100 protein-coding genes (2 of these 100 running past the window's edge) are annotated in these 115343 nt (G+C 63.4%); 50 read left to right on the plus strand and 50 right to left on the minus strand.

The window, feature by feature from the left end; translation table 11 throughout:
- The 5 genes from narJ to V7773_RS04370 form a co-directional block, all read right to left on the minus strand.
- A protein-coding gene (gene narJ, locus V7773_RS04350; RefSeq protein WP_336072439.1) for a nitrate reductase molybdenum cofactor assembly chaperone crosses the window boundary here: on the minus strand, positions 1-204 show its beginning. 552 nt of this gene lie to the left of the window's left edge; 204 of the gene's 756 nt are visible here — the first part of the coding sequence; its start codon is at positions 202-204; its stop codon lies off the left edge, out of view.
- Positions 205-206: 2 nt separating this feature from the next.
- A complete protein-coding gene (gene narH, locus V7773_RS04355) occupies positions 207-1745 on the minus strand; it encodes a nitrate reductase subunit beta (RefSeq protein WP_063320858.1) in 1539 nt (512 codons plus the stop codon).
- A 1-nt stretch (position 1746) separates the two neighbouring features.
- Positions 1747-5520: a nitrate reductase subunit alpha gene (locus V7773_RS04360; RefSeq protein ID WP_336072440.1), complete on the minus strand. Its 3774-nt coding sequence runs from the start codon at positions 5518-5520 to the stop codon at positions 1747-1749.
- Positions 5521-5585: 65 nt separating this feature from the next.
- Complete coding sequence (locus V7773_RS04365) at positions 5586-6983, minus strand: NarK family nitrate/nitrite MFS transporter (RefSeq protein ID WP_092145748.1); 1398 nt, start codon at positions 6981-6983, stop codon at positions 5586-5588.
- Positions 6961-8262, minus strand: coding sequence for an MFS transporter (locus tag V7773_RS04370; RefSeq protein WP_371856951.1), 1302 nt, complete (start codon positions 8260-8262; stop codon positions 6961-6963). Before V7773_RS04370 ends, V7773_RS04365 begins: the two co-directional genes overlap by 23 nt.
- 307 nt (positions 8263-8569) lie before the next feature.
- On the opposite strand from V7773_RS04370, the gene V7773_RS04375 reads away from it, so the two are divergent.
- From V7773_RS04375 to V7773_RS04385, 3 genes are all read left to right on the plus strand, one after another.
- A complete protein-coding gene (locus V7773_RS04375) occupies positions 8570-10369 on the plus strand; it encodes a HAMP domain-containing protein (protein ID WP_336072441.1) in 1800 nt (599 codons plus the stop codon).
- The gene (gene narL, locus V7773_RS04380) at positions 10366-11013 is read left to right on the plus strand and encodes a two-component system response regulator NarL (protein ID WP_003202460.1); all 648 of its coding nucleotides are present in this window, start codon (positions 10366-10368) and stop codon (positions 11011-11013) included. The genes V7773_RS04375 and narL overlap by 4 nt, the downstream gene beginning before the upstream one ends.
- A gap of 229 nt (positions 11014-11242) precedes the next feature.
- Positions 11243-11920 (plus strand): Crp/Fnr family transcriptional regulator, encoded by a 678-nt coding sequence (locus tag V7773_RS04385; protein WP_063320852.1) that lies wholly within the window; start codon positions 11243-11245, stop codon positions 11918-11920.
- A gap of 164 nt (positions 11921-12084) precedes the next feature.
- Here V7773_RS04385 and V7773_RS04390 read toward each other — a convergent pair whose 3' ends face one another.
- From V7773_RS04390 to norR, 8 genes are all read right to left on the minus strand, one after another.
- Positions 12085-12459: a putative zinc-binding protein gene (locus V7773_RS04390; protein ID WP_336072442.1), complete on the minus strand. Its 375-nt coding sequence runs from the start codon at positions 12457-12459 to the stop codon at positions 12085-12087.
- Positions 12459-12929, minus strand: coding sequence for a ubiquinone anaerobic biosynthesis accessory factor UbiT (gene ubiT / locus V7773_RS04395; protein ID WP_336072444.1), 471 nt, complete (start codon positions 12927-12929; stop codon positions 12459-12461). The genes V7773_RS04390 and ubiT overlap by 1 nt, the downstream gene beginning before the upstream one ends.
- Positions 12923-13813 (minus strand): U32 family peptidase, encoded by an 891-nt coding sequence (locus tag V7773_RS04400; RefSeq protein WP_092462507.1) that lies wholly within the window; start codon positions 13811-13813, stop codon positions 12923-12925. Before V7773_RS04400 ends, ubiT begins: the two co-directional genes overlap by 7 nt.
- An 11-nt stretch (positions 13814-13824) precedes the next feature.
- The gene (ubiU, locus tag V7773_RS04405) at positions 13825-14820 is read right to left on the minus strand and encodes a ubiquinone anaerobic biosynthesis protein UbiU (RefSeq protein WP_063320850.1); all 996 of its coding nucleotides are present in this window, start codon (positions 14818-14820) and stop codon (positions 13825-13827) included.
- 81 nt (positions 14821-14901) lie between these two features.
- The gene (locus V7773_RS04410) at positions 14902-16137 is read right to left on the minus strand and encodes a molybdopterin molybdotransferase MoeA (protein WP_336072445.1); all 1236 of its coding nucleotides are present in this window, start codon (positions 16135-16137) and stop codon (positions 14902-14904) included.
- On the minus strand, positions 16134-16688 hold the full coding sequence (gene moaB, locus V7773_RS04415; protein WP_072347918.1) for a molybdenum cofactor biosynthesis protein B: 555 nt from the start codon (positions 16686-16688) through the stop codon (positions 16134-16136). Before moaB ends, V7773_RS04410 begins: the two co-directional genes overlap by 4 nt.
- 88 nt (positions 16689-16776) lie before the next feature.
- Positions 16777-17424: a pyridoxamine 5'-phosphate oxidase gene (gene pdxH / locus V7773_RS04420; RefSeq protein ID WP_336072446.1), complete on the minus strand. Its 648-nt coding sequence runs from the start codon at positions 17422-17424 to the stop codon at positions 16777-16779.
- Between the two features lie 155 nt (positions 17425-17579).
- On the minus strand, positions 17580-19112 hold the full coding sequence (gene norR / locus V7773_RS04425) for a nitric oxide reductase transcriptional regulator NorR (RefSeq protein ID WP_336072447.1): 1533 nt from the start codon (positions 19110-19112) through the stop codon (positions 17580-17582).
- A 160-nt stretch (positions 19113-19272) separates the two neighbouring features.
- Here norR and ytfE point away from each other — a divergent pair, with 160 nt between their 5' ends.
- On the plus strand, positions 19273-19947 hold the full coding sequence (ytfE, locus tag V7773_RS04430) for an iron-sulfur cluster repair protein YtfE (RefSeq protein ID WP_063320845.1): 675 nt from the start codon (positions 19273-19275) through the stop codon (positions 19945-19947).
- A 73-nt stretch (positions 19948-20020) separates the two neighbouring features.
- Here ytfE and V7773_RS04435 read toward each other — a convergent pair whose 3' ends face one another.
- Positions 20021-20458: a hypothetical protein gene (locus V7773_RS04435; protein WP_336072448.1), complete on the minus strand. Its 438-nt coding sequence runs from the start codon at positions 20456-20458 to the stop codon at positions 20021-20023.
- A gap of 25 nt (positions 20459-20483) precedes the next feature.
- Entirely contained in the window at positions 20484-21674 is a 1191-nt protein-coding gene (locus tag V7773_RS04440; RefSeq protein WP_336072449.1) for an NnrS family protein, read from the minus strand.
- Between the two features lie 565 nt (positions 21675-22239).
- Here V7773_RS04440 and V7773_RS04445 point away from each other — a divergent pair.
- Positions 22240-22923: a Crp/Fnr family transcriptional regulator gene (locus V7773_RS04445; protein WP_003202487.1), complete on the plus strand. Its 684-nt coding sequence runs from the start codon at positions 22240-22242 to the stop codon at positions 22921-22923.
- The gene (locus V7773_RS04450; protein WP_063320842.1) at positions 22920-23120 is read left to right on the plus strand and encodes a hypothetical protein; all 201 of its coding nucleotides are present in this window, start codon (positions 22920-22922) and stop codon (positions 23118-23120) included. The genes V7773_RS04445 and V7773_RS04450 overlap by 4 nt, the downstream gene beginning before the upstream one ends.
- Before the next feature lie 4 nt (positions 23121-23124).
- Here V7773_RS04450 and V7773_RS04455 read toward each other — a convergent pair whose 3' ends face one another.
- The 6 genes from V7773_RS04455 to V7773_RS04480 form a co-directional block, all read right to left on the minus strand.
- Positions 23125-24963 carry a nitric oxide reductase activation protein NorD gene (locus V7773_RS04455; RefSeq protein ID WP_063320841.1) on the minus strand — a complete coding sequence of 613 codons (1839 nt, stop codon included), beginning with the start codon at positions 24961-24963 and terminating at the stop codon, positions 23125-23127.
- Positions 24964-25135: 172 nt separating this feature from the next.
- Positions 25136-26563: a cbb3-type cytochrome c oxidase subunit I gene (locus V7773_RS04460; protein WP_336072450.1), complete on the minus strand. Its 1428-nt coding sequence runs from the start codon at positions 26561-26563 to the stop codon at positions 25136-25138.
- Positions 26564-26566: 3 nt separating this feature from the next.
- Positions 26567-27007, minus strand: a complete 441-nt coding sequence (locus V7773_RS04465) for a c-type cytochrome (protein ID WP_003202495.1) — start codon at positions 27005-27007, stop codon at positions 26567-26569.
- Positions 27008-27257: 250 nt separating this feature from the next.
- Positions 27258-27515 (minus strand): cytochrome C oxidase subunit IV family protein, encoded by a 258-nt coding sequence (locus V7773_RS04470; protein ID WP_336072451.1) that lies wholly within the window; start codon positions 27513-27515, stop codon positions 27258-27260.
- 12 nt (positions 27516-27527) lie between these two features.
- Positions 27528-28112, minus strand: coding sequence for a cytochrome c oxidase subunit 3 family protein (locus V7773_RS04475; RefSeq protein WP_336072452.1), 585 nt, complete (start codon positions 28110-28112; stop codon positions 27528-27530).
- Entirely contained in the window at positions 28096-28830 is a 735-nt protein-coding gene (locus V7773_RS04480; protein WP_371856181.1) for a CbbQ/NirQ/NorQ/GpvN family protein, read from the minus strand. The genes V7773_RS04475 and V7773_RS04480 overlap by 17 nt, the downstream gene beginning before the upstream one ends.
- A gap of 67 nt (positions 28831-28897) precedes the next feature.
- On the opposite strand from V7773_RS04480, the gene V7773_RS04485 reads away from it, so the two are divergent.
- The 12 genes from V7773_RS04485 to V7773_RS04540 all read left to right on the plus strand — a co-directional run bounded on the left by V7773_RS04485 (position 28898) and on the right by V7773_RS04540 (position 38306).
- Positions 28898-29086, plus strand: coding sequence for a hypothetical protein (locus V7773_RS04485; RefSeq protein WP_139197715.1), 189 nt, complete (start codon positions 28898-28900; stop codon positions 29084-29086).
- Between the two features lie 11 nt (positions 29087-29097).
- On the plus strand, positions 29098-30777 hold the full coding sequence (locus V7773_RS04490; RefSeq protein ID WP_092145780.1) for a cytochrome D1 domain-containing protein: 1680 nt from the start codon (positions 29098-29100) through the stop codon (positions 30775-30777).
- 24 nt (positions 30778-30801) lie between these two features.
- A complete protein-coding gene (locus V7773_RS04495; RefSeq protein WP_063320835.1) occupies positions 30802-31110 on the plus strand; it encodes a c-type cytochrome in 309 nt (102 codons plus the stop codon).
- A 191-nt stretch (positions 31111-31301) separates the two neighbouring features.
- Complete coding sequence (locus V7773_RS04500) at positions 31302-31631, plus strand: c-type cytochrome (RefSeq protein ID WP_092145782.1); 330 nt, start codon at positions 31302-31304, stop codon at positions 31629-31631.
- Positions 31628-32806: a cytochrome D1 domain-containing protein gene (locus V7773_RS04505; RefSeq protein WP_336072453.1), complete on the plus strand. Its 1179-nt coding sequence runs from the start codon at positions 31628-31630 to the stop codon at positions 32804-32806. The genes V7773_RS04500 and V7773_RS04505 overlap by 4 nt, the downstream gene beginning before the upstream one ends.
- A gap of 2 nt (positions 32807-32808) precedes the next feature.
- On the plus strand, positions 32809-33267 hold the full coding sequence (locus tag V7773_RS04510; RefSeq protein WP_336072454.1) for an Lrp/AsnC family transcriptional regulator: 459 nt from the start codon (positions 32809-32811) through the stop codon (positions 33265-33267).
- Complete coding sequence (gene ahbB / locus V7773_RS04515) at positions 33264-33776, plus strand: siroheme decarboxylase subunit beta (RefSeq protein ID WP_063320831.1); 513 nt, start codon at positions 33264-33266, stop codon at positions 33774-33776. Before V7773_RS04510 ends, ahbB (V7773_RS04515) begins: the two co-directional genes overlap by 4 nt.
- Positions 33769-34212 carry an Lrp/AsnC family transcriptional regulator gene (locus tag V7773_RS04520; RefSeq protein WP_092145786.1) on the plus strand — a complete coding sequence of 148 codons (444 nt, stop codon included), beginning with the start codon at positions 33769-33771 and terminating at the stop codon, positions 34210-34212. The genes ahbB (V7773_RS04515) and V7773_RS04520 overlap by 8 nt, the downstream gene beginning before the upstream one ends.
- A complete protein-coding gene (gene ahbB / locus V7773_RS04525) occupies positions 34187-34723 on the plus strand; it encodes a siroheme decarboxylase subunit beta (RefSeq protein WP_092462519.1) in 537 nt (178 codons plus the stop codon). Before V7773_RS04520 ends, ahbB (V7773_RS04525) begins: the two co-directional genes overlap by 26 nt.
- Positions 34724-34751: 28 nt before the next feature.
- A complete protein-coding gene (gene nirJ, locus V7773_RS04530; RefSeq protein ID WP_336072455.1) occupies positions 34752-35930 on the plus strand; it encodes a heme d1 biosynthesis radical SAM protein NirJ in 1179 nt (392 codons plus the stop codon).
- A gap of 40 nt (positions 35931-35970) precedes the next feature.
- Positions 35971-36813, plus strand: a complete 843-nt coding sequence (gene cobA / locus V7773_RS04535) for a uroporphyrinogen-III C-methyltransferase (RefSeq protein ID WP_336072456.1) — start codon at positions 35971-35973, stop codon at positions 36811-36813.
- Entirely contained in the window at positions 36810-38306 is a 1497-nt protein-coding gene (locus V7773_RS04540; protein WP_336072457.1) for a cytochrome D1 domain-containing protein, read from the plus strand. The genes cobA and V7773_RS04540 overlap by 4 nt, the downstream gene beginning before the upstream one ends.
- A gap of 207 nt (positions 38307-38513) precedes the next feature.
- Here the strand turns inward: V7773_RS04540 and V7773_RS04545 are convergent, their stop codons facing one another.
- From V7773_RS04545 to V7773_RS04555, 3 genes are all read right to left on the minus strand, one after another.
- Positions 38514-39698, minus strand: coding sequence for a porin (locus V7773_RS04545; protein WP_092145796.1), 1185 nt, complete (start codon positions 39696-39698; stop codon positions 38514-38516).
- Positions 39699-40104: 406 nt separating this feature from the next.
- Positions 40105-41379: a glucarate dehydratase family protein gene (locus V7773_RS04550; RefSeq protein ID WP_336072459.1), complete on the minus strand. Its 1275-nt coding sequence runs from the start codon at positions 41377-41379 to the stop codon at positions 40105-40107.
- The gene (locus V7773_RS04555; RefSeq protein WP_336072460.1) at positions 41376-42773 is read right to left on the minus strand and encodes an MFS transporter; all 1398 of its coding nucleotides are present in this window, start codon (positions 42771-42773) and stop codon (positions 41376-41378) included. Before V7773_RS04555 ends, V7773_RS04550 begins: the two co-directional genes overlap by 4 nt.
- A 108-nt stretch (positions 42774-42881) precedes the next feature.
- On the opposite strand from V7773_RS04555, the gene V7773_RS04560 reads away from it, so the two are divergent.
- Positions 42882-43778 carry a LysR substrate-binding domain-containing protein gene (locus V7773_RS04560; protein ID WP_336072461.1) on the plus strand — a complete coding sequence of 299 codons (897 nt, stop codon included), beginning with the start codon at positions 42882-42884 and terminating at the stop codon, positions 43776-43778.
- Between the two features lie 191 nt (positions 43779-43969).
- A complete protein-coding gene (locus V7773_RS04565) occupies positions 43970-44404 on the plus strand; it encodes a nuclear transport factor 2 family protein (protein WP_336072462.1) in 435 nt (144 codons plus the stop codon).
- A 115-nt stretch (positions 44405-44519) separates the two neighbouring features.
- Here V7773_RS04565 and V7773_RS04570 read toward each other — a convergent pair whose 3' ends face one another.
- Positions 44520-45443 (minus strand): LysR family transcriptional regulator, encoded by a 924-nt coding sequence (locus tag V7773_RS04570; protein ID WP_336072463.1) that lies wholly within the window; start codon positions 45441-45443, stop codon positions 44520-44522.
- A gap of 126 nt (positions 45444-45569) precedes the next feature.
- On the opposite strand from V7773_RS04570, the gene V7773_RS04575 reads away from it, so the two are divergent.
- A complete protein-coding gene (locus tag V7773_RS04575; RefSeq protein WP_025213530.1) occupies positions 45570-45776 on the plus strand; it encodes a tautomerase family protein in 207 nt (68 codons plus the stop codon).
- Between the two features lie 250 nt (positions 45777-46026).
- On the plus strand, positions 46027-46761 hold the full coding sequence (locus V7773_RS04580; protein WP_336072465.1) for an SDR family NAD(P)-dependent oxidoreductase: 735 nt from the start codon (positions 46027-46029) through the stop codon (positions 46759-46761).
- A 66-nt stretch (positions 46762-46827) separates the two neighbouring features.
- Here V7773_RS04580 and V7773_RS04585 read toward each other — a convergent pair whose 3' ends face one another.
- Complete coding sequence (locus V7773_RS04585) at positions 46828-48969, minus strand: TonB-dependent siderophore receptor (protein ID WP_336072466.1); 2142 nt, start codon at positions 48967-48969, stop codon at positions 46828-46830.
- 200 nt (positions 48970-49169) lie between these two features.
- Positions 49170-50561, minus strand: a complete 1392-nt coding sequence (locus V7773_RS04590; RefSeq protein WP_336072467.1) for an aminotransferase-like domain-containing protein — start codon at positions 50559-50561, stop codon at positions 49170-49172.
- 136 nt (positions 50562-50697) lie between these two features.
- Between V7773_RS04590 and V7773_RS04595 the strand changes: the two genes are divergently transcribed.
- The 17 genes from V7773_RS04595 to V7773_RS04675 all read left to right on the plus strand — a co-directional run bounded on the left by V7773_RS04595 (position 50698) and on the right by V7773_RS04675 (position 66162).
- Positions 50698-51864 (plus strand): MFS transporter, encoded by a 1167-nt coding sequence (locus V7773_RS04595; RefSeq protein WP_336072468.1) that lies wholly within the window; start codon positions 50698-50700, stop codon positions 51862-51864.
- A gap of 203 nt (positions 51865-52067) precedes the next feature.
- On the plus strand, positions 52068-52739 hold the full coding sequence (locus V7773_RS04600; protein WP_063320817.1) for a GntR family transcriptional regulator: 672 nt from the start codon (positions 52068-52070) through the stop codon (positions 52737-52739).
- Positions 52740-52851: 112 nt separating this feature from the next.
- Positions 52852-53784 carry a 4-hydroxyproline epimerase gene (locus V7773_RS04605; protein ID WP_336072469.1) on the plus strand — a complete coding sequence of 311 codons (933 nt, stop codon included), beginning with the start codon at positions 52852-52854 and terminating at the stop codon, positions 53782-53784.
- Complete coding sequence (locus V7773_RS04610) at positions 53781-54896, plus strand: NAD(P)/FAD-dependent oxidoreductase (RefSeq protein ID WP_336072470.1); 1116 nt, start codon at positions 53781-53783, stop codon at positions 54894-54896. Before V7773_RS04605 ends, V7773_RS04610 begins: the two co-directional genes overlap by 4 nt.
- A gap of 191 nt (positions 54897-55087) precedes the next feature.
- Positions 55088-55324 carry a 2Fe-2S iron-sulfur cluster-binding protein gene (locus V7773_RS04615; protein WP_336072471.1) on the plus strand — a complete coding sequence of 79 codons (237 nt, stop codon included), beginning with the start codon at positions 55088-55090 and terminating at the stop codon, positions 55322-55324.
- Positions 55321-56577, plus strand: coding sequence for an FAD/NAD(P)-binding oxidoreductase (locus tag V7773_RS04620; RefSeq protein ID WP_336072472.1), 1257 nt, complete (start codon positions 55321-55323; stop codon positions 56575-56577). The genes V7773_RS04615 and V7773_RS04620 overlap by 4 nt, the downstream gene beginning before the upstream one ends.
- A 120-nt stretch (positions 56578-56697) precedes the next feature.
- Positions 56698-57447: an AraC family transcriptional regulator gene (locus V7773_RS04625; RefSeq protein ID WP_092225212.1), complete on the plus strand. Its 750-nt coding sequence runs from the start codon at positions 56698-56700 to the stop codon at positions 57445-57447.
- A 233-nt stretch (positions 57448-57680) separates the two neighbouring features.
- A complete protein-coding gene (locus V7773_RS04630) occupies positions 57681-58499 on the plus strand; it encodes an ABC transporter substrate-binding protein (RefSeq protein WP_063320811.1) in 819 nt (272 codons plus the stop codon).
- Between the two features lie 10 nt (positions 58500-58509).
- Complete coding sequence (gene lhpI / locus V7773_RS04635) at positions 58510-60285, plus strand: cis-3-hydroxy-L-proline dehydratase (RefSeq protein WP_092145824.1); 1776 nt, start codon at positions 58510-58512, stop codon at positions 60283-60285.
- Complete coding sequence (locus V7773_RS04640) at positions 60278-60943, plus strand: amino acid ABC transporter permease (RefSeq protein WP_060742046.1); 666 nt, start codon at positions 60278-60280, stop codon at positions 60941-60943. Before lhpI ends, V7773_RS04640 begins: the two co-directional genes overlap by 8 nt.
- Before the next feature lie 12 nt (positions 60944-60955).
- Positions 60956-61606, plus strand: coding sequence for an amino acid ABC transporter permease (locus V7773_RS04645; RefSeq protein ID WP_336072473.1), 651 nt, complete (start codon positions 60956-60958; stop codon positions 61604-61606).
- Entirely contained in the window at positions 61599-62321 is a 723-nt protein-coding gene (locus V7773_RS04650; RefSeq protein WP_063320807.1) for an amino acid ABC transporter ATP-binding protein, read from the plus strand. Before V7773_RS04645 ends, V7773_RS04650 begins: the two co-directional genes overlap by 8 nt.
- 108 nt (positions 62322-62429) lie before the next feature.
- On the plus strand, positions 62430-63458 hold the full coding sequence (locus V7773_RS04655) for a trans-3-hydroxy-L-proline dehydratase (RefSeq protein WP_092145828.1): 1029 nt from the start codon (positions 62430-62432) through the stop codon (positions 63456-63458).
- Between the two features lie 214 nt (positions 63459-63672).
- On the plus strand, positions 63673-64590 hold the full coding sequence (locus V7773_RS04660; RefSeq protein ID WP_003202565.1) for a dihydrodipicolinate synthase family protein: 918 nt from the start codon (positions 63673-63675) through the stop codon (positions 64588-64590).
- Between the two features lie 137 nt (positions 64591-64727).
- Positions 64728-65282, plus strand: coding sequence for a DinB family protein (locus V7773_RS04665; protein WP_336072474.1), 555 nt, complete (start codon positions 64728-64730; stop codon positions 65280-65282).
- 26 nt (positions 65283-65308) lie between these two features.
- Complete coding sequence (locus V7773_RS04670; protein WP_092327853.1) at positions 65309-65659, plus strand: DUF6152 family protein; 351 nt, start codon at positions 65309-65311, stop codon at positions 65657-65659.
- Complete coding sequence (locus V7773_RS04675) at positions 65659-66162, plus strand: DUF6644 family protein (RefSeq protein WP_336072475.1); 504 nt, start codon at positions 65659-65661, stop codon at positions 66160-66162. The genes V7773_RS04670 and V7773_RS04675 overlap by 1 nt, the downstream gene beginning before the upstream one ends.
- 52 nt (positions 66163-66214) lie before the next feature.
- On the opposite strand, the gene V7773_RS04680 is transcribed toward V7773_RS04675, so the two are convergent.
- The 5 genes from V7773_RS04680 to V7773_RS04700 all read right to left on the minus strand — a co-directional run bounded on the left by V7773_RS04680 (position 66215) and on the right by V7773_RS04700 (position 71583).
- Positions 66215-67279, minus strand: coding sequence for a 2,3-butanediol dehydrogenase (locus V7773_RS04680; RefSeq protein ID WP_336072533.1), 1065 nt, complete (start codon positions 67277-67279; stop codon positions 66215-66217).
- Positions 67280-67364: 85 nt separating this feature from the next.
- A complete protein-coding gene (locus V7773_RS04685) occupies positions 67365-68477 on the minus strand; it encodes an acetoin dehydrogenase dihydrolipoyllysine-residue acetyltransferase subunit (RefSeq protein ID WP_336072476.1) in 1113 nt (370 codons plus the stop codon).
- Complete coding sequence (locus V7773_RS04690; protein ID WP_014339122.1) at positions 68477-69493, minus strand: alpha-ketoacid dehydrogenase subunit beta; 1017 nt, start codon at positions 69491-69493, stop codon at positions 68477-68479. Before V7773_RS04690 ends, V7773_RS04685 begins: the two co-directional genes overlap by 1 nt.
- A gap of 36 nt (positions 69494-69529) precedes the next feature.
- Positions 69530-70507 (minus strand): thiamine pyrophosphate-dependent dehydrogenase E1 component subunit alpha, encoded by a 978-nt coding sequence (locus tag V7773_RS04695; protein WP_063320801.1) that lies wholly within the window; start codon positions 70505-70507, stop codon positions 69530-69532.
- Positions 70508-70509: 2 nt separating this feature from the next.
- On the minus strand, positions 70510-71583 hold the full coding sequence (locus V7773_RS04700) for an ATP-NAD kinase family protein (RefSeq protein WP_047737867.1): 1074 nt from the start codon (positions 71581-71583) through the stop codon (positions 70510-70512).
- 343 nt (positions 71584-71926) lie between these two features.
- Here V7773_RS04700 and V7773_RS04705 point away from each other — a divergent pair, with 343 nt between their 5' ends.
- The gene (locus V7773_RS04705) at positions 71927-73792 is read left to right on the plus strand and encodes a sigma-54-dependent Fis family transcriptional regulator (RefSeq protein ID WP_336072477.1); all 1866 of its coding nucleotides are present in this window, start codon (positions 71927-71929) and stop codon (positions 73790-73792) included.
- 4 nt (positions 73793-73796) lie between these two features.
- On the opposite strand, the gene V7773_RS04710 is transcribed toward V7773_RS04705, so the two are convergent.
- From V7773_RS04710 to V7773_RS04720, 3 genes are all read right to left on the minus strand, one after another.
- Complete coding sequence (locus tag V7773_RS04710) at positions 73797-74126, minus strand: hypothetical protein (RefSeq protein ID WP_063320798.1); 330 nt, start codon at positions 74124-74126, stop codon at positions 73797-73799.
- A gap of 616 nt (positions 74127-74742) precedes the next feature.
- Positions 74743-75954: a cytochrome c biogenesis protein DipZ gene (locus V7773_RS04715; protein ID WP_336072478.1), complete on the minus strand. Its 1212-nt coding sequence runs from the start codon at positions 75952-75954 to the stop codon at positions 74743-74745.
- A 167-nt stretch (positions 75955-76121) separates the two neighbouring features.
- On the minus strand, positions 76122-76385 hold the full coding sequence (locus V7773_RS04720; protein WP_336072479.1) for a DUF2790 domain-containing protein: 264 nt from the start codon (positions 76383-76385) through the stop codon (positions 76122-76124).
- A 223-nt stretch (positions 76386-76608) separates the two neighbouring features.
- Between V7773_RS04720 and V7773_RS04725 the strand changes: the two genes are divergently transcribed.
- From V7773_RS04725 to V7773_RS04735, 3 genes are all read left to right on the plus strand, one after another.
- Positions 76609-77349, plus strand: coding sequence for a response regulator (locus V7773_RS04725; RefSeq protein WP_336072480.1), 741 nt, complete (start codon positions 76609-76611; stop codon positions 77347-77349).
- A complete protein-coding gene (locus V7773_RS04730; protein WP_336072481.1) occupies positions 77346-78656 on the plus strand; it encodes an ATP-binding protein in 1311 nt (436 codons plus the stop codon). The genes V7773_RS04725 and V7773_RS04730 overlap by 4 nt, the downstream gene beginning before the upstream one ends.
- Positions 78657-79085: 429 nt before the next feature.
- Entirely contained in the window at positions 79086-81659 is a 2574-nt protein-coding gene (locus V7773_RS04735) for a bifunctional diguanylate cyclase/phosphodiesterase (RefSeq protein ID WP_336072482.1), read from the plus strand.
- Positions 81660-81809: 150 nt separating this feature from the next.
- Here the strand turns inward: V7773_RS04735 and V7773_RS04740 are convergent, their stop codons facing one another.
- From V7773_RS04740 to gspG, 9 genes are all read right to left on the minus strand, one after another.
- A complete protein-coding gene (locus V7773_RS04740) occupies positions 81810-94430 on the minus strand; it encodes a filamentous hemagglutinin family protein (protein WP_336072483.1) in 12621 nt (4206 codons plus the stop codon).
- Positions 94431-94644: 214 nt separating this feature from the next.
- The gene (locus tag V7773_RS04745; RefSeq protein WP_336072484.1) at positions 94645-95829 is read right to left on the minus strand and encodes a substrate-binding domain-containing protein; all 1185 of its coding nucleotides are present in this window, start codon (positions 95827-95829) and stop codon (positions 94645-94647) included.
- A 510-nt stretch (positions 95830-96339) separates the two neighbouring features.
- Positions 96340-97551: a type II secretion system inner membrane protein GspF gene (gene gspF / locus V7773_RS04750; RefSeq protein WP_092462560.1), complete on the minus strand. Its 1212-nt coding sequence runs from the start codon at positions 97549-97551 to the stop codon at positions 96340-96342.
- Positions 97551-98969, minus strand: a complete 1419-nt coding sequence (gene gspE / locus V7773_RS04755; RefSeq protein ID WP_336072485.1) for a type II secretion system ATPase GspE — start codon at positions 98967-98969, stop codon at positions 97551-97553. Before gspE ends, gspF begins: the two co-directional genes overlap by 1 nt.
- A gap of 172 nt (positions 98970-99141) precedes the next feature.
- Positions 99142-101505 (minus strand): type II secretion system secretin GspD, encoded by a 2364-nt coding sequence (gspD, locus tag V7773_RS04760; protein WP_092464658.1) that lies wholly within the window; start codon positions 101503-101505, stop codon positions 99142-99144.
- Entirely contained in the window at positions 101502-102074 is a 573-nt protein-coding gene (gene gspM / locus V7773_RS04765) for a type II secretion system protein GspM (RefSeq protein ID WP_336072486.1), read from the minus strand. The genes gspD and gspM overlap by 4 nt, the downstream gene beginning before the upstream one ends.
- Positions 102067-103239 carry a type II secretion system protein GspL gene (gene gspL, locus V7773_RS04770; RefSeq protein WP_336072487.1) on the minus strand — a complete coding sequence of 391 codons (1173 nt, stop codon included), beginning with the start codon at positions 103237-103239 and terminating at the stop codon, positions 102067-102069. Before gspL ends, gspM begins: the two co-directional genes overlap by 8 nt.
- Positions 103236-104222 (minus strand): type II secretion system minor pseudopilin GspK, encoded by a 987-nt coding sequence (gene gspK, locus V7773_RS04775; RefSeq protein ID WP_336072488.1) that lies wholly within the window; start codon positions 104220-104222, stop codon positions 103236-103238. Before gspK ends, gspL begins: the two co-directional genes overlap by 4 nt.
- A gap of 8 nt (positions 104223-104230) precedes the next feature.
- Positions 104231-104680, minus strand: a complete 450-nt coding sequence (gene gspG, locus V7773_RS04780) for a type II secretion system major pseudopilin GspG (protein ID WP_336072489.1) — start codon at positions 104678-104680, stop codon at positions 104231-104233.
- A 147-nt stretch (positions 104681-104827) separates the two neighbouring features.
- On the opposite strand from gspG, the gene gspI reads away from it, so the two are divergent.
- A complete protein-coding gene (gene gspI / locus V7773_RS04785; protein WP_336072490.1) occupies positions 104828-105202 on the plus strand; it encodes a type II secretion system minor pseudopilin GspI in 375 nt (124 codons plus the stop codon).
- A gap of 110 nt (positions 105203-105312) precedes the next feature.
- Here the strand turns inward: gspI and V7773_RS04790 are convergent, their stop codons facing one another.
- Complete coding sequence (locus V7773_RS04790) at positions 105313-105756, minus strand: type II secretion system protein N (RefSeq protein WP_336072491.1); 444 nt, start codon at positions 105754-105756, stop codon at positions 105313-105315.
- A 117-nt stretch (positions 105757-105873) separates the two neighbouring features.
- On the opposite strand from V7773_RS04790, the gene gspH reads away from it, so the two are divergent.
- Both gspH and V7773_RS04800 read left to right on the plus strand, forming a co-directional pair.
- On the plus strand, positions 105874-106326 hold the full coding sequence (gene gspH / locus V7773_RS04795; protein WP_336072492.1) for a type II secretion system minor pseudopilin GspH: 453 nt from the start codon (positions 105874-105876) through the stop codon (positions 106324-106326).
- A complete protein-coding gene (locus tag V7773_RS04800) occupies positions 106323-106934 on the plus strand; it encodes a PulJ/GspJ family protein (protein WP_336072493.1) in 612 nt (203 codons plus the stop codon). The genes gspH and V7773_RS04800 overlap by 4 nt, the downstream gene beginning before the upstream one ends.
- Positions 106935-106970: 36 nt before the next feature.
- Here V7773_RS04800 and V7773_RS04805 read toward each other — a convergent pair whose 3' ends face one another.
- The 3 genes from V7773_RS04805 to V7773_RS04815 are packed head-to-tail and all read right to left on the minus strand — an operon-like array spanning position 106971 to position 109124.
- Positions 106971-107912 (minus strand): FecR family protein, encoded by a 942-nt coding sequence (locus V7773_RS04805; protein WP_336072534.1) that lies wholly within the window; start codon positions 107910-107912, stop codon positions 106971-106973.
- A 37-nt stretch (positions 107913-107949) separates the two neighbouring features.
- A complete protein-coding gene (locus V7773_RS04810) occupies positions 107950-108495 on the minus strand; it encodes a sigma-70 family RNA polymerase sigma factor (RefSeq protein ID WP_072347363.1) in 546 nt (181 codons plus the stop codon).
- A complete protein-coding gene (locus V7773_RS04815; protein WP_336072535.1) occupies positions 108492-109124 on the minus strand; it encodes a secretin and TonB N-terminal domain-containing protein in 633 nt (210 codons plus the stop codon). Before V7773_RS04815 ends, V7773_RS04810 begins: the two co-directional genes overlap by 4 nt.
- Positions 109125-109329: 205 nt before the next feature.
- Between V7773_RS04815 and V7773_RS04820 the strand changes: the two genes are divergently transcribed.
- On the plus strand, positions 109330-109671 hold the full coding sequence (locus V7773_RS04820) for a hypothetical protein (protein WP_336072494.1): 342 nt from the start codon (positions 109330-109332) through the stop codon (positions 109669-109671).
- Between the two features lie 180 nt (positions 109672-109851).
- On the opposite strand, the gene V7773_RS04825 is transcribed toward V7773_RS04820, so the two are convergent.
- Positions 109852-110292: a carboxymuconolactone decarboxylase family protein gene (locus V7773_RS04825; RefSeq protein WP_063320778.1), complete on the minus strand. Its 441-nt coding sequence runs from the start codon at positions 110290-110292 to the stop codon at positions 109852-109854.
- Positions 110293-110487: 195 nt separating this feature from the next.
- Between V7773_RS04825 and pdxR the strand changes: the two genes are divergently transcribed.
- The 3 genes from pdxR (at position 110488) to V7773_RS04840 (ending at position 113039) form a co-directional block, all read left to right on the plus strand.
- Entirely contained in the window at positions 110488-111921 is a 1434-nt protein-coding gene (gene pdxR, locus V7773_RS04830; protein WP_336072495.1) for a MocR-like pyridoxine biosynthesis transcription factor PdxR, read from the plus strand.
- Positions 111922-112045: 124 nt separating this feature from the next.
- Positions 112046-112339: an antibiotic biosynthesis monooxygenase family protein gene (locus tag V7773_RS04835; RefSeq protein WP_336072496.1), complete on the plus strand. Its 294-nt coding sequence runs from the start codon at positions 112046-112048 to the stop codon at positions 112337-112339.
- 295 nt (positions 112340-112634) lie between these two features.
- Positions 112635-113039, plus strand: a complete 405-nt coding sequence (locus V7773_RS04840) for a cupin domain-containing protein (protein ID WP_336072497.1) — start codon at positions 112635-112637, stop codon at positions 113037-113039.
- A 181-nt stretch (positions 113040-113220) separates the two neighbouring features.
- Here the strand turns inward: V7773_RS04840 and V7773_RS04845 are convergent, their stop codons facing one another.
- On the minus strand, positions 113221-115343 hold the final stretch of the coding sequence (locus V7773_RS04845) for an NAD-glutamate dehydrogenase (protein WP_336072498.1). The gene runs 2746 nt beyond the window's last position; 2123 of the gene's 4869 nt are visible here — the last part of the coding sequence; its start codon lies off the right edge, out of view; its stop codon occupies positions 113221-113223.

The raw sequence follows: 115343 nt of genomic DNA on the forward strand, positions 1-115343 counted from the left end.
GCGGCCGAACAGCGCACCGTAGTGCTCCTGGCCATCCATCAGGTCCTTGCCGCAGATCACCTCCAGCAATTCAAACAGCCCGGCGCGCTGGTTGGGACTGATTTCCCGTGCCTGGAGAATCGCTTGTTCCAGCTCATCCCGACCGGCCACCAGGGTCTCGGTCGGGTAGTCGAGCAGCAACGAAATCACCTTGAGAATGCGCATGCTCATTCCTCCCACAACTGCACGGTTTTGATCACGTCGCGGCGGTTGGCTTTCTTGCCACCGAACATGTTGGTGTCGGAGCTGCCACTGCAACCGCTGCCAAAGCTGAAGCCGCAACCGGAGCGCTCGGCGAACGCGTCGCTCATGGCGTCTTCGCGGTGGGCGCTTGGTACGACGAAGCGATCTTCGTAGTTGGCGATGGCCAGGTAGCGGTACATCTCTTCCACCTGGTTCACGCTCAAGCCGACGTCGGCCAGCACTTGCAGGTCCTGCACGCCGTCGACCTGCTCGGAACGTTTGTAGGCACGCATCGCCAGCAAGCGTTTGAGCGCAAGCTTGACCGGTTTTTCATCACCGGCGGTGAGCATGTTCGCCAGGTAGCGCAGCGGGATGCGCAGGCTGTCGACGTCCGGGATCACCCCGTTCATGCCCACGGTGCCAGCCGTGGCAGCGTTCTGGATCGGCGACAGTGGCGGCACGTACCAGACCATTGGCAAGGTGCGGTATTCCGGGTGCAGCGGCAGTGCGAGTTTCCAATCCACGGCCATTTTGTAGACCGGCGAACGTTGCGCCGAATCGATCACCGACTGCGGCACGCCATCGGCCAGGGCTTGGCGAATCACTGCCGGGTCGTTGGGGTCGAGGAAAATCTCCAGTTGCTTCTCGTACAGGTCCTTCTCATCGGCGGTGCTTGCCACTTCGCTGATACGGTCGGCGTCGTACAGCAACACGCCGAGGTAACGGATCCGTCCAACGCAGGTTTCAGCGCAGACAGTCGGCATCCCGGCTTCGATACGCGGGTAGCAGAAGATGCATTTTTCCGACTTGCCGCTCTTCCAGTTGAAGTAAATCTTCTTGTAAGGGCAGCCGCTGATGCACATGCGCCAGCCGCGGCACTTCTCCTGGTCGATCAGGACGATGCCGTCCTCTTCGCGCTTGTAGATCGCACCGCTCGGGCACGATGCCGCGCACGCCGGGTTCAGGCAGTGCTCGCACAGGCGCGGCAGGTACATCATGAAAGTGTTTTCGTACTCGCCGTAGATGTCCGCCTGGATCTTGTCGAAGTTCTTGTCCTTGCGCCGCTTGGCGAATTCAGTGCCGAGGATTTCCTCCCAGTTCGGGCCCCACTCGATCTTCTGCATGCGCTTGCCGGACACCACCGAGCGTGGTCGCGCAGTAGGCTGGTGCTCACCCAGCGGTGCGGTGTGCAGGTGCTGGTAGTCGAAGTCGAACGGTTCGTAGTAATCGTCCAGGCTCGGCAGGTCCGGGTTGGCGAAGATGTTCGCCAGCACGCGGAACTTGCCGCCGATGCGCGGGTTGATCGAGCCGTCGGCGTTGCGGATCCAGCCGCCCTTCCACTTGTCCTGGTTTTCCCATTCCTTGGGGTAGCCGATGCCTGGCTTGGATTCGACGTTGTTGAACCAGGCGTATTCCATGCCTTCGCGGCTGGTCCAGACGTTCTTGCAGGTAATCGAGCAGGTGTGGCAGCCGATGCATTTGTCCAGGTTCAGGACCATGCCGATTTGTGAGCGAATCTTCATCTCAGTTCTCCTCGATATCAGTCGGCAGTGGACGCGGCAAATCATCGCCACTGGAACCATCGAGCCAATCGACCTTGACCATCTTGCGCACCACGACGAATTCGTCGCGGTTGCAACCGACCGTGCCGTAATAGTTGAAGCCGTAGGCCTGTTGCGCGTAACCGCCAATCATGTGGGTGGGCTTGAGCACCACGCGGGTCACCGAGTTGTGGTGGCCGCCACGGGTCTTGGTGGTTTCCGAACCCGGCACGTTCACGATCCGTTCCTGGGCGTGGTACATCATCACCATGCCTTCCTTGACCCGCTGGCTGACCACCGCACGGGCGGTCAATGCGCCGTTGACGTTGAAGCATTCGATCCAGTCGTTGTCCTCGATACCGGCGCGCTTGGCGTCGATTTCCGAGAGCCAGACAATCGGCCCGCCACGGCTCAAGGTCAGCATCAGCAGGTTGTCGCTGTAGGTGCTGTGGATGCCCCACTTCTGGTGTGGGGTGATCCAGTTCAGGACGATCTCGGTCTCGCCATTGCTGCGCTTGCCCTTCACGCCGGCGATGGTGCGGGTGTTGACCGGTGGCCGATAGCTCATCAGCTGCTCGCCGAACGCCTGCATCCACGGGTGATCCTGGTAGAACTGCTGGCGACCGGTGATGGTGCGCCATGGGATCGACTCATGGACGTTGGTGTAGCCGGCGTTGTAGCTCACGTGATCGTCTTCCAGGCCAGACCAGGTCGGGCTGGAAATGATCTTGCGTGGCTGGGCCTGGATGTCGCGGAAACGAATGGCCTCGTGCTCCTTCGAGACGGCCAGGTGACTGTGGTCGATGCCGGTGAACTCCGACAGCGCTGCCCAGGCTTTCACCGCGACATGGCCGTTGGTTTCCGGGGCCAGGGACAGGATGACTTCGGCGGCGTCGATGGCGCTGTCGATCTTTGGTCGCCCTTGGCTGATGCCGGCCTCGACTTCCTTGTGGTTCAGTTCGCCGAGGAATTTCACTTCAGTCTCGGTGTTCCAGTTGATGCCCTTGCCGCCGTTGCCGAGTTTCTCCAGCATCGGGCCCAGGGAGGTGAACTGCTTGTAGATGTTCGGGTAGTCGCGCTCCACCACCTGCAGGTTCGGTGCGTTCTTGCCCGGGACCGGCGCCACACCGGCACTTTTCCAGTCGGTGCCGCCGAAGGGTTGGGCCAGTTCGCCGACGCTGTCGTGCATCAGCGGTACGGTGACCAGGTCTTTCTCGACACCCAGGTGGCCGACCGACATGGCGGAAAACGCCTTGGCGATGCCCTTGTAGATTTCCCAGTCCGAACGCGATTCCCAGGCCGGATCGATGGCGGCCGACAGTGGGTGAATGAACGGGTGCATGTCCGAGGTGTTCATGTCGTCTTTTTCGTACCAGGTCGCGGTCGGCAAGACGATGTCGGAGTACACGCAGGTCGAGGACATGCGGAAGTCCAGGGTGGTCACCAGGTCGAGCTTGCCAATGGCGCCCTCGTCGACCCATTCGGCTTCGGTGGGTTTGCACTCGGTGCTATGGCCGATGTCTTCGTTCATCACGCCGTTCTTGGTGCCCAGCAGGTACTTGAGCATGTACTCGTGGCCCTTGCCCGAGGAGCCCAGCAGGTTGGAACGCCAGATGAACATGTTGCGCGGGAAGTTCACCGGGCTGTCCGGCTGTTCGCAGGCAAAGCGCAGGGAACCGTCCTGCAGCGACTTGACCACGTAGTCCTTGGGTTCCAGGCCCGCGGCGGCGGCATCGCGGCAGATGTGCAGCGGGTTGGTGTTGAGTTGCGGCGCGCTCGGCAACCAGCCGGCCCGTTCGGCACGGATGTTGTAGTCCAGGGCGTGCTCGGGGAACTGCGATTTGTCGGCCAGGGGCGAGAGCACGTCGTGCATGCTCATCTTCTCGTGGCGCCATTGCGAACTGTGGCCATAGAAGAAGCTGGTGCCGTTCATCTGCCGTGGCGGACGGTTCCAGTCCAGGCCGAAGGCCAGGGGCAGCCAGCCGCATTGCGGACGGAGTTTTTCCTGGCCCACATAGTGGGCCCAGCCACCGCCGGTCTGGCCGACGCAACCGCAGAGCATGAGCATGTTGATCAGCCCGCGGTAGTTCATGTCCATGTGGTACCAGTGGTTCATCGCCGCACCGACGATGATCATCGAGCGTCCACGGGTCTTGTCGGCGTTATCGGCAAACTCCCGGGCGATCTGGATCGCCTTCTCGCGACTTACACCAGTGATTTGCTCCTGCCAGGCCGGGGTGCCGGGCACCGAGGCGTCGTCGTAGTCCTTGGCGACGTTGGCGCCACCCAGGCCACGGTCGATGGCCAGGTTGGCCGCCGACAGGTCGAACACGGTGGCGACTTTCGCCACGCTGCCGTCGGCCAGCACCACGCTGTGCACCGGCACCCGACGGAACTGCACCGCATCACCGGCCACGTGCTGGAAGTACTCCTGGGCTTCGCCGGCAAAATACGGGAAGGCCACCTCTGCGACGTCGCCGCCGATCAGGCTCAGCTTGAGGTCGATCTCACGTCCCTCGCCGCCTTCGCGCGGCAGGATGTTCCACTTGCCCTTCTCACCCCAGCGATAGCCGATGGAGCCTTGGGGCGAAACCAGTTCGCCGGCGGCATCCATGGCGATGGTTTTCCATTCCGGGTTGTTGTCCTGGCCGAGGTTGTCGGTCAGGTCGCTGGCCCGCAGGAAACGGTCCGGCTGGTAACCCGCGCCCGGCGCAGCGCCAAGCATCGGCTTGAGCATCACCAGTACCGGCAGGTCGGTGTAGCGCTTGGCGTATTCAGTGAAATAGGCGCTGGGCTTGTCCAGGTGGAATTCTTTGAAGATCACATGGTTGAAGGCTTGGGCCAGTGCGGCGTCGGTGCCCTGCTTGGGGTTGAGCCACAGGTCGGTGAGCTTGGCGACTTCCGAATAGTCCGGGGTGATCGCCACGGTCTTGGTGCCCTTGTAGCGCACCTCGGTGAAGAAGTGGGCGTCAGGGGTGCGGGTCTGCGGGACGTTGGAGCCCCAGGCAATGATGTAGTTGGAGTTGTACCAGTCGGCCGATTCCGGCACGTCGGTCTGCTCGCCCCAGACCATCGGCGAAGCGGGCGGCAAGTCGCAATACCAGTCGTAGAAGCTCAGGCACACGCCACCGATCAACGACAGGTAGCGCGAGCCGGCGGCATAGCTGACCATCGACATGGCCGGGATCGGCGAGAAGCCCACCACCCGGTCCGGGCCGTGCGTCTTGACGGTGTAGACGTTGGCGGCGGCAATGATCTCGTTGACTTCTTCCCAGTTGGAACGGATGAAGCCACCCATGCCGCGCTTGCTTTTATAGGAGTCGGCCTTGGCCTTGTTCTCGACGATGCTGGCCCAGGCCTCGACAGGCGGCAGGGTCTGCCGGGCTTCGCGCCACAGCTTGAGCAATGGCTTGCGAATTTTCGGGTACTTGAGCCGGTTGGCGCTGTAGATATACCAGCTGTAGCTCGCGCCGCGAGGGCAGCCGCGTGGTTCGTGGTTGGGCAGATCGTTGCGGGTACGCGGATAGTCGGTCTGCTGGGTTTCCCAGGTGATCAAGCCGTTCTTGACGTAGATTTTCCACGAGCACGAACCGGTGCAGTTCACCCCATGGGTGGACCGCACGATCTTGTCGTACTGCCAGCGCGAACGATAGACGTTCTCCCAGTCGCGGGACTCCTTGCGGGTCTCGCCGTGCCCATCGGAAAACTCGCCTTGCTTACGGTTGAAAAACCGCAGTTGATCCAATAAATGACTCACAGTGTGTTCCTCTCAGGCTTGCTCCGCGGGGTCTGCGCCCCGCCCACGCAATAGTTGAATTCGTCTTAGCAGGGTGTCGCCGCGCCCTTGCGGGCGTACCACCACCAGGTCACCACGATGCAGCTCAGGTAGAAGCCGACGAACATGTAGAAGGCCATCTCCGGGCCGCCGGTCAGGGCCATCGAAGTACCGAAGGATTTGGGGATGAAGAACGCCCCGAAGGCGCCCATGGCCGAGCTGAAGCCCAGCACCGCGGCCGATTCCTTGCCGGCGTTCTTGAGCGCTTGCTCGCGCACCTCGGGCTTTTTGCCCAGGGCGGCTTTTTCATGCAGGGTGCGGAAGATCACCGGGATCATCCGAAAGGTCGAACCGTTGCCCACACCCGTGGTGATGAACAGCAACATGAACATGCCCAGGAAGCCGTAGAAGTTGCCGCCCTGGCCGCCTTGGGGCAAAAAGTGCATGACCCCGAACACCATCAGAATCATCAGCACGAAGTTCCACAAGGTGACCTTGGCCCCACCGAGCTTGTCCGCCAGCCAGCCGCCCAACGGCCGCACCAGCGCGCCCACCAGCGGGCCGAGGAAGGCGAATTTAAGGGCGATGACTTCCGGGAACGAAGTTTTGATCAGCAGTGGGAAGGCAGCGGAGAAGCCGATGAACGAACCGAAGGTGGCCAGGTACAACCAGCACATCAGCCAGTTGTGCTTGCGCTTGAAGATCACCGCCTGTTCGCTGAACGAAGCACGGGCGCTGGACAGGTCGTTCATGCCGAACCAGGCAATCAGGGTCACGGCCAAGATAAACGGCACCCAGATGAAACCGGCGTTCTGCAACCACAGCGAGCTGCCATCAGCCAACACCTGGGGCTGGCCGCCCATGAAGCCGAACACGCCGAAAGAGATCACCAACGGCACGCTGAACTGCATCACCGACACCCCCAGGTTACCCAGCCCGGCGTTCAGGCCCAGGGCCGTGCCTTGCTGGGACTTGGGGTAGAAGAAGCTGATGTTGGACATGCTCGAGGCGAAGTTGCCGCCGCCAAAACCGCAGAGCAACGCGATCAACACGAACACGCTGTAGGGCGTGGCCGGGTTCTGCACAGCGAAGCCCATCCACAACGCCGGGATCAGCAGCGATGCGGTGCTCAGGGCGGTCCAGCGCCGGCCACCGAAGATCGGCACCATGAACGAGTAGAAGATGCGCAAGGTCGCACCGGACAGCCCCGGCAATGCCGCCAGCCAGAACAGCTGGTCGGTGCTGAAACTGAAGCCGATGGCATTCAGGCGCACGATCACCGTGCTCCAGACCATCCACACCGCGAAGGCCAACAGCAGCGCCGGGATGGAAATCCACAGGTTGCGCCGGGCGGTCAGTTTGCCGCTACTGCCCCAGAAAGCAGGGTCTTCCGGACGCCAGTCATGAATGACCGGGCCCTTTTCAGGCGTTTGCAGAACGGACATGTTCTTCTCCTTGGGCAATGCTGGAAAACGGGGATTGAATGGCCGGCGGCTGTTTACCCAGCAGCGGGCGCTTGCGTATTTCGCTGAAGTACATCCAGGCCAGGGAGACCCAGACCACGCCGTACATCAACATGAAGCAGGACGAGCGCACGCCGGTGAGGTCCACCAGGGCGCCGAACATGATCGGCAGCACGAACCCGCCCAGGCCGCCGGCCAGGCCGACGATGCCGGACACTGCCCCCATGTTTTTCGGGTAGTCGTTGGCGATGTACTTGAAGACCGAGGCCTTGCCGAACGCGAAGGCGATGCCCATCACGAACAGCAGCACGGTGAACAGCGTGGCGTTGAGGCCGATATGGAAGTCGACGATGCCGTTGACGGTCTGCACTTGCAGTTGGGTCTGGGGGTAGGAGAGCAGGAACAGGCAGATCCAGCTGACCCACAACACCCACCAGGTCACGCTCTGGGCGCCCCAGCGGTCGGACATCCAGCCACCGACGGCCCGCAGCACGCCACCAGGCAGGGAGAAACACGCCGCCAGCAGCGCCGCGCTTTGCAGGCTGAAGCCGTATTCCTGCACGTAGTACTTGGTCATCCACAAGGCCAGGGCCACGTAGCCGCCGAAGACGATCGAGTAGTACTGGCAGTAGCGCCACACGGCCGGCTCTTTCAGGGTTTTCAACTGCTCGCGCAATGTGGCGCCGCCGGTGCCGCTGTGCTCCTTTTTCTCGCTGGTGAGAAACCAGAACAGCAGCGCGGTGATGAACAGGATGGCGCTGAACACCTTGGGCACCAGGTGCCAGGAGCCGAACGCGATCAGGGCCGGGGCGAGAAACTTGGTCACCGCCGCCCCCGCGTTGCCGGCACCGAACACGCCCATGGCGAAACCCTGGTTCTGCTTGTCGAACCACTTGGCGACATAGGCGATGCCCACCGAGAACGAACCGCCAGCCAGGCCGACGAACAGGCCCAGCACCAGGAACTGCCAGAAGGCCGTGGCGAGGGTGATCAAGTACAGCGGCAGGACGCAGGACAGCATCAGCAGGAAGAACACGATCCGCCCGCCAAAGCGGTCGGTCAAAAGCCCCAGGGGCAAACGCACCAGCGAGCCGGTCAGCACCGGCGTGGCCGCCAGCAGGCCGAATTGGGTCTCGTTGAGGGCCAGCAGCTCCTTGATCGGAACGCCGAGCACGGCAAACATCATCCAGACCATGAAGCACACGGTGAAGGCCAGGGTACTCATCCCTAGTACCAGCCCTTGTTGCACTTGCGCTCGCATCACGATGCACTCCGTCAGTTCGATGAGCGCAGCCTAGTGATACGAACCCCGCAAAAACTTGACTTGGGTCAACGTGCACCGGGGCGGTCCAGGCCTATGCTTGCCCCATCTACCTCCAAGGAGGTAGACCCGGATATTGATACAACCCTTTATTTATCAATATCTTGAACAAGTCTGCCGAAGCTTTTATGGAAATGGAGCGGCCGACAACTCTTTAGAGGTAGTGCGCCCAGGATTGGCTGCTACACCCCCAGGTCCAGGGCGCCCCTATGCTCGCTTCACAGTTTTGCCCCGCAGGCCCGCGTCGATGATGCGCTGGCTGCGCAGCTCCCTGCCCGCTCGCGCCGGGCTGGCGGTGATCCTCATCGCCATCCTGGCCCTGGCCAGTTCCTTGAGCGCCGGATTGATCGCCTGGTTCAGCCAGGGCGACGCTGCCGCTATCAATACCGCTGGCTCCGTGCGCATGGAGACCTACCACCTGAGCTGGAAACTGGCGGCGGGGGCCAACGACGACATCCCCGCGATCATCACCAGCCTGCAACAACGCCTCGACAGCCCTGCCCTGCGCGCCGTGCTTGAAGATGGGCCGGAAACCTCCCTGCACAAGAGCTATCGCGACCTTGTGCAGCGCTGGAACCAGACTTTGCGCCCGGCCATCGAGCGTGGTGACTCGGCATTTTTCCAGGCCAGCGCCAACACCTTCGTCGATCAACTGGACCAGTTCGTCACCCTGCTGCAACGTCAGAGCGAGCACAAGCAAGGCTGGCAGCAGGTGATCCAGGGCGCGGCGCTGTTCAGCACCATGATCATCCTGCTGATCGGCCTGTATGAATTGCAGTACGGCGTGGTCACGCCCTTGCAGGAGTTGGTGGACGCCACCCAGCGCTTTCGTCGCGGCGAATTCCAGGTGCGGGTCAATCACCAGTCCGAAGATGAACTGGGCCAGTTGGCGACCAGTTTCAACACCATGGCCGAGACCATCGAGCAATCGCACCGCACCCTGGAAAACCAGGTCCAGCAAAAGACCCTGAACCTGCAACAGGCCAACGCCGCCCTGGAACTGCTGTACCAAAGCAGTCGCAGCCTGGCGACGCGACAGGCCAATGCCGAAGGGCTGGATGAACTGATCCGACGCTTCCAACAACGCCTGCCGGGCCTGCGCCTGACGCTGTGCCTGCAAGGGCAATTGCAGGCACCGGCCAGGCACTTGCTGGCGTTGCATGGCGCCGACAGCCGCCAGGTCTGCGCCAGCAGCGATTGCGCCAGTTGTCATAAACACAACGCGGCACGCCCGCAAGCCTTCAGCATCAGCAACCAGGGCAACGAGCTGGGTGAGCTCAAGGCCCATTTTGTCGACGGCCACGCCGCGCAGCCCTGGGAAACCGCATTGATCCAGGCCCTGGCCAACCTGATTGGTACGTCGCTATCGCTCAAGCGCCAGCGCGAACAGGACCATCGTCTGCTGCTGCTCGATGAACGCACGATCATTGCCCGCGAACTCCACGACTCCCTGGCCCAGGCCTTGTCGTACATGAAGCTGCAAGTCAGCCGCATGCAGACCCTGATGCGTCGGGGCGAACCGGTGCAGACCCTGGAGACCGTCACCGGTGAACTGCGCGAAGGGCTCAACAATGCTTATCGCCAGTTGCGCGAGTTGCTGACCACCTTCCGCTTGCAGATCCACGATGACGGCCTGGTCGAAGAACTCAAGGACACTGCCGAGGAGTTCTCCAACCGCGGGGACTTCAAAGTGCATCTGTTCGTCGACACCCTGGCTTTCGAGCTGTCGGCCAGCGAGCAGATCCACATCCTGCAGATCACCCGCGAAGCGTTGTCCAACTGCCTGCGCCATGCCCACGCCGAGAACGCCTGGCTCGAACTGCGCCAGGAAGGCGAGACCGTGCGGCTGTCGATCGAAGACGATGGCCGGGGCTTCAGCGGCGAGGTGGACCAGCGCGAACACCATGGCCTGAACATCATGAACGAACGGGCCCGCAGCCTGCGCGGCCAGCTCCAGATTCACTCCCGTACCCCCCAGGGCACCCGCATCCAGGTGCATTTCCAACCGGAATTCCTGGGCCAACACACCGAAGGCCTCGCAACATGAACGCCCCCCTGCGCCACACCCTGCTACTGGTCGACGATCATCCGATGATGCGTCGCGGCATCCGTCAGATGCTTGAGCTCGAAGACGATTTGCAGATCGTTGGCGAAGCCAGCCACGGCGAAGAAGCCCTGACCCTGATCGAACCGCTCAAGCCCGACCTGGTGTTGTTGGACAACAACATGCCGCAGATGAACGGCATCGAGACCCTGCGCCGGCTGCGTGCCATGCACTACACCGGCAAGGTGTTGCTGTTCACCGTGTCCGATGCCGAGGACGACATTCGCGATGCCCTGCGCCTGGACGCCAACGGCTACCTGCTCAAGGACATGGAGCCGGAGTTGCTAATCCAGTACATCCGCGATGCCCTCAACGGCGCCCTGGTGATCAGCCCCGGCCTGACCCGCGTCATGGCCCAGGCGCTGCGCTCGCCACCGCGCCAGGCCGATGTGGAACTGACCGAGCGCGAACGCCAGGTGCTCAAGACCATCGCCGGCGGCTACAGCAACAAGGTCATCGGGCACAAGCTGGGCATCACCGAAGGCACGGTCAAGGTGCATGTGAAGAACCTGCTGCACAAGCTCGGCTTGCGTTCACGGGTCGAAGCGGCCGTATGGGCGATGGAACATCTGCGCGGGGCGGGTTAGGCCTGGCGAATAGATCCCATGAGCAACACATAACCTGTGGCGAGGGAGCTTGCTCCCGCTGGGGCGCGCAGCGGCCCTGTTTTTTGGGGCTGCTACGCAGCCCAGCGGGAGCAAGCTCCCTCGCCACAGGGATAGTCATCAGGCCTCCCTCCCTCTTCCGAGGTAGGCCTGCCGAGGCATAGGCCGGCGACGATTTGGGCCCTACCATGACGGCACGCGGAGGTACGCCATGCTGACCCACCCTTCCATCGTTTTACTGTTGCGTCGTCATCACCTGTTCAGCCAATTGCCGGAGCGGGTCTTTGAAGATGTCTGCAGCCTGGCCGTTCTCAGGCGCCTGGACAGCAACAGCACGCTCATGCACCAGGGCGACCCGGCCAAGCGGTTTTTCCTGCTGGTCAGTGGCCAGATCAAGCTGTTCCGGGTCACCGGCGAAGGCCAGGAGAACCTGGTGGAGATCATCCAGCCCGGACAGACCTTCGCCGAGGCCCTGCTATTCAGCGAGGCCCGGTGCTACCCGGTCAGTGCGTCGGCAATCAAGGACAGCGTACTGGTGAGCATCGAAGGCACCCACTACCGCAAGGCCCTGGAGGACCAGCCCAAAGTTTGCCTGGCGATCCTGGCGAGCATGAGCATCCACCTGCACCAACGCCTCAAGGACATCGACAACCTGACCCTGGCCAGCGCCAGTCGACGGGTGATCAATTTCCTGCTGCAGGAGCGCGATCCACGCAACGGTCAGTTGGTGCTGCAGGTGTCCAAACGCCTGGTGGCCTCCAAGCTGGGGATTCAGCCAGAGACCTTCTCGCGCATTCTGCATCGCTTGGTGGACGGTGGCCTGATCGCCATGGAACGGCGCAACATTCGTATCCTGGCCGAGGAAGCGCTGGAGGCTTACCAGCAATAGCCCGAGTCAGTGCACCCTCTGTGGCGAGGGAGCTTGCTCCCGCTGGGCTGCGCAGCAGCCCCAAAAAGGCCAGACACAATCAATCTGACGCTCCGCAGTGGCAAACTTGGGGGGCTTCGCCCCCAGCGGGAGCAAGCTCCCTCGCCACGGGATCGGTGTTTGGCTCAGGGGCTTTGATCAACCCCTATCATCGGTATCAACCGCTCGAACAACGCATCGCCCTCTTCTTGCGAGCACTCGACCCCGAAACGCTTGCGCCAGCCCAACTGACTCAGGATCACGTGCACATCCGCTTCCAGGTCGTGTTGCTGCAAGCACGCCTGGACGCATTGCAACGGGCAACCGTCCAAGGCAATAATCCGCCGCCCCGAGCGTGCCTTGTTGACTAGCGGCGCCACATGCCCGCCGACCCCGACGATGCAGGACATCTCGGCCAGGCCAGCGCGGTCCAGGCGCAAGGCCACGTTGTTGGCCAGTTGCGCGACGTTGGAGCAACCGGAGCAGGAATACACCAGGGGCAATGCAGTCGAAGGCTTCATCACACGGTCGCCAATCCCTTGCCCGCCCGCTCCAGATTGCGCCACAACCAAGGCGGCAATACCTCCGGATCAAGACTGTCGATCAGGTTCTTCAGCGCCAGCCCCAGCTCCGTGTCCCCCTCGATCACCAGCCGCCGCCGGAAGAACAACGTATCGGGATCCTCCTGACGGCTGGCCAGCAACAGGAACTCGCGCCAGTTACCGCTGATGGTGACCTGGGCTTCGGCCCGCTCGGCGATGCGCAGTCCATCCCGCGCCAGGGTCAGGTACCAACACAACTTCAGGTCCGGCACCCGCAGGCACAACCAGCGCCCCTGCAATACATCGAAACCGCCATCGCGCAACGGCTCGGCCAGGCAACGATTGAGCGCCTGTTGCAACGCCAGGCGCTGCACCACGAACGGCACCTTGCCCACCAGCGGCAGCAAGCGATCAGCGCCCTTGAGCACCCACTTCTTCGGACTCAACACAGGCCCGCCTCCTCTACCTTCAACATGCCGGCATGGCCGTGCCAGTAGCCGTTGCAGCCCTCGACAAACAGCGGCGGCGCCTCCCCCTGGCGCACGCGATCAAACGCGCTGACCACCTCGGCCATGCCCTGGGCTCGCGGACTCAAGCGCAGGATGTCGGCCCCGCAAGCCACCAGGGCGTTGTAATCAGCCAGCAGGTTGCTCACCTCACCGGACATCGTCTGGATGCCATTGAGCGTAAACAACGGCTGGCCCTCCTGACTGCTCAGCGCCAGGCCATCGGGGTAATTGATGCAGCAGAACTGGCAGTCATCCTTGGGCCGGTTTTCGGCACGAGCGGTGAAGCAGCGCGCCGAGTAAGCCAGGGGCAGATGGCCGTAGGCAAAGATCTCGACTTCAGGCACCTCACGCTCCATGTCTCGCACTTGCTCCAGCACATCGCCAATCAGCGCCGCCGAACACTCCACCGGTGGCACCCAGCGGACCATGCCGCTGTCGAGCAATTGGCCCAGGGCGTGACCGTTGTACAAATTCAACGCCGGACCGCCCACGAAAGGCAGCTTGCGTTCGGCCAGCAACTGCACCGCCCCCATGTCATTGGCTTCCACCAATAATTGGCCGTTGTCACACAGACGGCGCAGCGAAGACAGCTCCGAAGCCGCTTCGATCAGTGTCAGGCTCGACAACACGATCTGTGCCTGACTGCACGTCTGTAGCTCGCGCGCCAGCCCAAGCCATTGATCCAGAGAAAAGGCCCGGCGCTTGGAGCACACGGTTTCCCCCAGATAAATCACGTCCAGCGGCAATGCCGACATCTCGGCATAGAAATTCCCCAGTTGCGCTTTGTCCCAGTAAAACAGGACCGGTCCCAGGCTGAGTTTCATCTGGCCTCCCCTCATTGCCATGATCGATGGTAGGCACCCAGGGTGGTCTGGCTGCCTTCGGACAAGCCAGCCAGCACCTGGCGCCATTCTTCCTGCACCCGGAACCGTTGTGGCGCGACCTGGTGGGCATCCAGTGCGGCGCGCCAGACCCGGGTCACCTGTTCAACATAGGCCGGGCTGCGTTGGCGACCTTCGATCTTCACCGCTTCGACGCCGATGGCGGCCAGCTCCGGCAGCAGGTCAAGGGTGTCGAGACTGGTGGGTTCTTCCAGCGCATGGAAACGCTTGCCACCCACCAGGAAGCGGCCTTTGCACAGGGTCGGATAACCGGCCGGTTCTTCGGGGGTGTAGCGGTCGATCAGCACCTCGCTCAGGCGTGCGCTGAGGCCTTGGGCATCCTCGCTCCAGCGCACCGCCTTGGCGGGCGAGCAGACGCCGCACAGGTTCGGCGATTCGCCGGTGATGTAGGAAGACAAGTGGCAACGGCCTTCAGCCATGATGCACAGGCTGCCGAAACCGAACACTTCGATCGGCACCGGGCTGGCAGCCGCCACCTGTCGCACCTGGGCCAGGGACAGTACCCGCGGCAGCACGGCGCGGCGGATGTCATAGCGCTGGGCGTAAAAAGCCAGAGCCGCAGCGTGGGTCGCCGAGCCTTGTACCGACAGGTGCAGCGCCAGTTTCGGGTGGCGCTGGCTGGCGTAGCCGAGCACGCCGGGGTCGGCGGCAATCAGGGCATCCACGCCGAAATCGGCGGCACGGTCCACCGCCCGTTGCCAACGTTCCCAGCCCTTGGGCTGCGGGTAGGTATTGACCGCCACGTACAGCTTGCGTTGGTGTTGACGGATGTGTGCGACAGCCGCGTCGAACTGCTTGTCGTCCATGTTCAGCCCGGCGAAATGCCGGGCATTGGTGTCATCGCGAAAGCCGACATAGACGGCATCGGCGCCTTGGCGCACCGCCGCTTTGAGGGCAGGCAGATTCCCTGCCGGGCAAACCAGTTGCATGGGGCATCCTCATGAGAAAAACTCAAGCGCCGCCAGTCTAGCCAGCCCTCGGCCGGCGACCTTGACGGCAATCAATTGCCGTCAATGCATCAGCTCGGCGAATGGCAGGTACAGCACTTTGTCGTGCTTGTGCAACTGCGCCTCACACTCCACCACCGCCAGCCCATCGGCCCAACAAGCGGCCGTCAGCATCGCCGAACTTTGCTGAGGGTGCAGTTCCACACACAGGTGGCCGTTGGCATCCGGGACCAACCTGGCCCGCAGGTACTGCCGGCGTCGGTTGCGCTTGAGCCAATCGAACCCGGCCGGCAGTTGCAACGGTACAGGCAGCACGTCGCGCATGCCTTGGGCGCGGAACAGGAAGGGACGCACGACGATCAACGCGGTAATCAACGCCGCTGAAGGATTGCCCGGTAGCCCAATCCATGGCTTGCCTTCCACATCCCCAAAGGCCAGGGGCTTGCCCGGCTGGATGGCGAGGCGCCAGAGGTCGATGCTGCCCAAGGCTTCGATGGCTTGCTTGAGGTGGTCTTCTTCACCCACCGAGACACCGCCCGATGTGATCAGCACATCGCATTCGGCGGCGGCCAGGCGCAACGCTTGTCGACTGGCCAATAGCTGGTCGGGCATGACCCCGAAGTCATGCACCTCGACACCCCAACCGCGCAGCAGTGCGGCGAGGCTATGACGATTGCTGTTGTAGATCTGTCCTGGCGCCAGTGGCTCGCCCGGCTCGCGCAGCTCATCGCCGCTGCTGAGCAAGCCCACTTGCAAGGGGCGATAGACGTCCACCTGGCCGACTCCGGCACCGGCGAGCAAACCCAACTCCTGGGCACGCAAGCGCGTGCCGGCTTCGAGCAGCCGGTCTCCTCGACGCAGTTCCTCGCCTTCCTTGCGAACATGGTCACCGCCGTTGACCGACGGCAACCAGACCCGCTCGCCATCGACGCGACAGCTTTCCTGCGGCACCACCGTGTCGGCCCCCGGTGGCAGCGGCGCGCCAGTAAAAATCCGCACGACGTGCCCGGCCTGCAACGGCTCGCCCGGCTCGTCACCCGCGGCGATCCGCCCGCCCAACAGCAGGTAGCCGCCGTCACCCGGCAGGTCAGCGGCCCGCAGGGCATAGCCGTCCATCGCACTGTTATCCCAGGCCGGCAGGTTCATCGGGCACAGAATGTCGGCAACCAGCACACGCGCCAGGGCCTGGTCCAGGCCAACCCGTTGCACGGGCGGTGGCGGCGGGGCCTGGTCGAGCAGATGACGAATCGCCTCATCCACCGGCATCAGCACGCCGCTGTCGCACACCTTGCCGCTCACGAGCGTGTCTCGCAGGCGGTCGGAGCAATGCCGGCCTGCGGCTTGAGATGCGGGGTGAAATTGCACGGGCCAGTGCGGCTGTCCAGTTGCCCGACCAGGATCTTTTCCCAGCCGGTCCGGCAAGCCCCCGGCGAGCCTGGCAAGCAGCAAACCAGCACGCCATTGCTCATGCCCGCCAAGGCCCGTGATTGCAGCGTGGACATACCGATTTCCGCCAGGGACACCTGGCGGAACAACTCACCAAAACCGTCGACGTGCTTGTCCAGCAGCGGCGCCACCGCTTGGGGGGTGTTGTCGCGCGGGGTGAACCCTGTGCCGCCAGTCATCAACACCACCTGCACCTTGGGGTCGGCGATCCATTGGGAGACCTGGGCGCGGATCTGGTAGATATCGTCCTTCACCAGCCCACGGTCGATGAGCACGTGTCCGGCTGTTTGCAGCAGGTCCGCCAGGGTTTGGCCCGAGGTGTCGGTGTCGAAGGTTCGCGTATCGCTGATGGTAAGGACCGCGATGTTCAGTGGTTGAAAGAGGCGTTGCGTCAGATGGGCCATGATCAGCCGTCCTGTCAGAAAAGATGGCCCAGCCTGAACCGCAATCGTTGCCGGGCCTATTCCTCCTTGGAGGTACCTCCCTCGGCGCTCAAGGCGCCAGGCGGCTGCGCTGCCAGGCGCCATCCTGCAGGCGGTAGTCGAGGCGATCGTGCAAACGGTCGGCACGGCCCTGCCAGAATTCCAGCCGTTCGGGTCGCAGGCAATAGCCGCCCCAATGCGCGGGACGTGGCACCGGTTGATCGGCGAAACGTTGTTCGGTTTGCACCAGCAAGGTCTCGAGCGCGGCCCTGTCCTCCAGTGGTCGGCTTTGTGGCGACGCCCAGGCACCCAGGCGACTGGCGACGGAACGGGACTCGAAATAGGCATCCGACAACGCGGGATCAAGCTTGCAGACCTGTCCTTCAATCCGCACTTGCCGCTCCAGCCCCGGCCAGAAAAACGTCATGGCTGCCCACCGGTTGGCCGCGAGGTTCTGTCCCTTGGCGCTGTCGTAGTTGCCGAAAAACGAAAAGCCCTGGGCGTCGAAGCCCTTGAGCAACAACACCCGACAGTGAGGCCGGCCCTGCTCATCCACCGTCGCCAAAGCCATGGCGTTGGCTTCCACCGGTGGGCTTTCGGTGTCTCGGGCCTGTTGCATCCAGAGCCTGAACAAAGCCATGGGGTCGTCGGGTGCCTGGACTTCATCCAGGCCATCGAGGGTGTACTGACGGCGCATTTTGGCCAGGGAAAGGGGCATGACGGTGATCTCCACGATGGGTTTGGGCCAGTGTGGATTCTGCGGCGATGACGGGCCTTGATCGTTGTCAATGGTGGTTCTTGTGGTGAGTTGAAGGGCGCTATCGCGAGCAAGCTCGCTCGCGATGAAGGCAACGCGGTGTAACAGATCAACGGCTACTTGAGCCCCAACCGCCGCGCCAGCTTATGCAAGTTGCTCGGATCAACCTCCAACAACCGCGCCGCCCCCGCCCAATTCTGCCCGCAACGTTCCAGAGCCGTGAGGATCGCCTGTCGCTGACAAGCATCAACCGCCTCACCCAAGGGCTGGAACGGCACATCGAGCGCTTCCAGGGGCCTCTCCGGCAACGCCTGGGCCGTGACGGCGCTGGCATTGACATCCAGATCCAGCACCTGCGGCTCCAAGGTCATGATCAGGCTGCGACTGGCCCCCCGGCTCAGTTGCTTCAACGCCGCGCGACTGATCACATGTTCCAGCTCCCGCACGTTGCCCGGCCAGGAGTACGCCAGCAGCGCCTGTTCAGCCGCCGGTGACAGGCGCAAGCCACGCAAGCCCAGGCGCGTGCGGTTCAGTTCGAGGAAGTGCCCGGCCAGCATCAACACATCGTGGCCACGCTCGCGCAGCGGTGGGATCGGCACCGGGTAGACCGAAAGCCGGTGGTACAGGTCGGCGCGAAACAGCCCGTCGCGAATGCTGTCAGGCAGGTGCCGGTTGGTGGCGGCGATGATCCGCACATCGACGTGCAGCGGCTTGTCCGCCCCCAGGCGCTGGATCTCGCCGTTCTGCAGGGTGCGCAGCAGCTTGGCCTGCACACTCAGCGGCAACTCGCCGACTTCGTCGAGAAAAAGAGTGCCGCCATTGGCCGCGTCGAAACGCCCGGCGCGGTCAGTCGTCGCGCCGGAGAACGCGCCTTTGACGTGGCCGAACAACTCACTTTCCGCCAGGGACTCCGGCAACGCCGCACAATTGACCTGGACCAATGGCTTGTGGCCGCGCCGGGACAAGCGATGCAGACGCCGGGCAAACAATTCCTTGCCCACGCCGGTTTCGCCCAGCAACAGCACCGGCAGTTCGGAGTCGGCCAATACATCCAATTCGTTGAGCAACTGTTGCAGCCCCTCGCTACGGCCGAGGATCTCGCCCTCCTCGGCCGGCAGACGCAGGTCCGCCGGGTCGCTGCGCGAGGCCCGCAGGCTGCGGTTTTCCTGCTCGAGCCGAGTGACTCGCACCGCCGCTTCGATCTGCAAGGTGCAGCGCTTGAGTTCCTCCCGGGCGCGGCTGTCGAAGGTGCCGGCGTGCAACGCATCGAGGGTGATCGCGCCCCAGAGCCGGCCTTCCACATACAGGCTTACGCCCATGCAGTCGTGCACCGGCAGCGGCTCGCCGACATGGTTGTCGAGCAAGCCGTCATAAGGGTCCGGCAAGCGACTGTCAGGCTCGAACCAGGTGGGCTCGCGCGAGGCCATGATTGCCGCCAGGCGTGGGTGTTGGGCAATCACGAACCGTCGGCCCAGCGCCTCGTGGACCAGACCCACGGTCGCCACGGGCCTGAGGCTGTCGTCGTCCAGGCGCAACAATCCCACGGCGCCACTGTTGAAGTATTCGCGCAGGGTCTGCACCAGGCGCTGCAATCGCACCGCATTGGGCAGCTCGACGATCAGGTCGGCGGCCAGGCTTTCACGCAGCATGGTAGTGATGACCCTCCAGGGTTCGTTTGACCCTCAACAGTCAGGGTGACAATCACCCTGCCAAAAATTTAATGCTTTATTTTCAATCAGTTGAAACTGGCACGTCGACTGCAAAGTCCGTTCATCCGTCCCTGCCGGGATTCAACCCCAAGGAAACATGATGAGCCTCGATTTGCTGGAACAAAGCCTCGGCCAACTGGCCTGCGATATTCCCGGTGCAACCCGTACCTTCCATCATTACAACCTCGACTTCTGCTGCGGCGGGCAAAAGTCCTTGCGTGAAGCAGCGCTGGGCAAAGGCCTGAACCCGCTGCTGATCGCCGACGCCCTGCGCACCTTGCAAGCCGCTGGGGAGCTGGGCCATGACTGGCGCGACGAACCCCAGGCGACCTTGATTGGCCACATCCTGGAGCGCTACCACGCACGCCATCGCGAACAGCTGCCGGAACTGATCCGCTTGGCCCGGCGCGTCGAGCAGGTCCACGGTGCGCGACCCAGTTGCCCGAACGGCCTGGCCGATCACCTGCAGGACATGTACCAGGAACTCGAAGGCCACATGCTCAAGGAAGAACAGGTGCTGTTCCCGATGCTGCAACAAGGCCTGGGCGAACGGGCCTCGGCGCCGATCCAGGTGCTGCGCTACGAACACGACCAGCACGGTGAAGCCCTGGAAACCATGCTCGCCCTGACCGACCAGATCACCCCGCCCGCCGACGCCTGCAACACCTGGCGCGCCCTGTATCGCGGGTTGGTGGAGTTTCGTGATGACCTGATGCAGCACATCCACCTGGAAAACAATGTGTTGTTCGTCAATGCGATGAAGCCTGCCCGTTAACTCTCAAACATTGCCCATTACGCCTGTGGGAGCAAAGCTTGCTCCCACAGGCATTCGTTGCTCTCATCCCTGCTCAAAACTGCCAATAGAACATCGCCTTGGCCAACACCACGATCAACACCATGTGCCCCAGGATACTGCGACGCAACCAGCAGGCTCGGTTCGGCGTCAGGCGACCGCGCTTGAGCCAGTACGCCAGCCACAAATAGTGACCGATGATGCTCAGGGCCAGCAGGATCTTCAGGCTCAGCAGCAGGCCGAAGCTGTTGCTCAACGGCTGGCTCAATGCGCCGCGATGCTGCCAGGCCAGGGCCATGCCGGCGCCGTACAGCACCAGCACGACGCCGTGCAGCACGCGGCGCGAGCGCTGGGCGATGGCCTGGTCGGCAGCGTCCTTGACGCCTTGGGCCAACGGCCGACGGGCGCCATGCCAGATGAAGACCTCGAAAAACAGCGTGCCAATGAAGGCGATGGCCGCCAACAGGTGGGTAACCAGCAAGACCCCGTACATTATCGATTCCCTCTGCCCAGTCGGCTCATCCCGGATGCCCATCCACCCGAGCCTTGAGCAGCATCGGCCCATAGCGCCAGGCGTATAGACCGAACGCCAGTGTCCAGCACAGCGCCGCCAGCCACAGCCCGGCCAACGGCAACAGCAGCACCAACAGCACGCGGCTCAGGCACGCCAGGTTCAGCAGGATGAACGCCAGGGTCATGCCCGCCGGCGGCTCGAGGGCGCGCCCGGTATGGCCCAGGCTGACACGGGCAACCATCGCCAGGATCAACCCGGCCATGGCGCCGATGGTCAGGCCATGCACCGCCAGGCTCGGGTTCACTGGCACGCCGAAGTGCCACAGCGCCATGCCCAGGCAAGCCACCGCCAGCCAGGCGTAGGCCAGGTGCAACGACCACAGCAGCGGCACCCGCCACAAATCCCGATCATGCCAACGCACCAGCCGAATCCCGTGGCCCACCGCCAACGCGGCGAACAACAGGCCGACCCAGACGCTGGTCACCAGCGCCGGACCGAAGGCATACAACAACGCCACCAGCGCCGCCCCTGCCAGCAACAGGCGATCGAGCCACGGCCAAGGGGCAACGCCCTCGACCCGACCGAGGCCGCGCTGGGTAAAGAATGGAATCACGCGCCCGCCGATCAACCCCATCATGGCCGCCACTAGCCACAGGCCGGTGAGCACGCTCTGGCGTTGCAAGCCCTCGTCGTGCTGCACCAGGCCGTATACGGATAACGCATCGGCGGCGGCCAACAGCAGCAATACCAGCACAATTGGGTAATTGCGCTTCTGCCGCACACGCCACAACATCACGCCCATCAGCGCGGCGACCGCCAGGGCAAAACCCAGCTCCAGCAGCGTCAGTAACGGCCAGGGCGCATCCACCAACCAGGCCAGCCGCGCGCCCAGCCACAACAACGCCAGCGTTGCCAGGCGCTTGCCGCTGAGGCCGGGGATTCCGGTCCAGGTTTGCACCGCCGTCAGCAGGAACCCGGCAATGATCGCCAGGCCGAAACCGAACAACAGTTCATGCCGATGCCAGGCCAACCAGCCGCCGGCCGGCTGCCAGGTCGACAAGCGCCCGGTGAACGCCAGCAGCCACAGGGGAATGGCCAACAGCGCCAACACGCAGCCCGCCAGGAAGAACGGCCGAAACGCCAGGCGCCACAGCGGCAGAATGGCCATGGCCTTGCGACGGTCAAGCACTTGCATACATCACTCCTTTTGCCTCGCTGAACCGCCAGCGAAGTACGACAAACCAGGGTTCGAATGATCGGCTATCGGCGCTGGCAGGCCTTGTCTCAGATCAAGCCAGCCAGGTGCCTCGACCAGTCACTTGCAAGGGGCTTGCCGAACCGGGTCGAGCCATTCGCTAAATACCCCTACCCCCCTGTGGGAGCGAGCTTGCTCGCGATGGCGGTGGGCCAGACAACTCAATACTGACTGATCCGACGCCATCGCGAGCAAGCTCGCTCCCACAGGGACTATAGCCGAACGGGGTACTTATGACCCTTTCGTGGTTGTTTTAACCCGATTGCGCCAGGGTCATTTTTACCCTCACTAACTCTAACGTCCCATGAAACAACGCCCGCAGGCATGGCCCGTCTCTTGCTCAGGCACGGCATCACCTTTCTTGTCGGGGTCATCCATGAAATCCGTCGTTCTGCCGTTTACCTGGTTCGTCTTGCTCTCCTGCGTCGTGGCGCTAGCCAGCGGCCTGTCCCTGAGCCTGGTCTGACCCCGACCACCTCTTTCACCCTTACAAGGATTCCATGCCATGGTGCTCCACCGCGTCCATCACCAGATTCTGCGCAGCCATCACCTGTTCGAGCCTTTGAACGAAGAAGAGCTCAACGAATTGATGAGCAACAGCCAACTGCTGAACATCGACCGGGGCGATCCGCTGTTCCGCCAGGGAGAGCCGGCGCAGGCGTTTTACTTCGTGATTTCCGGTGCCGTGAAAATCTACCGGCTGACCCCGGATGGCCAGGAAAAGGTCTTCGAGGTGATCGGCGAGCGCCAGACCTTCGCCGAAGCCATGATGCTGATGGACACCCCCAACTACGTCGCGTCCGCTGAAGCCGTCGGCCCGACCCAGGTATACCGGTTGTCCAACGCTACCTACATGCGTCTGCTGCAAAGCAACAGCCGGCTGACCTTCGCCCTGCTCGGCAAGCTCTGTGTACGCCTGCACCAACGGGTCAACGAGATTGAAACCTTGTCACTGAAGAACGCCACTCACCGCGTGGTGCGCTACCTGCTGACGCAACTGGTGCGCCTGCAAACCGTGGACAGCCAGTTCGAATTGCCGATGGCCAAGCAGTTGATCGCCGGGCACTTGTCGATCCAGCCGGAAACCTTCTCGCGGATCATCCGGCGCCTGATCGATGAAAAAATCATCACCCAGGACGGTCGCCAGATCGCCATTCTCGATCGCCTGCGCCTGGAGCAATTCGAATGAGCGCGCAGCCCACTTGCCTGTATTGCCAACAAGCCAACCCGATACACGAAACCGAATGTCGCCAGTGCGGCATGCCCCTGCCAGTCGAGGCCGCAAAGGCCAGCGAGCGTCGGTTGCGACGCTTCACCTGGTTCTGTGTCGGCTTGACGATCTTCTGCATCGTCATGTTCTTCTGGCTGCCGCGCAGCATCGCCTGAGCCCTCAATCCTGAGTCAATTGCCGGTACAACTGCGGTAAGCGCAGCGGCAGTTGCTCGGGCTGGCGAATCAAGGTGTAGCCGTTGGCCCCGAACATGTACGGCAGGTAATCCCCCGCTTCGCGATCGATGGTGATGCAGAACGGCGTCAGCCCTTGGCGCCGGGCTTCCAGCACTGCCTGGCGGGTGTCTTCCACACCGTAGCGTCCTTCGTAGAGGTCCAGGTCATTGGGCTTGCCGTCACTGAGCAGCAACAACAATTTGCGCCGCCGCTTGCAGCCCGCCAATCGTTGCGTGGCCTGGCGAATCGCCGCGCCCATGCGCGTGTAGTAACCGGGCTTGAGCCCTTGGATCCGCCCCCGGGTGTGGTCGTCATAACGCTGGTTGAAGGCCTTGAGTTCATGCATGCGCACCTGCTGGCGGCGCAAGGAAGAGAACCCGTACAAGGCAAAATCGTCCCCCAGCACCGATAGGGTTTCGCCGAACAGCAACAGGCTGTCGCGAATCACGTCGATCACCCGGTGTTCGTCGTTGAGGTGGGCATCGGTAGACATCGACAGGTCGGCCAACAGCAGGCAGGCCAGGTCGCGGCGCGTCTGACGCTGGTCCATGAACAGCCCGCGTTCACTGCACTGCCCGTGCTGGCGTTCGACGTGGAAATCCAGCCAGGCTTGCAGGTCCAGTTCCGAGCCTTGGGTTTGCTGGCGCAACCATTGGCGATCGTTGCGCAAGTGTTCGAACTGGCGACGCAAGCGCTGGGCCGAGCTTCGCAGGCGCGCGGGCAACGGCTGGGGCTGGCAATCGCGAGGGGTAAAGGTTTGCAGGCTGACGAAGTCGTCCTGCAGTCGTTGCTTGCGGTAATCCCATTCCGGCAACAGGATGCCTGCGCCCAACGGGAGGTCATCCACATCGGCCGGCGGCAGGTCCAGGTGCAGTTTCAAACCACCGCCCTTGCGTATGCGGGTACGTGACAAGGTCAACTGGTCCAGGTCCTCGGCGACGCGAGCGGCGTCCGGGTCTTCGCTGTCATCCGCCCAGCGATCCAGGTCCACGTGTTCGGTCCAACTGAACAGGTTTTCCAGGCGCACGATCAGCAGCCCACCATCACGGGTGGTGTCGTCGATTCGCTCGGCGCGCTTGCGCCCGCCCTGCTGTTCACCGGGCGGCGTCGCCAGGTATTGCTCGGACTCCTCAAGGTTGGCGGCCTGGGGATTGGCCAGGTGTTGGGGTGGGTAGAGCCACAGCGGCAACGGCCAGGCCGCCCGCTCGCTGCGTGGAAAATGTTCGACACTGCCCGGTTCGCGCAAGGCTTGGCACAGCGCCCGCTCCAAGGCGGCTTCGGCCGGGTTGAGCGTGGCCGGATCGGGGCGCAGGGACAGGTGCGCCTCCACCAGTCGCCGGTAGCGAGGGCGCAGCGCCGGGTAGCGCTTCAACACCGCCAGGGTCCAGCGTTGATTGTCCCGTCCCCAGTGCTTCATCGGCCCCGACTGCGCGGCCAGCAACGCGAGCCAGCGATACAGCTCTTCGTTGAGCCCGACATCGGGGAACGTCGCCAGGCTCGCCGGCAGCCGCAGGTTATCGCCATCGCAACAGGCCAGGGGCACTTGCTTGCAGGTGCCGGCAATCTGCTGCAACAGGTTGCGACGCAACAACAGGTCGCGGTCGCTGACCGCTTCCACCCCCAGGTGAGGCGCACCGCCAGTGGCGCGAAACAGCACCTGCAACGAACGTTGCCGGGGCACCAGCTCGACCCGGGCCTCAGGAAAATCAGCACTGGCCCGGCGGGTGATGAAACGGTGCCAGACACTGCCGACCCATTCTTCCAGCTCCAGGGTGAATGCCATGGTTATTCTCCTCTTAAGCCGTTGCACTGAAGGGACTGGCTCACACCGCTTTCGTGGCGAGGGAGCTTGCTCCCGCTGGGGTGCGCAGCAGCCCCCTTTTTGTGGGCGCTGCGCACCCAAGCGGGAGCAAGCTCCCTCGCCACAATGAGTCCGGCTCAGTCGCTGTGGTGACTCACGAAGGCACCACCGCCGCTGGTGCCCGCAGGGCCGCACGGCCACGTTGACGGAAGCTGAACAGGTAGCAGAGCAACCCGGCCAGGAACCCGATACCGCTGACCAGTCGTGCCCAGAACAGCGGCTTCAAATGATCCATCGTGGCCATGAACGGCAAGGCACTGCCATCCGGCATCCACCGCTGCAACCACACCTGGACCACACCGGCAGCGGTGAGGAACAAGGTGATCATCACCATCGACAAGGTCATCAACCAGAAGCCCCAGATCTCCAACCGCTGGGAACGTTCGTCCGCTGCTTCACCCAACCCACGCAAGCGTGGCATGGCGTAGCTGATCAGCGTCATCACGATCATTGCGTAGGCGCCGTAGAAGGCCAGGTGACCGTGGGCCGCAGTCAGTTGCGAACCGTGGGTGTAGTAGTTGACCGGTGCCAGGGTGTGCAGGAAACCCCAGACGCCCGCACCGAAGAACGCGGTGACCGTGGTGCCCTTGGCCCACAACGTGGCGGCGCGGTTCGGGTGTTGCCGACGACGGTTTTTCACCATGCTGAAGGCGAAGACCACCATGGCCAGGAACGGTAGCGGTTCCATCGCCGAGAAGATCGAGCCGACCCACAACCAGACCTCGGGCGCGCCGATCCAGAAGAAGTGGTGACCGGTGCCGATGATCCCGGTGATCAACGCCATGGCGATAATCACGTAGAGCCATTTTTCCACCACTTCCCGGTCCACGCCGGTGATCTTGATCAGGACGAAGGCGAGCATCGAACCCATGATCAGCTCCCAGACGCCTTCCACCCAAAGATGCACCACCCACCACCAGTAGAACTTGTCGCGTGCGAGGTTTTCCGGGTTGTAGAAGGAGAACAGGAAGAACACCGCCAGGCCGATCAGCCCGGTCATCATCACCATGCTGACCGTGGTCTTGCGCCCCTTGAGCAGGGTCATGCCGATGTTGTAGAGGAACCCCAGGCATACCACGACGATGCCCATCTTGGTGATGGTCGGCTGTTCCAGGAACTCGCGGCCCATGGTCGGTAGCAGGTCGTTGCCGGTGAATTTCGCCAGCGTGGCATAAGGCACCGAGAGGTAACCCAGGATCGTCGCCACGCCAGCGGCGGCGAACACCCAGAACAGCAACAGCGCCAGTTTCGGGCTGTGCAGTTCGCGGTCGGCCTCCTCCGGTATCAGGTAATACGCCGCGCCCATGAAGCCGAACAGCAGCCAGACGATCAGCAGGTTGGTGTGGACCATGCGGGCCACGTTGAAAGGGATCAGCGGGAACAGGAAGTCGCCGACCACGTATTGCAGCCCCATGATCAAACCGAACAACACCTGCCCCAGGAACAGCATCAGGGCAAACACGAAGTAGGGTTTGGCGACGGCCTGCGAGGCGAATTTCAGATGCGGATTAGCCATGCTCATCTCTCAGCCCTCCTTGTTTGGCGGCCAGCCATTGGTATTGATTTTCGAGCTCCATTTGAGGAACTCGGCGATGTCGTCGACCTCCTGCTCGCTCAGGTTGAACTGCGGCATGGCCCGACGCCCCGGAACGTTCAGCGGCTGCATTTTCATCCAGGCCTGCAGGAACGGCTTGAAGGCTTCATCGCCACCGCGACGGTTGACCACGTTGCCCAGCTCCGGCGCAAAGTACGCGCCCTCGCCCAGCAGGGTATGGCAGCCGATGCAGTTATTGCGCTCCCAGACGCCCTTGCCGCGTATCACCGATTCCGTCAATTGCGCCTGGTTGCTGCGTTCTGGAAAGGTCTGTTCCGTGTGGTAGGTCAGGGCCAGGAATATCAGGAAAAAGAAGATGCTTCCCCCGAAATAAATATTCCTGGCCATGCCTTTGGTGAAAGTATCTGACATGGTCACTTCCTCATTGCTTGGCGTGTTCATTCTAGGAAGCGAGGGGTCGGAAACCGCTTGATGGCGATCAAGAATCTCCGATGGTTTTGGTGGGTTGTTCCTGCAGCACCGATCCCGTGGCGAGGGAGCTTGCTCCCGCTGGGTCGCGAAGCGGCCCCAAAACCTGCCGGCACGGTGTGTCAGGTAGAGTGAGGTTGTTACGAATGGGGCTGCTGCGCAGCCCAGCGGGAGCAAGCTCCCTCGCCACGGGTTATGTGCCTGCCATGAGTGTCGAGGCAATCAGCGTCGCCAACAGCACCGCCCAGCTCAATATCAACCCGCGCCACAGGCGCGGCGCATGGCGCAGTTCCATGAAGCCGTCGGCGATCAGCCAGGCCTTGGTCACCGCGACCACCAGGATGGCGATGGACACCAGCCCGGCAGCCGCGATCTGGCCCAGGGCAACGGTGCCGGTGCTAAGCACGGCCAGCGTCATCCAGCAAGCAATCAAGACACGGGAAGCCGACATGAGCACCTCCGCTCAATCAAGGATGTAGACAACCGGGAACAACAACACCCAGACCAGATCGACCATGTGCCAATACAGCACGCCGGATTCCAGCCCACTGTTGCCCTGCGCCCCATAGCGACGGCGCCGGCAGCCCTCGGCCAGCCAGCCAAGGATCACCATGCCCAGCAGCACATGGAGGAAATGAAACCCCGTGAGGATCCAGTACAAGGTGAAGAAGGTGTCGTGTTCCATCCCCAGGCCGTTCGCCAACAGATGGGCGTACTCCGTGAGCTTGATCCCCACATAGCCCGAAGCAAGTAGCAACGCCACCCACAGCAACAACGCCCCCCGACGTGGCCGGTCCTGCCTGACCTGCTCCTGGGCCAGGGCGGCGAACAACCCGGCCGTCAGCAGGCTGAGGGTCATCGCCAGGCCCGTGGAGCGGTCCAGCAATTGCCGGCCTTCGCTGAAAGTCTGTGGGTACAACGCCTGGGCGACGGTGAACGTCAGGATCAACAACGCGAACACCGACAACTCGGCGAGGATGAAAAACCACATCGCCAGGTCCCCGGGCAAGCGTCGGGGCACGGCAACGGTTTCAGCCAAAGTGGACATCGACCACATCCATCAACGCGGCAACGGTCTGCGGGTCGTCACTCAATGGCTCGGCCAGGCACGCCAGGCAAGCCTGGCGCGGGTCCATGCCGGAGCCGATCATGCGCGCGGCGAAAATCAGCAGGCGCGTCGAGGCAACTTCCTCCAGGTCATGCTGATCGAGCCGGCGTAGCGCCTGTCCCAATCGCACCACCTGAGCCGCCAGGGCCAGATCGACCCCTGCCTCGCGGGCAACGATGCGCTCTTCATCGGCCACCGCCGGATAGCCAAAGCGCATCGCCACGAAACGCTGGCGAGTGCTGGGTTTCATGCCCTTGAGCAGGTTCTGGTAACCGGGGTTGTACGACACCACCAGCATGAAGGACGGCGGCGCCTGCAGCACTTCGCCAGTGCGTTCCAGGTACAGCTGCCGACGATCATCGGCCAACGGGTGCAACACCACGGCCGTGTCCTGGCGTGCTTCGACCACCTCATCCAGATAACAGATACCGCCCTCGCGCACCGCCCGGGTCAAGGGCCCGTCCTGCCACCAGGTGCCCTGGGCGCCGATCAGGTGACGCCCCACCAGATCGGCCGCGCTCAAGTCATCGTGGCAGGCCACGGTGTACAGCGGCAGTTTCAGGCGGTGGGCCATGTGCTGGACGAAACGGGTCTTGCCGCAGCCGGTCGGGCCTTTGATCAGCACCGGCATGCCGTGATGCCAGGCCTGCTCGAACATCGCCTGCTCGTTGTCCTGGGGTTGATAAAAGGGTTCGTCGGGGTGCTGCAAAGTGTGGATAGCGTTCATGGCAAGACCTGATCAGACAACACGATTGCAGGCCACGCTACGGTGCCCTGCGACAACCTGGCAAGGGCTGCGGCCGGCAAACTTGATCGCCGTCAAGCGGCTAACCACCGGCCTGGGCATAGCCTTGCACCGCACCAAGAACCTGCGCGCCGAACGTCAATTACAGCGCAGCGCGGGTCACGCCTGAGGAGAAATGGAATGCTGATCAGCCACAAAAAATCGTGGGCCCTGCGGGTCACGGCGCTGTGTACAGCGCTGGCCGCCCCCCACGCCTTCGCCGACCAAACCGCCGCGCCGGAGCAACCCCGCGTGGTCAAGACCGAAGGCGCGCCCGACCTGAGCCAGGCCGACTTCGACACGGCCAAGGAAATCTACTTCCAGCGCTGCGCCGGTTGCCACGGTGTGCTTCGCAAAGGCGCCACCGGCAAGCCGCTGACACCCGACATCACCCAATCGCGCGGCCAAGCCTACCTGGAGGCGCTGATCACCTACGGTTCGGCCGCCGGCATGCCGAACTGGGGCACCTCCAATGCCCTGACCAAAGACCAGATCACGGTGATGGCCAAGTTCATCCAGCACACCCCGCCGACGCCACCGGAATGGGGCATGGCGGAAACCCGCAAGACCTGGAAAGTGCTGGTCAAGCCTGAAGACCGGCCGACCAAACAGATCAGTACGCTCAACCTGCAGAACCTGTTCTCGGTGACCCTGCGCGACGACGGCAAGATTGCCCTGATCGACGGCGACAGCAAGAAGATCGTCAAGCTGATCGACACCGGTTATGCGGTGCACATCTCGCGCATCTCGGCGTCAGGTCGCTACCTGTTGGTGATCGGCCGGGATGCCAAGATCGACATGATCGACCTGTGGCCGAAAGAGCCGACCAAGGTCGCGGAAATCAAGGTGGGCATCGAGGCTCGCTCGGTGGAAACCTCCAAGTTCAAGGGCTACGAAGACAAGTACACCATCGCCGGCTCGTACTGGCCGCCGCAGTTCACCATCATGGACGGCGAGACCCTGGAGCCCAAGCAGATCGTCTCGACCCGCGGCATGACCGTCGACACCCAGCAGTACCATCCCGAGCCTCGGGTCGCGGCCATCATCGCCTCCCACGAGTGGCCGGAGTTCATCGTCAACGTCAAGGAAACCGGCAAGGTGATGCTGGTCAATTACCAGGACATCAAGAACCTCACCATCACCAGCATCGACGCCGCACCGTTCCTGCATGACGGCGGTTGGGACAGCAGCCATCGCTACTTCATGACGGCCGCCAACAACTCCAACAAGGTCGCGGTGATCGACTCCAAGGAACGCAAGCTCACCGCCCTGGTGGATGTTGGCAAGACCCCGCACCCGGGCCGCGGCGCCAACTTCAACCACCCCCTCTACGGACCGGTCTGGGCCACCAGCCACTTGGGCGATGCCGGCGTTTCGCTGATCGGCACCGACCCGGTCAATCACCCGCAATACGCCTGGAAACAGGTCGGTTCACTCCAGGGCCAGGGTGGCGGTTCGCTGTTCATCAAGACTCACCCCGCGTCTCGTCATCTGTATGTCGACACCACCCTCAGCCCCGACGCCAAGCTCAGCCAGTCGGTAGCGGTGTTCAACATCGACAAGCTCGACGCCGGCTACACCGTGCTGCCGATTGCCGAGTACGCAGGTATCAAGAAAGGCGCGCTGCGTGTGGTGCAACCGGAATACAACAAGGCCGGTGACGAGGTCTGGTTCTCGGTCTGGAGTGGTCAGGAAGACGAGTCGGCGCTGGTGGTGATCGACGACAAGACCCTCAAGGTCAAGAACGTGATCAAGGACAAACGCCTGATCACCCCGACGGGGAAATTCAACGTCTACAACACCCAACACGACATCTATTGAGCCCCATCAATAAGAGGAAAAACCATGAAGCCTATTCTGATTGCCCTGGCCTTGACTGCCGCCTACAGCCTGCCGGCATTGGCGCAAGACGGCCCGACGCTGTTCAAGAGCAAGCCCTGCGCGGCCTGCCACTCCATTGACACCAAGGTGGTGGGCCCGGCGCTCAAGGACGTCGCGGCGAAAAACGCCGGCGTCGCCGGAGCACAGGATCTGCTCGCCAAGCACATCAAGGAAGGTACGCAAGGCAACTGGGGACCGATGCCAATGCCGGCCAACCCCGTGACGGAAGAGGAAGCCAAGATCCTGGCGGCGTGGGTCCTGACCCTTAAATAAACCCGGCAGGGAGACCTGTCTGACACAAACCCTGTGGCGAGGGAGCTTGCTCCCGCTGGGCTGCGCAGCAGCCCCCCTGGTTTTGCCTGACACACTGAGTCGTCAGGTCGTTATCGGGGCTGCTTCGCAGCCCAGCGGGAGCAAGCTCCCTCGCCACAGGACCGCGCACGATTTTGATTCAGGAGGACGTCATGGAACGACACAGTGCTACAACCCTGGCGACTGCCCTGCTCTTGGTTCTTTCGTCCTGCGTGCTGGCCGCTCCCGACAGCCAGCGCCAGGCCCAACTGCAACACCTGCTGGACCAGGATTGTGGCGCCTGCCACGGCCTGTACATGACCGGCGGCCTCGGCCCACCCCTGACCCACGAAGCTCTGGCCGGAAAATCCCGCGACAGCCTCATCGCCACCGTCACCCTCGGACGGCCCGGCAGCGCCATGCCCGGTTGGGCACCGTTGCTTGCACCCGACGACATCCGCTGGCTGGTGGACCGGCTCCTTCAAGGAAAACCCGCCTCATGATCCGTTCTATCCTCTCCTCCACCGCCATCGCCCTGCTGCTCTGCGGTTGCGCCCAGATACCGCCTCGCGGCACCGGCGATTTGGGCGTGGTGGTGGAGCGCGCCACCGGCAGCCTGCAAATCATTGAAAGCGACACCCGCACCGCCCTGGGCCGCGTCGAAGGCCTGGGCGACTTGTCCCACGCCTCGGTGGTGTTCTCCCGCGACCAACGCTACGCCTACGTGTTCGGCCGCGATGGAGGCCTGAGCAAAGTCGAACTGCTGAGTGCGCGCATCGAGCGGCGCATCATCCAGGGCGGCAACAGCATCGGCGGTGCAATCAGCCAGGACGGCAAGCTGATCGCCGTCTCCAACTACGAGCCCGGCGGCGTCAAGGTATTCGATGCCCAGACCCTGGAACAGGTCGCCGACATCCCGGCCACGCCATTGCCCGGCGGACAAAAGCGCTCACGGGTGGTCGGCTTGGTGGACGCGCCGGGGCAACGCTTCGTGTTCAGCCTGTTCGACACGGGTGAGATCTGGACCGCCGACTTCAGCCAAGGCCTCACCCCGCGCATCGAACGTTTCACCGCTATCGGCCAGCAACCCTACGATGCCCTGATCACCCCGGACGGGCGTTATTACATGGCCGGGCTGTTCGGTGAAGACGGCATGGCCCAACTCGATCTCTGGCACCCGGAGCTTGGGGTGAAACGGGTACTGGGGCATTACGGTCGCGGCCAGGAGCGGCTCCCGGTGTACAAGATGCCGCATCTGGAGGGCTGGGCCATGGCCGACCAGCAAGCTTTCGTGCCTGCGGTCGGGCATCACCAGGTGTTGGTGATGAACGCCCAGGATTGGCAACAGACCGACGCCATCGCCGTGGCCGGTCAACCAGTGTTCGTCACGGCGCGTCCGGACGGTCGGCAGCTGTGGGTCAACTTCGCCTACCCGGACAACGACCGCGTCCAGGTCATCGACACCCAGACCCACGCCATCGTCGCGGATCTGCGGCCAGGCCCGGCGGTGCTGCACATGGAGTTCACCGCGCGGGGTGACCAGTTGTGGTTGTCTGCCCGGGACGGTGGCGAGGTCCAGGTCTGGAACCCGTATCGGCTCAAGCGCCTGAGCAGCCTGCCGGCCCTCAGCCCCAGCGGCATTTTCTTCAGCAGCCGCGCGCACAAGCCGGGGTACTGACCATGACCTCCAGCTCACTGGCCCGGCGCCTGATCGATCAATTCCAGCATGGCCTGCCGTTGTGCGCCGATCCCTATCGGGCCATGGCCCAGACCTTGGGCTGCAGCGAAGCCCAGGTCATCGACTGCCTGCAACACCTGCAAGTGGCCGGGACCTTGTCGCGGGTCGGCCCGGTGTTCGAACACACCCGGGCCGGGGCCAGCACCCTGGCCGCTCTGGCCGTACCCGAAGAGCGCTTGCACCAGGTGGCGGCACGCATCAGCCAATACCCGGAAGTCAATCACAACTATGCCCGCGAACATCGCTACAACCTCTGGTTCGTGCTGACCGGCCCCAACCGCGCCCACCTGGAAAACATCCTCCAGGAACTGGAGAACGACACCGGTCTCACGCCACTGGACCTGCCCATGCTGACCGCCTATCGCATCGACCTGGGCTTTGCCCTGGAGGCCACCCCATGAAAAACGCCCTGAGCGAACAACAGTCACTGGCACTGCGCCGCTTGCTGGAAACCGGCCTGCCCCTGACATCGCGCCCCTTCCAGGCCCTGGCCGAGCAGATCGAGGCCAGCGAGCAACAGGTGCTCGAACAGGTGCAGCATTGGCATGAACAGGGACTGTTCCGCCGTGTCGGCCTGGTGGTCAACCATCGCGCCTTGGGGTTTGCCGCCAACGCCATGCTCGTGCTGGACGTGCCGGACGCCTTGGTCGATGAAGTCGGGCGTCGCCTCGGGCAAGCGCCCGGCATCAGCCTTTGCTACCAACGCCCCAGACGCCTGCCCCAGTGGCAATACAACCTGTTCTGCATGATCCACGGTCGCCAGCGCGACCGTGTCGAGGCCCAGATCCAGGCGCTGCTTGAAGAACATCGGCTGGACGACTTGCCCCACCAGTTGTTGTTCAGCACGCACCTGTTCAAGCAATGCGGCGCACGTTACGCCGCCCCGGTCGGAGCCCATATCGATGGATGACCTGGACCGCCGCCTGATCAATCGCCTGCAACTGGGCCTGCCTTTGGTGCGCCACCCTTGGCAGGCCCTGGCCCAAGAGCTGGACAGCAGCAGTAGCGAATTGCTCGATCGCCTGCATGAGTTGCTCAACGACGGTGTACTCACCCGCTTCGGCCCGATGTTCGATATCGATCGCCTGGGCGGTGCGTTCACCCTGGCGGCGCTGGCGGTGCCCGAGCCGCGTTTCGAGGCCATCGCCGAGCTGCTCGCGGACATGCCCGAGGTCGCCCACAACTACCGCCGCGAGCACACCTGGAACATGTGGTTCGTGCTCGCCTGCCCCAGCGAACAGGCGATCAACGACACCCTGCTGCACATCGAACACCTGACCGGCCTGGTGCCGCTGAACCTGCCCAAAGAGGAGACCTACCATGTCGGCCTGTATTTCCCCGTCTGAGTCTTTGTGGCAAGCGCCGCCACGGCTGGATGAAACACCCTTGGCGCTGCGCCTGGTGGAACTGACCCAGGCCGGCCTGCCCTTGCTCGAAGACCCTTGGGCCTGGCTGGCCGAGCAACTGGAACTGAGCGTGGAATCCACCCTCGACCTGCTCAAGCGCCTGCAGGCCGACGGTGCGATCCGCCGCATTGCCGCCGTGCCCAATCACTATCGCCTGGGCTATCGCCACAACGGCATGACGGTCTGGGACGTGGCCGATGCCGACATCTCGCGTCTCGGCGCCCTGCTGGGGGCGCAGCCCTTCGTCAGCCACTGCTACCGGCGCCCGCGCCAGCCGGGCTGGCGCTACAACCTGTTCGCCATGGTCCATGGTCGCAGCCGCGAAGAAATCGACAGCTACCGCGAACACCTGCGCTACCTGCTGGGGGACGCCTGCGCCGCCGACGACATGCTGGTGAGCAGCCGCATCCTGAAAAAAACCGGCCTGCGCCTGTCACCCGCCTCGCGCTGAACCCGCACGCCGACTGAAGGAGCGCCTTATGTTGAGGATCAGCCATTACCTGCGAGCCCTGGCCGGGCATTGCCCCGCCCCACGTGTCGCGCCACCGGGCAGCAGTCGCCCGCCGGTGGTGATCTGGAACCTGCTCAGGCGCTGCAACCTGACCTGCAAGCACTGCTATGCAACGTCGGCCGATAGCGTGTTTCGCGATGAACTGGACACACCGGCGGCGCTCCAGGTCATTGACGACCTGCACGAGGCCGGCGTGCGGGTGTTGATCCTCTCCGGCGGCGAACCGCTGTTGCGCGAGGACCTGTTCCAACTCAGCACTTATGCCCGCGACAAAGGTTTTTTCCTCGCTTTGTCCACCAACGGCACGCTGATCGACGCTTCCAATATCGAACAGATTGCTGCGGCGAACTTTGATTACGTAGGCATCAGCATCGACGGACTGGAAGCGACCCACGATGAATTCCGTCAGCTCAAGGGCAGTTTCGCCAGCTCCATGGCGGCCATCCGGCTTTGCCGCGAGCAAGGCATCCGGGTCGGGTTGCGCACCACCCTCACCCAGCAAAACCATGCCCAGTTGCCGCGCTTGCTGGATTTGATGAATGAGTACGACGTACAGAAATTCTACCTGTCACACCTCAACTACAGCGGCCGGGGCAAGCGCAGTCGCAAGCTCGATGCCCAGCAACAGATGAGCCGCGAGGCCATGGCCTTGATCTTCGAACGGGCCTGGCGCGACATCGAACAAGGCCGCGACAGTGACTTCGTCAGCGGCAACAACGACGCCGACGCAATCCTGCTGCTGCAATGGGTCGCCCGGCGTCTGCCCCAACACTACGCCGCACTCGAGCAGATGCTGCGAGCCTGGGGCGGCAACGCGTCGGGTAGCGGCATCGCCAACATCGACAATACCGGCGAGGTTCACCCCGACACGTACTGGTGGCAGCACTCGGTGGGCAATGTCCGCCAGACACCATTCAAGACACTCTGGCTCGATCGCCCCGATGCCCTGCTGCTCAAGCTACGCGAACACCCGCGGGCCGTTGGCGGTCGCTGCGGGCAATGCCGCTGGCTGGCGATCTGCAACGGCAATACCCGCACCCGGGCCTGGGCCGACGGCGACCTGTGGGGCCAAGACCCTGGCTGCCACCTCAGCGACGAAGAAATCGGCTTGCACGCGATCCCCAGCGTTGCGATGCCCTGCGCCTGATCAACCGACGGCGAACCCGATACCGAACCAAGGAAGTCCCATGCCTGCCTCCATCGTTTTGCCCGCTGCCCTGCAATCGCCCTTCAGACCGGGTGAAGTCGCCCTGGTCGGCGCCGGCCCCGGTGACCCGGGCCTGCTGACATTGCGCGCCTGGAGCCTGTTGATGCAGGCCGACGCGGTGGTCTACGACCGCTTGATCAGCTCGCAATTGCTCAGCCTGATCCCCCTGACCTGCGCCCGCCACTACGTCGGCAAGGCCGCCGGTTGCCACAGCCTGCCCCAGCCACAGATCAACGAACTGCTGGCCGACCTGGCCGACCAGGGACAGCGGGTGGTGCGCCTCAAGGGCGGTGATCCGTTCATCTTCGGTCGCGGTGCCGAGGAACTGGAGTATCTGCTGGCCCGCGGTATCGATTGCCAAGTCGTGCCCGGCATCACCGCCGCGGCCGGTTGCAGCACCTATGCCGGCATTCCCCTGACCCATCGCGACCTGGTCAATTCCTGTCGCTTCATCACCGGTCATTTGCAACGCGAAGGTGACTTGAACCTGCCCTGGCAAAGCCTGGCGGATGACAGCCAGACCCTGGTGTTCTACATGGGTCTGTCAAACCTTGGCACCATCGCCGCACAACTGATCGCGGCGGGCCTGGCGGCTGATACGCCGGCGGCCTTGATCAGCAACGGCACACGCCCCGACCAGCAGGTCTTGCGCGGCACCCTCCAGCAATTGCCGGAGATGGCGCTGGCATGCGCCGAAGGCCTGCCAACCTTGACGGTGATCGGCAAGGTGGTCGGTTTGTTTGCCCATCAACTGCTGGAGCATCCGGCCCGCCTGCACCCGGCCCTACCGCTCCAGCCAACTGTCGCGAGGGTGGCCTCATGAGGATCGGCTGGCTTGCCCCATTACTGTGGATCGGTGCCGTCCACGGCGCCACGGCGCCTGACCCGGACCTGGCGTTGGCCGAACAGAACTACCAGCAACACTGCCAGCAGTGCCACGGGGTCAATCGCATCGGCGGCGCCGGGCCGGCGCTGTTGCCCCAGAGCCTGAGCCGGATCAAGCCCGACGAAATCCGCCAGGTGATCGAGTATGGACGCCCGGCCAGCCAGATGGCGGCATTCGGCGCGGTGCTGGAGCCCGCGCAGATCGATGGCCTGACCCACTATCTCCAACGTCCGCCGGCCGTCGAACCGACCTGGAGCGAGGACGATACCCGCCGCAGCCATCGCCTGCTGGCGGATGTCGCGACCTTGCCCGACAAACCCCAGCACCACGCCGATCCGCTGAACCTGTTCGTGGTGGTGGAAGCTGGCGATCATCACGTCGATATCGTCGACGGGGATCGTTTCGAGGTCCTGGCGCGCTTCGCCTCACATTTCGCGGTGCATGGCGGACCGAAGTTTTCGCCGGACGGACGCTTCGTCTATTTCGCCTCCCGGGACGGCTGGATCAGCCTGTATGACCTGCACAACCTCACGCTCATCGCCGAGGTGCGAGCCGGGCTCAATACCCGCAACCTGGCGGTGAGCAAGGACGGGCGCTGGGTGCTGGTGGGCAACACCCTGCCTGGCAACCTGGTGGTGCTGGATGCCCGCGACCTGTCATTGGTCAAGACCGTTGCAACGGTGGGGCTGGACGGCCAGGCGTCGCGGGTCAGTGCGGTCTATACCGCACCGCCGCGCAACAGCTTCATCGTCGCCTTGAAAGATGTGAAAGAGGTCTGGGAACTGTCCACCGGCCCGAATCCGGACTTTGTGCCCAGGCGTATCGAGGCCGAGGATTACCTCGATGATTTTTCCTTCTCGCCCGATTACCGGCAATTGCTCGCCACCTCGCGCAAGGCCCAGGGCGGCCAGGTGATCGACCTCGACACGGGGCGGATTGTCACCGATATCGCGCTGCCGGGCATGCCGCACCTGGGCTCGGGGACCTATTGGAAACGCGATGGACACTGGGTGTTCGCCACACCCAACATCAGCAAGGGGCTGATTTCGGTGATCGACTTCGACACCTGGAAAGTCATCAAGCAGATCCCTACCCTGGGGCCGGGTTTCTTCCTGCGCAGCCATGCCAATTCCCGCTACGCCTGGACCGACGTGTTCTTCGGCCCGGACAACGATGCCATCCACCTGATCGACAAAAAGACCCTGGAAATCGCCCACACCCTACGGCCCATGCCCGGTAAAACCGCCGCCCACGTCGAGTTCACTCGCGACGGCCGCTACCTGCTGCTGAGCATTTGGGATACCGATGGCGCGCTGATCGTCTACGACAGCAACACCCTCAAGGAAATCAAGCGCCTGCCCATGAACAAGCCGTCGGGCAAGTACAACGTCGGCAACAAGATCGAGTTCGCCGAGGGGACGTCACACTGAAAAAAGGGGGCTGATGCGCAGCCCCAATATCAATCAGTCTCGGGGCCGCTTCGCGCCCCAGCGGGAGCAAGCTCCCTCGCCACAGGATTGCACCGTACTCAAAAATGAAGTCGAACACTGCTCTTGTGGCGAGGGAGCTTGCTCCCGCTGGGCTGCGCAGCAGCCCCAAAAGCCGACCTGACACGCCTCAGCTGAAGGGGGTCACCCTTACCAGGTGAGCACCGCCCCCACCGCGAAGGTATCGGTGTCTTCGTTCTGGGCGCTGGTGTCGTGGCCGTTGATTTCGAACTGGTTGTACTCGGCCACGAGCTTGAGGTTGTCGTTGATGTCGTGGAACAGCGCGATGCCCCGGGTTTCGTAATCGGCGCCACTGCCTACCACGCCGTTGCCATCGTCATCGGTCTTGCCGTAGGACAGCGCCAGGCGGTTCTTGCCCAGCTTGTAGGAGCCCTGCAACAGGTAGCCCTTGCTGTCGACATTGCGCAGGGTGGCTTCACCGGCGTTGTTGGTGAAGAACGGGTTGATGCCCTTGGCCTGGAACCCCGAGCCGGTCAGCGACAACCCGCCCATCTTCGCCTGCACACCATACCCCAGGCCCTTGGAAGTGACCGATTCGACGGTGGAGTCGGTGTTGTCCGAGGTCTGGTAGCTGCCGTTGAGCCAGCTGTAGATCTTCGCCCCGCCCAGATCGAACTGATAGGTGATCTCGCTCTCGGTGCGCGGGTTTTCCTGATAGGCCTTGCCCGTGGCGCTGTTGTCGTTGGTGTCCACCGGGTCCATGATCCCCACCGCCACGCGCAGGCCCTCCATCACCGGCGTGCGGTAGGTGATCTGCGAGGTCGGGAACGGATACGGGTAACCGCTGCCGATGTTGCCGAACGAGACGCCCCCGCCGTCCACCAGGCCCAGGGTGTCACTGACCTGGCCGTAACCGGCGAGCAACTCGTCCAGCAGGATGTTGGAGCGGGCAAACAGGCCGAAGTCCTTGCCGATCAGCACCTCACCCCACTCCGGGTTCGCCACGGTGCCGTAGAACTGGCGCACGTCGATGGCGGTGTCGGTGCCATTGGTTTCACTGTCGTTGATGGTCACCCAGAACGAGGCCCTGGCACCGAGCTTGAGGTCATCGACCTGCTTGCCCATGTTGAAGCCCAGGTAGTTGGGCAAGAAACCCATCTTGACCCGCGCCTGCCGACGGTCGTACTGCTCACCCGCGCGGTCGACGTCACTGTTGACGTAAAAGGCGTTGATGTAGCCGTCGGTGGAAAAGGTGGTCTGGTCCTTGTCGTACAGCATGATTTCGGCGTTGGCCCAAGGCATCAGGCCCAGGCTCGAAACACCTACGATGACCGCAGGCAAAAAACGTTGGCGGGTATTTTTATTGTTGTGCATGGCGCGCTCCGCAACAGGGGACTGGATGTCGGAGGCGATTATCGAAAGGCGCCAGGGCGCGTCATACGCTGCCTTGGAGGCAATTGGCGGATGCTTTGGAAGCGCCGGCCCGGCGCGGCAGTTTGGGTGTAAGACGGCGAGGCTGGCGGGCGCGACAGCTTAGGTGTAAGACTGCCTTGCCGACGGGCGCGGTACTTTGGGTGTGGGCCGCTGGGTGGGCTGGGAGGATCAACTCATTGGTCAGTCATAGCGAGTTGTTTGGTTTGGGGCTGCTGCGCAGCCCAGCGGGAGCAAGCTCCCTCGCCACAGGGGTCGCACCCACACTCAAAATTGAAGTCAGATCCAGCTTTTGTGGCGAGGGAGCTTGCTCCCGCTGGCCTGCGCAGCAGGCCCCCTCGCTATCAGCTCAGAACCTCGGCTTGACGGTCTTCCACTCCGGCCGGTAACGCTGCATCTGCCGCACATCGTCGCGCTGGCGGATGCCGCAACTGAGGAACTGGTCATGCAGCTTGCCCAGTTGATCCCGATCCAGTTCCAAGCCCAGGCCCGGCGCCCGGGTGATCTTCACGCAGCCGTCGACAATCGGCAGCTTGCCACCCTTGATCACTTCTTCATCCGGTTCCTGCCACGGGTAATGGGTGTCGCAGGCGTAGTCCAGGTTCGGCACCGCTGCCGCCACGTGGGCCATGGCCATGAGGCTGATGCCCAGGTGCGAGTTGGAATGCATCGACACGCCAAGGCCGAAGGTGCTGCACATTTTCGCCAGGGCCTGGGTGTCGCGCAGGCCGCCCCAGTAATGGTGGTCGGCCAACACGATCTGCACGCTGTCCAGCGCCACGCTACGGCGGAACTCATCGAAATCGGTGACCACCATGTTGGTCGCCAGGGGCAGCCCGATGCGCTTGTGCAGCTCGGCCATCCCCTCCAGCCCCGGTGTCGGGTCTTCGTAGTACTGCAGGTCATCCCCCAGCAGCTCGGCCATGCGAATCGAGGTTTCCAGGGACCAGTTACCGTTGGGATCGATGCGCAACGGATAGCCGGGAAATGCCCGTTTCAACGCCTTGATGCAGGCGACTTCATGCTCCGGATCGAGAGCGCCGGCCTTGAGTTTGATGCTCTTGAAACCATAGTCCTGGATCATCCGCCGGGCCTGGGCAACGATCTGTTGTTCGTTGAGCGCCTCGCCCCAACTGTCGGGCGGGTACGGCGAATCGATGTGCTCGGCGTACTTGAAAAACAGATAGGCGCTGAACGGGATCTCGTCGCGGATCGCGCCGCCCAGCAGGTCCACCAACGGCACGTTCAGGTAATGGGCCTGTAAATCCAGGCAAGCCACTTCGAACGCCGAATAGGCATTGCTCACCGCCTTGCTCGCGTGGGAACCCGGCGCCAGTTCGGCACCGGCAATGCTCACCGGTTTCTGCGCGGCGACGGTCGCCTGGACGATGGCCCGCAACTGATTGAGGTTGAACGGGTCCAGGCCGATCAACTGGCTCTGCAACTGCTGCTGGATCGCCAGGGCCGGCGCATCGCCGTAGCTCTCCCCCAGACCGATGTAACCGTTGTCGCTCTCGATCTCGATGATCGAGCGCAACGCGAACGGCTCATGGATGCCGCTGGCGTTGAGCAAAGGTGGATCGCGAAAAGCGATGGGTGTGACGGTGACGCGTTTGATCTTCATACAGCGGCTCCCGATGGGCCAGGTTTCAAGGCTTGAGAGGTTTGCGACTGACTGGCTTCGGCAACGGCTTCGGGCCGGCCGGACAGTGAGTTCGGGGTATCGCGCTTCGGCGTGGTGCGGGCAAAAAAGATCACCACGGCGGCGACAAGCGAAGTGGCGGCCAACCCATACAGGCCGCCCTCGATGGAGCCGGTGGTCTGTTCCAGGAAACCGAAAGCCGTCGGCGCCACAAAACCGCCGAGGTTACCGATGGAGTTGATCAAGGCGATCACCGCCGCCGCGATGCGTGCATCCAGGTAGCCTTGGGGAATAGGCCAGAACAACGCCGACGCCGCCTTGAAACCAATCGCCGCAAAACAGATCGCGACAAACGCGAAGATCGGCCCTCCCGTGGTGGACATGAACATGCCAAACGCAGCGACCACCAGCGTCACCGCGACCCAGGCCTGCTGGAATTTCCATTTGCCGGCCAGGGCGGCAAAGCCGTACATCGCGATGATGGAAATGATCCACGGAATGGAGTTGAACAAGCCGACTTGGAAGTCTCCCAGGTTGCCCATTTTCTTGATCATGCTCGGTAGCCAGAACGTGGCGCCGTAGATGGTCAGGGCGATGGAAAAGTAGATGAAACAGAACAGCGCGATCTGCCGGTCGGCCAACAATTTGAACATCGACGGCTTGATCACCTGGGCCGCCTCCCGGGCCCGTTGCTCTTCGGCGATAGCGGCGATTAATACGGTTTTCTCTTCACTGCTCAGCCATTTCGCCTGACTCGGATGCGATTGCAGCCAGAACCAGACAAACCCGCACAGCACGATGGAGGCGAAACCTTCGATCAGGAACATCCATTGCCAGCCATGCAGACCCATCCCGCTGATGTGCAGCAAGGCGCCGGACACCGGGCCGGAAATCACCGAGGCGATGGCCGACCCGCTCAGGAAGATCGCCATCGCCTTGCCGCGCTCGTTGGCGGGTAGCCATTGGGTGAAGTAGTAGATGATGCCGGGAAAGAACCCCGCCTCCGCCGCGCCGAGGATGAAGCGCAGCACATAGAAACTGGTTTCGCCGCGCACAAAAGCCATGGCCATGGCCGCCGCGCCCCAGGTGAACATGATGCGCGTCAGCCAGGCCCGCGCGCCGTAGCGTTGCAACAGCATGTTGGACGGCACTTCAAACAGGGCGTAGCCGACGAAGAACAACCCGGCGCCAAGCCCATAGGCGGCAGCGCCGATGCCCAGGTCGGTTTCCAGGTGACTGCGCACGAAACCGATGTTGACCCGGTCGATGTAGTTGACGATGAACATCACCACCACCAACGGCAGTACATGACGTTTGACCTTGGCCGCCGCGAGCGCCAGGGTGCTGTCATGGGTGGAGTCCGTTACGTTATTCAAGGGGTGCCTCCCGATCATTGTTTTTGTGGGGAACGGGCCGATGATGGACGCGGGGGATTGTTCCCGTCTAATCTAACTTGGCACTTGATTGATACCTGGATTAAATCAATGTTTGAACTGGCCCAGCTGCGCTGCTTCACCACCGTGGCGACCGAACTCAACTTTCGTCGTGCCGCCGAACGCCTGAACATGACCCAGCCACCGCTGAGCCGGCAGATCCAATTGCTGGAGCATCACTTAGGCGTCGAACTGTTCACCCGCAGCACCCGCAGCGTGGCGCTCACTGCCGCCGGCCGGGCGTTTTTCATCGAAGCGCAGAACCTGCTGGAACAGGCCCAACAAGCCGCCATCGCCGCCCGGCGCTTTGCCCAGGGTGACATCGGTTCGGTGACCATCAGCTTCGTCGGCAGCGCGGTGTACGAGTTTCTGCCCAAGGTGATTGCCGAGGCCCGGCTGAAACAGCCCCAGGTCAAAATCGTCCTGGCGGAGATGAACACCTACCAGCAGCATGAAGCCCTGCGCGCTCGGCGCATCGACCTGGGCATCGTCCGCTCGCCACTGCTGGAGACCGGCTACGCCACCGAATGCCTGGTGCGCGAACCCTTCGTACTGGCGGTGCCTGCCGGACATCCGCTGGCCAGCGCCGAGACCGTGAACGTCCAGGATCTGGACGCCCAACCGTTCCTCATGTATTCCCACGCCGCCTACCCGCCCTTCAACGAACTGCTCACCGGCATGCTGCGCTCGGCCCGGGTCGCGCCGCAATTCGTGCAATGGCTGGGGTCGTCGCTGACGATCCTGGCACTGGTCAATGCCGGCATGGGCCTGGCGCTGGTGCCGCGTTGCGCCAGCAGCGTGGTGTTCAAGCAGGTGGTGTTTCGCGAGATCGACCTGGGCGAAGGGGTTCAAAGCGAATTGCACCTGGTGTGGCGCGAGGACAACGACAACCCGGCGTTCACCATGTTGCTGGAAGGGATTCGGGGAGCAGTTCGCGAGGGCCTGTGAATACACCACCACAGCTAAAAGCCCACCCCTGTGGCTGGCCATCCCCCCCGATGTTCTTTTGACCAGACCTGGCTGATTTCACAAATGGCCTAGCTGTCTGGCTATTCCCGTTGCCTTCGACAAGTTGTACGATGACCGATGAGCGCAAGCGCTCGTATGTTCCGGATACCTACAACAACAAGGAAATCTCCATGAAAAAAGCGACATTGATCGTCAGCTTCTTGTGCCTGTTCAGCGGCTACGCAGCAGCAACCCCTTCTTCGGCCGAGCAGGAAGTGGCCCAGGCCGTCGACCACCTGACCCAAGCCATGCTGCACAAAGACATCCCACAACTCCAGGCACTGGCCGCCGAGAACCTGACCTACGGGCACTCCAGCGGCAATATCCAGGACAAGAAAGCCTTCATCGCCGACATCGAAACGGGCAAGAGCGCGTTCAAGACCCTGGAAATGCAGAACCAGAAAATCACCTTGTCCGGTGACGTAGCGCTGGTGCGCAACCACTTCTCGGCCCAGGCGCTCAAGGGCACCGAAGTGGTTCCGACGGAAATCGAGAACTTCCAGATCTGGCAGAAGCAGAAGAATGGCAAGTGGCTGCTGATTGGCCGTCAGGCGTTTCGGTTCTGATCGCGATCTGACGGTTGGAATCTCTGTGGCGAGTGAGATCGAGTGAGCGCTTCGCGCTCAAGCGGGAGCAAGCTCCCTCGCCACAGGGATGCTTTTTCAGCCCTGGCACCTTGTGTCAGGCCAAGGCCCATTGCTGCCGGTGCTGCAGCAGGAAATCCACGAAGGCACGCACCCGTTGCGGCACGTATCGGCCATGGGGATACAGCAGTGTGAAAGGTCGTGACCGTCCCCCGAAAGACTGCAACACCTCCACCAGCCGGCCATCCGCGAGTTCCTGTTCGACGATGAATCGATAGGTCTGGAACAACCCGCCGCCATGCTTGGCCAGCGTCACCCCGCCCAGCACATCATCCGAACAGCAATAGTTGCCTTGGCCGAATACCTCCTTCTCCTTGCCATCCACCTTGAACAACCAGGAAATCCGTCGTCCGCTGCTGGGCAATTCGAACTGGATGCACTCGTGATCGTCCAGGTCTTCAAGGGTCTGCGGCGTGCCGGCCTTGCGCAGGTAGTCCGGTGAGGCGACCACCGCCAGATTCGCGTCTTCCAACAACCTGGCGATCATGGAGGAGTCCGGCTGGGCCCGCACCCGGATGGCGAGGTCATAACCTTCGGCAACGAAATCGATGTTTCGATTGCTCAGGTGCAGGTCCACAGTCACTTGCGGGTACAGCGCTCGAAAGGCCGGCAGCAACGGCAGGATGCGGTGATGGCCGTAGGTAGTGGGCAGGCTGATGCGCAGTTGCCCGGACGGCACCGATTGCGCGCCCATCATTTCCTGTTGCGCCTCGACCAGTTGCGTCAACGCCTGCCGACATTGCTCGAAATAGGTCTTGCCGGCTTCGGTCAGGCGGATGCTGCGGGTGGTGCGTACGAAAAGCCTTGAACCCAGGCGCTCTTCCAGGCGAAAGATCGAGCGGCTCACTGCCGCCGGGGTAACCCCCGCCAACTGCGCCGCCGCCGTGAAGCTGCCCGCCTCCGCCGCCAAGCAGAACAGTTCTATGCTGCCCAACTGCAGGTCTTCGAAATGACGCTTCATGATTCATTACACCGCGTATCAACTGAAGTTTCCAAAGGCCTGTTTATCAGTCTGCGGCGTATAAATACAGTGGCCTTCCACCGCGCAGGGTTGTCCTGCGCTCATTTCCATCAGTTGGAGTGCAACATGCCTTTCGTCAATGTGCGAATTACCCGAGACGGCGTCACCCGTGAACAGAAAGCCCAGGTGATTTCCGAAATCACCGAAACCCTCCAGCGCGTACTGGGCAAGGACCCGCATTTGACCCACATCGTGATCGAGGAAGTCGACACGGATAACTGGGGATACGCGGGCATGACCACGACGGAGTATCGAAGTCTTCCCAAGGAATAACGCCCTGCCCCTTCCGAGCCCGGTCCAACTGACCGGGCTTTTTTCTGCCTGCGACAATCCTGTGAGCGTTACCGGCGAACTTGGGTTTGCGAGCCGGGAACATTGTGTGTGGCCCCGGCCATTGATTACATGACGTATCAACTCAAGTACCAGAAGCCATATTTATCAAGCCCTGGCGCATCAATACCCTGAACTCAACCACCGCCAACACAGGCGCACCGGTTCAACTCAATGTGATCAGGAGTCAATCATGAGCCTCAAACAAACCGTCATCATCACCGGCGCTTCCAGCGGGATCGGCCTGGGTTTGGTCAAAGCGTTCCTGGGTCGGGGTTACAACGTGGTGGGCAATGCCCGCTCCCCGTCCGGCCTGGAGGCTGCCGCCGCCGACCTCGGCCACCCGGCCGGCTTCATCGGCGTGGCCGGCGACATCGCTGACCCGGCCACCTCAACCGCCCTCATCACCCAAGCCATTGAGGCGTTTGGCGCCGTTGACGGGCTGGTGAACAACGCCGGCTTCTTCCTGCCAAAACCCTTCGTCGAATACAGCCCCCAGGATTTGGACGCGCTACTGGACACTAACCTCAAGGGGCTGGTCTACGCCAGCCAGGCCGCCGCCGCGCACATGATCGGGCGCCAGCAAGGCTTTATCATCAACATTTCAGCCGCCGTGGCCCTGCAACCGAACATCCAGGTGCCGGCAGCACTGCCGGTGTTGATCAAGGGCGGCGTCAACCAGATGACCCGCGCCCTGGCCCTGGAGTTGTCGCCCCACAACATCAAGGTCAACGCGGTCGCCCCCGGCATCATCGACACGCCCATGCACGACCCGGCGCACCGCGCATTCCTCGACAACCTGGCCCCAGCCGGTCGCGTGGGCACCATCGAGGAAATTGCCGAGGCCGTGTTGTACCTGGCGGGCGCCGATTTCACGACTGGCGCGATACTGCCGGTGGACGGCGGGATGAGCACAGGCAAGTGGTAAAGAGGCAAGTGGTAAAAAGAAAAACCCCGAAGGCAGAACCTTCGGGGTTTTCATGACGCATCGAATTCAGAGCGTGTAGGAGATGCCGGCCTGCACGGTTCGCGGTGCGCCTGGGTAGGCATAGACGCCCCCGAATGCACCCTCTTCGTAGTCGGCGTCAAACAGGTTCTTCAGGTCCAGGTTGAGGCGGATCCGCTCGTTGACCTTGTAGTAACCGAGCAGGTCCACGACGGTGTAGCTGTCCATGGTAAAGGTGCTGGCCGCGGTATTGCCGGCCCGCTCATCGACGTACTTGGCACCTACGCCAAGGCCGAGACCCTTGAGGCCACCGTCCTGGAACTCGTAGACGTTCAACAGGCTGAAGGAGTTCTTGGGCACGTTGAGCAAGCGGGTGCCGGACGGGATGCTGATGTCCTTGGTCACTTCGGCATCTACATAGGCGTAACCACCGATCACGCGCCATTGTGGCGTCAAATTGCCCGCCACGTTCAAGTCAAATCCGCGACTGCGCACTTCGCCGGCAGCCACGTTGAATGTTGCATCCTGCGGGTCGGGCGTGAGTACATTGCGCTTTTCAATCTGGTAGATCGCCGCGTCGACGCTCAACTGGCGATCCAGCGCTTCCCACTTGACACCCATTTCGTAGGACTTGCCCTCTTCCGGCTTGAACCCTCCGCCTTGGAGTCTGGCACCGGTGTTGGGTTTGAATGAGCGTGCGGTGTTGGCATAGACAGCCACGGTGTCGGTCAGGTCGTAGATCATCCCCAGGCGCGGAGTGACGGCGCTGTCGGTGACATCCCAGTTTCTACTGTCGGGCCGCAGCTGTGGAACGAACGTCTCGTACTCATGTTCGAACCGCTCAAAGCGCGCCCCAGCCAACAGCTTCAAACGCTCGGTCAGCGCCACCTGATCCTGGACGAACACGCCAAACGTCTTGAGGTTTTCCTGGTCGTCGGTGGGCTTGCGCGTCAATGCCGGGCGTGGCTGGCCATACACCGGGTCGAAGATATCGATCGGGTAGGCCCCGACGGCGCCGGAGGAGCGCTGGATGATGGACTGGTAATCGTAGTCCTCATACTCGATACCCGTCAGCAACGTGTGCTCGAACCCGCCAGTGGAAAAATGCCCGGTGAGGTTGAGTTGGGTGTCGCGGTCGGTCCACTCCAGCTTACGGTAGTTGAAGTTGCGACCCAGGGTGCGTCCATCGGCGGCGATGCCGTTGCCTTCGATGGCATTGCCCTGCAAGGTGCCGTCGAGCCATTGGGTACCGCCGGCCAGGGTCCAGTCGTCGTTGAGCATGTGCTCGAAACGCACCTGCAGCATGTTGTTGTCGTTATGCAGCTTGCCGACGTCTTTTTCACCGAAGAACGTATCCCGCGACGCGGTGCCGCGCTGGCCGGCGTAATGAGTCAAGCCACGGTCCAGCGGCGCATTGTTGCGCATGAAGTCGCCTTCGAAGGTCAGGCGCGTGGTGTCGTTGACCTGCCAGGTCACCACGGGTGCAACGCCGTAACGCTCGGTCTCGACGTGATCGCGGAACGTGTCGCCGCCCTCGCCGATCACGTTCAGGCGATAAGCCAGGCGCCCTTCTTCATCCAACGGGCCGGACGCGTCCAGCGTACCGCGACGCATCCCCTGGTCGCTGACCTGGCTACCCAGGGTCACCGTGCGCTCGGCCAACGGCTGCTTGGACACCACGTTGAAGGTACCGCCCGGATCGCCCCGGCCATAGAGCATGGTGGCCGGGCCGCGCAGGACTTCCAGCCGCTCGATGGTGTTGGCGTCAGGCATGTTCGGATAGCCACGGTTGATCGGGAAACCGTTGCGGTAGAACTCTCCGGTAGTGAAACCGCGCACGGTGAAAGTAGTCAGGCCCTGGCCGCCGAAGTTGTTACCCCGGCCGACCCCTCCAGCGTAATCGAGGGCGTCCTGCAGACGCGTGGCGCCAAGGTCTTCGACGACGTCGCGAGACACCACGGAAATGGATTGCGGGGTTTCATGGATCGCCGTGTCGGTACGGGTGGCACTGGCCGAACGGGTGGCGTGATAGCCCTTCACCGGTCCCTGTGCTGATTCATAGTCGGCGCTACCGACGATATCCGTGGCTTGCAACTCAAGGGAAGCCGGCTTGGCAGGGACTGGCTGTTCAGCCCAGGTGGAAACGGAATAAGCCTGGAGCACACACAGTGAAACGAGTATCCGACGCATCGATGCACAATCCTAATGGAAAAAAGCCTCCACATCGGGAGGCTGACAAGAATGTGTCGCGAAAGATACAGTAACTCATTTCTGTTTGATATCTATTCCCATTAACGCCGATATTTTTTGTGACCGGTCAGTCCGTCATCGCGAGCAAGCTTTGCTCCACAGGGGATTGCTCGCGATGACGCAGAACAATCTCCCAAACCCTACTGAGCCACCGCAGTCGACTCCTGCTCCACCCGCTGGAAGAACACCTGCGCCCGATGATCCTGGGTATAGGCCACATTCAACCGCAACCAATCGCACGCCTCGCCCTGGGGCAGGAACGTCGAGCCTTGGGACAGTTGGATTTGCAGCTCCCGGGCGATCTGCTGCACCCGTTGTGCCGCCAGGTACCGAGGCCTGGCCCAGACGAACATCCCCCCCAGCGGCTCGGCAAACACCTCCCAGTGGGCTGGGTCCAGTTGGCGCAGCGTACTTGCCATCTGCTTGTTCAGGCGCTGGCGCAAGCGCTGGATCAACTTGCGATAAGCACCGTTGGCCAGCAACGTCGCCACCACGTTTTCTGCCAGCAGCGAACAACCGATGCCAGTAATCATCTTGACTTCGGCCAGGCGCTGGATGATCTCGGGATGGGCGACCACGTAACCGATGCGCAGCGAACTGGACAGCGTCTTGGAAAAACTCGCCAGGTAGATCACCCGGTCCAGGGCATCCAGGGAGGCCAGGCGTGAGGTCGGACCATTCTGGAAATCGGCGTAGATATCGTCCTCGATGAGGCGAAAGTCATGGGCCGTTGCCAGTTGCAGCAGACGATAGGCCACGCTTGGCGCCAGGCTGGTGCCAGTGGGGTTCTGGTACATGCTGTTGATGAAGAAATACGAGGGCTTATGCTCGCCGAGAAGCTGTTCCAGGCGGACGATGTCCGGGCCTTGGGCGGTTCTCGGCACCGCCACGGTCTTGACCCCATTCAGTTTCAGCAGATTGAACAGGTTGTAGTAGCCAGGACTTTCCACCAGCACCAGGTCACCGGGCTTGAGCAGGGTTCGCACCAGCAGGTCGAGGCCCTGGCTGGCACCTTGGGTGGTAATGATTTGCGTCGGGTCGACATGAATATCGATCAGGCCCAGGCGCTTTTGAAGGTGCAGGCGCAGATGAGGCGAGCCCAGCGGGGTGCTGTAGTTGAACAACGCATGGTTGTCGCTGCGCACCACTTGGCGGATCGCCTGGCCCAGGTCGGTGTCGTCGCGCCAGGCATCGGGCAGCCAGCCACACCCCAGCTTGAGCTGCGTCGACTCATTGTCGAACAACCGCCACCGCGCGTTATCCGTTTCCGGCTCCGGCTCCACGGGCCGGAACAACTGCTGCGCGACAAAAAAACCCGCGCCATGTCGAGACTCCAGCACCCCGCTGGCAACGAGTTGGTCATAGGCCTTGATCACGCTCGACAGGCTCAAGCTGTTTTCCCGGGCCAGTTGACGAATGGACGGCATGCGCGCACCGGGGCGGATGCCATGGGCGTTGATCCAGCCCATGAGGTGCGTCACGAGCTGCCGGATCACAGGCTCGGCAACGTTGCGATCAATTTTCAGGTCCACGGCTGGCACCCTTGGCTAAGTGTTCTCGAATTTCGAGCGAACAGTTAAGCACAAATGGCCTGGGTCTGTTCCTTGTTTGCGCTGTGCCCGGCAGTGATAGTCCCCGAGACTTCATGCACACCTCTAAGGAACACCCTTGAACCCATCGCATCGACATTCCTGGGGACTGGCTTTCGGCCTTTGCCTGATCACCCTTGCGGTCAACCTGCAGGCGCCGCTGTACACCACCTACGCGCAGTTGTCCGGCTACGGGGCCGGAGCCACGGCGGTGGCGTTTTCCGGTTATGTGCTGGGCGTACTGCCGGTCCTGCTGGCGTTCGGCGGGCTGGCCGACCGGATGGGACGCAAGCCGTTGATCCTGGTCGCCCTCGGGCTGTCGATGCTGGCGACGCTGGTGACACTGCTCTGGCCGAGCCTGGAAGCCCTGGGCGTGGCGCGCCTGATGATGGGGGTCGGCACAGGGCTGGCCTCGGCCACATCAACCGCCTATATGGCCGAGCTCATGGCAACCCGCGATCCCCGCTCGCCGGCCAACCGGGTCACCGCCAGCACCTCCCTGGGCTTTGGCCTGGGCGCGGCGTTGACCAGTCTGTTCCTGTTCGTCCATCACAGCGCCACGCCCGGCAGCTTCTGGTTGCAGTTGATGCTGGCTGCAATGGCGATCGTCGTGGTCTGGCGCTTACCGGACCCGGCGCAGAAAATCAAAGATGCACCGTTGCTGCGCCTGCCGTTGTTTCCCGCCGGCAGCCTGCCCTACAGTTTTTCCATGCTGTTGGCCTGGGCGACCTCGGGCCTGGTCATCGCCATATTGCCATCGGTGCTGGCGACCCACGACTTGCAGCGTTGGTCGGGCCTGTCGACCTTTACGGTGATCAGTTGCGGCTTGCTCTTCCAGCCCTGGGTTCGACGCATGCAGCCGGCCAGGGCCACGGGCTTGGGCCTGTTGATCCTGCCTGCGAGCTACGCGTTGCTGGCCTGGGGCGCGAGCGCCGGCTCCCTGCTCGCCGTGTTGCTGGGAGCGCTGGGCGCCAGCAGCGCTTGCTACGGTTTCCTGTACCTGGGTGGGTTGTCGGCCGTCACGGCCATGGCTGGCGCGGAAAAGGCCCGGGTCAGTGCCGGGTTTTTCCTGTTCGCCTATGTCGGGTTCAGCATCCCGGTGGTGGTGACCGGGTTGCTGGCCGATCATTTCGGCGCGGACGTGGCGTTGATCGTGTTCGGCCTGGCGTTATTGGCTGGGGTGTCTGTTACCGGATGGCGCATCGTCCGGACCGAGGCTTATGTGAGCCACCTGTCCCACGGCTGAAACAACCAACCGGTGGCGAGGGAGCTTGCTCCCGCTGGGTTGCGCAGCGACCCCAACATTCTGCGATTGCTGCGCAATCGAGCGGGAGCAAGCTCCCTCGCCACAGAGGCTGACTGAAGGATTGGGGAAGCCTTGGACAGCTCGACACTGCGCTCGGCAAAGTCGTATACCATATCCCCACCTAAGCCGAACGACCCGCCGCCGTGACTTTATCCAAGTTCAACCTGCCTGATCTGGGCAACACCCCTTCCACCTCGGAAATCATCACCCGCCATCTGCGCGATGCCATCGTGGCCGGGCACTTTGCCGAGGACGAGCCTATTCGCCAGGATGACATCGCCCGGCAGTTCAACGTCAGCAAGATCCCCGTGCGCGAAGCCCTCAAGCGCCTGGAGGCCGAGGGCCTGGTGATGTTTCAGCGCAATCGCGGGGCGATGGTGACGCGCATTTCCGAGGCAGAGCTGGCGCAAATGTTCGAAGTGCGGATGCTGCTGGAAGACAAAGTACTGCGCCTGGCGATTCCCAACATGACCGAAGCCACCTTCGCCCGCGCCGAAAGCATCTGCCGGGAGTTCATCGGTGAAGACGACGTAGGGCGTTGGGCGGAACTGAACTGGCAGCTGCATGCCTGCCTCTACGAACCGGCGCAGCGGCCGTTCATGGTGAGTCTGATCCGCTCGGTCCACGACAAGCTGGAGCGTTATTTGCGCATGCAGATGAGCCTTTCGGCCGGCAAGGAGCGCGCCGATCACGAGCACCGGGAAATCATCAAGGCCTGCCGCGCCGGTGACGTCGAGCGAGCCGTGATGCTGCTGGACGAACACATCGCCGGGGTCTGCGAGACCTTGTTCAAGTTCCTGCCTTCCAGCCATTGATGGGCCGGCACTGTGCCGATTTCGTCATCGGCGACAGGTAAAACCATCAAGCCGTCGCCCCCTGGCGCGGGCCACGCTTGCCGTCACTCATCTGAACGGACGTGGCCCTCCCATGAAACGCATCACCGTGATCGACTCCCATACCGGCGGCGAACCGACCCGACTGGTCACTGGCGGTTTTCCTGACCTGGGCCAGGGCAGCATGGCCGAGCGTAAGCAACGCCTGGCCACGGAACACGACGCCTGGCGCACCGCCTGCGTGCTGGAACCGCGGGGCAGCGATGTGCTGGTGGGGGCGCTGCTCTGCGAGCCGGTGGACCCGAGCGCCTGTGCCGGCGTGATCTTTTTCAACAACAGCGGCTACCTGGGCATGTGCGGCCACGGCACCATCGGCCTGGTGGCATCACTGGCCCACCTGGGCAGGATCGGCCCCGGCGTGCACAGCATCGAAACCCCGGTGGGCACGGTACAGGCAACCTTGCACGAAGACCGCTCGGTCAGCGTACGCAACGTGCCGGCCTACCGTTACCGCAAGGCCCTGGCCCTGGAGGTGCCCGGCATCGGCCAGGTGGTGGGCGACGTGGCCTGGGGCGGTAATTGGTTTTTCCTGATCGCCGAACATGGCCAACGCGTGGCCGGCGATAACCTCGACGCGTTGACCGCCTACACCTACGCCGTACAGCAAACCTTGGAGCAGCAGGGTTTTCGCGGCGAGGACGGCGGCTTGATCGACCACATCGAACTGTTTGCCGACGACCCGCAAGCCGACAGCCGCAACTTCGTGCTCTGTCCCGGCAAGGCCTATGACCGCTCCCCTTGCGGTACCGGCACCAGCGCCAAACTGGCGTGCCTGGCGGCCGATGGAAAACTGCAACCCGGCCAGATCTGGCGCCAGGCCAGTGTCATTGGCAGCGAGTTCGAGGGCTCCTACGAGCGCTCGGGCGAGCGCATCGTGCCGACCATTCGCGGTCGCGCCTACATCAGCGCCGAAACCACACTGATCATCGAAGCCGATGACCCGTTCGCCTGGGGCATTCGTCCGTGAGCGAGGGCCATGTCGCCGACGTGATCATCATCGGCGCGGGCATCATCGGTGCGGCCTGTGCCCAGGCATTGGCCCGACGCAACGTCAACGTGTTGGTGCTGGACGCCGGTTGGCACGGCGCCACGGCGGCCGGCATGGGGCACCTGCTGGTGCTCGATGACAACCCGGCGGAGCTGGCCCTCAGTCAATATTCCCTGCAACGCTGGCGCGAGCTGGCCCCAGCCCTGCCCGACGGCTGCGCCTGGCGCAACAACGGCACCTTGTGGCTGGCGGCCAATGCCGAAGAAATGGCGGTGGCCCATAGCAAATACCTGAACCTGCTGGCCCATGGCGAAGCCTGTGAGCTGATCGGCCACGCCGCGCTGCATCAGCGTGAACCCGAGCTGCGCCCGGGGCTGGAAGGTGGGTTGCTGATCAAGGGTGACGGCATCCTCTACGCCCCGGCGGCCGCGCGCTGGATGCTGGACGCGCCCACCATTCGCCAGCAGCGGGCGCAGGTCAGCGAAGTTGACGGTCATCGCGTGCGCCTTGACGACGGTCGCTGGTTGAGCGCCGAAGCGGTGGTCCTCGCCAATGGCATCCAGGCCACTGATTTGTGCCCGGAGCTGCCGATCGTGCCGAAGAAGGGCCACCTGCTGATCACCGACCGCTACCCCGCTACCGTCACCCACACCCTGGTGGAACTGGGCTATGTCACCAGCGCCCATAACGCCAGCGGACCGTCAGTGGCGTGCAATATACAGCCGCGCCCGACCGGGCAATTGTTCATTGGCGCCTCGCGGCAGTTCGGCACGCTTGACCCTCAGGTGGAAGGCTGGATGCTGGCGAAGATGCTCAAGCGCGCCGTCGAATACCTGCCAGGATTGGCGCATTTGAACGGCATCAGGGCCTGGACCGGTTTTCGTGCAGCGAGCCCCGACGGCTTGCCCCTGGTGGGCCAACATCCACAGCGCCAGGGACTGTGGCTGGCGGTGGGTCACGAAGGCCTGGGGGTCACCACGGCACCGGCGACGGCTGACCTGCTGGTCGCCCAACTGTTCAACGAAACCTCGCCGCTCGCGCCTCAAGCTTACCTGCCGCAGCGTTTCCTTGGAGAGCCGGCCCATGCTTGAAGCCCGACACAAGTCCTTGTGGCGAGGGAGCTTGCTCCCGCCGGATTGCGCAGCAGTCCCCTGGACTGGCCTGGTACACCGAGTTGTCAGATCGTTGTCGGGGCCGCTGCGCGCCCCAGCGCGAGCAAGCTCCCTCGCCACGGGATGGGCGTTGGGCGCTGATATCCCTTTACCCCTGGAGGATTGCTCCTATGCCTGATCTATTCCTCGACGGCCAGCCCTTGTCAGTGGCCAACGGCACCAGCGTCGCGGCGGCATTGGCGTTGGGCGCGGATGGTTGCAGTCGCACCTCGATCAGCGGCCAGCGCCGTGCGCCCTTGTGCGGCATGGGTATCTGCCAGGAGTGCCGGGTGCTGATCGACGGTCGTCGACGCCTGGCCTGCCAGACCTTGTGCCTCGACGGCATGCAGGTCCAGACCCGACCATGAACGAAACCACCGACCTGCTGATCATCGGCGCCGGCCCCGCCGGCATGGCCGCTGCCCTCGCCGCAGCCAGCAGCGGCGCGCGCATCGTGCTGCTCGACGACAACCCGCTGCCCGGTGGGCAGATCTGGCGCGACGGCCCCCAGGCCAACCTGCCCAGCTCCGCCCGACGCCTGCGCGAGCAACTGCAAACCTGCGCCAACGTACGTTGCCATGCCGGCACCCGTGTGATCGCCTGCGCGGCGGATAAAACCTTGCTGGTGGAAGATGCCGAGCGCGGCTGGCAGATCAGCTACGAGCGCTTGATTCTCTGCACCGGTGCCCGCGAACGACTGCTCCCGTTTCCCGGCTGGACACTCCCCGGCGTGACCGGTGCTGGCGGCTTGCAGGCGCTGATCAAGGGTGGCTTGCCGGTGCGCGGCGAACGGCTGGTCATCGCCGGCAGCGGCCCCTTGCTGCTGGCCAGCGCCGCCACGGCAAAGCATCAAGGTGCACAGGTGCTGCGCATCGCCGAGCAGGCCCGTCGCGGCGCCGTCGCCGGTTTCGCCGCACAACTGCCGCGCTGGCCGGGGAAGTTTTTCCAATCGTTCAGTCTGTTCGACCGGCACTACCGCACCGACACCCACGTGGTAGAAGCGCTCGGCCGGGAACGGCTGGAGGGCGTGCGCCTGCATCAGCAAGGCAAGACGATTGAATTGGCCTGCGACCGGCTCGCCTGTGGTTTCGGGCTCATTCCCAATACCCAATTAGGCCAGGCCCTGGGTTGCGCGGTTGAAGACCAGGCGCTGACGGTTGACGCCTGGCAAGCGACCACTCGCCATGAACATTATGCGGCAGGCGAATGCACCGGTTTCGGCGGCAGCGAACTGGCGCTGGTGGAAGGCGCCATCGCCGGCCATGCCGCCGTCGGCAATAGCGCGGCTGCCCAGCAACTGTGGCCGCGCCGCGCACGTTGGCAGGGTTTCGCCAGGGCATTGAACAAGGCCTTCGTCCTCGATCCACGGCTCAAGGCCCTGGCCCGCAGCGACACCCTGGTCTGCCGCTGCGAAGACGTACCGTACGGCGAACTGGTCGGCCACGAAAACTGGCGCGAAGCAAAACTGGCAAGCCGCTGCGGCATGGGCGCCTGCCAGGGCCGAGTGTGCGGCGCCGCCCTGGAACACCTGTTCGGCTGGACACCGCCCGCCCCCCGCCCGCCCTTCAGCCCGGCGCGAATCGAAACCTTGCTGGCCCTGGAAGAAACCCCACCCACCTGACTGATCTGCACTCACCCCAATCCCCTGTGGGAGCGAGCCTGCTCGCGATAGCGGCGTGACAGACGGCGCATTTTCGATTGACACTCCGACATCGCTCCCACAAAAAAGACAATGCCGGCCATGTACCCCTCGCTCACCCCCTTCGCCCCCTGCGACCTCGACACCCTGCTGCGCAGCCTGCAGCCCATCTCCGCGCTGCTGGACACCCTCGCGGACGTGGTGTTTTTCATCAAGGACAAGCAGGCCCGCTACGCCTTCGTCAACCAGACCCTGGCCCGCCGCTGCGGTTTCAAACACAGCGGCGACCTGCTCGGCCTCACCGCCGAACAGGTGTTCCCCGAGCGCTTCGGCCCGCTGTACACCGAACAGGACCGCCGGGTGCTGGCCAGCGGGCGGGAGTTGGCCGACCAGCTCGAACTGCATTTGTATTACGGCAACCAACCTGTATGGTGCCTGACCCACAAGCTCGCCCTGCACGATCCAAACGGCCAGATCGTCGGCCTGGCCGGTATTTCCCGCGACCTGCAACTGCCACAATCGGGCCATCCGGCGTTCCACAAACTGGCGGCGGTGGACGCCCATATCAAGCAGCACTTCGCCCGCCCCATCAGCCTTGCCGAGCTGACCGCCATTGCCGAATTGTCGGTGGCGCAATTGGAGCGGCACTGCAAACGCATCTTTCAACTCACACCGCGACAGATGATTCACAAGGCACGGCTGGAAGAAGCCTCACGGCTGTTACTCGACAAAGACCTGCCGATCACCGAGATCGCCCTGCGCTGCGGTTACACCGACCACAGCGCCTTCAGCCGCCAGTTCCGGGCCCTGACCAGCCTGTCCCCCAGCCAATATCGCGAGAATCAGCGCTGACCCTTGTTCCCTCATGGGGCATCGAGCCCCGTGGGTGCTCCTATCTGTAACACCCTGGCGCCAGCACCACCCTTGCCCTGCTCGTTACCGCCCGGCATGAAAGCCTCTAGACCAGCCCTCCGGTGGCATTGCTGTGGCGCTACCAGAAACAGGCACGCTGATTGCTTATCTAATATCGTATACGAAATCCTCAATACGATATCTCACCGCATTTATTCGACAGCGAGGCATTTATGAAAAACCCTGCATTGGCCGTAGCCCTCAGCGTTGTCCTCACCCCGCTTTTCATCGCCCCCGCCCACGCCGACAAGCTCGACGACATCATCGGCTCCGGCAAGCTGCGTTGCGCCGTGACCCTGGACTTCCCCCCGATGGGCTTTCGCGACGAAAGCAATAAACCGGCGGGATTCGACGTGGACTATTGCAACGATCTGGCGAAGGTCCTCGGTGTAGATGCCGAAGTGGTGGAAACCCCATTCTCCGACCGAATCCCCGCGCTGCTGTCCGGTCGCGCCGATGTCATCGTCGCCTCCACATCCGACACCTTGGAGCGAGCCAAGACCGTGGGCCTGACCGTGCCCTACTTCGCCTTCCAGATGGTCGTGCTGACCCGCGACAACACTGGCATCAACAGCTACGCCGACCTCAAGGGCAAAGCCCTGGGCAATACCAGCAGCACCTACGAAGCCATCGCCCTGGAGAAGGACCAGAAGAGTTGGGGCAGCGGCAGCTTCCGCGCCTACCAGTCGCAGAACGACACCTTGCTGGCCGTCGCCCAGGGGCACATCGATGCCACCGTGGTGACCAACACCGTGGCCGCCGCGACCATCAAGTCGGGCAAGTACAAGGGCCTGAAGATCGCCGGTGATGCGCCCTACGTCATCGACTACGTGTCCCTCGGTGCCAAGCGCAGCGAATACGGCCTGCTCAACTACCTCAACCTGTTCGTCAACCAGCAGGTGCGCACGGGCCGCTACAAGGAACTGTTCGTCAAATGGGTGGGCAGCGACATCCCGCCGGCCAACCTGACCGTTCCCCAGGTCTATTACTGAGGATCGGCGCATGCCAAGCACGCCTGTCCGTGTGAAAGGCCGCAGCCTGGTGGAGGGTGCCGCCCAGGGCGCCCTGCTGTTCGCCGAGGTGGGGCTGAGTTTCTGGGGCGGGGTCGATCCAGCCAGCGGCGAAGTCATCGACCGCCACCATCCCTTGAGTGGTCAGCGCCTGGCGGGGCGCGTGCTGGCGATCCCCAGCGGACGCGGTTCCTGCACCGGCAGCAGCGTCTTGATGGAACTGATCAGCAACGGCCACGCACCCGCGGCCCTGGTGCTCGCCGAAGCCGATGAAATCCTGACTTTGGGCGTGCTGGTGGCGCAGGTGATTTTCCAGCGTTCGCTGCCGGTGCTGTGCGTGGGACACGAGGCCTTCAACGGGCTGCGCGGCCAGGGTTTCGTGCGCCTGGAAGGCGACGTCCTGACACTGTCTGGCCGGCCCCCAAACGACGGTTGGCAAGGTTCCGACGCAGCGCCGCAGCCGTCCACTTTCTCAACCCTGGAGCTGAACGAACAGGACCGGGCATTGCTCGACGGCACCCACGGCAAGGCTGCCCAAGTGGCGATGCAGATCGTGCTGCGCATGGCCGAGATCCAGGGCGCCACGCAACTGCTGGACGTGACCCAGGCCCACATCGACGGCTGCATCTACACAGGTCCAGCCAGCCTGCGCTTTGCCGAGCAACTGGTGCAGTGGGGGGCAAAGGTTCGCGTCCCCACCACGCTCAACTCCATCTCCGTGGACCAGCGGCGCTGGCGGGAACTGGGTGTCGATCCGGCCTTGGGCGAGCCGGCCAGTGCCTTGGGCGATGCCTACATGGCGATGGGCGCGCAACTGAGTTTCACCTGCGCGCCCTACCTGCTGGACACCGCGCCAAAGGCCGGCGAACAAATCGTCTGGGCTGAATCCAACGCCGTGGTCTACGCCAACAGCGTGCTGGGCGCGCGTACGCAGAAGTACCCGGACTTCCTCGATATCTGCATTGCCCTGTGCGGGCGAGCGCCGTTGACCGGCTGCCATCTCGACGACCCGCGCAAGGCCCGGCTGATCGTCGACGTGCCGGCGCTGGGTCACGTCGATGACAGTTTCTATCCGCTGCTGGGCTATCACATCGGCGGCCTGGCAGGCCGGCGCATTCCGTTGATACGTGGCCTGGAACACGCCGCGCCCACCCTGGACGACCTCAAGGCCTTTGGCGCCGCGTTCGCCACCACCAGCGCTGCGCCGCTGTTCCACATCGCCGGGGTGACGCCCGAAGCACTCGATCCGGCCGATGTCCTGGAGCGCGACGTCACCTTGGCGCAGGAAAGCGTCGATGCCGCAGGCCTGCTTGCCAGTTGGCGTGAGCTCAACAGCGCCCGGGACAACTGGGTGGACGTGGTGTCCCTGGGCAATCCGCATTTCTCCCTCAGTGAATTCGCCACCCTCGCTACCTTGTGCGCCGGTCGGGTCAAGCATCCGTATGTGGTGCTGGCGATCACCTGCGGTCGGACGGTGTTGGAACAGGCGCGCAGAGCCGGGTATCTGGCCGCCATCGAGACCTTCGGTGCAGTGCTGGTGACCGACACCTGCTGGTGCATGTTGGGCGAACCGGTGATCCCGCCCCACGCCACCACCCTGATGACCAATTCCGGCAAATACGCCCACTACGCACCCGGCCTGGTCGGTCGCGGCGTGCACTTTGCCGCCCTTGCCGAATGCGTCGAGGCCGCGTGTACCGCCGCAACCGCCGGCCAGCCGCCGACGTGGCTGCAACCCACCCGCACCGGGAGCCAGCCCCATGTTTGACTACAGCTTCCAATGGCGCCCGGCCTTGCGCGCCCTGCCCGACATGCTCGCCGGGGCCTGGGTGACGTTCGAGACCGCTGCGCTGTCGATGATTTTCGGCGTACTGATCGCCCTGGTGCTGACGGTAATGCGCCAGGCCCCGAATCGCTTGCTGCGGGGCGTGGGCAATGGCTGGGTGTCCATCGCCCGCAACACGCCCTCGCTGTTCCAGATCTACATCCTCTACTTCGGCCTCGGCTCCCTCGGGCTGCACGTCAGTTCCTGGCTGGCCTTGCTGGCCGGGATCACCTTCAACAACGCCGGCTACCTGGCGGAAAACTTTCGCGGCGGTCTCAAGGCCGTGCCCGGTACGCAAATGCGCGCCGCCCGCTCCTTGGGGATGAGCGCCTTCCAGGCGTACCGGATGATCATCGTCCCGCAACTGTTGCGCATCGTGTTCTACCCGTTGACCAACCAGATGGTCTGGGCGGTGTTGATGACGTCCCTGGGCGTGGTCGTCGGCCTGAACAACGACCTCACCGGTGTCACCCAGGAATACAACGTCAAGACCTTCCGCACCTTCGAATACTTCGCCCTCGCGGCGGTGCTGTATTACCTGATCGCCAAGCTGATCGTCGGGTTGGCCCGGCTGTTGTCCTGGCGGCTGTTTCGGTATTGAGGAGCGTGGGTCATGTTTTCTACAAGCCTCAGCGTTAGCGACCTGCTGTATTTGCTCGAAGGGGCCTGGGTCACGCTGCAACTGACCGTCTGGTCGATCCTTTTGGGCACCCTGGCCGGGTTGCTGTTCGGTCTGTTGCGGGCGTTGTTGCCACGGGCCAGCCTGCCGTTGGCCTGGTTGCTGGACGTGTTCCGCAGCGTGCCGCTGCTGATCCAGTTCGTGCTGTTCAACTCGCTCAAGAGCATCGCCGGCCTGAACCTCAGCGCCTTCGCCGTCGGTTGCATCGTCCTCGGCGTCTATGCCGCGGCTTACTTCACCGAGATCGTCCGCGGTGGCGTGCTGGCGGTGCCGTTGAGCACCCGCCGGGCCAGTCGGTCACTGGGCCTGAGCTATGTGCAGGACCTGCGCTTCATCGTCCTGCCGATTGCCACGCGGGTGGCGTTTCCCGGCTGGCTGAACCTGGTGCTGGGCGTGATGAAAGACACCGCGCTGGTGATGTGGATCGGCATCGTTGAATTGCTGCGGGCATCGCAAACCATCGTCACGCGCATTCAGGAACCCCTGCTGGTGCTGTGCATCGCGGGCCTCATTTACTACGTCATGAGCCTGGTGGTCGCCCGCCTTGGCGCACGCCTGGAAAGAAGGTGGCAGGAAAATGATTGAGATCGAAAACGTGCACAAATCCTTCGGTGACCTGGAAGTGGTCAAGGGTGTGAGCCTGACGGTGGACAAGGGCGAAGTGGTGTCGATCATCGGCGGTTCCGGCTCCGGTAAGTCGACCCTGCTGATGTGTATCAACGGCCTGGAACCGATCCAGAAAGGCAACATTCGCGTGGACGGCATCGAGGTCCATGACCGCGCCACCGACCTCAATCGCCTGCGGCAGAAGATCGGCATCGTGTTCCAGCAATGGAACGCCTTCCCTCACTTGACCGTGCTGGAAAACGTGATGCTGGCGCCGCGCAAGGTGTTGGGCAAAAGCAAGCAGGACGCCGAAGCACTGGCGGTGCAACAGCTTGAGCATGTGGGCCTGGGGGACAAGCTCAAGGCCTTCCCAGGCAAGCTTTCCGGCGGCCAGCAGCAACGCATGGCCATCGCCCGAGCGCTGGCGATGTCGCCGGACTACATGCTCTTCGACGAAGCCACCTCGGCCCTGGACCCGCAACTGGTGGGTGAAGTGCTGGACACCATGCGCATGCTCGCCGAAGACGGCATGACCATGGTGCTGGTGACCCACGAGATCCGCTTTGCCCGGGACGTGTCCGACCGCGTGGCGTTCTTTTGCAATGGCCGGGTCCATGAGATCGGGCCGCCGGACCAGGTGATTGGCAACCCGATGCAGCCGGAGACGGCGGCGTTTCTCAAGTCGGTGAAATAGCGGATGGCCCTATCGCGAGCAAGCTCGCTCCCACAGGGGAACGCATTTCAATGGGGGAGCGAGCTTGCCCGCGATGAGGCCCCGCCAGACAACACAAGGATTTGATCCATGCGCTCATCAAAAATCATCCACGTCGTCAGTTGCCACGCCGAAGGCGAAGTCGGCGATGTGATCGTCGGCGGCGTCGCCCCACCACCCGGCGCCACCGTGTGGGAACAGTCACGCTGGATCGCCCAGGACCAGACCCTGCGCAACTTTGTCCTCAACGAACCCCGTGGCGGCGTGTTCCGCCACGTCAACCTGCTGGTGCCAGCCAAGGACCCGCGGGCGCAAATGGCCTGGATCATCATGGAACCGGCCGACACGCCGCCGATGTCCGGCTCCAACTCGCTGTGCGTCGCCACCGTGCTGCTGGACAGCGGCATCCTGCCGATGACCGAACCCCAGACCCGCCTGGTGCTCGAAGCGCCGGGCGGCCTGATCGAAGCGGTGGCCGACTGCCGCGACGGCAAGGTGCAACGGGTCGAGATCAAGAACGTGCCCTCCTTCGCCGACCGCCTCGATGCCTGGATCGAAGTCGAGGGGTTGGGCTCGTTGCAGGTGGACACCGCCTACGGCGGCGACAGCTTCGTCATCGTCGACGCCCAGCGCCTGGGCTTTGCCATTCGCCCCTTTGAGGCCGCCGAGCTGGTGGCCGTGGGCTTGAAGATCACCCGCGCCGCCAACGAACAATTGGGCTTCGTGCATCCGCTGAACCCCGACTGGTCGCACATCTCGTTCTGCCAGATCGCCGCGCCCATCGTCCAGGAAAACGGCATCGCCACCGGCGCCAATGCCGTGGTGATCCAGCCCGGCAAGATCGACCGTTCTCCCACCGGCACCGGTTGCTCGGCACGTATGGCGGTGCTGCACGCCAAGGGCTTGATGCAGGTCGGCGAGCGTTTTATCGGCCGCTCGATCATCGGCTCCGAATTCCACTGCCGCATCGACTCTTTGACCGACGTGGCCGGACGCCCGGCGATCTACCCGTGCATCGCCGGACGGGCGTGGATCACCGGGACCCATCAGCTGTTGCTCGACCCGGCCGATCCGTGGCCCCAGGGCTATCGGCTTTCGGACACCTGGCCTGGCGCATGAATTTCGAATCTTGCACATCCCCTGTGGCGAGGGAGCTTGCTCCCGCTGGGTCGCGCAGCGGCCCTCTGGATCTACCTGACACACCGAGTCGCCAGGTAGTGATTGGGGCCGCTTCGCAGCCCAGCGGGAGCAAGCTCCCTCGCCACAAAAGCTATGTACTCGACTCAACTTTACCTGCGTATATGAGAAATCCCCTTAACCACCGGAGACAACCATGAGCAAACGCATCAACTGGAGCGGCGTCTTCCCTGCCGTCACCACCCAATTCAACGATGACTTTTCCATCAATCTGGAAAAAACCCACCAGGTGATTTCCAACGTCATCCGTGATGGCGTTTCCGGCCTGGTGGTCTGCGGATCGGTGGGGGAAAACACCTCCTTGAGCGCCGAAGAAAAAATCGCCGTGACCGAAGTCGCGGTAGACGCCTCTCGCGGCCGCGTGCCGGTGATCTGCGGCGTGGCCGAGTTCACCAGCGTGCAGGCCGCCAAGGTCGCCAACGCGGTGCGCAAGGTCGGCGTCGACGGGGTGATGCTGATGCCGGCGCTGGTCTACGGCTCCAAGCCCTTCGAAACCGCCGAGCATTTCCGCTACGTGGCCCGCCACGCCGATGTGCCGCTGATGGTCTACAACAACCCGCCGATCTACAAGAATGACGTGACGCCGGACATCCTGATTTCCCTGGCCGATTGCGACAACGTGGTGTGTTTCAAGGATTCCTCCGGCGACACCCGGCGCTTCATCGACGTGCGCAATGAAGTCGGCGACCGCTTCGTGCTGTTCGCCGGCCTCGATGACGTAGTGCTGGAAAGCCTCGCCGTGGGAGCCGAAGGTTGGGTCTCGGGCATGTCTAACGTGTTCCCGCAGGAAGGCGAGACCATTTTCCGCCTGGCCCGCGCCGGACGCTTCGCCGAGGCGATGCCGATCTACGAATGGCTGATGCCGATCCTGCACCTGGACGCCCGCGCCGATCTGGTGCAATGCATCAAGCTGTGCGAAGCCATCGCCGGTCGCGGCAGCGCCCTCACCCGCCCACCGCGCCTGGCCTTGCCGGAAGCGGACCGGGTGTATGTGGAGCAGATCATGGCCAAGGCCCTGGCCAATCGGCCGGTGTTGCCGGATGTGGGGCTTTAAGGTCCGGCCTAACCCGCAAGCCCACCCTGTGGGAGAGGGCTTGCTCGCGTTAGCGGTCTGCCAGAGCCGGCTATGCTAGATGTGCCGTTCCTCTTCGCGAGCAAGCTCATTCCCACAACGTTTCGATGAGGCTTTCCATGAATTACTTCCTGGCCCAGGCCCTGAACAACCGATGGGCCAACCACAGACTGCTCGGCGCCTGCACGCAGCTGAGCGAGGCAGACTACACGGCGCCGCGCACGGGGTTCTTCCCGTCCATCCAAGCCACGCTGTGCCACATCCTGGAAGTGGACCGTTATTACCTCACCGCTCTGGAAGGCGACCGGGACGGCCAGATAAAGGACTTTTCTGAAACCCTGGCCTTTGCCCAACTGAAGCAAAGCCAAACCCAAACCGACCAGCGGCTGGTGGCGTTCTGCGAAGCCCTGCGGGAAACAGACCTCGCCCGCTGCGTCGACCTGGTGCGGGCCGACGGTGTCGTGCGTGAACGAATCGACCGGCTGCTGTTGCACCTGTTCGAACATCAGATCCATCATCGTGGGCAGGTCCACACCATGCTCAGCGCCACCCACGTCGAGCCGCCACAACTCGATGAGTTCTTTCTCGACTGCGACCGACCGTTGCGCAAGAACGAGGAACAGCGACTTCAACTCGATGAACGGCGGGTCTGGCGCGATTACGTGCCTGGTTGAACCGCCCCCCAAAAGGAGACCTTGCCATGAACGTTATCCTTCGTTGCATCGGTTTGGCGTCGATGCTGATGGCCACGGCAGCACTCGCTCATCACGGCTGGAGCGAATACGACGCCAGCACCCCCTTGGAACTCGACGGCACCATCAAGGAAGCCGGTTACTCCCATCCCCATGGCTACGTGCGCCTGCAGACCACCGACAAAACCTGGACCGTCGTGCTGGCCCCGCCTTCACGCATGGAGAATCGGGGCCTGACCAAAGACATGCTCAAAGCGGGTAACCGGGCCACCGTGGTCGGCTATGCAAACCGCAACAAACCCGACGAATTGCGCGCCGAACGCATCACCATCGACGACAAGACCACCGAGTTGCGCTGATGCAGGCCTCCCAGGCTGGCGCGACCCAAGGCTGGATGGACCAACTGGGGGATTCATCCCTGGCGCTGGCCATGCGCGGCGAGCTGTGGCTCTACCCGCTGGTGGAAGTCGTGCACATCATCGGCTTTTCGGTGCTGGTGGGCGCGGTGGTGATGTTCGACCTGCGTATCCTGGGGCTGTCCAAGGGCATCGCCGTGACTGCCCTGGCCCGTCATCTGCTGACCTGGGCCATTGCGGCCCTGCTGCTGATCGTGCCTGCCGGACTGATGATGTTCAGCGCGCACCCCCATGATTTTGCCGGCAACGACGTCTTCGTCCTCAAGCTCTGCCTGATCGCGACGGCGGGCCTCAACGCCCTGGTGTTCCACGTTGGAACCTACCGCGGCGTCCAGCAATGGAATATCGGCCACAAGGCACCCGGCCTGGCCAGAATCCAGGCGCTGGTGTCCATGGCGCTATGGATCGCGGTGATCTGCTGCGGCCGCCTGCTGGCTTATACCTGAAAAAATGCGATGGCCGCTGCCGGCCATCGCCAAATCGCCCACCCGGGCGCTCTCAGATCCGTGCAGGAGACACGATGATCTTCACGTTGTGTTCCTTGTTGTTCACCAGTTCCTCGAAGCCCTGCCCGACGATCTCCTCCAACTGGATGCGCCCGGTCACCAGCGGCGAGATGTCCAGGCGTCCGTCGGCGATGAAGGCAATCACATCGGCGAACTCACCGTTGTAAGCCAGCGCGCCAAGCACTTGCTTCTCGGTGGAGACCAGTTCGAAGAAGTTGAATGAACTCGGCTCCTCGAAGATCCCCACCAACACGCATTTGCCGGCCTTGCGGATCAGGTCGATGGCCAGCTTGGCGGTGTGCTTGTTGCCGATGCACTCGAAACTGACATCGGCCCCCAGGCCACCGGTCAGGCGGCGGACTTCGGCCAGGGCGTCGCATTCGTTCGGATCGATCACATGACTGGCCCCGACTTCCAGGGCCTTGGCCTTGCGGGCACCGGACATTTCCAGGGCGATCACCTGGGCCGCCCCGGCGGCCTTGGCACACATGATGGTGCACAGGCCGATGGTCCCGGCGCCAACCACCACCACGTTCTGGCCCAGCAGGCTCCCGGCTTTTTTCACCGCATGCATGCCCACCGCCAACGGCTCGATCAGCGCGCCGGCCTCGGCCGGGAAATCGGCGGGCAGTTTGTAAAGCAGGTTGGCTGGCACGTTGACCAGTTCCGCGAACGCACCGTTGTTCATCAGCCCGGTGAAGGCCAGGTTCTCGCAAATGTTGTAGAGCCCGTGGGTGCAGTAATAGCAGGTGCCGCAGTGCTGGCAGGCGTCCGCCGCCACCGGTTCACCGACACTGAAGCCTTCGACACCGGCGCCCAGTTCGACGATCTCGCCGCAGAACTCATGGCCAAGGATGCACTGGCCCTTGATCCCGGTCAGCGGGTGTGGCGCGTCCACCGGGATGAACACCGGCCCGGCCACGTATTCATGCAGGTCGGAACCGCAGATGCCGCACCATTGCACGCGGATCTGCACCCAACCGGCCGGCGGCGAAACCGGCAGTGGCACATCTTCGACGCGGATGTCGTTGCGGCCATGCCAGACAGCGGCGCGCATGCTGCGGGTCGGCTTGATTGAAACGTTCATGACGTTGCCTCCAGAAGTTTTGTTGGGGCGACGAATCACCTCGCCGCCCGCTTGATCAGTGCTGCTGAATGAATGCCAGGATCAACGAGTTGACCTGTTCGGCCGCTTCCATCTGCACCATGTGACCCTGACCGGGCAGCACCTCGACCTGTGCGCTCAATCCTTCGCTGTGGGTCACTGGAATGATCGCGTCGTCGCTGCCCCAGACCACCAGGGTCGGCACCTGGCCGGCCTGTACCACTTCGCGCAGGTCGGTTTGCTGGCGGCCATCGGCGAATAACCTCGAGGACAGCTGTTGCAACGCGGCGTCCACACCCTCCAGGCGCTTGTACTTGAGCATGTCGTCAAGCATTTGCCGGTTGACCAGTTCGGCATTGGAAAACAGTTGCACCAGTTGCGGCTTGAGGGCGTTGCGGTTGGCCGCTTCGACAAAACCTTGCAGGTAGCTGCCGTTGATCTCCGAACCCAGCCCGGCGCTGCCGATCAAGGTCAGGGAACGCACCCGCCGGGGCGCCAGCCGTGCCGTGTTCAGCGACACGGCGCCGCCCATGGAATGCCCGACGAGGTGCACAGCGTTGATGTCCAGGTGATCGAGCAAGGCCAGCACCACGCCGCTCAACTCATCCAGATCGCCCCGTTGCAAGACCTTGCCGGACTCACCATGGCCCGGCAGGTCCAGGGCAATGACCCGGCGCGCGGCCGCCAACGCCTCATGGTTGAACAACCAGTTGTTCAAGTCGCCGCCGAAACCATGCACCAGCAACAACGGCGTACCGCCCTCGCCGCGCTCGAAATAGCGGATCAAGCGGCCATCCAATTCGACTTTCTGCGGTTTCGGCCCACTGTCTTCGTCGGCCGTGTCGCCAGGCACAAAGGTCGATTGGAACTGTTCGATGACCGCGTCGATCTCGGCATCGCTGGCTTCGCCGTCGACCACGATACCGAGCAAGGCGCCGACCGCCAGGGTTTCGTCCTGCCGGGCGATCTGGCGGCGCAGGACTCCGGAAAACGGCGCTTCGACGCTGCTGGAGATCTTGTCGGTCTCGACGTCCATCACTTCATCGCCCTTGGTGATGACCTGGCCCTCCTCCTTGAGCCAGGCATCGACCCGGCCCTCGGTCATCGACAGGCCCCACTTGGGCATGGTCAAGGTATGAATCTGGCTCATCAGCGCTTGCTCCACTCGATCACGTTGAGCACGGCTTGTTCGATCTTCGCCGCGTCAGGGATGTACAGGTCTTCCAGCGAATCGGAGAACGGCACCGGGGTGTGGGGCGCGGTGACCATTTCAATCGGCGCCTTGAGCGCGCCAAAGGCTTTCTGCGCCACCAGCGCCGAAATATCGGTGGCCATGGAACAGCGTGGGTTGGCCTCATCGATCACCACCAGGCGCCCGGTCTTCTCGACACTTTCGAGGATGCTGTCCTCGTCCAGCGGGCTGGTGGTGCGTAGATCGATGACTTCGCAGTCGATGCCACGCCCGGCCAGGCTCCGCGCCGCGTCCATGGCGGTGTTGACGGTGCGCCCGTAGGACACGAGGGTCACGTCCTTGCCGTCGCGCAGGAAATTGGCCTCGCCAAAGGGGATGGTGTAGAGCTCTTCCGGCACCTCGCCCTGCATGCTGTAGAGCAATTTGTGCTCGCAGAAGATCACCGGGTCGTTGTCGCGGATCGCCTGGATCAGCAGGCCCTTGGCGTCGTAAGGCGACGATGGGCACACTACTTTCAGTCCTGGAATGTGCGTCCACAAGGACGTGAGCATCTGCGAATGCTGGGCGGCGGCGCGCAGGCCGGCGCCAACCATGGTGCGGATCACCAGGGGCGTGGAGGCCTTGCCGCCGAACATGTAGCGAAACTTCGCCGCCTGGTTGAGGATCTGGTCCAGGCAGCACCCGGCAAAGTCGACGAACATCAGTTCGCACACCGGGCGCACGCCGCAGGTGGCGGCCCCGACCGCCGCCCCGACGTAACCGATTTCCGACAGCGGCGTGTCCAGCACGCGTCCGGGGAACTGGTCGTAAAGCCCCTTGGTAACGCCGAGCACGCCGCCCCAGGCGTCGTTTTCACCGGGTGCGCCGGCGCCACCGGCCACGTCCTCACCCATGATGAAGACGCTGGAGTCGCGGCGCATTTCCTGGGCCAGGGCCTCGTTGATTGCCTGCTGATAGCTGATTTTTCTCGCCATGATGGGATTCTCTATTGTTGTTATTCAGGGGGGCGTTCAGGGATAGCTGACGTAGACGTCGGTCAGCAGGTCCGCCGCGGAGGGCTTGGGATCGGACTTGGCCTTGTACACGGCGTTTTCAATCAGCATGTCCACCTCCTTGTCGATCTGGTCCAACTGCTCGACGGTGAGCAAGCCGGCCCGAGTGGTGCGCTCGCGGAACTGCATCAGGCAGTCCTGGTTCTCGCGAAAATGCTTGACCTCGTCGGGCGCCCGATAGGTTTGAGCGTCGCCCTCGAAGTGGCCGTAGTAGCGGGTCAGCTTGACCTCGATCAGCGACGGCCCTTCCCCAGCACGGGCGCGTTCGACGGCGGCTCCGGCGGCCTCGTGCACGGCAAAGAAGTCAAAGCCATCCACCGTCACTCCGGGCATGCCGAACCCGGCCGCACGGTCGGCGATGTGATCGCAGGCCACCGACCAATTGGACGCGGTGGCTTCGGCGTAGCCATTGTTTTCGGCGATGAACAGGCACGGCAGGTTCCACACCGAGGCCATGTTCATGGCTTCGAACACCGCGCCCTCGTTGGAGCCGCCGTCGCCGAAAAACACCACGGCGACGCTGTCGGTGCCCTTGAGCCGGGCCGCCAGCGCGGCGCCGACCACCAGCGGCGCGCCGGCACCGACGATGCCATTGGCGCCGAGCATGCCCTTCTCGAAGTCGGCGATGTGCATCGAACCGCCCTTGCCTTGGCAGACGCCGGTTTTCTTGCCGTAGATCTCGGCCATCATCCCGTAGACGTCCACGCCCTTGGCGATGCAATGGCCATGGCCACGGTGGTTGGACGCGATGCAATCGTCATCGCCCAGGTGGGCCATGACGCCGGCGGCCGAGGCTTCTTCGCCGGCATAGAGGTGGACGAAACCGGGAATTTCGCCGGTAGCGAACTCCACGTGCAGGCGCTCTTCGAAGGCGCGGATGGTGCGCATCACCTGGTAGGCGTGCAGCAGTTGATCGTGGGTGAGCGGTGTCGACATTTTTATTCTCCTGGGGTGTCTTCTTGAAGATTCAGAGGGTGTTGCGGGTGTTCGCGGCCGATGGCCAGCAAACGGTGTTGCGCGGCGTAGGCCAGCACCGCATTGACGTCGATGCTCAGCGGGCCGCCGGCATCGAGGGTGACCGTGGGCCGGTCCTGCGCGTTGAATTCGATTTCCCGTTCGCCATCCAGGGCCAGGGTGCCGCTGGAGAGCGACAGGCCGTGGGCGATGCCAGGTTCCAGGGGGCCGGCAGCGAGCACGCCACAGCCTTGCAGCAGCCCTGGCGCGAGCGGCACCAGCAGCGCTTCGGGGGATTGCGGGTCCAGGCGCATCCAGGCGCCACCCGGGGCCTGGCGTGAAACCGGAAACCACAAGCCGCACAGCGCCGACAGGCCAATGGATTGCGGTTCGGCGAAGGTCACGAAGACTTCGGCCAGGTCCTGTGCCCGACTGATGGCCCGGGCGCCGACAAACCGCAGGGGCGACACGGCGACGTCCACCAGGGCGACTTCGCGCAGGCCACGTCCGGCATCACAGACCAACAAGCGCTTGTTGCGGCGCAAGCCGATCGAGTCCGGGATTCGACCACTGGCGTACAACCCTCCAGCCAGGCCGGCACTGGTGGCCTCGCGCAGCTCGGGAAAGGCGTTGTTGGTGCCGGTGGACAGGGTCAGCAATGGGATGTCCCCCACTTCGGCGGCCACCGCCTTGTGGGTGCCGTCGCCGCCAAGTACGGCGATCAACGCCACCTCGCGCTCGGCCATCAGGCGTGCGGCCCGACGGGTGTCTTCGACGGTCTGGCGCAGGGTCAGGTCGAGGAACTCCAGGGCCGGCCAGTGGCTGCTGCGGGCCTGGCGGCTGTGGCTGTTCTTCAGCACGGCGGCGGCCATGCCAATCATGTCGGTGGGCATCAACACCTGTTCGACGCCAGTGGCGCCGAAAGCGGCCAGCAAGCGCTGGATCACCGAGACCTTGTCAGTGCTGGAAAACAGCCCGGCATTGGCGGTCAGGCGCCGCACGTCACGGCCCGATGCGGGGTTGGCGATGATGCCCACGGTCAATGGCCGGCGACTCATGACGCCACCGTGGAGAGAGCAGGTACACGGCCTGGGCAGGAAACCATAGACACCTCGTTGTTATTATTGGATGACCCGTCGAGCGGGCTCCAGAGGTAGAGCAAGGGTGGTGCCAGTTGTGAAAAAAACCTGCTCAAAGCCCGGGCCAGAGCGGCCCTTCATGGGATTTTCGATGACGCGAACCGAGCCCCGGTGAGACGCTCCATGTCAGGCTGCACGAGGTTGCGGCGAGACCCTGAGACGCGGCGTCTCACACCACCCGAAGAACCCGTCGAGCTTGTCTGGACCCGGCGAACGGCGCTTAATGTGCGCACAACGATAAGAAGCTGAATCGGAGGCCCCTATGCTTTCCGCTCACTCCCGGGCGCACGTGGATTGCGTCAGCCGCGTGGTGAAAAACGCGAACCAATTGCCACAACTGCCCGTCCCGGACCTGATCCTCGACTCCTGGCGTCGCTCCCTGGAGCAACATCACCTGGACCCCGGTTCACTGCAGGGCCCGCGCATCCTCTCCCAGGACGTGCTCAAGCAATGCCGTGAACGCTCCGAGCTGTTCCTCAATATCGCCAGCGAAGAAGTGGCCCGCCTCCATGGCCGGGTCCGCGATGCCGACTACTGCGTGCTGTTGACCGACGCCCAGGGCCAGACCATCGACTATCGGGTGGAAACCACGATTCGCAATGACTGCCGCAAGGCCGGGCTGTACCTGGGCACCTGTTGGTCGGAGGGCGAGGAAGGCACCTGCGGCGTGGCGGCAGTGCTCACGGCCAAGGCCCCGGTGACGGTGCACAAGCGCGACCATTTCCGGGCGGCGTTCATTGGCCTGACCTGCTCCGCCGCACCGGTCTTCGACCCCCAGGGAGAATTGCTCGGAGTGCTGGACGTCTCGGCAGTGCGCTCGCCGGATGATCGGCGCTCGCAGCACCTGATCCGGCAAATGGTGGTGCAGAGCGCCCGGGAGATCGAACAGGCGTTTTTCATGAGCAGCGCCCAGGGTTACTGGGTGCTGCGGGCCCATCGCAACGCCGGCTACGTCGACAGCCAGCCGGACTTCCTGTTCGCCTGGGACGACGACGGTTGCCTGCAAGCCCTGAACCCGGCCGCCCGCCAATACCTGCTGCAGCATTACGGGCAGTTGCCGCAACACATCGGCCAGGTGTTCGACCAGCAGTTGCTGCACCGTGCCCAGGACGAAAGCCTCTGCTCGCTCGATCACGCCATGCACGGGCGCTTGAGCGCGCCACGCCAGCGGGCCAGTTCACGTTCGCGGGTGGCGATGACCCCGCTGGAAATCGATCCACGCCTGGCCGACAGCCTGCGCCTGGCGGTGCGGGTCAAGGATCGCAACCTGCCGGTGCTGATCCAGGGCGAAACCGGTTCCGGCAAGGAAGTGTTCGCCCGCCAGTTGCACCAGGCCAGCCAGCGCCGTGATCGCCCTTTCGTGGCGTTGAACTGCGCCGCTATTCCCGAAAGCCTGATCGAAAGCGAATTGTTCGGCTACGTCGCCGGCGCCTTCACCGGCGCCTCGGCCAAAGGCATGCAGGGCCTGTTGCAACAGGCCGATGGCGGCACCTTGTTCCTCGATGAAATCGGCGACATGCCGCTGGCCTTGCAGACCCGCCTGCTACGCGTATTGGCCGAGGGTGAAGTGGCGCCACTGGGCGCATCCCGCCGCAAAGCCGTGGACATCCAGGTGATCTGCGCCACCCACCGCGACCTGGAGACCCTGGTGGCCGCTGGCGAATTTCGCGAGGATTTGTATTTCCGCCTCGGTGGTGCGCGTTTCCAACTGCCACCGTTGCGCGAGCGCAGCGACCGGCTGGCGCTGATCAATCGAATTCTTGCCGAGGAGTCGGCGCTCTGCGGGGGGACGGTGCAATTGAGCGGTGCGGCGCTGGAATGCTTGCTCGGTTATCACTGGCCGGGCAATGTGCGCCAGTTGCGCCATGTGCTGCGCTATGCGTGCGCGGTGTGCGAAGCCAGCGTGGTCCAACTCAGCCACCTGCCCGAGTCAATGCACCACACGGACGCCGCCGATCACGGGCCGGAGCCGAGCGCCAGCCCGGAACGCCAGGCACTGCTCGATGCCTTGGTGCGCCACCGCTGGAAACCCACCGCTGCTGCCCGGGCCCTGGGCATTTCCCGGGCGACCCTGTATCGACGGGTAAACCTGCATGGCATCGAAATGCCGGGCCGCAGCCCGGCCTGAGGGCCTATCGTCGCGCCAGTTCATGACGGACACATTGTTCGTAGTAGGTCTGCTTGACCGCGGCCGGCTTGAGGCGCGAGGCGCTGTTGTAGGTCTGCTCGGTAATGCCCAGGGCGGTCATGCGCATCCAGGGCCGGGGAAACTTGCGCACTTGCAGCTTCTTGCGCGCGCCGTACAGGCTGACGCCGGAAAGCTTCGACGCCTGCGCCCCTGCCGCGATGTCCGAACCCCAGCGGCACACCGACTGCTGGTTTTGCGTCAGCGCCCTGGCCTGGACCTCAAGCGAAACGGCGGCCAAGAGAAACGTCGCCACGACCCACATAGAAATACGCATAGGTTTGTCGCCCAACTTTCTGAAAGAAAAGAAGTTTGATCCTATGCAAATGAGCAAGGGGCCAGCACCGCTGCACCGACATGTGGCTATGTGAGCTTTTGTGGCGAGGGAGCTTGCTCCCGCTGGGCTGCGAAGCGGCCCTCTACCGTTCCCTGAGGCACCGCGTTTGATCGCGGCGGCGGTGGAAGATCGTTCCTCACGCTCCGCGTGGGAACGCCGCCAGGGACGCTCCGCGTTCCGCTTCTGTAAGGTGACGCAGAGCGTCACGGGATGCATTACCACGCAGAGCGTGGGAACGATCGGGTCGCGGCGGCGGTGGCAGATCGTTCCTCACGCTCCGCGTGGGAATGCCGCCAGGGACGCTCCGCGTTCCGCTTCTGGAATGTGACGCAGAGCGTCACGGGATGCATTACCACGCAGAGCGTGGGAACGATCAGGTCGCGGCGGCGGTGGAAGATCGTTCCTCACGCTCCGCGTGGGAATGCCGCCAGGGACGCTCCGCGTTCCGCTTCTGCAAGGTGACGCAGAGCGTCACGGGATGCATTACCACGCAGAGCGTGGGAACGATCAATCCGCGCCCCGCTTGTTTCATGGGAGCTTGCTCCCTCACCACAAGTCACTGGCCTGCCTTCGCCTCCTGCAACAACTGCTGGATCACCTGCTCCTGCTCGCCGTAGCGCCCTTCGCCAAAGTGGCTGTAGCGCACCTGCCCCTTGGCATCGATGAAGTAATGGGCCGGCCAGTACTGATTGTTGAAGGCGCGCCAGATCGCATACTGGTTGTCGATCGCCACCGGGTAGTGGATGTCCAGTTTGCGTACCTGCTCACGGACGTTGTCGATGATCTTCTCGTAGCCGTATTCCGGGGTGTGGACACCGATCACCACCAGCCCGTCCTTTTCATACTTCTTCGCCCAACCGTTCACATAGGGCAAGGTGTGCTGGCAGTTGATGCAGTCGTAGGTCCAGAAGTCCACCAGCACCACCTTGCCCTTGAGTGATTCGCTGCTCAGCGGGGGTGAGTTCAGCCATTGCACCGCGCCGTCCAGCGCAGGCATGGTGCCCTGGGATTCGAGGGCCGGCATGGAACTTGCGCCAGCCTTGCTCACCACATAGTCGATGACCTTGGGCACGTTTTCCAGCAGGCTTTTTTCCAAGGTGACCGATTGTTGGGAGGAAGTCGCCGCCAACAATCGGTCATCCGCCCCGGTGCCAATCGCCACGGCCGCCAGCAACACCACCGCTCCCGTTCCCCGGCGCAGCCAGGTGGTGATCGGCAGCGAGAGTTTCAGGCGTCCGACCAGCCCGCGCCCGGCCAGGATCAGCGTCCCCAGGGACAAGGCACTGCCCAGGCCGTAGGCGAGCAGCAGCAGACTGGTTTGTGCGCTGGCGCCTTGCAGCATGGCCCCGGTCAGGATCACCCCGAGGATCGGTCCGGCGCACGGTGCCCAGAGCAACCCGGTGGCGACCCCGATCAGCACTGAAGCCACAGGCCCGGCCATCCGCCCGGCGCCGGCGTCCAGGCGATTGCCCAGGCTGACCAGCGGTCGCGCCAGCCAGGTGCCGACCCGACTGAAGATCAGCGACAAGGCAAACACCACCATCACCACCAAGGCGACTTGCCGGCCAACGCTGCTGGCACGCAGCACCCACTCGCTGCTGACCACCGCCAGGCTGGAGACCAGGGCAAACGTCAGCACCATGCCGCCAAGGGTCAGCAGCACCGAGCCACGGGAGCGATCGGCCCGGGCAAACAGAAACGGCACCACCGGAAGAATGCAGGGGCTGAGGATCGTCAGGATCCCGCCGAGAAAAGCGATCAGAAGCATGGCAACACCTCAAAATAATAAGCTGACATAGACCCTGTGGCGAGGGAGCTTGCTCCCGCTGGGCTGCGCAGCAGCCCCCGAAATCGACCTGACAACTGGGTACGTCAGGAAAATAAAGGGGCCGCTTCGCGCCCCAGCGGGAGCAAGCTCCCTCGCCACAAAGCAGGTCAGTTCTGGTTGCTGCAGTTGTCGGAAAACTTGCGGTAGTCCAACGCCTGCTTGTGGCCTGCCGAATCCAGGTAGGTCATGTGGGCGTTGACCACGCCGCAGGTCGGCTCGCTGTCTTCGCTGAGGGACAGCACTTTCTGGATGTCCAGGTGGGTGCCGTAGGCGTAGGTTTGCGCCTGCACGTTGCTTTCGGCCCGGGCCGACAGTGTGCAAATGTTCAGTGCAGCGAATAGGCAGGCGGCGTAGATGGCTTTGCTGTTCATGGCGATTCCTCGATTCAATGGGTTTACCTGCCGAGGCCTGTTGTGTTGCCTCGATGGACGCCATTGAATGCCGCGCAGGTATCGCGCCTGTATCGAGCCAGGTGGCTTTTTGCATCGCTGTGTATCCGTCGCGCGCCAGATACACTGCAATACAAACCGCCGCGAGCCAGGCCGGCCGGCGCCTGTAGACTGCTCACAACGAAACGCCGAGGAGCTGGACACCATGGATCATGTCGATCACGTGTTGATAGTGGATGACGATCGCGAAATCAGAGAGCTGGTTGGCAACTACCTGAAAAAGAACGGTCTGCGCACCACGGTCGTTGCCGATGGCCGGCAAATGCGCGCCTTCCTGGAAACGACCCCGGTGGACCTGATCGTGCTGGACATCATGATGCCTGGTGACGACGGCCTGGTGTTGTGCCGGGAACTGCGTGCCGGCAAGCACAAGGCCACGCCGGTACTGATGCTCACCGCGCGCAACGACGAAACCGACCGCATCATCGGCCTGGAAATGGGCGCCGACGATTACCTGGTCAAGCCCTTCGCCGCCCGTGAGCTGCTGGCCCGCATCAATGCCGTGCTGCGCCGCACCCGCATGCTGCCGCCCAACCTGGTGGTCACTGAAAGCGGTCGCCTGCTGGCGTTCGGGCGCTGGCGCCTGGACACCACCGCTCGCCACCTGCTGGACACCGACGGCACCATGGTTGCCTTGAGCGGCGCCGAATATCGTTTGTTGCGGGTCTTCCTCGATCATCCGCAACGGGTGCTCAACCGCGACCAGTTGCTTAACCTGACCCAGGGCCGGGACGCCGACTTGTTCGATCGCTCCATCGATTTGCTCGTCAGCCGCCTGCGCCAGCGCCTGCTGGACGATGCCCGGGAGCCGGCCTACATCAAGACCGTGCGCAGCGAAGGCTACGTGTTCTCGCTGCCGGTGGAGATCCTCGAGGCCTCGTTATGAACCTATCGTTGCGCTGGCCGCGTACGCTGGCCTCGAGGCTGTCGCTGATCTTCCTGGTTGGCCTGATCCTGGCCCAGGGGTTGTCCTTCGGCGTCCAGTACTACGAGCGCTACCAGAGCGCCAAGTCGACCATGCTCGGCAACCTGGAAACCGACGTCTCGACCTCCGTCGCCATTCTTGACCGTCTGCCTGCCGCCGAACGCCAGGCCTGGCTGCCGAAACTCGCCCGGCGCAACTATGGCTACCTGCTCGACGAAGGCCAGCCCGGGCAACCGATGGATCTTGCCGACGCGCCGATCTCGGTCAGTTCGATCCAGGAAGCCATCGGCCAGGCCTACGGCCTGACCTTCAAACAGATTCCCGGACCGAAAATGCACTATCAGGCGCACCTGCGCCTGGGGGACGGCAACCCGCTGACCATCGACGTACGCCCGGCAATGACGCCCCTCTCCCCCTGGCTGCCGATGGTGTTGCTGGGGCAGTTGGCGCTTTTGATCGGCTGCACCTGGCTGGCCGTGCGCCTCGCCGTCGGCCCATTGACCCGACTGGCCGAGGCGGTGGAAACCCTCGATCCTAACGCCCACAGCGTGCGCCTGGACGAGAAAGGCCCGACCGAAGTGGTACATGCCGCCAAAGCGTTCAACGCCATGCAGGACCGCATCGCTGCCTACCTCAAGGAGCGCATGCAGTTGCTGGCGGCGATTTCCCATGACTTGCAGACCCCCATCACGCGCATGAAGCTGCGCGCCGAGTTCATGGACGAAGGGATCGAAAGGGACAAACTGTGGAGCGACTTGAGCGAAATGGAACATTTGGTGCGTGAAGGCGTGGCCTATGCCCGCAGCATCCATGGCGCCACCGAGGCCAGTTGCCGGATCAGCCTGGATGCATTCCTCGACAGCCTGGCGTTCGACTACCAGGACACCGGCAAGGACGTGCAATTGACCGGGAAAACCGCCGCCGTCATCGACACCCGCCCCCATGCTCTGCGGCGGGTACTGGTCAACCTGGTGGACAACGCCTTGAAATTCGGCGGCGCGGCGCAGATCCAGGTGCAACCGGCCGACAACGGGCAACTGGCGATCCAGGTGCTGGACCGTGGCCCCGGGATCAGCGAGCAGGAACTGGCCGAGGTGCTCAAGCCGTTCTACCGGGTGGAAAGCTCGCGCAACCGGGAAACCGGCGGCACCGGCCTGGGCTTGGCCATCGCCCAGCAATTGGCGATCGCCATGGGCGGCTCACTGACCCTGAGCAACCGCGACGGCGGCGGCCTGTGCGCCGAGTTGCACCTGGCATTTGCAAGCTGACACAGCCCCTGTGGGAGCAAAGCTTGCTCGCGATGGCGGCAGCCCCGTCAATGGCGTTGTCGACTGGCTCACCCCAATCGCGAGCAAGCTTTGCTCCCACGAGTTTGAGGCTTAACTGACTGGCATTAGTCCCTGCTCCTGGCTTTCTGCGTGGTGTGGGGGGGGCGCCCAACAGGACCCATGGGACTCACAAAAAGACATGGCCCTGGCGGCGCTGGCCGCATTCATGACCCTGCTGGCCGCCGCCGGGGTCAGTTACCTGCGCCAGCGGGACTTCGCCCTCGAATGGACGTTGCGCTTCAAGGCCCGCACCTGACGCAAGCCCCCATATCCGCCGGTTCCTGTGTGATCACGACTAAGTAAATCAGCTCACCAGCCGATATAAGACAGGTGCGGGTGAAATCGCTTTTTGGCTGATGACTTATTTTTATGATTGAAATTGCTGGCAATGACTCAACTGTCCTTTCCCCGGGTTCGCCAACCCGAAGTTTCACCCGTCGCACTTTTCCGGCCATCATGCTCCTGCTGTTTGTCATGTCCGCACTGGCGATCGCCGTGCTGCTCAACATCACCGGCGTCCAGGACCGCCGCGCCCGTGAACAGAGCCTGTTTTTCGCCCAGCAGGCCGTCGAGGGGATCCGCAAAGGTATCGGACGGGACCTGAGCGATTATTCCAAGTGGAGCGATGCCTACCGGCACCTGCATGTCAGCGTCGACAAGGAATGGGCCTACGACCAGGAAAACGTCGGCAGCAGCGTGTATTCGCTCTATGGCTACCAGGCCGTGTTTGTCATTTCGCCGAGCGGCCAGACCGTCTATTCGGTGATCGACGGCCAGATGAGTGAGGTCGATGCCGACACCTGGCTGACCGGCGACTTGCGAGCGCTGTTGAAAAAAGCCGCCGCTGCGCAAAATCACGACGAAGTGGTCGTCGAGATGCTCCATCACGAGGACGCCCCTGCGTTTGTCGCCGCGTCCGCCATCACCATCGGCACGGACAGCAGCGTGCCCGAAATCCCCGGCCCGCCCAGCCTGATGCTTTTCGTCAAGGTCCTTGATCCCGGCGCCCTGGAAAACCTGGCGCGGGACTTCGCCCTGCCCGATGCCCATATCGCCAGGACACCGGGCCCCGCCGATACCGCCCAGCTGCTGCTCGACAACCTGACCCTGGAAGCCTTGGCCTGGCGGCCGCAGACCCCGGGCCAGGATCTGCGCAAAATCCTCCTGCCGTTGCTGGCCGTGGCGTTATTCGTGCTGGGGATTCTGGCCCTGGCCGTTCTGCGCCATGCCTTGGCCATGCTCCGCGCCCAGGAACGCCAGTACGCCAGCCTGCTGGCCCATCGCAAGGCGCTGGAACGCAGTGAAGAACGTTTCCGCGACATTGCCGAAGTTTCATCCGATTGGTTGTGGGAGGTCGATTCGACCGGGACCCTGACCTATCTGTCGGAACGCTTCGAACAAGTGACCGGCTTCAGTCCCACGCAGTGGCTGGGCAAACCCCTGCACCGTCTGCTTCACCCCCATGGCGGCTCGATCTCGATTGCCCAATGGCTGCTCGGCGGTGCCAACAGCGACTCCTCGGCGCCGCTGCTGTGCGAGTACACCGCGCGCAACCAGCGCATCCGTACCTGCAAACTCTCGGTGCGGGCCATCGAAGCTGGCACCCTGGGTTTTCGCGGCACCGCCACCGATATCACCGACGAATTGCGGGCTCTGGCCCAGATCAAGCACCTGTCCCTGCATGATCCACTGACCGGGCTGGCCAACCGCAACCGCTTGTTCGATTGCCTGCGCGAGCACCTGGACCGAACCGATCGTCCGCCCCTGGTGCTGCTGAACCTGGACATGGACCGGTTCAAGCCGGTCAACGACTCCCTGGGGCATGCCGTGGGCGATAAAGTGCTCAAGGAGGTGGCGCATATCCTCCAGCAAAACGTGCGCGGTACTGATCTGGTGGCACGTCTGGGCGGTGACGAGTTTGTCATTGTCATGCCCGACCCGGGCGATGCCGACGATCTCGATCAACTCTGTGAACGGCTGATCGATTGCATGCAACGGCCCATGCACCTGGACGGCAATACCCTGTACCTGGGGGTCAGCATCGGTGTTGCCTGGTCGCAACCCGGAGACGAACGTGCCGATGAACTGTTGCGCCGCGCCGACATCGCCTTGTATGCGGCCAAGGCAGCCGGCCGCAACACCTGGCGCGTGTATGTGGAAGCCATGGGCAACCTGGCCCGCGACCGGCGGCAATACGAACAGCAACTGCGCGACGCCATGCAACGGGATCAACTGGAACTGCGCTACTTACCTCGCTTCGACGTGAGCGCCGAGCAATTGCACGGTTTCGAAGCCCAGACCTTCTGGCACCACCCCGAGAAAGGTGAACTGGGTGGGGCCGACTTCATACCGGTGGCCGAAACCTCGGGCCAACTGGAAGAGCTGGGTACCTGGATGCTGATCAACGTCTGTGAAGAGGCCGCCACCTGGCCGAGCGCCGTCAATGTCTCCATCGCGGTTTCACCCCGGTGGTTCAACAGCAGCTTCCTGCTCGACCAGGTACAAGAGGCCCTCCAAGCAAGCGGCCTGGCGCCTCACCGGCTGACCCTGGAAGTGGCCGAAGGGGTTCTGCTGGCCGACCACAAGACCGTCGCCAGCACCCTCCATGCGCTCAAGGACCTCGGCGTGCGGATCAACATCGACAAATTCGGCACCAGCATCGCCTCCCTGCGCGAGGTACTGGACCAGCCGTTCGATGGCATCCGCTTCGATCGCAACATCCTGACGCAGCTGGGCCTGGAGGATGACAAGGAGGGCGTCCTGGCGATGATCCGATTGAGCCGCAGCGTAGGGCTCATGGTCACCGCCGAAGGCATCGAAAACGCCCGGCAATTCAGCCAACTGCGCAACGTGGCCTGCGACCATGTCCAAGGCCCCTACTTCGGCGCCGCCCTGGCCCGCTCGGAAATGGCCTCGTTCTTCACCACCCCGCGGTGGCTGTAACCCACTTCCTACCGCTATCGCGAGCAAGCCCACTCCCACAATAGTGGGCCCGTGGTGAACACAAGACTCATGAACACCCAAGATCACCTGTGTAAGCGGGCTTGCTCGCGATGACGCCGGCACAGCCAACCTCCCTGCACACTGACCTCCTTACAAACTCAACCGCCCCCGCTCTTCCTCAGTCAGCCGCTGGCGGTTCTGTTCGTCCAAAGGCCCCGCACCCAGGACCTGCACCGGGCTGGCCGGGTCGTAGGCCCGAGGCGCTTCGCGGCTGGCGCCGTCGCGGGACGGGGCCAGTTGCTCGGAGCCAAAACTCACCACCTGGACGGTAAACACCGACGCCTGGTTCTGCCGCGCCGCATTCTGTTGCTGACGGGCCACGTCTTCCGCCGCCTGCGTCGCCGAAGACGCCGCCGAACTGGCCGAGGTGATGGCCCCGGTGTTCACCGAGGCCGCCAGCGGCACGCCGGTGGATTTGCCCTGGGTCTGGATGTTGGCCGCGTTCACCACGGTCAACGCCGCGATGTTGACGTTGCCCGACACCCGGATTCCCGCCTCGCCCGCATCAATGGTGCCCAACGGCGCGATCAGGTCGATATCCCCCGGCGCCACTTCGGCAATCGGGTTGAGGGTGGCGATACCGGCACCGGTACTCGGCACCGACGGCGACAGCGTCACGTTGCCCCAGGTGTCGTACAAGCGCTTGGGCGGCGTGTACACCACGGTGGTCTTCGAACCGCGACCCGCGTTGATGTCGCCCTGGGCCGACCAGCCGAGGATCGAGCCGCCGAAGGTGGTCATGATCCGGCTCTGCCCCAGCAGGATGCTGTTATGCGCATACAACTGGATATCGCCCTCACCCTGGGTGATGACGCCTGCGGTGGACGGCGGCGCGTTGCCCTCGATGCCGAAAGTCTGGCCGCCGCCCGGGGTCAGCATCTGGATACTGCCGCCGAAATCGGTGTGCACCCCCGCCCCGCCGAACATCGTGATGTCGCCCTTGTAGGTGATCGGATTGCCCGCCACGTCCTTGGTCGGGAACAACAAGTCGATAGCCTCGCGGCCCCGCAGGTAGCTGCCCTGGCGCACACCACCGACTTCGTTGTACTCACGCCCGCCGGCCTTGAGCTCGGCGAAGTACACGTCGCGGGCAAACACCCGCTGCTGCTCGGCCGGCAGTGCCGCGAAGTAGCTGCGGGCCTGCTCGGTGTCGCCGCTGAAACCGAAGCGCTTCTCCAGCCAATCCACCAATTCGGTTTCATAGGTCTTGGCGACCTTACCGTCCTGGTCCGCCAGGGGCACGCCGGCCAGGGCCTGGTTCGCCGGGTCCAGGTAGGCCTTGACGAAGCGCTCGTAATCCGCGCCGTTGAGGCCCGCGCCAGCTTGCAGCACCAAGCTCGCGCCAGGGCGCGAGTCTCCCGGCACCACGGCGCCGAGGCTGGTGATGCTGACCTTGTCGTCCATCAGGATATTGCGCCCGGCGGTGATTTCCAGCAGGCCGGGACCGGCGACGTTGAAGTTGCTGTAGAGGATGTCGCGCCCGGCTGACACGATGGAGATGTCGGTGGGGTTGTGGTGGATGAAGAGGTTGCCGGCGCTGGTGTACTGCCCCGTGACAGACTCACCACCCTGGCCGCCACTCAGCGGTGTTCCGCTGCTGACAATGTCCCGCCCGGCCATCATCCACACCGACCCGGTTCCTTCGTAATAAGTCTGGCCGAATCGGCTGTCATTCGGGGTGGTGAACGTCATCGTCCGCCCGCTATTGACGGCCAGCAAGTCACCCTTGAGCGCATAGAAACGGGCAGGATCGGTGTTGCTCGCCCATTCATCGGACGCGCTGCTGCTGTCAAAAGCAAACAACGGCAATGTATTTGCGCCTATAGAGACACGATTGGCATCGGCGGAGAGATTACTGACCACCACAGTGTTACCGACAAGCCCCATGAAGGCCGGCCGAAATGGTGTGGCCATGGCCGTGGACGAGGCACCAGAGCGACTGACCGTCAGGTCACCGCCATAGATGGAGTCACCAGCAAGGAACTGCAACTCGCTGTTGATGCCGGGGGCAAGCAGCAAGGCTGAGCGATAGCCGTTACTGGAGTTACCGGAGCCTGCGACCTTGGCCTGACCGTAGTAAAGACTGCCACTGGCCGCAACGGCCCGCAGAATCGATGGGTAGACTACCGCCAAGTCCGTCTCACTCCCAGAAATCAGCGGCGTCAGATTGCCCCCCGATGACCAGAGATCAATCGCAGTATTAGCCGTCCACAACGAAAACCAGCTCACGCCCGAGCCGTTAGTCGCACCATTTTTGAAGGGCGACACGCTCATCATCGGCGCCCGGCCCGGGTCGGCAACGTCCATCACGACCAAGTCGCCCAACGTACGCAGATCGAAGGTAGCATCACCAGGCATGAGGGTCAGTCCACCGGTTGCAGAGCCTCGTGTGGACTTGAAGGAGTCGTAGGCCCGTGTTTCTCCAGGGGATTGCACTGAGGCACTGTTGCCGTAGAGCAGGTCGATACGACCAATGGCACCACCATCGATTTGGGCGTGTCCTCGCAAATTGATGACCGCGCCGTTGAGATGCCCCATGGTGAACGAGCTCTCGGGATTCAAAACACCACCCACACGCAGGTTGAGATCGCCACCGCCGGTCAATTGCAGGCTGCCATCAGAGCCCACACGTCCGGTGCTGCCCACCGCCAACAGCAGCCCCTGGCTACGAGGGTTGATGTTTGAGTTGAAGTCGTTACCGGCGAGCCGGTTCAACACCCCCGCGTCCCCCTTCACCTGTACATCCAGATCACCGCCACCCAAAGTCCCGAACCCGGTGAAAGCGGCCATTTGATCAGCGTCACCCGACACCGTCGACGCGGTATGACTACCGAAGTTAATCCACCAGGCGGTCGGCTGGCTGCTCGCTGAATCACCATTGCCCTGGCGCCAGAGCCAATTGCCTACATTGGCCGAATCCTGGCCCATGTCGGTAGGGTTCGGTCGCCCGCTAGAGTTGACAGGCGCCGTCAGGTTGCCACTGAGGTCACCGCCGACCTTAAGCAACAGGTTACCGCCCGCGTCCGGATACCAGGCGCGATAGAGACTTTCAGCGCCGCCATCGACCAGCTTTTCGTTACTGCCATCCTCGTCGGTGAGCACCTTGCCGTTGGCGCCCAGGGCCTTGGGCTGGTTGTAGGGATCGCCTGGGAACGTCGGTGCCGACGAGGTGCCGGCGGTGTAGATGCCGAACAACGAATCCATGCGCAGGCTGCCACCGCTGAGCAGTTCCAGGTCGCCGGTGCCGGTGCGGATGACGCTCGGACGGACACTGCCGGCAACCGCATCATACTCCACGTCTGCGGGGGCACAGACACTCGGCGCCGCGTCGCAGAGTGACTGGACCGAATCAAACTGGAAAAACTGCGCAGCGGCCTGGCTGATCAGCTCGCCGGCCTTGACCTCAAAGCCGGAACCTGCCAATTCCTCCTCCGCTGCCTTGGTCCATCTGTAAGAAGCTTGAAGCGCGCAAATACCAGCGAAATCCGCACAGAACGCGTCAACCGAGTCGTAGCCAAAATTGCTCACGATTGTCAGGTCGACGGTTTGTCCGAGCGCTACCGTGAACCCCGCGCCCGCCAGCTCATCGACCCCTAGTTGAGTCCACTGATAGGTGCCCTTGGCCGGCACGGATTTGCCAAACATGCCGTAGTGGCTATCGGCAAGACGCAAGTCGCCTTGTACCGGATCGGGCTGGACGATCCGGCTGTCCGCCGCCGTCGTATCGGCCCCGGCCACCAGCCGCAGCGACCAGGATTGCGAACCCTCGGCGAGCATCGGGGCGATAGCCCATATGCGGCCATTGCTGCCGGCGATTTCCGGACGTAGCTGGATCGACTCGACGCCATCCGGCAACTTCACATCGGTGCCCGAGGGGATCAGCGAACCACGGTTCAGCGCCAGGCTGCCGTCCAGCTTGAGAATATTGCTCTGGACATTGCCCGCGTCGGCCACGTTGGGCAGCGCCACGCCCTTGGGCCAGGTGAAACCGAGCAAAGCGGTGGCGCCGCTCAACACGCTGCCAGCGCCCAACTGCGAGCCGGCTTCGAGGGTCTGGGCCCGGCTCAGCAAAGTGCCGGCGGCAAACAGCAGGTTGCCGGAGGCGTCGTGCACCGCAGCCGCCAATACCGTGCCGGCCGGCAGTTCCAAGGGTTGTTCCAGGATCGCCGCCACTGGCAACCGGGTGCCGGCCGCCAGGGTCACGTTTTTGATGGGTAAGTCGTAGTTGAGCGTGGTTCCCGCAGGGAACGCCGTACCGTCGGCCAGGGTCACGCCGGCACCGGGGACGACGATGTCGCCACCGGTGAAATCGATGCCGGGCAGCAACACCCAGCCTTTGTCATCCTGAGTGGCGGGCGGCGGAGCGAATCCGTCGTTGATGCTGCCGTAGATGCTCAGGTCGCCCCCGGCGCGCAGGGTCAGCGCGCCGGCCTCACCGGAGCCGTACACGGCGGTTTGCCGAGTGTGCGGGTTGACACTGGCGTAGCGATAACCGGACAGGTCCAGGTCGCCCTGCACCACCAGGTCACCGTCGGCCGTCGCGCTGACGATCTCGACGCCGGGCCGCAGGTGGAACGCATCGGCATAACGGGCGTTGTTCAGACCAGCGAGTTTGCGTTGCATCAAATCGCTGTTGGCCAGCGCCGCGTTGATGAAGGCGAGGCTGTCCTGATGCTTGCCATCCAGGTAGGCCTGGTCGATGACCTGATAAGGACGGCCACTGGCCGCCGGATCGCTGCCAAAGGCTGCGTCGTTGTATTGCCACATACCATTGACGGCGATGGACCGCACGCCCTGGATATCCAGGTTGCCGCTGGCGTCGATGGCAATGTCACCGTGGGTGGCATCCGGGCCGGCGCGCCGGGCATTGAGCTCCAGGGTGCCGCGAGCGCGACCATCATGCTGCCCCGCAGGCGCCGCGGTGCCATGGCGCAGATCGATGCGCGCGCCGTCGGCCAATGTCAGCACGCCGCCCCGGGAGGTCAGGTCGACCATGGCGCGGTTCGGTGAGTCGATGATCTTGCCGTAGCTGTCCACCCGCAGGCGATTGCCGTGGGCGTCGAGCACCGCGTTGCTGCCCAGGGTCAGAGAGCGCCCGGCGGCGAGCCGGATGCTGCCGACCCGTTCGCCGCTGGCGTCTACCTTGCCATTGACCAACAGGTTTCCGTTGTCGACCGACACACTGATGGTCGAGGCCTTGAGTTCGTTGCCGATCACCAGGTCGCCCTGTTTGAGCTGGAAGCCACGGGAACCGAACACCTGTCCGTCATCCAATCGTTGGTTCAAGGCCGCGAACTGCTCGCTGAGGCTGCCGTTGCCGCCCAGGCGCTGGGCCTGGACTTCCACACCACCGGCCAGGTACGGCATGGCGGTGCCGCCGGCGTCATATTCGCCCGTGCTGCTGCCGAGAATCCGACCCTGCAAATCAACGATCCCGGCGGCCTCGTCCAGGGCCACGGCACTGAGCCGGCCAGCCTGGTTGTTACGGGCCGAGAGGTCGATGCTTGAACCATCCGCCTGGCGGATGTTGCCGTTGCGGCTTTGCAGGATCACCTCACCACCGGCGCTGTAACGCGTCACATCGTTGAAGGTGACTGCGCGCCCAGCCAGGTCGATCTGCGCCGCATCCGTCAGGGTCAGGTCATCCGTCGCGCTGAGGGTGAGCTTGCCGCTGGGCAGCACCACTGCGCTGGCGAGGTTGAGGCTCGCGCCCTTGAGGGACAGCTCGCCCCCTAGCCCGGAGACAGCGCCAGGCTTAGCGGTTGTGCCCGTTACATTGACCACGCCGCCTGCAGTAATGCGGTTGACCGATCCGGCTTCACCAGTGAGCAACGGCGTGAGGATATTCAGGTTGCCGCCGCTGTAGACGTAGCCTGTTTTTGCGTCATAGGCGCCCTGGCTTTGATACACCGCCAGGCTGCCCTTGTGATTGGCGGTCAGGCGTTCGCTGGCGCTGAGGTTGACGTTGGCAAATCCCAGGGCCAGGCGGTCCAGGGTAGTGACCGAGCTCGGCTGGGCGAATTCACCGTAGCCAAACTCGATGCGCTGGGCCTGGATGTCCAGGCGACCGGCACCGGTACCGGCCCCACCGGCAATCACCGGACCCGGCGCGCCGACAGCGCCGTTCCAGATCAGGTTGGTGGTGCGAATGGTCGCCACATCATTGGCGCTACCGGCACCATAGATGGCAGGGGTGCTGAGCATCAGATTATTCAGGCGCGACTTGCCTGTTGTCGGGTCATAGGTGTCGAGACTGACGGTACCGTAAAAATTCAGCGCCTGACTGGCCGACAGTTCGAGGGTTTCCAGGGCCGGAGCACCGTACTCGGTGTCCCCGCGCAACAGGCGATCGAGCACGGTCTGGCTCAGGGTCAGCCCCGCCGGCAAGACCTGGTGCGTTGCCGCAGCGCTCAGGGCCTGGGCGGTGCCAACGTTGATGTTGCTCAGGGCCAGCGTCAGGTGACGGGTGCCATAGCGCACTTGGTCGTCCAGTTCCAGGCTGCTGCCCGAGGCGGCGACGATACTGCCTTCAGAGTGAATCTTCGTCACGCCTGTGCACGGTGTCAGGCTGCAACCGCCGATATTGACCGAACCCGTGGCGCCCGATTGCGGAGCCAGCACGTTGAGCAAACCGTTGGAAGCCGCCAGCAAATTGTAATTCTGGTTCCTCACATTGAGGTTATAGATAAAGCCATCACGGGCATCGTACGCCGCCTTGCCTTGTCCGAGGGTGTTGATGGCGGCGCCTTGTTCCACCAACAGCTCGCCCCCGTCGGTCAGCAGAAAAACCTCCGGTGCCGCCAGAGTCGCGCCTTCACGCAAAGTCACACTGCGCGAGACCCTTTGTGGCGTGACGTAGTTACCCCCTTGGCCATAAAGAATTGAAAACTGGCCGCCGATCACTTGGCGCGAGGCGTTCAATGCATTGAGGCTTGCGGCATTGAGGGTCACACCTTCGAAACCGGCCGTGGCCCCGCGCCCGTCGGCAACGACCTCCAGTGCGCTACCGGTGCCCCCTACCACTGCAACGGTACCGCCGTATCCACCCGCCTGAGGCGCGAACTTGCCAATACCCTTGAAGGAGAACGCCTGATCCCCAGCGCCCCTGGCCAGGTTCAGCTTCAAAGTCTTGGCATCCACTGGCAATAAAGCCCTGGGGACACCCAGGCGTCCGGCGTCGGCCACGGCAAACTGGGCGTAGCTGGTTTCGTTGTATTGCGAGTAGCGGCGAAGCACATTTCCCGACGTCAGAATGACCTGACTGGACAAACTGTTGCGCTGCCCGGTATTAGCCACCGACAGTACCCCAGCGGTGGTCCAGGAGCCGTTGCGCATCTGTTGCGCAGCCGTTGTCACCCCCTGCCCCGCCAGGCCATTGACTTCGACCCGGAACGCTCCCGGCAACAAGGCGTAGGTGGAGGGCATCAAGGTATAGGTACCCGCGGCCAATCCCGGAACGCCAGCACCAATGGTAATTTGCTGGCCTACCCTGGGGTCCACTGCGCCACCTTCGGGGGCGACTGGTGCATATTGGCTCTGGTTGCCCAGCACGATGGCATAGACCGGGTTGCTGGATAGGCCCGGCAAGGTAAAACCGCCGTTCGCGCCGATTTGTACCAGCGGATTGAAACGCGCGTCGGTGGAACCCCCTCGGCCGGAGATAAACCCGGCGCCGAGCAAGTCACCACCCCCCGAGAGGTCGAGTACCGAGCCTTCCTGAGCAACCACCGACTGCCCCCCCAGAATCACGCCGACATTGAGGTCACCATTGTCGGAGGGCACTGCGCCTTGCCCCAGCAGAACGACTTTTTTGCCTGCGTACTGGTAACTCTGCCCATCGACAGTACCGCCATAAGGCAGGATCAGCCCTAGGCCGCTGACGGAGGTCAAACTGTCCGGCAACAAGTCCAGCCGGGCAGATATGCCCGCCGAGCTATCATTTGTACCGACTTCAAGCAGCCCAAGCGGAGCCCGTACGACACCCCCTTGTTCGATCTTCGCACTGCCCAATTGCAAGCGACCGAACACCGAATAAGGCACCTGGGGGACGACCTGGGTGGTACGGCCGATAACCAGACTGCGCGTCGGATCGTAGAGAGGGATGTTGTTAACGGGATCGCGCCCCCAGCCATACCCTGCCAAAACACGAGCGCCTACGCCGGTCGCTGGATACAGTTGGGCGGCCTGCAGGATCATGTCCGCAGGCGTCACCAGTTGAGTTGTGAAACCTAAAGGCAACCCTTCGCTCGAGAACCCGGCCAGGAATCGCACATCTCCCCGACTGCTTAACTGAACCCGGTCAAAACCTGTGCGCTCCAACTCGACGGTGCTGCCGTCGGCCTGCCGCACGGTGCCCTTGCTGCTGAACGTCACGTTACCCTGCACATCCAACAGGTCTGCGTTGACAGAAAACACGGCCTTGTTCGTCTGTAACGATACGCCACCGTCGACCACCGGTCGGACGTAGTTATCCTTGTTTAGAAGGTTGGCCGCGGGGCCCGACAGCAGTACATGGGAAGCATTGAGTTGAGCCCGGGTATTTGGCGCGGCTGCACTCGTGACAAAGTTGCGGGCATACAGGCTCAGGCTTTGGCCAAGGGACAGCGACACGTCACCATCGATGCTCAACAGTCCATTGCTCAACAGCGCCAGGCTGTCGAAACCTCCCGACTGGACCTGATCAACACCCAAGCGCCCGTGGCCGTAAACCAACGAGTCCGCCGCCGTCTCGGCATTACCCTCCAGCAAGCTCGCAGGCGCGGTCTGTCCCAACACCAACTCACGCACCTTCATCGCTCGGTCGCTGGCGGCGTTCTTCACGTAGTAAGGCGTTTCCAATGCCACCGACAACTTGCCGCCCGCCGCCCCTGTCCCGCCCGAATGGGCGCTGAATGCGCCATCCAGGTACAAACCATTGGCCGACGCCAGGGAAATGCTGCCGCCATTGCTCGCCACCGAGGTGCGCCCCTGTCCGGGAATATCCAGCACGGCCTGGCTGCCATCCGCTTGCAGACGCGCGCCCTCGCGCACCACCACAAACAGTTCGGATGCGGAAGCCGAACCTTTCTCGGCGTCGATCTGGCCGCCGATGACAATCTGCCCGCCATCACGTACCAGGCCGTAGGTCCGACCACGCATATCCCGGGCGGTCACGGCCCGGCTGGAGACATCGATCAGAGCCTGCTCGCCCAGCCAGATGGAGCGACCGTGGCCCTGAGCGTTGACGGCTTCACCCTCCGCACCGATGACGCTCAACCCGGTGAGGCTGACCCGCCCCCCCCACGCATTGAGGGTACCGTTGGCGGTCAGTTGACCGATGCTGCGCACATCGATGCCCTGGCCCGGATCGACGCTGACCACGCTGCCCTTGCCCAGGTTCAACACGGTGCTGGCCATGTCGGCGGCGCTGGAGTTCGCGGTACCGGCAGTGAGACTCAGGCTCGCGCCGCGACGCTGGGTCATGACACCTTTGATCGCATCTTCCTGGTACAGCTCCGGCGTCCAGCGCTGCAACGCATCGGCCGGCTCCGCGCCGCTGCCGGTGTTCAACGCCTGCTCGCCAAAGCGGTACACCGGCATCGTCACATCGACCTGGGTCCCGTCGGCCACGGTCAGACCTTCGTTACCGGTGATGTCATAGGCCGAGAAGCCTTTGTCAAAAAAGTCTCCGCCCAGTTGCAGGGTGCCCGGTTCAAGCGGCGAGCCGCTGTCGCCGATCAGCACTTTGTTGGCCGCCAGCGTCAAGGTCCCGCCGCCATTCACGCCGGTGCCGCGCAGTTCACCGTCAAGGTTCAAGGCGCCGTTATCGGACGATGCGCCGGTACTGGCGGTCAGGGTCAGGTCACCGCCCTTGCCGCCGCGAGTCTTGCCATCGGCCATGACCGCAGCACCGGAACTGACGTCAATCCGGCTGCCCTGACGCACGTCAATGTCGCCACTGCTGCGCACGGACACCGTGCCGCCATTGAGGAACGGCAGGCCTTGGCGGTCGTTGCCGTCAAGCAGCAAATTGCTCCACCGCCCAGCGGTGTTCAGCATCACGCCCTCGCCCAACGTGACCCCGGCACGCTGACCGGTGGCGGGCGAAAGCACGACGTCTCCCATCTGGAAGTTATCGGTCCTGACCTGTTTAAGAACGTTACCCAAGGCAATGCGACCGCTGCGGGCCGTCAGGTTGGCGTTGACTTCCACCTGCGGTGCATAAAGCGTGATGTCGCCGCCATCGGCCACTTTAAGCGTGCCATCGACTTTGATACCTTCTGCCGCCGCCACCTTGACCGCGCCGAGCTGGAAGCCATTGAGCCGTTCGTTATCCAGCACCAGCTTGCCTTGCCGATCGGTGTCGACCACCGAGGTCAGGTCCTGGCCCGCGGCAATCTTGTCGGTCACCTTGCCGACGGTGACCTGATCGAAGGTGGGGTTCAAACCGCTGTTGATCACGCCTGCAGTCTTGTCATAGATCGGCGTGTAGCTGCCCACCCACAACTGCGCCCGTCGGGCCACGGCATTCTGCGATTGCTGGTAACCGTCGAGGTTGAGATTCGGCGCCTGAGTCTGGCGTTCACCCTGGTAGACCTCACCAACGATTTGGCCTTCCAGCACCGCGTTGCGGGTCGACACCACCAGCTTGCCGGCATCGCGGCCGACGGTGTAGCCGGCTTCGAAACGCTCGCGTGGGGCAATCAGCGGGTTGTAGTAGTAATCGGTCTGGCCCCAACGCTGGCTGTGGTCTTCGTAGCCCTTGTAGATACCGGTGTAGAGAATGTCCCCCGGCGCCTTGGACAATTCATACAAACGCCCATCAGCGCCCTTGAGCCAGGACTGCCGCAAGTAGCCGCTCTGCACATCCAGGGTACCGCCAGACAGGTTCAGTTGCGCTGCCTGCTGGGTCACCACGTCGTTGCCAGTGAACGTCAGGGTGCCGCCTTGAGCAGCCCATTCACCGGCGCTGTGGCCTCGGGTCCCCAAGTAACCGCCGACTTCCAACAGCCCACCCGCCGTGTACCAACGGTCGGTGGCGTAACCATTGGTGCCCGCCGGCACGTAGATCAAGTCGCGCACATCCACCCAAACATCGTTGTTGGTCAGCTTGCCGTCCTCGCGGTTGACCGGTGCGTCGCGCTGTTCATTGCCCTGCACGTTGACCTTGATGGAGTTGGACTCCATCGCCACCTTGACGCCAATGGCGCCGGATACGTCGATCACCGCGCCATCGCGCACCAGGCTGCGCCCGGCGGCGCTGACCGCGACCTGGCCGCCGGTGGCCAGGGTGATGGAGCTGTTCTGGAAGTCAACGCTACCGCCACTGACGATCTCGACCCGCGACTGATCGGTGCGGTCGACCACGCTGCTGAGGTTGTTGAATTGGCCGGTGATCAGGTTATTCGGCGTGCCATCCAGGCCGGCCGGTCCGGCATTGCGCTGACTGTCCAGGGCACTGCCGCCGGCGGCGTCGAGCAACACCGCCGTGGCGCTGCCCAGCCCCAGGGTCACGCTGCCAGTGCTGTCGCTGAAGGCGTTGAGCAGGTGCACGGTGCCGCGGGTGTCCACTGAACTGGTGGCGACGGCCACGCCGTTCTGCTCGACCCGGTGTCCGGTGAAGGTGATGTCGCCGGTGCTGGCCTGGATCAGGCCGCTGTTGATCACCGTGCCGGCGCTGCTGCCCGGTTTGAGGGATGTCGCGACCTCGTTGCCACGGGTGGTGGAACGCAGGTTGCCGCTGGTGCCCTGGCCGCGCCGGATGTAGAAGCTGTCGCCTGCCGCCAGGGTGGTCTGGCCCTTGGCGGTGATGATGGAGCCGGCGTTCTCCACTTCGCTACCCAGCAGCAAGGCATAGCCGCCCCCCGCCGTGGAGGTGGTGGCACGATGGGTTTCGATCAGTGCGCCCTGCTGCACTTCGACCTTGCCCGCCGCGTCGGTGAAGGTCGGCTGGGTGCCAGTGGCATCGACGTACAAGCCGCGCTTGCTGAATTGCTCATCGCTGATGTTGGCCGCCACCGCCGCCAGGTTGCGCACGTTGACCTGGCTGCTGCCGCTGAAAATGATGCCATTGCGGTTCACCAGCATCACCGTGCCGTTGCCCTTGATCTGGCCCTGGATCTGGCTCGGTCGCGCCTGCGGATCGTTGACCCGGTTGAGCACGGCCCAGTCCGACTGCTGCTGGAAATCCACCGTGGTGTTGCGCCCGACGTTGAAGGTTTCCCAGTTGAGAATCGCCTTGTCGGCGGTCTGCTCGATCTTCACCGTGGTCTTGCCGCCGGCCTGGGTCTGCTGCGGTCCCTTGGCGTTGAGCCAGCCCTGGGTCAGGCTGTTATCGACCTTGAGCCCGCCCTCGCCCAAGCCGTCGGGCACGGTCTGGATTTGCCCGAACGCGGCCTGCCTTCCTGCCGCTTGCGCCGCCTGCTGGGCTGCGATGGCGGCCACGGTGTTGTTGAGGTTGGTCAGCGACCGCTGCAACTGCGCATTGGCCCGTTGCTGCTGCGCCAGGGGTGGTGGCATGCCCGGCTGCGCCGTCGTGGGCCGCCCCGTACCACCAGCCGGGGACGCGCCCTTGGCGGCAAACCAGGCCGAACTGAACGCGGTCGCCGCCTGGGCATTGCCAGCCACCATCAGCAGGGCAATAGCCTGGGCCAGCGGCTTGAGCCGCAACATCGACAACTCGCCATCGCGACGTGGAGCATTCAGGTTCGTCTGGGGTTTGCAGCGCAGCATCCTACTCATCCTTTCGGGTTCGCTCTAAGGGGGCGCAACGCAGTGCTATCAAGCTGCCAGCGTTGGTTATAGGGGATAGGCGGTTACAGCCGCTCGGGACCGAACGGATGTCATGAAAATTTCATGTGGCTGTGTTGGCGCGGGCATGACGCAAAAAGTCAGCAACGGCTTTCACCGTTGCTGACCGGGTGTTGCAGGTCGTTCAAGCCTGGGCTTACAACGGACGACCGATGGCGTTGCAGACACTGGTGTTGCCGATGCTCAGACCATTGGAAGCCGTGACGAAGGAATCACGAATGGCAGTTTTCCAAGCCGAAGGCAGTGGCACGAAACGGTTGGCGGTGATGGCCGAGTCGTTGTTGGTCAACGAACCGTAGTGACGGCTGAAGAAGTTGCGAACCTGAGTGGTCTGGGTCGCATCGGCGTAGCACTGGCTGAAGATCACGTTGGTGAAACCCAGGATTGGGTAGCCGGTGGTTGGGTAGAGGCGCAAGCTAGGGTCAGCCGGAATGGTTTCATCGATCACTTTTTGGGAAGTGAAAATAGGCACCCAGGCGTTTGGTTTTGACCGGTCGGCAACAGCAGGAACCGTAACGGCATTGATAGCTGCCGACACGTTGGCTGGTGCAGGGGAAAGACCGCCAACACGAGCGACCTTGGTGGCGTCGTCCAGACCGGCCAGGGTAGTAGCGGCGTAATCCGGGCTCATATAGGTGATACGACCCTGCGCAGCGTTCAGTGCAGTCATCACGTTAGCACTGCCGGAGGCGGAAACGGCACCAGCTGGCAGGCCACCGCTGTAGCTGGAGGCGAAGGTGGTGGTGACACCGAAGGTGCCGGTTTCAGCGCACTTGGCATTCAGGAAGCGGGTGAACAGCTCGGTGGTGCCGCTGCTTTCTGAACGGTAAACCACGGTGATTGCGCCAGTACGGCCCGAACCAGTGATCTGGCTCCAGTCGGTCAGACGGCCGGAGAACACGCCGCACAGTTGGTTGACGCTCAGGTCGACGTTGGCGGTGCCAGTCTTGTTGAACGGAATGGCAACCGAAGTGGCGACCGAAGGCACCTGGATCAATGGACCCCAGGCGGCACCGTGGGCACTGACGTAGGTGCTCAGTTCAGTGGCGCTGAGCTTGGAGTCGCTACCAGCCCAGTGGACTTTCTTGCCGCTGGTGTCGCCAGGCACGAACTTGGTGTAGTCGTTGGTCAGGAAAGCAGCCTTGCCAGCACCGCTGCCCACGCCGATGTAAGGGGCAAAACCGGCAGTCAGTACGCCGGAAGTCTGATAGAGCGGCTGAGGCAAGGTAGCACCACCGCCATTGACATCAGCCATGGCGGCCTGAGCGGCGCAGAGGCCGGCGAGGGTCAGGGATACCGCGAGAACGTTGCGCTTAAACATGAAGAATCTCCTTTCATCGTGTTCGTACGAAGGTTGGGTGACGCGTGCTTGCCGTCATGGCGCTCGGTCCTGTGCCGGTGGCGATGGGGTGAGGCCATGGGTTAGAAATTCGCAGTTTCCGGTGACAGATAAAGGAAAAAACCTCGGGAGCTGGGGGCTGTTTTTCGAGTTTTTTCCTCGGGTGTTCGAGGGCTCTGGATTGGGGTTTCGAGCAAGTTTTGCGGTTGTCCGATGTGGGGTCGCGGTGTAGATGACGGTGAGTGGTTGCCGGGCAAGCAAACATGACAGAACGAGGAACCCGAGTTTGGCGAGGGTGAGGCTCGGGAGGTGTCGCGTCACTGCCCAACAACGGGCTGCTTTTGTGGCGAGGGAGCTTGCTCCCGCTGGGTTGCGAAGCGACCCCAAACCGGCTGACTGCGATCTGTCTGTTGTACTGGAAAGTCAGGTTTTGGGTCTGCTGCGCAGCCCAGCGGGAGCAAGCTCCCTCGCCACGGTTTTGTGCGCGGTGGGCTATTGAACCAACTGATTGATCTCGATAATCGGCAGCAACACCGCCATGACGATCACCAGCACCACCCCGCCCATGACCACGATCATCAGCGGCTCCAGCAGCGCGGTCATGCCCATGGCCCGGCGTTCGATGTCGCGGGACAGGGTTTGTGCGGCGCGTTCGAGCATCGGCGGCAGGCAGCCGGTTTTCTCGCCGCTGGCGATCAGGTGGATCAGCACCGGCGGGAAGACTTTTTCCACCCGCAGCGCCGCCGCCAGGTTGACGCCTTCGCGGACCTTGGCCGTGGCCTCGCTGACGCTCAGGCTCAGACGGTCGTTGGACAGCGTCTGGCGCGCCGCCTCCAGGGCTCGCAGCAACGGCACCCCTGCTCCGCCGAGAATTGCCAGGGTCGAGGCAAACCGCGCGGTGTTGAGGCCCAGTACAAAACGCCCGATCAGCGGCAGGCGCAACACCCGCGCGTGCCAACTCAGCCGCGCCGCCGGTTTGCGCAAGTACATACGCCAACTCCAGAAGCCACCGGCCAGCACGCCAAAACACAACCAGCCCCAGGCACGAATGAAATCACTGGCAGTGAGCATCGCCACGGTCAGCGCGGGCAGGTCTTGCCGGGCCTGGGAGAACGCGCTGACCACCTGGGGCACCACGTAGCTGAGGAGGAAAATCACGATGGCGATCGACACCAGCCCCACCACCCCAGGGTAGATGAACGCCGTGAGGATCTTGCCCCGCAAGTTGTTACGCTCTTCGATGTAGTCCGCCAATCGCTCCATCACCTGGGCCAGGTCGCCGGACTCTTCACCGGCGGCAATCAACGCCCGATAGATTTCCGGAAAATCCCGGGGGCGTGCCGCCAGGGCTTCGGCCAAGCGCATGCCGCTGCGCACATCGGCGCGCACCGCGCTTAAGGTCTGGGCGATGTGCTTGCGCTCGGCCTGCTCCACCGTAGCGCTCAATGCGGCCTCCAACGGCAGGCTGGCGCCCAGCAGGCTCGCCAGTTGGCGGGTGGCCCAGGCCAGGTCGTTGTCCGAGAGCTTGGCGCTGAACAAGCCTCCGCCGTTGGCCGGTGGCGTGTTGCGCTCGACCTGCACCTGCAATGCCGTCAGCCCACGGCTGCGCAACAGGTTGAAGGCTGCCCCCTGGCTGTCGGCTTCCAAATGTCCGGATTCGATCTTGCCCTGGGCGTCGGCGGCCTCGAAACGGTAGCGATTCATCAGGCGTCCCGTGTCACGCGCAGGATTTCTTCAGGGGCCGTGGTGCCACTGCGCACCCAGCGCTCGCCATCCTCGCGCATGCTGAACATCCCGGCTCGGCGGGCAGCGGCGCGCAGTGCCTGCTCCCCTGCCCCCTGGTGGATCAGCGTGCGGATGTCATCGTCAATGCAGAACAGTTCATGGATCCCGGTGCGCCCGCTGTAGCCGGTCTGGTTGCAGCTCGGGCAACCCACCGGGCGCCAGGTGCCGAGCGTGGCCGGATCCGGCTGCTTGCACTGCGGGCAGAGCCTGCGCACCAGTCGCTGGGCCAGCACGCCGAGCATCGACGAGGCCAGCAGGAACGGCTCGACGCCCATGTCGATCAAGCGGTTGATGGCCGACACCGCGTCGTTGGTGTGCAGCGTCGCCAACACTAGGTGACCGGTGAGGGAGGCCTGCACGGCGATTTGCGCGGTTTCCAGGTCGCGGATTTCGCCGATCATGATGATGTCCGGGTCCTGGCGCAGGATCGCCCGCAACGCCAGGGCGAAGGTCATGTCGATCTTGGCGTTGACCTGGATCTGGCTGATGCCCGGCAGATCGTATTCCACCGGGTCTTCCACCGTGAGGATGTTGTGGACGCTGGCGTCCAGCCGGGCCAGGGCGGCATAGAGGCTGGTGGTCTTGCCGCTACCGGTGGGACCGGTGACCAGGACGATGCCGTGGGGCTGACGGATCAGGTGATCGAGCTTGCCCAGCACGTCCGGGTCCATGCCTAACGTTTCCAGTTGCAGGCGTCCGGCCTGCTTGTCCAACAGCCGCATCACCACCCGTTCGCCGTGGCCGGTGGGCACCGTCGAGACGCGGATATCGATCGGGCGCCCGGCGACGCGCAGGGCGATGCGTCCGTCCTGGGGCAGGCGTTTTTCGGCGATGTCGAGCTGGGCCATGATCTTGATCCGCGACACCAACGCGCCGTGCAGGGCCTTGCGCGGCGAAACCACATCGCGCAGGGTGCCGTCGACGCGATAGCGCACCACTGAATGGCTCTCGTAGGGTTCGATGTGGATGTCACTGGCCTCGTCTCGTGCGGCCTGGGTCAGCAAGGCGTTGATCATGCGGATCACCGGCGCGCCGTCCTGGGTGTCCAGCAGGTCGGTGATCTCGGGGATGTCTTGCATCAACCGGTCGAGGTCCACTTCGTTTTCCGCCGCGCCCACGACGGCGGCAGCACTGCCCGTGTCGGCATAAGCACCGTTGAGCAGCCCATCGAGCTCCTCGTCGCGCACCCGCTCCAGCCGCACGTCGCCGAACTGACGGCGCACCTCGCTGATGGACCAACCCGGCGTGGACGGGCACACCATCAGCACCGCCCCCTCTGCGGACTGACGCAGTACCAGGCGCTGGGCCTTGGCCCAGGCGTATGGGAGGGTGTTCATGGGCACACTTCCTCTACGACTGACCCACCCACCACTGTGGCGAGGGAGCTTGCTCCCGCTGGGCTGCGCAGCAGCCCCAAAACCAGGCACCTCGGTGTGCCAGGCAGATAGCATGCAATCTTTTTGGGGTCGCTTCGCAACCCAGCGGGAGCAAGCTCCCTCGCCACGGAATTCATTGTCCAATCGGCTCCATCACAGGCACCGCCTTGATCACCGCCCTGGGCATCTGCACCCCGGCAGGCGCCGTCCCCGGAATCGCCCTCGCCGAGGCCGGCAACTGCGGGGCCTGCATGTCCGGCATTGCCCAGCTACGGTCTGGTTGCAGCAGGCCTTGGGCGCGACGCATGAAGTCGTAGCGGTTGAGGGTAATGCCGCGTCCCGCCGCCGTGTCGCGGATGATGTAGGGCCGCAGGAACACCATCAGGTTGGTCTTGGTGATCTGCCGCCGTTCGTTGCGAAACAGCGCGCCGATCCCCGGAATGGTCGACAGCCACGGTACCGCGTCATTGCTCTGGCTGTAGCCATCCTGCAGCAACCCGCCGAGGACCATGATCTGCCCATCGTCCAGCAGGATGCTGGTGTCGATGGCGCGCTTGTTGGTGACGATGCCGGTGGTGCTCGAAGCACGATTGTCGACGCTGCTGACTTCCTGATAGATGTCGAGCTTGACCGTCCCGCCTTCGGAAATCTGCGGCCGGACATTGAGCTTCAAACCCACCTCCTCGCGGGTCACGGTCTGGAACGGGTTGTTGCTGGTACCACCGCCGCCGGTGACATAGCTGCCGCTGACGAAGGGAATGGTCTGGCCGACGAAAATGCTCGCCGCTTCGTTGTCCAGGGTCAGCAGGTTCGGCGTCGACAGCACATTGGTGCCACCCTTGCTCTTCAAGGCCCGGGCCAGGACCTTGAGATCGAGAATCTTGCCGATACCCGGAATGTCCACCGTGCCGTTGACCACCCCCAGGTTCAGGCCCTGGGGCAAGACATCGATGCTGGTCTTGCCGTTGAGGTTGAGCGCGGTGCCGCCGAGGTTGACCCCGCCGATCACCCCGCTGCCACCGAGGTTGCCGGTCTGCCATTGCACGCCAAATTCGCTGGCGTCGTCCTCGCCGACCTCGACGATCAGGCTCTCGATCACCACTTGGGCGCGCCGCTGGTCCAACAGGTCAATGACTTCCCGCAGGTTGCGGTACAGCGGGTCCGGCGCGGAGATCAGCAAGGTGTTGGTGGTGGCGTCGGCCTGGATGGTCACGCCGCCGGCGCTGAAAGCGGTGTTCTGTTCGTTTTTCGTCGAAGCGGAAGTCGTGCCGTTGCTGCCTTGGCCGTAGCCGTTGCCGCTGGTCGAAGCATTGCCGCTGGTGGTGCCGCTGGTGCCATCGCCACTGCTGCCCTGCCCGCTCTGGCCATTGGTACTGGCGCCCATGCCACTGAGCACCGAGCGCGAGTTGTCGCTGCTCTCGCCTTCACTCTCCCCGGTGAGCAAGCCGCGCAGGGCCTGGGCCAGTTTGCCGGCCTGGGCATTGCGCAGGTACACCACATGCAGGTTGCTCGGGTTGTTCTGGGCGTTATCGAGCTTGTAGATCAGGTTGCGCGCCAGCTCCGTGCGCTCGGGGCTGCCGGCGCGGATGATGATGGAATTGGAGCGCGGGTCGCCGATCACGTTGATCTTCTGGGTCTGGTCGCCGCCCTGGGTTTCCAGCAGATCAGAGACCATTTGCGCGATGTCGACCGCGATGCCGTTGTGGATCGGCACCACGTCGGTGTCGATGGCACTCGGGGTGTCGATGCCTTCGATGAGTTGCGCCACCCGCGACAGGTTCTCGGCGTAATCGGTGACGACAATGGTGTTGTTGCCCGGGTAGGCATTGATCGGGTTGTTCGGCGACACGATCGGGCGCAGCACCGGGATCAGATTCACCGCGTTCTCATATTGCAGGCGGAAGGTGCGGGTGAGCATGCCGTTGCCGGCCGGTTTGTCGGCACTGTAGATCGGCCCACCCAGCAGTTTGGCATCGGCCTCCGGCACCACCTGGGCTACGCCACCGACGTCGACCACGCTGAAGCCTTGCATGCGCAGCGCCGCCAGCAGCATGTCGTAGGCTTGGTGGGCCGGGACCTGGCCTTCGGAGACCAGCGTCAGGTTGCCCTTGACCCGCGGGTCCACCAGAAACTGTTGACCGGTGGAACGGGACAAGGCCCGCACCACCGCCTGGATATCCGCCTCGACGAAATTCAGCGTCACCGGTTGATCGCCCAAGGGCGTACGCGCCGGCGCATTGTTGCGCGGCTCGCGAGCACGGGTGGTGAGGTCGACCTGATGCCGCACCGCGGGCTTATGTTCACGCAGGTCCTGGGCCCGCTGACGATCGAGCACTGCATCACCACTGCGCTGGGTACTCCCCAACGGAATGCCCAACTCGCTGTCCACCAGCAACGGTGGCTGCGACGCGGGTGGCGTGCTGTTGCACGCACTCAACGCGAGCAACAACAGCGGTGCAGCCTTGCGCCAATGACGTGGGTATCGGGCCCCTTTCATGAAGCTTCCTTAGCGCCTTGCGCCTGATCCATGCGAACGGTTCCGGACAGTGTGCCGGCGGTATTGTCGGTGTCGTGGTTGTCGGGATTGGCAAGGGCGGTGCGCTGCAAACGGGCCTCGATCACTTCCAGGGAGAATTGCCGTGGGTTGCCCAGCAACCAGCTGATCACCGCCTCCGCTGGGGCCTGGTCGAACGTGAGCTGCCAGGTGTTGGGGCGCTCGGCGCCAGGCGCTTGCAATTGGTAATGCTGGCTCAAGCCACTGGCGTCCAGGCTCTGGCGCAAGGCGGTTTCAAGAGGTTGCTCGGGTGCGGGCCCCGTGACGTCGCGCAACAGCACTTCGAGGGCTTCGGTCTGTGAACGCAGCTTCGGGGTTTCGGCTTGCCAATAGGCGATAGTCTTGAGCGGCGGCTGGATCAGTGCGAGCCAGACCAGACAGCCGCCCAACACCAGCGCAGCCAGGGCCACGGCGGCTTGCTCACGCACCGCCAGCCCCTGCCAGAACGTACGCAAACGCGTGCGATAGGTTGCCCAGCGCCCACACACCAATGCCAGAGAATGCTTATTCATCATCGGCGTCCGGGTTTTCGTCGGGGCTGCCCTGGCCGGCCGGTGCCACACGCAGGGTCCAACCCTGATCGATGGCAGCGACGTCAATGCCGGCCTGGACCAGGGGGATTTTCCAATCCTCTTCGGCGGCGGTTTTCTGCGCCTCGGCCACGACATTCAGGCGCAACTCACCGTTCTCGAACACCAGCGCCTGGACATTGCCGCTCATGAACGGCATGGCACTGCCCGCCTGTTGCACCAGGCTGGCAAAGCGTTGGGCCGGGTCGGTCGCCGCACCGTTCTGGCGCGCAGCGATTTGCTGACGCGCCTGTTGCAGCGGGTTGAGAATCACCGGCAACTCAGGAAACGCCTGCTTCACCCGCTGGCTCATCTGCGCCTTGAGCCGTTGACCCTGGGCTGCTTCACGGGCGGCGTAGAGGTTCAGCCCAATCACCCACACCGCCAGTGCTGTCGCGCAGATCGCCGCCGCCCGGCCCCAGCCACCGCGCTCGACGGCGTTGCGTGCAAGGCCGGCATGCAACCCCCAGCCTGGCGCAGGGCCCATCCAGCGATGGGTTTCGGCCAAGGCCTCGATCGAAGGTTGCGGCGGCGCCTCGCCCACCCAGTGCACCCCGGGCCCCGTTTCCAGTAGCCACTCGTCCAACGCCTCTTGTTGCAACGGTTGCACCACGGCGTGCTGCAGGTCATGGCGCACCAGCAGATGGTCGTCCTCGATACAGGCCACCGGCCCCGACAGCACCGGCAAGGCGTAGGCCGCCGGGTAGAGGCCACGCAGTTTCATGCCGGCCTGGTGCACAAGCCGCCCGAGATTGGCGAGGGATTCACGGTCCAGCCAGGCGATCTGCACCTGCCCATCGACCCCACGCGGGCCATGGGCCACCTGCATCTGTTCGCTGGCTCCGAGCATCAGGGCCTGGGCCGCGCACGTCACCGCTGCGGTGATCCTGGCCGCCGGTAACAGCGGCAACTCCAGGCGGGTCAACACGCTGTCGCGGGGGTGAAGAAAACACTCCACCGAAAGGTTTTTACCACTCTGGCCCAGCGCCCGAAGGCTGCTGCGGCCTTGCTCACGGACCTGGCCTTGGCGATCCAGCCAGGCAAACGCCACCGGGCTGTCGAGGTCCAGGCTGTCCAGCGGCGCCAGGGCGATGCGCAAGCGCGTCATACCCCCACCCTCGACCAGATCACCTGGGGCAAGCGGTCCTCGGTACGTTGCAGCAACGCCTCCAGCTCGACCCGCCGCTGACCACTGCGTGCCTGGCCCCGCAGGCGGAACCAATCACTGGTGATGCCGACCTTGACGCTGGCCGTGTCCAACTCCGGCATGCGCAGGCGATTGACGAAATCCCCGCGATTGATAAACCAGTGGCCGCCGTCGCGCTCCCTGACCAGAGCCTCGGCCCGTTGCAGCGACAGCCCCGGCACGTAGGCGGCCAGCACCGGGGCGCTAGCGGTGTTGCCATTGAGCCAGGTGTTGGTGGGCAGGATCGTCACGTACGGCGCCAGTGTGTCCAGTAACCGTGTGGTGACGCCTTTGACGCTGCGCAAGTCTTGCAAGGTGCGCAGCATCGGGCGCGTCGGGGCCAGCGGCGTGTTGTCGGCCTGGGGCGAGGTTGCGCGGCCGCTATCGAAAGTATTGGCCTTTGGCGCCTGGTCCACCCGCTGCGGACTCAACAGGCGCGGATAGGCCTCGACCACCCTGTCGACGATACGCGTGCGGACCGTCGCGGCCACGCCCAATTGCTGGCACAGGCGTTCGAAGGCGCGCACTTGTTCCTCGTCCACCCGCTCATTGGCGACGAGGTTGCGCAGGTTGAACTTGCCTTGCTCATCTTCCAACTGGCCTTCGAAGGGTGTGTCGATCTGGCCTGAACCCGGTATCACGATAGGTTTGGCCCAAGGTTGGCCGAAGCGTGTCAGTGGATCGCGCTGCCTGGCATCCCAGAGCAACTGGCGACTCAGTTGCAGGCCACCCTGCAACCGCGCCGAGCCCTGGACACGCAACTGCTCGGCCTCCAGGCTGCGAGTGAACAGGGTCTGGCGGGTCAGCATGCCACCGGCAATGACCGCCACCACGGCAGCAATCAGCAAGGCACTGATCAGCGCCATGCCGCGCTGCTTCGCCGCGAGGGGCGAATCCGTTCGCATCACGGCCCTTACAACTGCCAGGAGCCAATGTCGGCATTCACGCCGTCGCCGTCAGGCTGACCGTCGGCGCCAAGGGAGAAGATATCGACTTCGCCGTTGGCACCCGGGTTGAGGTAGTTATAAGGACGGCCCCATGGGTCGTTGGGCAGGCGCTCGAGGTAGGAACGCCAGGTGCCGTTTTTCGCATCGGCCGGTTTTTCCACCAGCACTTTGAGGCCCTGGTTCATGCTCGGGTAACTGCCGTGGTCAAGGCGATACAGCTTCAAGGCTTGCATCAGGCCGCCAATGTCCTGTTTCGCCGCCGTTGCCCGCGCCTGGTCGGGACGGTCGAGCACCTTGGGCACCACCATCGCCGCCAGGATGCCGAGGATCACCACCACGACCATGATTTCGATCAGGGTGAAACCCCGCTGCCCGCGAGGGCCTTGGGGACGGGCGTTGTAACGGGCGATCTGCATCTCGACGGTCCTTCGCTGGATTCGATTCGAGGCGCAGTGTTGCAAGAAAATATGTCAGTGATATTGAAATTGCTCAGGAGCTTGCGTCGTCAATTGGTCACGAACGCCGGCTAATCTTCAAGGCTGCCCTCACCCCGAGCCAGCGCCATGCCACGCCTCGCTCCACAAGCCGGCTTCACCCTGATCGAAGTGCTGGTGGCCCTGGCGATCATCGCCGTGGCCATGTCGGCCGCTGTGCGTGTGGCGGCGGTGATGACCCAGAGCAACGGCCTGCTGCGGGACAAATCCATCGCCCTGCTGGCCGCCCGCAGCCAACTGGCGCAGTTGCGTCTGGAAGGTCGTTTTGCCCAGGGCTCGAAAGTGTTCGAATGCGACCAGGGGCGATTGCTGTTGCGTTGCGAACAGAACCTGCGCCCGGCGGAAAACGGCCGGCTGCTGTGGGTTGAACTGAGCGTCTCGGATCGCAGTCGCGAAGCACCGCCGTTGGCTCGGTTGGAGACGTTGGTCAGCCGGGAAAAATAAAGGCAGCCCCTTGTGGCGAGGGAGCTTGCTCCCGCTGGGTCGCGAAGCGGCCCCAAAATCTTGCGGTTGCTGCGCAACCGAGCGGGAGCAAGCTCCCTCGCCACAGAGGTTCAGCGCTGGTTTTCGGAGCGTGTCAGGGACGGCAAACTCACCGGATCCGGCAACCGAGCCAGGACCAACCGGGTCTGCTCATTGCCACGTTCGATGACCACCGCCTGCGCCTCGATCGCCACCAACCGTACGCCTTGGGCCACCCTTTCACCGACCAGGAAACTGCGCGGCGGTCCGTCGTTGAGACTGAGGATCGCCACGGGCGTGTGCGTGCCGGCCATCACACCGCTGACCTTGATGTCCACCGCTGCCGGCTGGTTGGAGAACCATTGCAGCGCCGGGTTATCGGAACGTTCGGCCATGCGTTGCGGGGCGACATCCGGCGTGCGCGACTCGGCCGACGTGAGCAGCAGCGAAGACCAGGTCGCCACCCCGGCCAACGCCGCCAACAGACCCACGGCCTGGACGATTTGCGCCGGGGACACACGCTCGATGAACGCCATGGCCTTGAATCTCCTTTTTTGGGTTCCAGCGTCCAGCCTACGCGTCAATTCTCTCCGTTTTATTTCACATCCTTATCATCTTCACCGTGCAGGATGGTTTCACGCAAAGGAGCACGCATGAACCTCGGCAAGCAACGCGGTTTCACCCTGATCGAACTGATGGTGGTGCTGGTGATCATCGGCATTGCCAGCGCCGCCGTGAGCCTGAGCATCAAGCCGGATCCGTTGAAGTTGCTGCGCCAGGACGGCGAGCGGCTGGTGCAACTGCTGCAACTGGCCCAGACCGAAGCCCGCACCGACGGGCGACCGATTACCTGGCGCTGGGACGCCAAGGGGTTTGGTTTCAGTCGTCGCGCCGATCAAGGCACCGGGTTGGATCGTTTCAAGGATGACCCGCAACTGCATCCACGTCGCTGGCAGAGCCCGTCGATGGAGGTTCGCGTGGACCCCAGGCAACGGGTGGTGCTGAATGCCGAGTGGCTCGGCGAGCCCTTGCAGATCCGCTTGTCGGACGGCCTGAACAGTCTCACGGTGCAACGCAGTGCCGCCGGGCGGGTGCAACTCCAATGAGCGCCCGGCAGACAGGCTTCACCTTGCTAGAAGTGATGGTGGCGATCCTGCTGATGGCGGTGGTCAGCCTGATCGCCTGGCGCGGGCTGGACAGCGTGACCCGTGCCGACAGCCACTTGCAGGCCAGTACCGAGCAGACCGAAGCGCTGCTGCGGGTGTTGAACCAACTGGAGCGCGACGTGGCCCTGCGCGCCAGCATCGAGCTGAGTGAGCCGGTCAAACCCGGCGTCGACGACCAGCCCTCGACCGCCCCGCCCGCCCTCACCGTGCGCAGCACCGAAGGTCGGGGCTTTCGCCTGGATGTGATCCGCGTGGCGGCGACCCAGGAAGGCGAGTTGCAACGGGTGCGCTGGTGGCTCAAGGGTGACACACTTTACCGCGCCCAAGGCCAGGCCCGCAGTCGCTACCCCCTGCCCGCACCCGGCTCGGGCGTGGCCGTGCTCAGTGACGTCAGCGATGCCGGACTGCGGTTCTGGGACAAGGAAAAAGGCTGGCGCAAGCTCAGCGGCAACCGCCAGGAAAACCCGATGGGCATCGAAATCAGCCTGACCCGCCAGACACCCCAAGGCGCCGAGCAGTATCGACAGGTGCTGGGGCCGCTGGATTAGCTTGCTCGCGATGGGGCTCGCCAAGCGCCGCAGGCCTCAGCTCAGCACCACCACGCCACCCGGCAACTCGGTGCATTTGGCGCCGTAGGCATCGCGGATCAACAGCGCCACGCCCGCCAACTGGTCGAGGCGAAACCGCGCCTGGACCTTGCGCTGGCCCAGTTCGCGGTTGAGCAGCAGCAACATGCCGGGACGGTAGCGGTTGATTTCGTCGATGACGCTGGCCAGGGTCGCGTCGTTGAACACCAACACCTGCTCACGCCAGGCAATGGCGGCCGACACATCGGCACGCTTGGGCGCGCCCACCTGGTGAGGGTCATAAGTCATCTGCATGCCCGGCTCCAGGCGAAACCGCCGGCCTTGCACCTCGACCTGCACCACGCCCTCCAGGCAGGTCGCGCAGACGCTCTGGTCGGTGTAGCGGATGTTGAAGCGTGCCTGGGCGGCGCTGATCCAGCCGGCGCCGGCCTGGACGCTGACCACCTGGGCACTGCGCCCCTGCACTTCAATCTCGCCGCTGAGCAATTCCAGTCCTTGTCCGCCGTCGACCAGCGCGCGGCGACTGAGGCGGGTCTGGGTGTTGAGCTCCAGGCTGACGCCTTCGGCCAGTTCCACGCGGCGCTGTTCGCCGACGTCGGTGACGTAGTCGGCTCCCAGCCCGGAAACACCGCCTGGCACCGTGGCGCGGATCAACAGGAAGGCCGCCGATGCCGCGATGGCGCCACCCAACAACGCCCGACGGCCGAAATGCCGGGGCGCCTGCAACGCTGCGGCGGCCGGTTGCAGCCCCTGCCACAACGCCTTGGCCTGTTCAAAGGCCTGCGCATGTTCGGGACTTTGCCCACACCACAGGCGCAAGGCCCGGGCATCGGCCACAGTGGCGCGCCCCGAGGTCAGCAGGATCAGCCAGTCTCGGGCCTCGCTGGCCAATCGGGCCTGGGGCGTGGCGTCAGGGGAAGCGATGCTGAAGATGTTCAAGCGCACACACACTCACGAAAGGGTCGGGTCTCTACTCTCAAGACGGTTTTCCCGCGCCGGGACCGAACCGCTGAATGACTTTTCTTTCCAGGCGCTGGGCGCAGTGCCCCAACGCAGCCTTGATTTCCTTCTCCACCATGCGCGTGGAAATACCGAAGCGCTGGGATATTTCCAGGTGCGGCGCTTCCTCCAGGCGTGCGGCAATGAAGATCCTGCGGCGGCGCGCCGGCAGTTCGTACAAAGCCTTGAGCAGGGTCTGCAGCTCCTTCTGCCCACCCACCACACGGGCCGGATCCAGCGCTTCATCCGAGACCTGCAGCAATTCCTCGATTTCATCGCCCGTGAGCAAACGCGCATCGGCCTGCCGGCGGTCGGCGGCGATATTCAGGGCCATGCGATACAAATAAGCGTTGGGCTGGGCAATCTCCTGGGTATCGACCATGCGATCGACCCGCAGGTAGGTTTCATGCAACACATCGTTGGCCAGTTCCTCGGAGCCCAGGCGTCTGCGCAGGCGCACCTTGAAATCCTCATACGAGGTGAGGAACAACCTCACCAACGGGCTGCGACCGGAGTCTTTCATCGCCCGGACACCCCTTCCCCTGCTATGCATTCCATGCTTCTTCCTGATAAGTCGGGTAACAAAAGCAGGGTCACCGGCTGGCGCAACGAGCTGGGCGCCGGGCGGTCGATCCTGAGGTTCTGCAAACTGTTGACCAAGGCCTTGTCCCGCATCAGGTCGCCCGTGGAGCTGACCAGGCGGCTGTGCTGGACCACGCCGTCCCGGCCTATCCACACTTGCAGCACCGCCCGGAAACTGCCTGGGCGGGTCAACGGTGAACCACACAAATTGCGCTGGATGACCGCCTGGATCGCTGCCGCGTAGTTGCTGTCACTCAAGCCTGGGGTGACGCCGGGAGGCAGCGGCACCTCGCGGACCCGCACCGGCTGCAATGTGAACGCATCCGCCCGGGCATAGTGCGCCGCCAGTCCGGTGCCGCTGAGCAACACCCTCAACCCTTCGGAAGGTGTGAACTGCCCCTGGACACCCAGCGTATGACGCTGGCTCGACAACTGATGGTCCACCAGCACCGCCATGCCCGTCGCCCGGCTGAACTGCTCCAGCGCCGTGGTCAGTTCCTGGGGCGCGATGTCCAGGTCCACCAGGCCGACCGCCTGGATCGGCCCGGCCAGCAGACACAGCAACACCATCAGCCACCCCAAGGGCGCCCTGGTCAATCCACGTCCGCGTCCGCCCCCGGCTCTGCCCTGCTGCACGACTGACGTATCCGTTGAAAATCGTCATCCTGAGGGGTGTTTATGAATGTCGTATGACAACCGATACAAATCCTCCAGGCCGCACTAGACTGGTGCCCTGACAACACACCGTCCGCTGCGGCGGGCCAGGAGGTCGCAGATGAAACCGTGGATGAACATGATGGCAGGCCTCGGGCTGTTCATGGCCCTGCCCGGGGCCCAGGGTGAAGAAGCCCCGGCCTGTATCGAGGTAACCGTTGGCGGTTACAAGACCCCCGACTACAACTGCCTGAGTCGGCAGATGGGCAACGACCCCCAGGCCGCGAAGGCGGCGCAACAGGCCCAGGACGCCATGAATGTGCCGGTCAACGAGCGCGCTCCGAACAGCATTGGCCTGGCTACCCCGGCGGCCACGGGGGTGCGCATGGGCAATACATTCGGCACTTCGGTCAAGCCCCAACGGCCGCCGGCTACCTCGGGGACCTCGTCGCTGCTCAAGTAACGACGCCGCTTTTGTGGCGAGGGGATTTATCCCCGTTGGGGCGCGAGCGGCCCTAAAGCCTGACAGCTCGGTATGTCAGATAGATTGAGTTCTTTGTTTTTGGGGCTGCTACGCAGCCCAACGGGGATAAATCCCCTCGCCACAAAAGCAGCTCGCCACAGTCTCCTTCAGGATTGGCAATCAAGCACTGGGACTCTGGCGAAAACTCACCGCCAGCCGGTTCCAGCTGTTGATGGTGCTGATCGCCAGGGTCAGGTCCACCAATTCCTCCTCGCTGAAACAGGCCCGGGCCTGGGCATAGATTTCGTCCGGCACCTGGCTTTCAGCCAACAGCGTCACCGCCTCGGTCCAGGCCAGGGCGGCGCGTTCGCGGGCCGTGAAAAAGCCGCTGTCGCGCCACACCGCCACCGCGTAGAGCCGGCGCTCGGTCTCGCCCTGGCGTCGTGCCTCCACCGAATGCATGTCGGTGCAGAAGGCACAGCCATTGAGTTGTGAAGCGCGGATCTTGATCAAGTGCAACAGCGCCGGTTCGATACTCAGGCGGCTGGTCAGGGCTTCCAGGCCGATCATGGCTCGCATCGCCCCAGGCGATGCGGTGTAGTAATCCAGACGCGGGCTCATGGCGGGCTCCGTGGCATTCGAGACCCTCACGGTAAGCTCAGGGACCGGTCAATGACAGGTCCAATTCGGCGAAAAAACCGGGGACAAGTCCAATGCACAGGATTTTCCCCACGCAACTTCTATGCAGTCGCACAATGCGGGTAATCTTGCGCCTTTGACGCTGGCCGCCAAACAATCGCCCAGGAGCTTGCGGGTATGGAACTTCATGTTGTCATCAACGGCCGCAAGGACCTGTCGGGCCAGTTGTATCAACAATTGCGCAGCGCCATCGAAAGCGGTCGCCTGGCGGCCGGCACGCAGCTACCGCCCAGCCGCCTGCTGGCCGAGCAACTGGGCGTCTCGCGCAAGACCGTCTCCGACACCTACGCCCAACTGACCTACGAAAACCTGCTCACCGGCATCATCGGCAAAGGCACCTACGTCAACGCACGGCCGGCCAGGATCGTGCGCAAGCAGAGCCACCGCGAGCTGGCCGGTGCCGACGTCGTCGAAGCCTGGCGCACCATGCCCGACCTGATGCGCCATCCCGCCCTCGAAGGTGCGTTGCGCTACGACTTCATCGGCGGCGCCACGGGCAAGGGTCAGTTTCCGCTGGACGACTGGCGGCGTTGCACCGCCCACGCGCTGCGTCAGATTGCCAGTGCCAAGGGCTTCTACAGCCAGCCCGAAGGCCTGCCGTCGCTGCGCAATGCCATTGCCCGGCACATCGCGTTTTCCCGTGGGGTCAATTGCCAGGATGAAGACGTCGTGGTCTGCAACGGCGCACAGCAGGCTCTGGACCTGATCTCGCGGGTGCTGACCCGTCCCGGCAGCCTGGTGGCCATGGAAGATCCGGGCTATCCACCGGCGCGCTTGCTGTTCGGCTCCCAGGGCGCCACGGTGGCCGGGGTGCCGGTGGACGAGCAAGGCATGCGGGTCGACCTGATCCCCGACGGCACGCGGCTGATTTATGTGACGCCCTCCCACCAGTTTCCCTTGGGCATGCCCATGAGCCAGGCCCGCCGCAACGCCCTGCTGGCGCGGGCCTATGAGCTGGGGGCGATCATCATCGAAGACGACTACGACAGCGAATTCCGCTACGAAGGCCGGCCCGCCGATTCGTTGCAGAGCCTGGATGAGCGCGGGATCGTCGCGTACGTGGGCACCTTCTCCAAGACCTTGTTGCCGGAACTGCGGCTCGGCTATGCGATCCTGCCGCCAGCGATTCTTGAAGCGGTGATCCTGGCCAAGCGCCTCACCGACCAGCACACCTCCACCCTGCCCCAGTGGGCGTTGGCGAAGTTCATCGCCGAGGGCTGCCTGCTCAAGCACATCCGCCGTTGCCACACGCTGTATGCCGGGCGCCGCGAGCGAATCCTGGCACGCATGGGCGGGGATTTGTCGCCCTGGTTCGAGGCGGTTCCCACAACCGCAGGCTTCCACCTGGCAGTGCTGTGCAAGGTCCCGATGGACCTGGCGCTGGTGATCGAGCTGGCGAGAAAAGCCGAAGTCGGGCTGTACAGCCTTGACGGCTTTTTCAACGAGGCCCCGGTGCGGCCAGGCCTGTTCTTTGGTTTCGGCGCTATCGAAACCCTGGACATCGACATCGCCCTCGACCGTTTGCGAGATATCTTGCAGCAGGTCGCCTGAGGGATTGGACTGGGCATTTATCCGCCCATTGGCTGTTTGAGCCGCGCCCCGACGGGCCTATCCTGCACGGGTGTGGTTGAGAGCGTCGAGCAAACCCATTCGACTTGATTCAGGAGCCTGAACAATGTCTCGCCAAGTGATCAATACCGTACAGGTGCAAGCCGCCGCCGGTCGCTCGGATGAACTGGGCCGGCAATTGCAGCAAATCGTCGAGACCTTGCGCGCCATGCCGGGCTGCGATGCCTATATGGTCGACCGTTGCCCGGACGATGGCGACCGCTGGAACGTCAGCGCCCGCTGGCAATCGGAGGCGGCCATGCAAGCCCACTTCAACTGTCCGGAAGTGCAAGGTTTCATCAGCCTGATCGACAACCGCCTGGCCCGAAGCGTGGATTTCAATAGTTTTCCGGTTGTCTGAGCGCTCTTAACCTGTGGCGAGGGAGCTTGCTCCCGCTCGGCTGCGCAGCAGTCGTAAACCGGCTGATGCGGTTTACCTGGACAGTGGCGGCGTTCCGGTTGGGGCGGCTTCGCCACCCAGCGGGAGCAAGCTCCCTCGCCACGGGTACGAGCCAGCCTGATGGAAATTCTCCGCCCACCCATTGGTCTACCCACCTTCCGAAAGATTGGACGTTTGCTTGCACCACCGTGGGGCTTAGGGTGAACCCATCGCCGCTACCGCGCGAAATCACTCGAAATCACCAAGGTCCATGCCCATGAAAACCCTCTTTCTGATCGCCGCCCTCAGCCTGCTGCCCGTTACCCATACCTACGCCCACGAAGCCGCGCCTTCGGAGAAGGTCACGGTGTTGCAGGAACAATTGCTGAAAAACGTTCCAGGCAAAAAAGCCATGATGCTGACCGTCAACTATGCCCCCGGCCAGTCGTCCATTGCCCACAAACACGAAGGCACGGCCATGGCCTATGTGCTGGAAGGTGCTATTACCTCCCAGGTCAAGGGCGAACCGGCGAAGACCTACAAGGCCGGTGAGTTCTGGTATGAAGCGGCGGGTTCCGAGCACCTGGTGTCGAAAAACGCCAGCACGAGCCAACCGGCGAAATTGCTGGTGTTCATGGTGATGGGTGAACATGAGGCGGTGTTGATTCCGCTGAAGAACTAACCAATCGCACCACAGTTCCCCTGTGAGCGGGCTTGCTCGCGAAGGCGGTGCTCCAGTCAAAATTTTGTTGGCTGACACACCGCTTTCGCGAGCAAGCCCGCTCCCACAAGGGTTCTCTATTCCAACCGGCATGAAAAAGCCCCGCATCTCTCAATGCGGGGCTTTTTCATTCAACGCCGGATCAGTTGGCCGTCACGACCGCCTGACCGCTCATTGCCACGTCCAACAGCTCGCGGTTGGCGACCGCGTACATGGCGTAGTCGGTACCGCTGGCAGCACGGATGTCCACCAGCATGGCACGCCAGCGCTCGACCATTTCGTGGTGCTGCTCCAGCCACAGTGCCAGGCGAGTTTCCACGTCCTGGGCGCCATCGCCCTCTTGCAGGACCGAGATGGTGATCGCCCGCTGTTGCCAGTCGACATCATCACGGAACGCTTCACGGGCCAGTGCCTGCCAGTTGTTTTCCACCGGCAGTGCGCTGATCTGTTGCAGGTACCAAGTGATGTCCAGGGCGCTGCCCACGGCGAAGTAGGCCTTGGCCACATCGGCGGCGTTCTGGCCGGTGACGTCGGACGCCTCGATGATCGGCAGCAAGGTGTACAGGTGCGTCGTGCCGGCAACCATGCGCGCCAGCAGCTCCGGCACACCAGCGGCCACGTAGGCCTGGTAGCGGGTCTGCCAACCTTCGCGGGTCGGACCTTCCAGCAGTTCGTCGAGCTTGAGGCCCAACGCCGCCAGGTGCGGACCGAAGTGCGCCACGTCACGGGCAGCGTTCTGCTCGTTGCGGCGGCTGCGCAGGAACCAGCGCGTGGCGCGACGACCCAGGCGCATCAGCTCGTCCATCAGCTCCAGTTGCACGTCGGCGGACACCTGGTGGTCCAGGGCTTCGATCTGCCGGAACCAGTGCGGGAGATGGAAAATATCGCGCACGATCACATAAGCGCCCGCCACGTTCGCCGGGCTCATGCCCGTCGACTCCTTGAGCCGTTGCACGAAGGTGATGCCCATGTGGTTGACCAGGTCGTTGGCGATCTGGGTGCTGACGATCTCGCGCTTGAGGCGATGGCGACGCATGGCCTCGGAGAACTTGCTCACCAGTGTCGGCGGGAACGCCGTCTCCATGTCACGGGTCAGGTAGTCGTCGTCCGGTACCAGGGAGTTGAGCAGCGCTTCCTTGAGGTCGATCTTGCTGTAGGAGATCAGCACCGACAGTTCGGCACGGGTCAGGCCATGGCCCGCCGCGACACGTTCGGCCAGCTGTTCTTCGGTCGGCAGGAACTCGATGGCGCGATCCAGCTTGCCACGGGCTTCCAGGTCGTTCATCAGGCGCTTGTACTCGGCGATCCGCACGAAAGCGCGACGGGCCGCCAGGGACAGGGCCTGGGTCTGCTTGTAGTTGTTGCCCAACACCAGGCCACCGACTTCGTCGGTCATGCTCGCCAGCAACTGGTTGCGTTGCTTGTCGGTCATGTCGCCGGCCTGCACCACTTCGTTGAGCAGGATCTTGATGTTCACTTCGTGGTCGGAGCAGTCCACGCCGCCGGCGTTGTCGATGAAGTCGGTGTTGGAACCGCCGCCATTGAGGCCGAACTCGACGCGACCCAGTTGGGTCATGCCCAGGTTGCCGCCCTCGCCCACGACCTTGCAGCGCAGTTCGTTGCCGTTCACGCGCAGTGCGTCGTTGGCCTTGTCGCCGACATCGGCGTGGCTTTCAGTGCTGGCCTTGACGTAGGTGCCGATACCGCCGTTCCACAACAGATCCACCGGTGCCTTGAGCAAGGCATTGAGCAGCTCGGTCGGGGTCAGTTTGTCGGCCTTGATGTCGAAGCGTTCTTTCATCTGTGGCGAGATGGCAATGCTCTTCGCGCTGCGCGAGAAGATACCGCCGCCTTCGGACATGATGCTGGTGTCGTAGTCGGTCCAGGCCGAACGCGGCAGATCGAACAGGCGCTGGCGCTCGGCAAAGCTGCTGGCAGGCTCCGGGTTCGGGTCGATGAAGATGTGCAGGTGGTTGAAGGCCGCGACCAGCTGCAGCTTGTCGGACATCAACAAGCCGTTGCCGAACACGTCGCCGGCCATGTCGCCGACACCCACCACGGTGATGCTGTCTTCCTGGACATTGATGCCGCGTTCGCGGAAGTGGCGCTGCACGCCGACCCACGCGCCCTTGGCGGTGATGCCCATTTTCTTGTGGTCGTAGCCCGCCGAACCGCCGGAGGCGAACGCATCGCCGAGCCAGAAGCCATAGTCGATGGCGATACCGTTGGCGATGTCGGAGAAGGTCGCAGTGCCCTTGTCCGCCG

Origin of the sequence: Pseudomonas sp. 3JA, from assembly GCF_036961705.1 — a bacterium.
Classification (GTDB): domain Bacteria; phylum Pseudomonadota; class Gammaproteobacteria; order Pseudomonadales; family Pseudomonadaceae; genus Aquipseudomonas; species Aquipseudomonas fluorescens_Q.

Excerpts from the sequence above, each read along its gene's own strand:
- V7773_RS04365 (WP_092145748.1), bottom strand. The coding sequence starts at position 6,983 with ATGTCCGTTCTGCAAACGCCTGAAAAGGGCCCGGTCATTCATGACTGG.
- V7773_RS04695 (WP_063320801.1), bottom strand. The coding sequence starts at position 70,507 with ATGTCGACACCGCTCACCCACGATCAACTGCTGCACGCCTACCAGGTG.
- V7773_RS04835 (WP_336072496.1), top strand. The coding sequence starts at position 112,046 with ATGTCTCGCCAAGTGATCAATACCGTACAGGTGCAAGCCGCCGCCGGT.
- V7773_RS04790 (WP_336072491.1), bottom strand. The coding sequence starts at position 105,756 with ATGGCGTTCATCGAGCGTGTGTCCCCGGCGCAAATCGTCCAGGCCGTG.
- V7773_RS04490 (WP_092145780.1), top strand. The coding sequence starts at position 29,098 with ATGCTGATCAGCCACAAAAAATCGTGGGCCCTGCGGGTCACGGCGCTG.
- V7773_RS04585 (WP_336072466.1), bottom strand. The coding sequence starts at position 48,969 with ATGCGTCGGATACTCGTTTCACTGTGTGTGCTCCAGGCTTATTCCGTT.
- V7773_RS04650 (WP_063320807.1), top strand. The coding sequence starts at position 61,599 with ATGATTGAGATCGAAAACGTGCACAAATCCTTCGGTGACCTGGAAGTG.
- V7773_RS04655 (WP_092145828.1), top strand. The coding sequence starts at position 62,430 with ATGCGCTCATCAAAAATCATCCACGTCGTCAGTTGCCACGCCGAAGGC.
- V7773_RS04520 (WP_092145786.1), top strand. The coding sequence starts at position 33,769 with ATGGATGACCTGGACCGCCGCCTGATCAATCGCCTGCAACTGGGCCTG.
- V7773_RS04730 (WP_336072481.1), top strand. The coding sequence starts at position 77,346 with ATGAACCTATCGTTGCGCTGGCCGCGTACGCTGGCCTCGAGGCTGTCG.
- V7773_RS04700 (WP_047737867.1), bottom strand. The coding sequence starts at position 71,583 with ATGAGTCGCCGGCCATTGACCGTGGGCATCATCGCCAACCCCGCATCG.
- V7773_RS04605 (WP_336072469.1), top strand. The coding sequence starts at position 52,852 with ATGAAACGCATCACCGTGATCGACTCCCATACCGGCGGCGAACCGACC.
- V7773_RS04810 (WP_072347363.1), bottom strand. The coding sequence starts at position 108,495 with ATGAAAGACTCCGGTCGCAGCCCGTTGGTGAGGTTGTTCCTCACCTCG.
- nirJ (WP_336072455.1), top strand. The coding sequence starts at position 34,752 with ATGTTGAGGATCAGCCATTACCTGCGAGCCCTGGCCGGGCATTGCCCC.
- V7773_RS04685 (WP_336072476.1), bottom strand. The coding sequence starts at position 68,477 with ATGAGCCAGATTCATACCTTGACCATGCCCAAGTGGGGCCTGTCGATG.
- ubiU (WP_063320850.1), bottom strand. The coding sequence starts at position 14,820 with ATGCAACTGGTTTGCCCGGCAGGGAATCTGCCTGCCCTCAAAGCGGCG.
- moaB (WP_072347918.1), bottom strand. The coding sequence starts at position 16,688 with ATGGCCCATCTGACGCAACGCCTCTTTCAACCACTGAACATCGCGGTC.
- V7773_RS04510 (WP_336072454.1), top strand. The coding sequence starts at position 32,809 with ATGACCTCCAGCTCACTGGCCCGGCGCCTGATCGATCAATTCCAGCAT.
- V7773_RS04370 (WP_371856951.1), bottom strand. The coding sequence starts at position 8,262 with ATGCGAGCGCAAGTGCAACAAGGGCTGGTACTAGGGATGAGTACCCTG.
- V7773_RS04575 (WP_025213530.1), top strand. The coding sequence starts at position 45,570 with ATGCCTTTCGTCAATGTGCGAATTACCCGAGACGGCGTCACCCGTGAA.
- V7773_RS04680 (WP_336072533.1), bottom strand. The coding sequence starts at position 67,279 with ATGCGCGCCGCTGTCTGGCATGGCCGCAACGACATCCGCGTCGAAGAT.
- cobA (WP_336072456.1), top strand. The coding sequence starts at position 35,971 with ATGCCTGCCTCCATCGTTTTGCCCGCTGCCCTGCAATCGCCCTTCAGA.
- V7773_RS04500 (WP_092145782.1), top strand. The coding sequence starts at position 31,302 with ATGGAACGACACAGTGCTACAACCCTGGCGACTGCCCTGCTCTTGGTT.
- V7773_RS04390 (WP_336072442.1), bottom strand. The coding sequence starts at position 12,459 with ATGAAGCCTTCGACTGCATTGCCCCTGGTGTATTCCTGCTCCGGTTGC.
- V7773_RS04665 (WP_336072474.1), top strand. The coding sequence starts at position 64,728 with ATGAATTACTTCCTGGCCCAGGCCCTGAACAACCGATGGGCCAACCAC.
- V7773_RS04480 (WP_371856181.1), bottom strand. The coding sequence starts at position 28,830 with ATGTTCGAGCAGGCCTGGCATCACGGCATGCCGGTGCTGATCAAAGGC.
- V7773_RS04495 (WP_063320835.1), top strand. The coding sequence starts at position 30,802 with ATGAAGCCTATTCTGATTGCCCTGGCCTTGACTGCCGCCTACAGCCTG.
- V7773_RS04630 (WP_063320811.1), top strand. The coding sequence starts at position 57,681 with ATGAAAAACCCTGCATTGGCCGTAGCCCTCAGCGTTGTCCTCACCCCG.
- gspK (WP_336072488.1), bottom strand. The coding sequence starts at position 104,222 with ATGCGAACGGATTCGCCCCTCGCGGCGAAGCAGCGCGGCATGGCGCTG.
- V7773_RS04560 (WP_336072461.1), top strand. The coding sequence starts at position 42,882 with ATGTTTGAACTGGCCCAGCTGCGCTGCTTCACCACCGTGGCGACCGAA.
- V7773_RS04840 (WP_336072497.1), top strand. The coding sequence starts at position 112,635 with ATGAAAACCCTCTTTCTGATCGCCGCCCTCAGCCTGCTGCCCGTTACC.
- V7773_RS04460 (WP_336072450.1), bottom strand. The coding sequence starts at position 26,563 with ATGAGCATGGCTAATCCGCATCTGAAATTCGCCTCGCAGGCCGTCGCC.
- V7773_RS04820 (WP_336072494.1), top strand. The coding sequence starts at position 109,330 with ATGAAACCGTGGATGAACATGATGGCAGGCCTCGGGCTGTTCATGGCC.
- V7773_RS04440 (WP_336072449.1), bottom strand. The coding sequence starts at position 21,674 with ATGCAAGTGCTTGACCGTCGCAAGGCCATGGCCATTCTGCCGCTGTGG.
- V7773_RS04670 (WP_092327853.1), top strand. The coding sequence starts at position 65,309 with ATGAACGTTATCCTTCGTTGCATCGGTTTGGCGTCGATGCTGATGGCC.
- V7773_RS04645 (WP_336072473.1), top strand. The coding sequence starts at position 60,956 with ATGTTTTCTACAAGCCTCAGCGTTAGCGACCTGCTGTATTTGCTCGAA.
- V7773_RS04715 (WP_336072478.1), bottom strand. The coding sequence starts at position 75,954 with ATGCTTCTGATCGCTTTTCTCGGCGGGATCCTGACGATCCTCAGCCCC.
- V7773_RS04385 (WP_063320852.1), top strand. The coding sequence starts at position 11,243 with ATGCTGACCCACCCTTCCATCGTTTTACTGTTGCGTCGTCATCACCTG.
- V7773_RS04660 (WP_003202565.1), top strand. The coding sequence starts at position 63,673 with ATGAGCAAACGCATCAACTGGAGCGGCGTCTTCCCTGCCGTCACCACC.
- V7773_RS04735 (WP_336072482.1), top strand. The coding sequence starts at position 79,086 with ATGATTGAAATTGCTGGCAATGACTCAACTGTCCTTTCCCCGGGTTCG.
- V7773_RS04470 (WP_336072451.1), bottom strand. The coding sequence starts at position 27,515 with ATGTCGGCTTCCCGTGTCTTGATTGCTTGCTGGATGACGCTGGCCGTG.
- V7773_RS04475 (WP_336072452.1), bottom strand. The coding sequence starts at position 28,112 with ATGTCCACTTTGGCTGAAACCGTTGCCGTGCCCCGACGCTTGCCCGGG.
- V7773_RS04640 (WP_060742046.1), top strand. The coding sequence starts at position 60,278 with ATGTTTGACTACAGCTTCCAATGGCGCCCGGCCTTGCGCGCCCTGCCC.
- gspE (WP_336072485.1), bottom strand. The coding sequence starts at position 98,969 with ATGAACACCCTCCCATACGCCTGGGCCAAGGCCCAGCGCCTGGTACTG.
- V7773_RS04705 (WP_336072477.1), top strand. The coding sequence starts at position 71,927 with ATGCTTTCCGCTCACTCCCGGGCGCACGTGGATTGCGTCAGCCGCGTG.
- V7773_RS04740 (WP_336072483.1), bottom strand. The coding sequence starts at position 94,430 with ATGCTGCGCTGCAAACCCCAGACGAACCTGAATGCTCCACGTCGCGAT.
- ahbB (WP_063320831.1), top strand. The coding sequence starts at position 33,264 with ATGAAAAACGCCCTGAGCGAACAACAGTCACTGGCACTGCGCCGCTTG.
- V7773_RS04455 (WP_063320841.1), bottom strand. The coding sequence starts at position 24,963 with ATGGCATTCACCCTGGAGCTGGAAGAATGGGTCGGCAGTGTCTGGCAC.
- V7773_RS04445 (WP_003202487.1), top strand. The coding sequence starts at position 22,240 with ATGGTGCTCCACCGCGTCCATCACCAGATTCTGCGCAGCCATCACCTG.
- V7773_RS04540 (WP_336072457.1), top strand. The coding sequence starts at position 36,810 with ATGAGGATCGGCTGGCTTGCCCCATTACTGTGGATCGGTGCCGTCCAC.
- V7773_RS04435 (WP_336072448.1), bottom strand. The coding sequence starts at position 20,458 with ATGTACGGGGTCTTGCTGGTTACCCACCTGTTGGCGGCCATCGCCTTC.
- V7773_RS04620 (WP_336072472.1), top strand. The coding sequence starts at position 55,321 with ATGAACGAAACCACCGACCTGCTGATCATCGGCGCCGGCCCCGCCGGC.
- V7773_RS04815 (WP_336072535.1), bottom strand. The coding sequence starts at position 109,124 with ATGGTGTTGCTGTGTCTGCTGGCCGGGCCGATCCAGGCGGTCGGCCTG.
- norR (WP_336072447.1), bottom strand. The coding sequence starts at position 19,112 with ATGCTGCGTGAAAGCCTGGCCGCCGACCTGATCGTCGAGCTGCCCAAT.
- V7773_RS04825 (WP_063320778.1), bottom strand. The coding sequence starts at position 110,292 with ATGAGCCCGCGTCTGGATTACTACACCGCATCGCCTGGGGCGATGCGA.
- V7773_RS04485 (WP_139197715.1), top strand. The coding sequence starts at position 28,898 with ATGGCAAGACCTGATCAGACAACACGATTGCAGGCCACGCTACGGTGC.
- V7773_RS04710 (WP_063320798.1), bottom strand. The coding sequence starts at position 74,126 with ATGCGTATTTCTATGTGGGTCGTGGCGACGTTTCTCTTGGCCGCCGTT.
- gspD (WP_092464658.1), bottom strand. The coding sequence starts at position 101,505 with ATGAAAGGGGCCCGATACCCACGTCATTGGCGCAAGGCTGCACCGCTG.
- pdxH (WP_336072446.1), bottom strand. The coding sequence starts at position 17,424 with ATGCCCCTTTCCCTGGCCAAAATGCGCCGTCAGTACACCCTCGATGGC.
- V7773_RS04745 (WP_336072484.1), bottom strand. The coding sequence starts at position 95,829 with ATGTTTAAGCGCAACGTTCTCGCGGTATCCCTGACCCTCGCCGGCCTC.
- narH (WP_063320858.1), bottom strand. The coding sequence starts at position 1,745 with ATGAAGATTCGCTCACAAATCGGCATGGTCCTGAACCTGGACAAATGC.
- V7773_RS04625 (WP_092225212.1), top strand. The coding sequence starts at position 56,698 with ATGTACCCCTCGCTCACCCCCTTCGCCCCCTGCGACCTCGACACCCTG.
- gspF (WP_092462560.1), bottom strand. The coding sequence starts at position 97,551 with ATGAATCGCTACCGTTTCGAGGCCGCCGACGCCCAGGGCAAGATCGAA.
- gspL (WP_336072487.1), bottom strand. The coding sequence starts at position 103,239 with ATGACGCGCTTGCGCATCGCCCTGGCGCCGCTGGACAGCCTGGACCTC.
- V7773_RS04720 (WP_336072479.1), bottom strand. The coding sequence starts at position 76,385 with ATGAACAGCAAAGCCATCTACGCCGCCTGCCTATTCGCTGCACTGAAC.
- V7773_RS04690 (WP_014339122.1), bottom strand. The coding sequence starts at position 69,493 with ATGGCGAGAAAAATCAGCTATCAGCAGGCAATCAACGAGGCCCTGGCC.
- V7773_RS04450 (WP_063320842.1), top strand. The coding sequence starts at position 22,920 with ATGAGCGCGCAGCCCACTTGCCTGTATTGCCAACAAGCCAACCCGATA.
- pdxR (WP_336072495.1), top strand. The coding sequence starts at position 110,488 with ATGGAACTTCATGTTGTCATCAACGGCCGCAAGGACCTGTCGGGCCAG.
- gspG (WP_336072489.1), bottom strand. The coding sequence starts at position 104,680 with ATGCAGATCGCCCGTTACAACGCCCGTCCCCAAGGCCCTCGCGGGCAG.
- narL (WP_003202460.1), top strand. The coding sequence starts at position 10,366 with ATGAACGCCCCCCTGCGCCACACCCTGCTACTGGTCGACGATCATCCG.
- V7773_RS04725 (WP_336072480.1), top strand. The coding sequence starts at position 76,609 with ATGGATCATGTCGATCACGTGTTGATAGTGGATGACGATCGCGAAATC.
- gspM (WP_336072486.1), bottom strand. The coding sequence starts at position 102,074 with ATGAATAAGCATTCTCTGGCATTGGTGTGTGGGCGCTGGGCAACCTAT.
- V7773_RS04465 (WP_003202495.1), bottom strand. The coding sequence starts at position 27,007 with ATGTCAGATACTTTCACCAAAGGCATGGCCAGGAATATTTATTTCGGG.
- V7773_RS04400 (WP_092462507.1), bottom strand. The coding sequence starts at position 13,813 with ATGAAACTCAGCCTGGGACCGGTCCTGTTTTACTGGGACAAAGCGCAA.
- V7773_RS04545 (WP_092145796.1), bottom strand. The coding sequence starts at position 39,698 with ATGCACAACAATAAAAATACCCGCCAACGTTTTTTGCCTGCGGTCATC.
- V7773_RS04800 (WP_336072493.1), top strand. The coding sequence starts at position 106,323 with ATGAGCGCCCGGCAGACAGGCTTCACCTTGCTAGAAGTGATGGTGGCG.
- V7773_RS04675 (WP_336072475.1), top strand. The coding sequence starts at position 65,659 with ATGCAGGCCTCCCAGGCTGGCGCGACCCAAGGCTGGATGGACCAACTG.
- V7773_RS04550 (WP_336072459.1), bottom strand. The coding sequence starts at position 41,379 with ATGAAGATCAAACGCGTCACCGTCACACCCATCGCTTTTCGCGATCCA.
- V7773_RS04570 (WP_336072463.1), bottom strand. The coding sequence starts at position 45,443 with ATGAAGCGTCATTTCGAAGACCTGCAGTTGGGCAGCATAGAACTGTTC.
- V7773_RS04615 (WP_336072471.1), top strand. The coding sequence starts at position 55,088 with ATGCCTGATCTATTCCTCGACGGCCAGCCCTTGTCAGTGGCCAACGGC.
- V7773_RS04375 (WP_336072441.1), top strand. The coding sequence starts at position 8,570 with ATGATGCGCTGGCTGCGCAGCTCCCTGCCCGCTCGCGCCGGGCTGGCG.
- lhpI (WP_092145824.1), top strand. The coding sequence starts at position 58,510 with ATGCCAAGCACGCCTGTCCGTGTGAAAGGCCGCAGCCTGGTGGAGGGT.
- ahbB (WP_092462519.1), top strand. The coding sequence starts at position 34,187 with ATGTCGGCCTGTATTTCCCCGTCTGAGTCTTTGTGGCAAGCGCCGCCA.
- V7773_RS04565 (WP_336072462.1), top strand. The coding sequence starts at position 43,970 with ATGAAAAAAGCGACATTGATCGTCAGCTTCTTGTGCCTGTTCAGCGGC.
- ytfE (WP_063320845.1), top strand. The coding sequence starts at position 19,273 with ATGAGCCTCGATTTGCTGGAACAAAGCCTCGGCCAACTGGCCTGCGAT.
- V7773_RS04580 (WP_336072465.1), top strand. The coding sequence starts at position 46,027 with ATGAGCCTCAAACAAACCGTCATCATCACCGGCGCTTCCAGCGGGATC.
- gspH (WP_336072492.1), top strand. The coding sequence starts at position 105,874 with ATGAACCTCGGCAAGCAACGCGGTTTCACCCTGATCGAACTGATGGTG.
- gspI (WP_336072490.1), top strand. The coding sequence starts at position 104,828 with ATGCCACGCCTCGCTCCACAAGCCGGCTTCACCCTGATCGAAGTGCTG.
- V7773_RS04505 (WP_336072453.1), top strand. The coding sequence starts at position 31,628 with ATGATCCGTTCTATCCTCTCCTCCACCGCCATCGCCCTGCTGCTCTGC.